81 protein-coding genes and 1 riboswitch (1 of these 82 only partly in view) are annotated in these 95,450 nt (G+C 72.3%); of the genes, 42 read left to right on the top strand and 39 right to left on the bottom strand.

Annotated elements, in window-relative coordinates; translation table 11 throughout:
- Nucleotides 1–314 precede the first annotated feature (314 nt).
- The 8 genes from rpmH (at nucleotide 315) to PO879_RS16245 (ending at nucleotide 6,090) form a co-directional block, all read left to right on the top strand.
- Nucleotides 315–452 (top strand): 50S ribosomal protein L34, encoded by a 138-nt coding sequence (gene rpmH / locus PO879_RS16280; RefSeq protein WP_278235900.1) that lies wholly within the window; start codon nucleotides 315–317, stop codon nucleotides 450–452.
- Between the two features lie 3 nt (nucleotides 453–455).
- Nucleotides 456–815, top strand: coding sequence for a ribonuclease P protein component (gene rnpA / locus PO879_RS16275; RefSeq protein ID WP_278235899.1), 360 nt, complete (start codon nucleotides 456–458; stop codon nucleotides 813–815).
- On the top strand, nucleotides 812–1,105 hold the full coding sequence (gene yidD, locus PO879_RS16270; RefSeq protein ID WP_278235898.1) for a membrane protein insertion efficiency factor YidD: 294 nt from the start codon (nucleotides 812–814) through the stop codon (nucleotides 1,103–1,105). The genes rnpA and yidD overlap by 4 nt, the downstream gene beginning before the upstream one ends.
- Nucleotides 1,106–1,154: 49 nt before the next feature.
- Nucleotides 1,155–2,102, top strand: a complete 948-nt coding sequence (gene yidC / locus PO879_RS16265) for a membrane protein insertase YidC (protein ID WP_278235897.1) — start codon at nucleotides 1,155–1,157, stop codon at nucleotides 2,100–2,102.
- A 10-nt stretch (nucleotides 2,103–2,112) separates the two neighbouring features.
- The gene (locus tag PO879_RS16260; protein WP_278235896.1) at nucleotides 2,113–2,637 is read left to right on the top strand and encodes a R3H domain-containing nucleic acid-binding protein; all 525 of its coding nucleotides are present in this window, start codon (nucleotides 2,113–2,115) and stop codon (nucleotides 2,635–2,637) included.
- A gap of 148 nt (nucleotides 2,638–2,785) precedes the next feature.
- Nucleotides 2,786–3,424: a 16S rRNA (guanine(527)-N(7))-methyltransferase RsmG gene (gene rsmG, locus PO879_RS16255; RefSeq protein WP_278235895.1), complete on the top strand. Its 639-nt coding sequence runs from the start codon at nucleotides 2,786–2,788 to the stop codon at nucleotides 3,422–3,424.
- Nucleotides 3,425–3,768: 344 nt separating this feature from the next.
- Nucleotides 3,769–4,686: an AAA family ATPase gene (locus PO879_RS16250; protein ID WP_278237575.1), complete on the top strand. Its 918-nt coding sequence runs from the start codon at nucleotides 3,769–3,771 to the stop codon at nucleotides 4,684–4,686.
- 111 nt (nucleotides 4,687–4,797) lie between these two features.
- A complete protein-coding gene (locus tag PO879_RS16245; protein ID WP_278235894.1) occupies nucleotides 4,798–6,090 on the top strand; it encodes a ParB/RepB/Spo0J family partition protein in 1,293 nt (430 codons plus the stop codon).
- A 939-nt stretch (nucleotides 6,091–7,029) separates the two neighbouring features.
- On the opposite strand, the gene PO879_RS16240 is transcribed toward PO879_RS16245, so the two are convergent.
- The 8 genes from PO879_RS16240 to PO879_RS16205 form a co-directional block, all read right to left on the bottom strand.
- Nucleotides 7,030–8,022, bottom strand: a complete 993-nt coding sequence (locus PO879_RS16240) for a D-alanine--D-alanine ligase (RefSeq protein WP_278235893.1) — start codon at nucleotides 8,020–8,022, stop codon at nucleotides 7,030–7,032.
- A 29-nt stretch (nucleotides 8,023–8,051) separates the two neighbouring features.
- Nucleotides 8,052–9,287: a PLP-dependent aminotransferase family protein gene (locus tag PO879_RS16235; RefSeq protein WP_278237574.1), complete on the bottom strand. Its 1,236-nt coding sequence runs from the start codon at nucleotides 9,285–9,287 to the stop codon at nucleotides 8,052–8,054.
- 237 nt (nucleotides 9,288–9,524) lie between these two features.
- Entirely contained in the window at nucleotides 9,525–9,851 is a 327-nt protein-coding gene (gene trxA, locus PO879_RS16230; protein WP_278235892.1) for a thioredoxin, read from the bottom strand.
- A 22-nt stretch (nucleotides 9,852–9,873) separates the two neighbouring features.
- Entirely contained in the window at nucleotides 9,874–10,887 is a 1,014-nt protein-coding gene (gene trxB, locus PO879_RS16225; RefSeq protein ID WP_278235891.1) for a thioredoxin-disulfide reductase, read from the bottom strand.
- 82 nt (nucleotides 10,888–10,969) lie between these two features.
- Nucleotides 10,970–12,826, bottom strand: coding sequence for a hypothetical protein (locus PO879_RS16220; RefSeq protein WP_278235890.1), 1,857 nt, complete (start codon nucleotides 12,824–12,826; stop codon nucleotides 10,970–10,972).
- A 58-nt stretch (nucleotides 12,827–12,884) separates the two neighbouring features.
- Nucleotides 12,885–14,621: a lipid II flippase MurJ gene (locus PO879_RS16215; RefSeq protein WP_278235889.1), complete on the bottom strand. Its 1,737-nt coding sequence runs from the start codon at nucleotides 14,619–14,621 to the stop codon at nucleotides 12,885–12,887.
- Nucleotides 14,618–16,738: a DUF6049 family protein gene (locus PO879_RS16210; RefSeq protein WP_278235888.1), complete on the bottom strand. Its 2,121-nt coding sequence runs from the start codon at nucleotides 16,736–16,738 to the stop codon at nucleotides 14,618–14,620. The genes PO879_RS16215 and PO879_RS16210 overlap by 4 nt, the downstream gene beginning before the upstream one ends.
- Before the next feature lie 10 nt (nucleotides 16,739–16,748).
- Complete coding sequence (locus PO879_RS16205; RefSeq protein ID WP_278235887.1) at nucleotides 16,749–17,351, bottom strand: NUDIX hydrolase; 603 nt, start codon at nucleotides 17,349–17,351, stop codon at nucleotides 16,749–16,751.
- A 192-nt stretch (nucleotides 17,352–17,543) separates the two neighbouring features.
- On the opposite strand from PO879_RS16205, the gene PO879_RS16200 reads away from it, so the two are divergent.
- On the top strand, nucleotides 17,544–18,971 hold the full coding sequence (locus tag PO879_RS16200) for a CCA tRNA nucleotidyltransferase (RefSeq protein ID WP_278237573.1): 1,428 nt from the start codon (nucleotides 17,544–17,546) through the stop codon (nucleotides 18,969–18,971).
- On the opposite strand, the gene PO879_RS16195 is transcribed toward PO879_RS16200, so the two are convergent.
- The 5 genes from PO879_RS16195 to PO879_RS16175 form a co-directional block, all read right to left on the bottom strand.
- Nucleotides 18,941–21,154, bottom strand: a complete 2,214-nt coding sequence (locus PO879_RS16195; protein WP_278235886.1) for a SpoIIE family protein phosphatase — start codon at nucleotides 21,152–21,154, stop codon at nucleotides 18,941–18,943. The genes PO879_RS16200 and PO879_RS16195 overlap by 31 nt on opposite strands.
- A gap of 151 nt (nucleotides 21,155–21,305) precedes the next feature.
- Nucleotides 21,306–22,802: an MDR family MFS transporter gene (locus PO879_RS16190; protein ID WP_278235885.1), complete on the bottom strand. Its 1,497-nt coding sequence runs from the start codon at nucleotides 22,800–22,802 to the stop codon at nucleotides 21,306–21,308.
- A 156-nt stretch (nucleotides 22,803–22,958) separates the two neighbouring features.
- Nucleotides 22,959–24,311, bottom strand: a complete 1,353-nt coding sequence (locus PO879_RS16185) for an MFS transporter (RefSeq protein ID WP_278235884.1) — start codon at nucleotides 24,309–24,311, stop codon at nucleotides 22,959–22,961.
- 246 nt (nucleotides 24,312–24,557) lie between these two features.
- Entirely contained in the window at nucleotides 24,558–25,649 is a 1,092-nt protein-coding gene (locus PO879_RS16180) for an inositol-3-phosphate synthase (RefSeq protein WP_278235883.1), read from the bottom strand.
- Nucleotides 25,646–26,314 (bottom strand): PadR family transcriptional regulator, encoded by a 669-nt coding sequence (locus PO879_RS16175; protein ID WP_278235882.1) that lies wholly within the window; start codon nucleotides 26,312–26,314, stop codon nucleotides 25,646–25,648. The genes PO879_RS16180 and PO879_RS16175 overlap by 4 nt, the downstream gene beginning before the upstream one ends.
- A gap of 310 nt (nucleotides 26,315–26,624) precedes the next feature.
- On the opposite strand from PO879_RS16175, the gene PO879_RS16170 reads away from it, so the two are divergent.
- The 5 genes from PO879_RS16170 (at nucleotide 26,625) to rplI (ending at nucleotide 31,062) form a co-directional block, all read left to right on the top strand.
- Nucleotides 26,625–29,165 carry a transglycosylase domain-containing protein gene (locus PO879_RS16170; protein WP_278235881.1) on the top strand — a complete coding sequence of 847 codons (2,541 nt, stop codon included), beginning with the start codon at nucleotides 26,625–26,627 and terminating at the stop codon, nucleotides 29,163–29,165.
- A gap of 173 nt (nucleotides 29,166–29,338) precedes the next feature.
- Nucleotides 29,339–29,629, top strand: a complete 291-nt coding sequence (gene rpsF / locus PO879_RS16165) for a 30S ribosomal protein S6 (RefSeq protein ID WP_278235880.1) — start codon at nucleotides 29,339–29,341, stop codon at nucleotides 29,627–29,629.
- Between the two features lie 116 nt (nucleotides 29,630–29,745).
- Nucleotides 29,746–30,282, top strand: a complete 537-nt coding sequence (locus PO879_RS16160) for a single-stranded DNA-binding protein (protein WP_278235879.1) — start codon at nucleotides 29,746–29,748, stop codon at nucleotides 30,280–30,282.
- A 77-nt stretch (nucleotides 30,283–30,359) separates the two neighbouring features.
- Entirely contained in the window at nucleotides 30,360–30,596 is a 237-nt protein-coding gene (gene rpsR / locus PO879_RS16155) for a 30S ribosomal protein S18 (protein WP_106265817.1), read from the top strand.
- Nucleotides 30,597–30,612: 16 nt separating this feature from the next.
- A complete protein-coding gene (gene rplI / locus PO879_RS16150) occupies nucleotides 30,613–31,062 on the top strand; it encodes a 50S ribosomal protein L9 (RefSeq protein WP_278235878.1) in 450 nt (149 codons plus the stop codon).
- A gap of 80 nt (nucleotides 31,063–31,142) precedes the next feature.
- Here rplI and PO879_RS16145 read toward each other — a convergent pair whose 3' ends face one another.
- Nucleotides 31,143–32,465 (bottom strand): MATE family efflux transporter, encoded by a 1,323-nt coding sequence (locus PO879_RS16145; protein WP_278235877.1) that lies wholly within the window; start codon nucleotides 32,463–32,465, stop codon nucleotides 31,143–31,145.
- Nucleotides 32,466–32,761: 296 nt separating this feature from the next.
- Between PO879_RS16145 and dnaB the strand changes: the two genes are divergently transcribed.
- Nucleotides 32,762–34,126: a replicative DNA helicase gene (gene dnaB, locus PO879_RS16140; protein WP_278235876.1), complete on the top strand. Its 1,365-nt coding sequence runs from the start codon at nucleotides 32,762–32,764 to the stop codon at nucleotides 34,124–34,126.
- Between the two features lie 1,174 nt (nucleotides 34,127–35,300).
- Here dnaB and PO879_RS16135 read toward each other — a convergent pair.
- Entirely contained in the window at nucleotides 35,301–35,750 is a 450-nt protein-coding gene (locus tag PO879_RS16135) for a nuclear transport factor 2 family protein (protein WP_278235875.1), read from the bottom strand.
- 51 nt (nucleotides 35,751–35,801) lie between these two features.
- The gene (locus tag PO879_RS16130) at nucleotides 35,802–36,662 is read right to left on the bottom strand and encodes an HNH endonuclease family protein (protein ID WP_278235874.1); all 861 of its coding nucleotides are present in this window, start codon (nucleotides 36,660–36,662) and stop codon (nucleotides 35,802–35,804) included.
- 232 nt (nucleotides 36,663–36,894) lie between these two features.
- Here PO879_RS16130 and PO879_RS16125 point away from each other — a divergent pair, with 232 nt between their 5' ends.
- Nucleotides 36,895–38,070, top strand: coding sequence for an AI-2E family transporter (locus PO879_RS16125; RefSeq protein ID WP_278235873.1), 1,176 nt, complete (start codon nucleotides 36,895–36,897; stop codon nucleotides 38,068–38,070).
- 40 nt (nucleotides 38,071–38,110) lie between these two features.
- Here PO879_RS16125 and PO879_RS16120 read toward each other — a convergent pair whose 3' ends face one another.
- Nucleotides 38,111–39,163 (bottom strand): S66 peptidase family protein, encoded by a 1,053-nt coding sequence (locus PO879_RS16120; RefSeq protein ID WP_278235872.1) that lies wholly within the window; start codon nucleotides 39,161–39,163, stop codon nucleotides 38,111–38,113.
- A gap of 62 nt (nucleotides 39,164–39,225) precedes the next feature.
- Entirely contained in the window at nucleotides 39,226–39,984 is a 759-nt protein-coding gene (locus PO879_RS16115) for an alpha/beta fold hydrolase (RefSeq protein WP_278235871.1), read from the bottom strand.
- A 243-nt stretch (nucleotides 39,985–40,227) separates the two neighbouring features.
- On the opposite strand from PO879_RS16115, the gene glsA reads away from it, so the two are divergent.
- Together glsA and PO879_RS16105 are read left to right on the top strand one after the other, a co-directional pair.
- A complete protein-coding gene (gene glsA / locus PO879_RS16110; RefSeq protein ID WP_278235870.1) occupies nucleotides 40,228–41,262 on the top strand; it encodes a glutaminase A in 1,035 nt (344 codons plus the stop codon).
- Nucleotides 41,259–42,890: an MFS transporter gene (locus tag PO879_RS16105; protein ID WP_278235869.1), complete on the top strand. Its 1,632-nt coding sequence runs from the start codon at nucleotides 41,259–41,261 to the stop codon at nucleotides 42,888–42,890. The genes glsA and PO879_RS16105 overlap by 4 nt, the downstream gene beginning before the upstream one ends.
- Before the next feature lie 15 nt (nucleotides 42,891–42,905).
- Here the strand turns inward: PO879_RS16105 and PO879_RS16100 are convergent, their stop codons facing one another.
- Entirely contained in the window at nucleotides 42,906–43,934 is a 1,029-nt protein-coding gene (locus PO879_RS16100; RefSeq protein ID WP_278235868.1) for a bile acid:sodium symporter family protein, read from the bottom strand.
- Nucleotides 43,935–44,080: 146 nt separating this feature from the next.
- Between PO879_RS16100 and PO879_RS16095 the strand changes: the two genes are divergently transcribed.
- Both PO879_RS16095 and PO879_RS16090 read left to right on the top strand, forming a co-directional pair.
- A complete protein-coding gene (locus PO879_RS16095; protein WP_278235867.1) occupies nucleotides 44,081–45,733 on the top strand; it encodes an alpha-amylase family glycosyl hydrolase in 1,653 nt (550 codons plus the stop codon).
- A gap of 7 nt (nucleotides 45,734–45,740) precedes the next feature.
- Entirely contained in the window at nucleotides 45,741–47,129 is a 1,389-nt protein-coding gene (locus PO879_RS16090) for a patatin-like phospholipase family protein (protein WP_278235866.1), read from the top strand.
- 43 nt (nucleotides 47,130–47,172) lie between these two features.
- On the opposite strand, the gene PO879_RS16085 is transcribed toward PO879_RS16090, so the two are convergent.
- A complete protein-coding gene (locus PO879_RS16085; RefSeq protein ID WP_278235865.1) occupies nucleotides 47,173–47,391 on the bottom strand; it encodes a DUF2180 family protein in 219 nt (72 codons plus the stop codon).
- Nucleotides 47,392–47,582: 191 nt separating this feature from the next.
- Between PO879_RS16085 and gtfA the strand changes: the two genes are divergently transcribed.
- Both gtfA and PO879_RS16075 read left to right on the top strand, forming a co-directional pair.
- Nucleotides 47,583–49,115, top strand: coding sequence for a sucrose phosphorylase (gene gtfA, locus PO879_RS16080; protein WP_278235864.1), 1,533 nt, complete (start codon nucleotides 47,583–47,585; stop codon nucleotides 49,113–49,115).
- 40 nt (nucleotides 49,116–49,155) lie between these two features.
- Complete coding sequence (locus PO879_RS16075) at nucleotides 49,156–49,917, top strand: class I SAM-dependent methyltransferase (RefSeq protein ID WP_278235863.1); 762 nt, start codon at nucleotides 49,156–49,158, stop codon at nucleotides 49,915–49,917.
- Here the strand turns inward: PO879_RS16075 and PO879_RS16070 are convergent.
- Nucleotides 49,914–50,855, bottom strand: coding sequence for a D-alanyl-D-alanine carboxypeptidase family protein (locus PO879_RS16070; protein WP_278235862.1), 942 nt, complete (start codon nucleotides 50,853–50,855; stop codon nucleotides 49,914–49,916). The genes PO879_RS16075 and PO879_RS16070 overlap by 4 nt on opposite strands.
- A gap of 87 nt (nucleotides 50,856–50,942) precedes the next feature.
- Nucleotides 50,943–51,045, bottom strand: a riboswitch (cyclic di-AMP (ydaO/yuaA leader).
- Nucleotides 51,046–51,382: 337 nt separating this feature from the next.
- Entirely contained in the window at nucleotides 51,383–52,630 is a 1,248-nt protein-coding gene (locus tag PO879_RS16065; protein ID WP_278235861.1) for an IS256 family transposase, read from the bottom strand.
- A gap of 160 nt (nucleotides 52,631–52,790) precedes the next feature.
- Between PO879_RS16065 and PO879_RS16060 the strand changes: the two genes are divergently transcribed.
- Entirely contained in the window at nucleotides 52,791–53,441 is a 651-nt protein-coding gene (locus PO879_RS16060) for a hypothetical protein (RefSeq protein ID WP_278235860.1), read from the top strand.
- Here PO879_RS16060 and PO879_RS16055 read toward each other — a convergent pair.
- The 5 genes from PO879_RS16055 to PO879_RS16035 form a co-directional block, all read right to left on the bottom strand.
- Nucleotides 53,436–54,443, bottom strand: coding sequence for an NAD-dependent epimerase/dehydratase family protein (locus PO879_RS16055; RefSeq protein ID WP_278235859.1), 1,008 nt, complete (start codon nucleotides 54,441–54,443; stop codon nucleotides 53,436–53,438). The genes PO879_RS16060 and PO879_RS16055 overlap by 6 nt on opposite strands.
- A 45-nt stretch (nucleotides 54,444–54,488) precedes the next feature.
- A complete protein-coding gene (locus PO879_RS16050) occupies nucleotides 54,489–56,297 on the bottom strand; it encodes a YcaO-like family protein (RefSeq protein WP_278235858.1) in 1,809 nt (602 codons plus the stop codon).
- Complete coding sequence (locus PO879_RS16045; RefSeq protein WP_278235857.1) at nucleotides 56,294–58,555, bottom strand: YcaO-like family protein; 2,262 nt, start codon at nucleotides 58,553–58,555, stop codon at nucleotides 56,294–56,296. Before PO879_RS16045 ends, PO879_RS16050 begins: the two co-directional genes overlap by 4 nt.
- Before the next feature lie 213 nt (nucleotides 58,556–58,768).
- The gene (locus tag PO879_RS16040) at nucleotides 58,769–60,640 is read right to left on the bottom strand and encodes an ABC transporter ATP-binding protein (protein ID WP_278235856.1); all 1,872 of its coding nucleotides are present in this window, start codon (nucleotides 60,638–60,640) and stop codon (nucleotides 58,769–58,771) included.
- Entirely contained in the window at nucleotides 60,637–62,346 is a 1,710-nt protein-coding gene (locus PO879_RS16035; protein ID WP_278235855.1) for an ATP-binding cassette domain-containing protein, read from the bottom strand. The genes PO879_RS16040 and PO879_RS16035 overlap by 4 nt, the downstream gene beginning before the upstream one ends.
- 83 nt (nucleotides 62,347–62,429) lie before the next feature.
- Here PO879_RS16035 and PO879_RS16030 point away from each other — a divergent pair, with 83 nt between their 5' ends.
- The 3 genes from PO879_RS16030 to PO879_RS16020 are packed head-to-tail and all read left to right on the top strand — an operon-like array spanning nucleotide 62,430 to nucleotide 65,441.
- The gene (locus PO879_RS16030; protein ID WP_278235854.1) at nucleotides 62,430–63,491 is read left to right on the top strand and encodes an iron ABC transporter permease; all 1,062 of its coding nucleotides are present in this window, start codon (nucleotides 62,430–62,432) and stop codon (nucleotides 63,489–63,491) included.
- A gap of 44 nt (nucleotides 63,492–63,535) precedes the next feature.
- Nucleotides 63,536–64,588 carry an ABC transporter substrate-binding protein gene (locus PO879_RS16025; protein ID WP_278235853.1) on the top strand — a complete coding sequence of 351 codons (1,053 nt, stop codon included), beginning with the start codon at nucleotides 63,536–63,538 and terminating at the stop codon, nucleotides 64,586–64,588.
- A 7-nt stretch (nucleotides 64,589–64,595) separates the two neighbouring features.
- Entirely contained in the window at nucleotides 64,596–65,441 is an 846-nt protein-coding gene (locus tag PO879_RS16020) for an ABC transporter ATP-binding protein (protein WP_278235852.1), read from the top strand.
- A gap of 9 nt (nucleotides 65,442–65,450) precedes the next feature.
- On the opposite strand, the gene PO879_RS16015 is transcribed toward PO879_RS16020, so the two are convergent.
- The gene (locus PO879_RS16015) at nucleotides 65,451–66,569 is read right to left on the bottom strand and encodes a LacI family DNA-binding transcriptional regulator (protein WP_278235851.1); all 1,119 of its coding nucleotides are present in this window, start codon (nucleotides 66,567–66,569) and stop codon (nucleotides 65,451–65,453) included.
- A 184-nt stretch (nucleotides 66,570–66,753) separates the two neighbouring features.
- Between PO879_RS16015 and PO879_RS16010 the strand changes: the two genes are divergently transcribed.
- The 5 genes from PO879_RS16010 to PO879_RS15990 all read left to right on the top strand — a co-directional run bounded on the left by PO879_RS16010 (nucleotide 66,754) and on the right by PO879_RS15990 (nucleotide 74,679).
- The gene (locus PO879_RS16010; protein ID WP_278235850.1) at nucleotides 66,754–68,889 is read left to right on the top strand and encodes a beta-galactosidase; all 2,136 of its coding nucleotides are present in this window, start codon (nucleotides 66,754–66,756) and stop codon (nucleotides 68,887–68,889) included.
- Entirely contained in the window at nucleotides 68,886–69,812 is a 927-nt protein-coding gene (locus tag PO879_RS16005; protein ID WP_278235849.1) for a sugar ABC transporter permease, read from the top strand. Before PO879_RS16010 ends, PO879_RS16005 begins: the two co-directional genes overlap by 4 nt.
- 89 nt (nucleotides 69,813–69,901) lie before the next feature.
- A complete protein-coding gene (locus tag PO879_RS16000) occupies nucleotides 69,902–70,711 on the top strand; it encodes a carbohydrate ABC transporter permease (protein ID WP_278237572.1) in 810 nt (269 codons plus the stop codon).
- A gap of 67 nt (nucleotides 70,712–70,778) precedes the next feature.
- Nucleotides 70,779–72,143 (top strand): sugar ABC transporter substrate-binding protein, encoded by a 1,365-nt coding sequence (locus PO879_RS15995; protein WP_278235848.1) that lies wholly within the window; start codon nucleotides 70,779–70,781, stop codon nucleotides 72,141–72,143.
- 121 nt (nucleotides 72,144–72,264) lie between these two features.
- Entirely contained in the window at nucleotides 72,265–74,679 is a 2,415-nt protein-coding gene (locus PO879_RS15990) for an RICIN domain-containing protein (protein ID WP_278235847.1), read from the top strand.
- Nucleotides 74,680–74,772: 93 nt separating this feature from the next.
- Here PO879_RS15990 and PO879_RS15985 read toward each other — a convergent pair whose 3' ends face one another.
- A complete protein-coding gene (locus PO879_RS15985; RefSeq protein WP_278235846.1) occupies nucleotides 74,773–76,176 on the bottom strand; it encodes a polysaccharide deacetylase family protein in 1,404 nt (467 codons plus the stop codon).
- 185 nt (nucleotides 76,177–76,361) lie between these two features.
- Here PO879_RS15985 and PO879_RS15980 point away from each other — a divergent pair, with 185 nt between their 5' ends.
- Nucleotides 76,362–77,420, top strand: coding sequence for a DUF4190 domain-containing protein (locus PO879_RS15980; RefSeq protein WP_278235845.1), 1,059 nt, complete (start codon nucleotides 76,362–76,364; stop codon nucleotides 77,418–77,420).
- Between the two features lie 106 nt (nucleotides 77,421–77,526).
- Here the strand turns inward: PO879_RS15980 and PO879_RS15975 are convergent, their stop codons facing one another.
- Complete coding sequence (locus PO879_RS15975; RefSeq protein ID WP_278235844.1) at nucleotides 77,527–77,739, bottom strand: heavy-metal-associated domain-containing protein; 213 nt, start codon at nucleotides 77,737–77,739, stop codon at nucleotides 77,527–77,529.
- A gap of 138 nt (nucleotides 77,740–77,877) precedes the next feature.
- On the opposite strand from PO879_RS15975, the gene PO879_RS15970 reads away from it, so the two are divergent.
- The gene (locus tag PO879_RS15970; protein ID WP_278235843.1) at nucleotides 77,878–78,570 is read left to right on the top strand and encodes a GPR1/FUN34/YaaH family transporter; all 693 of its coding nucleotides are present in this window, start codon (nucleotides 77,878–77,880) and stop codon (nucleotides 78,568–78,570) included.
- 3 nt (nucleotides 78,571–78,573) lie between these two features.
- Here PO879_RS15970 and PO879_RS15965 read toward each other — a convergent pair whose 3' ends face one another.
- Nucleotides 78,574–79,278 (bottom strand): phosphatase PAP2 family protein, encoded by a 705-nt coding sequence (locus tag PO879_RS15965; protein WP_278235842.1) that lies wholly within the window; start codon nucleotides 79,276–79,278, stop codon nucleotides 78,574–78,576.
- Nucleotides 79,275–79,955 carry a phosphatase PAP2 family protein gene (locus PO879_RS15960; protein ID WP_278235841.1) on the bottom strand — a complete coding sequence of 227 codons (681 nt, stop codon included), beginning with the start codon at nucleotides 79,953–79,955 and terminating at the stop codon, nucleotides 79,275–79,277. The genes PO879_RS15965 and PO879_RS15960 overlap by 4 nt, the downstream gene beginning before the upstream one ends.
- Nucleotides 79,956–80,114: 159 nt before the next feature.
- On the opposite strand from PO879_RS15960, the gene PO879_RS15955 reads away from it, so the two are divergent.
- Nucleotides 80,115–81,080: a zinc-binding dehydrogenase gene (locus PO879_RS15955; RefSeq protein ID WP_278235840.1), complete on the top strand. Its 966-nt coding sequence runs from the start codon at nucleotides 80,115–80,117 to the stop codon at nucleotides 81,078–81,080.
- A 5-nt stretch (nucleotides 81,081–81,085) separates the two neighbouring features.
- On the opposite strand, the gene PO879_RS15950 is transcribed toward PO879_RS15955, so the two are convergent.
- Nucleotides 81,086–82,120, bottom strand: coding sequence for a LacI family DNA-binding transcriptional regulator (locus tag PO879_RS15950; protein WP_278235839.1), 1,035 nt, complete (start codon nucleotides 82,118–82,120; stop codon nucleotides 81,086–81,088).
- Between the two features lie 187 nt (nucleotides 82,121–82,307).
- Between PO879_RS15950 and PO879_RS15945 the strand changes: the two genes are divergently transcribed.
- The 4 genes from PO879_RS15945 to PO879_RS15930 all read left to right on the top strand — a co-directional run bounded on the left by PO879_RS15945 (nucleotide 82,308) and on the right by PO879_RS15930 (nucleotide 87,387).
- Nucleotides 82,308–83,609, top strand: a complete 1,302-nt coding sequence (locus tag PO879_RS15945) for an extracellular solute-binding protein (RefSeq protein WP_278235838.1) — start codon at nucleotides 82,308–82,310, stop codon at nucleotides 83,607–83,609.
- An 86-nt stretch (nucleotides 83,610–83,695) separates the two neighbouring features.
- Nucleotides 83,696–84,541 carry a sugar ABC transporter permease gene (locus tag PO879_RS15940; protein WP_278237571.1) on the top strand — a complete coding sequence of 282 codons (846 nt, stop codon included), beginning with the start codon at nucleotides 83,696–83,698 and terminating at the stop codon, nucleotides 84,539–84,541.
- Entirely contained in the window at nucleotides 84,541–85,374 is an 834-nt protein-coding gene (locus PO879_RS15935) for a carbohydrate ABC transporter permease (RefSeq protein ID WP_278235837.1), read from the top strand. Before PO879_RS15940 ends, PO879_RS15935 begins: the two co-directional genes overlap by 1 nt.
- Before the next feature lie 48 nt (nucleotides 85,375–85,422).
- Nucleotides 85,423–87,387, top strand: a complete 1,965-nt coding sequence (locus PO879_RS15930) for a right-handed parallel beta-helix repeat-containing protein (RefSeq protein WP_278235836.1) — start codon at nucleotides 85,423–85,425, stop codon at nucleotides 87,385–87,387.
- A gap of 51 nt (nucleotides 87,388–87,438) precedes the next feature.
- Here PO879_RS15930 and PO879_RS15925 read toward each other — a convergent pair whose 3' ends face one another.
- Entirely contained in the window at nucleotides 87,439–87,780 is a 342-nt protein-coding gene (locus tag PO879_RS15925; RefSeq protein WP_278235835.1) for a metalloregulator ArsR/SmtB family transcription factor, read from the bottom strand.
- A 5-nt stretch (nucleotides 87,781–87,785) separates the two neighbouring features.
- Nucleotides 87,786–89,051 (bottom strand): MFS transporter, encoded by a 1,266-nt coding sequence (locus tag PO879_RS15920; protein WP_278235834.1) that lies wholly within the window; start codon nucleotides 89,049–89,051, stop codon nucleotides 87,786–87,788.
- Between the two features lie 134 nt (nucleotides 89,052–89,185).
- Here PO879_RS15920 and PO879_RS15915 point away from each other — a divergent pair, with 134 nt between their 5' ends.
- Entirely contained in the window at nucleotides 89,186–89,593 is a 408-nt protein-coding gene (locus PO879_RS15915; RefSeq protein WP_278235833.1) for a hypothetical protein, read from the top strand.
- On the opposite strand, the gene PO879_RS15910 is transcribed toward PO879_RS15915, so the two are convergent.
- A complete protein-coding gene (locus tag PO879_RS15910; protein WP_278235832.1) occupies nucleotides 89,590–91,095 on the bottom strand; it encodes a multicopper oxidase domain-containing protein in 1,506 nt (501 codons plus the stop codon). The genes PO879_RS15915 and PO879_RS15910 overlap by 4 nt on opposite strands.
- A 139-nt stretch (nucleotides 91,096–91,234) precedes the next feature.
- On the opposite strand from PO879_RS15910, the gene PO879_RS15905 reads away from it, so the two are divergent.
- Both PO879_RS15905 and PO879_RS15900 read left to right on the top strand, forming a co-directional pair.
- Nucleotides 91,235–91,708: a cupredoxin domain-containing protein gene (locus PO879_RS15905; protein WP_278235831.1), complete on the top strand. Its 474-nt coding sequence runs from the start codon at nucleotides 91,235–91,237 to the stop codon at nucleotides 91,706–91,708.
- A gap of 20 nt (nucleotides 91,709–91,728) precedes the next feature.
- Nucleotides 91,729–92,088: a cyclophilin-like fold protein gene (locus PO879_RS15900; RefSeq protein WP_278235830.1), complete on the top strand. Its 360-nt coding sequence runs from the start codon at nucleotides 91,729–91,731 to the stop codon at nucleotides 92,086–92,088.
- A gap of 42 nt (nucleotides 92,089–92,130) precedes the next feature.
- Here PO879_RS15900 and PO879_RS15895 read toward each other — a convergent pair whose 3' ends face one another.
- The gene (locus PO879_RS15895) at nucleotides 92,131–93,102 is read right to left on the bottom strand and encodes an NADP-dependent oxidoreductase (protein WP_278235829.1); all 972 of its coding nucleotides are present in this window, start codon (nucleotides 93,100–93,102) and stop codon (nucleotides 92,131–92,133) included.
- 164 nt (nucleotides 93,103–93,266) lie between these two features.
- Between PO879_RS15895 and PO879_RS15890 the strand changes: the two genes are divergently transcribed.
- Entirely contained in the window at nucleotides 93,267–94,457 is a 1,191-nt protein-coding gene (locus PO879_RS15890) for an MFS transporter (RefSeq protein WP_278235828.1), read from the top strand.
- A gap of 33 nt (nucleotides 94,458–94,490) precedes the next feature.
- On the opposite strand, the gene PO879_RS15885 is transcribed toward PO879_RS15890, so the two are convergent.
- Together PO879_RS15885 and PO879_RS15880 are read right to left on the bottom strand one after the other, a co-directional pair.
- Nucleotides 94,491–95,210, bottom strand: a complete 720-nt coding sequence (locus PO879_RS15885) for an LrgB family protein (RefSeq protein ID WP_278235827.1) — start codon at nucleotides 95,208–95,210, stop codon at nucleotides 94,491–94,493.
- A protein-coding gene (locus tag PO879_RS15880; RefSeq protein WP_278235826.1) for a CidA/LrgA family protein crosses the window boundary here: on the bottom strand, nucleotides 95,207–95,450 show its 3' portion. It continues 149 nt past the right edge of the window; only the last 244 of its 393 coding nucleotides appear in the window; its start codon lies off the right edge, out of view; the stop codon is at nucleotides 95,207–95,209. The genes PO879_RS15885 and PO879_RS15880 overlap by 4 nt, the downstream gene beginning before the upstream one ends.

The following is a 95,450-nucleotide window of genomic DNA, read 5'->3' as shown; positions in this document are numbered from 1 at the left end:
GGCTTCCTCCGGACTGGTACGTGTGCGGTGTCCACATAGTTTTCCACACCCTGTGGAGCCTGTGGACATCGGTGTGGACGACGGCGGCCCGTCGGGCCCTCGTGTCGTCGTCGTCACGTCGGCCCCAGTTGACCTGACGCTGTCCGACGGCGTAACGTCGGACAGCCGTTCCAGGTACTTTCGCGCGCCCTCGTCCGGCGCGGACCCCGGGTCGGCCCGGTCGACACATTGCCCCGGCAGTGGTCGCCCTGCAACCTGACCGACATCGTCGAGGAACTGACGGTGTGCCTCCCCGACGTTTCTTGGAGTACCTCGTGAGCAAGCGGACCTTCCAGCCGAACACCCGCCGTCGTGCGAAGACCCACGGCTTCCGTCTGCGCATGCGCACCCGCGCCGGCCGCAGCATCCTGGGCAACCGCCGCCGCAAGGGCCGCGCGCAGCTCTCTGCCTGAGCCATGCTTCCCGCGGCGCACCGCATGCGCCGTTCCGTCGATTTCGAACGGGCGGTGCGCCGCGGCGCGCGCGCGGGCCGATCGACCGTGGTCGTCCACCTCACCCGGGTCCCCGGGGAGGACGGAGGGCCGCTGGTCGGTCTTGTCGTGTCCAAGGCCGTGGGCAATGCCGTTCGTCGAAACCTCGTCAAGCGCCGGCTGCGCAGTGCAGCGTCCGGGCAGCTCGAGCATCTCCCGCAGGACGCCCTCGTCGTCCTGCGGGCTCTGCCGCGCGCCGCGACGGCTGACTACGCCCACCTCTCGCGGGACGTGGAGCGGGCGACCGCCACGGTGCTGCGGCGCGCCGACGAGCGTGTCCGATGAGTAGCGCCGTGCTCTCCCGCGGCCGCGAGATCGCCCGTGCGCTGCCGGTGGCCGTGCTCGTCGGGGCGATCCGCGTCTACCAGGCGGTCGTGTCCCCGTGGACGGGCCCGACGTGCAAGTACTTCCCCTCCTGCTCGCAGTACGCGGTGATCGCGATCCGGCGTCACGGTCCGCTGCGCGGAACCGGGATGGCCCTGTGGCGGATCCTGCGGTGCAACCCCTGGAGCCTGGGCGGCGTCGACGACGTGCCGCCGGCTCGGCACGAGCACCGCGGCGCCCACACGCACTGACCTCCCGGGAACGCGCCACCCGGACACGCTTTTACGACAGAGGAGACACATGGGGTTTTTCGACACCATCCTGTACCCCATCCAGTGGGTCGTGGCCTGGATCATGTACGGGTCGCACCAGCTGTTCATGGCGCTGGGATTCCAGGACGGTCCGGGTTTCGCCTGGGTCCTGTCCATCGTCGCGCTCGTGATCGTCATCCGGATCCTGCTCATCCCGCTGTTCTTCAAGCAGATCAAGGCGTCCCGCGGGATGCAGATGATGCAGCCGGAGCTGCAGGCGATCCAGAAGAAGTACAAGGGCAAGACCGACCCGTCGTCCCGTGAGGCCATGGGCCGGGAGACGATGGAGCTGTACCGCAAGCACGGCACCAACCCGATGGCGTCCTGCCTGCCGATCCTGCTGCAGTCGCCGATCTTCTTCGCCCTGTTCCGCCTGCTCTACAACCTGGGCAACATCGCGTCCGGCACGCAGGACCCGATCGGTCCCATCGACCAGCCGGTCGCTGCGGACATCGAGAACTCCGACCTGTTCGGTGCTCAGCTCTCCGACGTCTTCCTGCAGACGGACGACTGGAGCGTCCGGATCGTCATCCTGTTCCTCATCGTGGCCATGAGCGCCACGACGTTCTTCACCCAGCGTCAGCTGACGATGAAGAACATGCCGAAGGCCGCGCTCGAGGGCCCGATGGCGAACACGCAGAAGATGCTGCTGTACGTCCTGCCGCTGATCTTCCTGATCTCGGGCGTGAACTTCCCGGTCGGTGTGCTGATCTACTGGACCACGACCAACCTCTGGTCGATGGGGCAGCAGTTCTACACGATCAAGCGCATGCCGGCCCCGGGTTCCGAGGCGGAGCGTCTGCTCAAGGAGAAGCGGGCGGCCAAGGCGGCGAAGAAGGGCATCGTCGTCGAGGAGGAGAAGGCTCCCGAGCCCCCGAAGCCGCAGGGTCAGCGTCAGCAGCCCGTGCGCAAGAACCGCCAGAAGAAGAAGAAATGAGGTCTGCGCGATGACCACGGACACGACGCCGGAGGGCACCTCCGATCTCGTCCCGCGCCTCGAGGAGGAGGGCGAGATCGCGGCCGACTACCTCGAGGAGTTCCTCGACATCGTCGACCTGGACGGCGACATCGACCTGGACATCAAGCACGACCGGGCTGTCGTCGAGGTCGTCTCCGAGGACGGGCCCGAGGCGCTGGACGTGCTGGTCGGCCGGGACGGCGAGGTGCTGGACGCCCTGCAGGACCTCACTCGCCTCGCGGTGCAGGCCCGCACGGGGGACCGTAGTCGCCTCATGCTCGACATCGCCGGCTTCCGGGCTCGGCGTCGTGACGCCCTGCAGCAGCGGGCCGCCGAGGCGATCGACCAGGTGCGCAGCTCGGGCGAGCCGCTCTCGCTGGAGCCGATGAACGCCTTCGAGCGCAAGGTCGTCCACGACGCGGTCGCCGAGGCGGGCCTGGTGAGCGACTCGGCCGGTGTCGAGCCCCACCGGCACGTCGTGGTGCATCCGCCCCGGGCTGCGGACCAGGGCTGACCTCCGACGAGGGCCCGCCGTTTCACGTGAAACGGCGGGCCCTCGTCATGTGCGAGCACGGTGGTGGGGGACCGGTGCGGGGAGCGGACCGTGTGCGGACGGTGGGACGACGATGGCGAACGGATCGGAAGGTGCCAGGATGGGCGACATGACGGATGCGGACGAGGTGCTGGGGACCAGCGCGGCGGTGCGTGACTTCTTCGGTGACCGCTACGACCTGGTGGCCGGCTACCACCGGCGGCTGCTGGAGGAGGGGGAGGTGCGCGGGCTCATCGGGCCGCGCGAGGTGGACAGGTTGTGGGAGCGGCACATCCTCAACTCGGCCGCCGTGGTTCCCTTCCTGTCGTCCGCCTCCTCGGTGGCGGACATCGGTTCGGGCGCGGGTCTGCCCGGCATCGTCGTCGCCATCATGCGTCCCGACGCCGAGGTGTTCCTCGTCGAGCCGATGGAGCGACGGACCACGTGGTTGTCGGAGATCGCCGAAGATCTCGGGCTCTCCAACGTCGTGGTCAAGCACGGGCGGGCCGAGGAGTACGACGGTGCGTTCGAGGTGGACGCCGTGACGTCCCGTGCGGTGGCGGCGCTGTCGAAGCTGGCACGGATGTCTCTGCCCCTGGTCCGCCCCGGCGGCGAGATGGTGGTCCTCAAGGGACGGAGCGTCGAGCGAGAGATCGAGCCCGCGCGGAAGGTCCTCCGCAAGTACAAGGCGGCCGAGCCCGAGATCCTCGAGGGACGGACGGTCGAGGGCGCGGAGTCGACGACGGTGGTGCGCATCCGTCGCCGCTGACGGCAACCTCGTTTCACGTGAAACCGTGGCGCCGGTGACGGGCACGCACTCCTGGCGACGTCGCCAGATCGATAGCATCTCGTCGCGCCCACGGGGGGTGTCAGCGCCGCGTGGCGACGACCGAGGCCGTAGAGTGTTCGCGGCACTGGTCAACGCCTGATGCGACCTGGAGGATCGACCCCGTGAACATGAGCTCCGATCGGCCGCCCTACCCGTCCGACGACGGTCGAGACGGATCTGCGTCCGGTGACGGGCAGGCCTTCGTTTCACGTGAAACAGGGGACGGGGCGTGGGCGATCGACGACATCCCGGCCCCGTCGCCGGAGTCCCACCGAGAGGCACTGATGGATTCCGTGCCCGAGATGGACGACAGCACACCGCTCGCGGCGCAGCTGGCTCTCGACGCACGCCGACGGATCGAGCTGGACGGGCGTCGTTTTCCCCGACCGGAGCGGACGCGCATCCTCACGGTCGCGAACCAGAAGGGCGGCGTCGGCAAGACGACGACGACGGTGAACCTCGCCGCGGGTCTGGCACGTGCCGGGCTGAAGGTGCTCGTCATCGACAACGACCCCCAGGGCAACGCGTCGACCGCGTTGGGACTGGAGCACCGGGCCGGGACGCCGTCGATCTACGAGGTGCTCGTCGAGGAGGCTCCGTTGTCCGGTGCCGTCCAGGCGTGCCCTGACGTCGAGGGCCTCTGGGGAGTGCCGGCGACGATCGATCTCTCCGGTGCCGAGATCGAGCTCGTCTCTCTCGTCTCCCGCGAGACCCGGCTGCGCAAGGCTCTCGACACCTATCTCGACGAGCGTGCCGCCCGCGGCGAGGGCCCGATCGACTACGTCTTCGTCGACTGCCCGCCGAGCCTCGGACTGCTCACGGTGAACGCCTTCGTCACCGGTCGGGAAGTGCTGATCCCGATCCAGTGCGAGTACTACGCACTGGAGGGTCTGAGCCAGCTGCTGAAGACGATCGAGCTCATCAAGTCCCACCTCAACCGGGACCTGATCGTCTCGACGATCCTGCTGACGATGTACGACGGTCGGACGAACCTGGCGCAGCAGGTCGCCGCGGAGGTCCGGACGCACTTCCCGGAGCAGACGCTGCGCACCACGGTGCCGCGGTCCGTCCGCATCTCCGAGGCGCCGTCGCACGGGCAGACCGTGATGACCTACGACCCGGGTTCGACCGGTGCGCTGGCCTACCTCGAGGCCGCTCGGGAGATGGCGGAGCATGCCGTTCAACGCGCTGACCTGCGGTGACGCGCGTAGGATCGGGGACACCAGGGTGATGGACAGCGTGCGGCCGACGCCGCGTCGCCGCGGCACGGACACGAATCCTCATCCCGTTCGAGACCAGGAGGCTGGTGGAGCATGAGCCAGAAGAAGCGCGGGCTGGGCCGGGGGCTGGGTGCGCTGATCCCCCAAGGGCCGGCCCAGGAGAACCCGACCGACGTCTTCTTCTCGGGTGGGGAGGACGGCCGCACGGGCGACGTGCTGACGGCCTCGGCCGGGAGCGCGACGGACTCCGAGGAGTCCGGCGCGGGACGCACCGGTCGTCGATCGGCGTCATGGGACTCGGCCATCGCCGGCGGACGGCTGTCGATCAGCTCGACCCCGACGCGCCCTGGAGGAACGACGGGTGAGGACCTCCCCGCCGAGGCGGACCGGACGGTTCCCCAGTACGAGGTGTCCGAGCACGATGCCCCCGACGACCCCGCCTCGGCGTTCGACGCGGGGGAGTCGGACCGGTCGGAGGATCGCGGGGCATCGAGCGCCGGCGACAGCGGGTCCGTCGATGCTTCCGGACCGGACGACGGTCTGGTGCCGGTGCCCGGCGCGCAGTTCGCCGAGGTTCCGCTGCGTGCGATCCGCCCGAACGCTCGGCAGCCGCGGACGGTCTTCGACGAGGGAGAGCTCGACGAGCTCGTCGACTCGATCACGGAGATCGGCATCCTTCAGCCGATCGTCGTGCGCCCCGATCCGGAGACCGACGGCGGCTTCGAGCTGATCATGGGTGAGCGTCGGTGGCGTGCTGCCGAGCAGGCCGGCTTGGAAACGATCCCGGCGATCGTGCGACGGACCGACAACCAGCAGATGCTGCGAGACGCACTGCTGGAGAACCTGCACCGTGCGGCGCTCAACCCGCTCGAAGAGGCCGCGGCCTACCGCCAGCTGCTGGACGACTTCGGATGCACGCACGACGAGCTCGCGGCGAAGATCGCTCGCTCCCGCCCGCAGATCTCGAACACGTTGCGCCTGCTGCGTCTGCCGCCGCTCGTGCAGCGGCGTGTGGCGTCCGGTGTGCTGTCGGCCGGGCACGCCCGCGCGCTGCTGGGCCTCACCGACGGCGCGGAGATCGAGCGGCTCGCGCAGCGCATCGTGTCGGAAGGTCTGTCCGTCCGGGCGACGGAGGAGATCGTCACCCTCATGCAGGCCGCGGACGACGAGGCCCCGCGTCGGAAGAAGCCGCGGGCCGGACAGCGGGTCGAGGCGATGGACGAGCTGTCGTCGCGTTTGTCCGACCGCTTCGAGACGCGGGTGAAGGTGAACCTGGGGAAGACGAAGGGACGGATGACGGTCGAGTTCGCCTCGGTCGAGGACCTCAACCGCATCCTCGAGGTGATGGCGCCGGAGGACCCGGGAGTCCTGAAGACCTCGGAGTAGAGGCGACTGCCGCACCACACGGGCCGCTGTTTCACGTGAAACAGCAACCCGTGTCGTCCCCGTCGGGTTTCGGCTGTTGCCGCACGACGACGAGCAGCGCTACGCAGCGTCCCCGGGGACTGCCGGGCAGTCGACCCTCGTGGTCCTGCGCTGGGTGGGCGGCGCCTCCACCGGAGCGGATCAGCCGGTGCGCACGCGGCGCGAGTCGTGGCGCCCGCCCGCCCAGGCCCGGCAGTCATCGCGTCGGGGACGTGCACACGGCCGAGGCAGAGGAGCGGGTCGGAGGAGCGAAGAGCGCGGCGGAGGGGAGCGGGACGGAGGTGTGGAGCGACTCGGGCCGCACGCGTCGCCGACGATCCGCAGGCCGAGCCGTGCTGCACCTGGGTCGCGATCGACCGGCGACAGGTTCGCCCCGGCGGCGGCCGCCGACGCCGTGGTCCAGCACCCCGGGTCCTCCGGTGCGCGGATCGTGCGGTCCAGCGAGCTGCTCCGTGCCGGCGGGGTGCGGGCAGCTCGCCGAGGGTTCGACGTCCGCCGACGCTCAGCCCCACCGACGGCTGACGGGCTGCTGGACGATGACGTCCGCCGGCGCCGACCGTCGGGCCTGTGGAGTCCGGAGGCCGTGTGGCCGCGATCCGTCGACGGTGTTCGCCGCCGGAGCAGGCCGCCAGGTTCCGGCGTGGATCCGTCGGGGTCCGGAGTCGGCACGGAGCCCCGCGTCCGGGGCGGGCCCCAGAGCGTGTGGCGCGACAAGGCGTCGGTGCCTGGGCCACCCGGCCTGGCGCGGGAGCGATCGCGCGGACGGCGGTCAGGAAACCACAGATCCACGCGTTCCACGTGAAACCGTGCGGCTCGGCGGTCGCGGTCGGAACAGAGAACCGCCCGCTGTTTCACGTGAAACAGCGGGCGGTGGTGACCGGCGACGCAGCGTCAGCGGGTTCAGCCGGCGGGGACGAGCGCGTGCTCCACGATCCGGCGGTAGAGCGCGGACAACGAATACCCGGCGGCCTCGGCGGCCTGGGGGAGCAGCGACGTCTCGGTGAGACCGGGGGAGACGTTGACCTCGAGCACGTGCGGCGTGCCGTCGGCGTCGAGGATGATGTCGGTCCGCGAGAGGTGCTTGAGCCCGAGGATCTCGTGCGCACGCCGCGCGACCTCGGCGACCTTTCGTCCGGCCTCGGCGTCGAGGCGAGCCGGCGTGAAGTACTCGACCGGACCGGGGTTGTAGCGCGCGTCGTAGTCGTAGGAGCCGCTGGTGACGATCTCGACAGCTGGCAGCGCCTCGAGCCCGTCGGGACCGTCCACGACCGACACGGCCACCTCGATCCCGTCCACGGCGCGCTCGATGAGGGCCGTGTCTCCGTACGAGAAGCAGTCGACCATCGCGCGAGGGAAGCGGCCGGCGTCGTCCACACGGGTCACGCCGAGCGCCGATCCGCCCTGCACGGGCTTGACCACGAGGGGGAGGCCCAGGCGGTCGACGATCATGTCGAGCACGGTCTGCGCACCGAGGTCCCGGAAGAGTGCCTGGGGGAGGGTCACGTAGTCGGGCGTGCTGAGTCCGCCCTGCAGCAGCTCCGCCTTGGCGACGGGCTTGCTCCAGGCCTGCCGGCTCTGGCGCGGACCGGTCCCGACGGTGGGGACGCCGGCCAGCGCGAGGACGTCCTGCAGAGAACCGTCCTCGCCGCTGGCCCCGTGCAGCACCGGCCAGACCAGGGCCGGGTCGGTGTCCCGCAGGAAGCGGAGGAGGTCGGCGTCCACGTCGTGCACCAGGACCTCGACGCCGGCCTCGCGCAGGGCGTCGGCGACGCGACGTCCCGACCGGACGGAGACGTCGCGTTCGTGCGACAGTCCGCCGGCGAGAATCACGACAGGTCCGACAGTTCCGGACGAGGGCGTCACGGGGGAGGCGTCGGACGCGGGGGCAGTCATGCGAGTGGTCACCTCAGAGGCTGGAAGGGTCACGCGAGGTTGGGCGAGGGGTTCTCGACGTCCGTCGGGTCGTCGTCGGGCTGCGCCGTCGTGCCGAAGAGCTGGACCAGCTCGGACTCGGCGTTGACGACGGTGGCCAGGCGGCGCACACCCTCCCGGATGCGGTCCGGCGTCGGGAAGCAGAACGACAGGCGCATGTGGTCCGCGCCCTGGCCGTCGAAGTAGAAGGCGGTGCCCGGCACGTAGGCGACGCGCTCGGTGACGGCGCGGGGCAGCATCGACTTCGCGTCCAGTCCCTCGGGGAGCTTGACCCAGACGAAGAAGCCGCCGACCGGCACGTTCCAGCTGGCCGACGGGATGTGCTCGGCCAGCGCGCCGACGAGGGCGTCGCGTCGCTCGCGGTACATCTCCCGGTAGTCCTTGATCTGGGCGCGCCAGTCGCAGGTGTCGAGGTAGGTCTCGACGGCGAGCTGCGACGCGTTCGACGGCGACAGGATCGCCGACTCCGAGGCGAGCACGAGCTTCTCGCGGACCGCGTGCGGGGCGATGACGAAGCCCACGCGGTACCCGGGGGCGAAGGTCTTGGAGAACGAGCCCAGGTAGATCACGCCGTCGTCGTCGTACGACCGCAGCGCGGGGTAGGGGTCGGCCTCGAAGCCGAGGAGGCCGTAGGGGTTGTCCTCGACGACGAGGACCCCGTGGCGTCGGCAGATCTCGAGGATCTGGGGGCGACGCTCCACCGACATCGTCACGCCGGCCGGGTTGTGGAAGTTGGGGATCGTGTAGAGCATCTTGACCCGGCGGCCCGCGGCCTCCAGCTCCGTCAGAGTCGACTCGAGGGCGGCGGGCACGAGACCGTCGGCGTCGAGCTCCACGTGGACGACGTCGGCCTGGTACGACCGGAACACGCCGAGCGCGCCGACGTAGGAGGGGGCCTCGGCGACGATCACGTCACCAGGGTCGATGAAGATCCGGGTGACCAGGTCCAGGCCCTGCTGGGAGCCGGTGGTCACGGTGATGTCGTCGGGGTGCGCCTCGACACCCTCCAGCGCCACGACCTCGGTGATGCGCTCGCGCAGGGACTCCTCGCCCTGGCCCGAGCCGTACTGCAGCGCCCTGGTGCCCTTGGTCCGGACCAGTCGGTCCATCGCCTCGCCGATGACGTCGAGGGGGAGCCCCTCGATGAAGGGCATGCCGCCGGCCAGCGAGACGACCTCCGGGCGGTTGGCGACCGAGAACAGTGCGCGGATCTCCGACGCTCGCATCCCGCGCGTGCGCTCTGCGTACGCGCCGAACCAGGGGTCGAGGCGCGTGCCGGAGGTCTGCTCGGTGAGGCGATTCTGCTCAGTCACCCCGCCAGTGTCCCACGCCGCCCGTGAAGGTCTCGTGAGCGGGTCACGGTGCGGTCGTGGTCGCGCGGGTGGAACGACAGCGGCCGCCCCCGTGGACCACGGGGACGGCCGCTGTGCACGACGACGCCGGGACGGCGTGCGGCTGGTGCGTCAGGAAGCGAGCACGCTCTCGATCTCGTCGGTGAGGGCGCGCTTGGGGCGGGCGCCGATGATCGACTTCACGACCTCGCCGCCCGCGTAGACGTTCAGCGTGGGGATCGACGTGATCCCGTACGCCATGGCGGTGGCCTGGTTCGCGTCCGTGTCCAGCTTGGCGATCTTCACCTTGCCGGCGTACTCGTCGGACAGCTCCTCGAGGATCGGCGCGACCATGCGGCACGGGCCGCACCAGGTCGCCCAGAAGTCGACCAGCACGGGGACGTCGGACTCCAGGACCTCGGTCTGGAATGTGTCGTCGGTGACGGCGACGGTAGGCATGTGTCTCCTTCGGTGGGGTGGGTCAGCCGGCGACGGCGTCGAGCGCGGCCGGGAGGTCCTCCGGGTCCGTCTCGGACATGTCGGCGAGCTCGGCGAGGTACGCCTGGGCGTCGAGCGCCGCGGCGCAACCGGACCCGGCGGCGGTGATGGCCTGGCGGTAGGTGTGGTCGACGAGGTCGCCGCAGGCGAAGACACCCGGCAGGTTGGTGCGGGTGGAACGGCCCTCGGCGAGGACGTAGCCGTCCTCGTCCAGGTCGACCTGTCCGGCCAGCAGCTCGCTGCGCGGGTCGTGCCCGATCGCGACGAACAGACCGGTGACGTCGAGGTCGCGCTCCTCGCCGGTGACGGTGTCCCGGAGCCGGACGCCGGAGACCTTGTTCTCGCCCTCGATGCCGACGACCTCGCTGTTCCAGGCAAACTCGATCTTCGGGTCGGCCATGGCGCGGTCGGCCATGATCTTGGAGGCGCGCAGGGCGTCGCGGCGGTGCACCACCGTCACCTTGGCGGCGAACCGGGTGAGGAAGGTCGCCTCCTCCATGGCGGAGTCGCCCCCGCCCACGACGGCGATGTGCTGGTCGCGGAAGAAGAACCCGTCGCAGGTGGCGCACCAGGAGACGCCGCGGCCGGACAGCTGCTTCTCCTCCGGCAGGCCGAGCTCGCGGTAGGCCGAGCCCGTGGCGAGGACGACGGCGCGGGCCCGGAAGGTCTTGCCGCCGCCGGTGACCACGGTCTTCACGTCGCCGTCGAGCTCGAGCGTCTCGGCGTCGTCCCACAGCACCTCGGCACCGAAACGCTCGGCCTGCTCGCGCATCGCGTCCATGAGGTCGGGCCCCTGGATGCCGGGCGGGAAGCCCGGGTAGTTCTCCACCTCGGTGGTGTTCATCAGCGCACCACCGGCGGTCACGGAGCCGGCGACCACGACGGGCGCGAGGCCGGCGCGGGCGGCGTAGATCGCTGCGGTGTACCCGGCGGGGCCGGACCCGACGATGACGATGTCGCGCACCGGGGCGTCCTGGCTGTTCGACTGGTCGGTCACAATCTCTCCTGGAAGTCTGGGAACCGGTCGGAGGCCGGCACCTGGTGGCAACGTCGTGGACCGGCCCCGGCATTCCGAGGGGTCAGGACACGGTGATCTCGTTGAGCTCGAGACGGAACTCGCCCGCCGACGTCGGCAGCTCCGTCGTCCACAGCACGAAGCCGTCCATGACGACGGGCTCGTCGAGCTCGATGACGGTGTCGGGGGAGTAGGCGCCCGAGGCGAGCACCTCACCGCCCTCCGGGTCGTCGGCGGTGACGCGCCGCAGCTCCCAGGACCCGCCCTCGCTGTTCGTGTTCAGCTCGACCTCGGTGACGGGGGCGGGCTCGCGCAGCTCGACCTCGTAGCCGAGGCCCTCCTTGAAGCCGCCGAAGACCGGGTCGTTCTGGTAGGTGTACGTGTGCCAGAACGTCGAGGGGTCGGAGTCGTAGGCGAACTCGACCTTCTCCGGCTTCTCGCCGTTGCCGAGCGGGTCGATCTCGCTGCCTGCCTCGATGATCGGGCGGACCTCGGGGCTCTCCTCCTCGGTCGGCTCCGGCTCGGCCGACTCCTCGCCGGACTGCTCGCCGGAGCCCTCGCTCGGGTCCGCGGTCGGGGTCTGCGAGGCCTCGGCGGCCGGCGGCGGGCTCGTGTCGAACGGGCTGAGCGCCTGGCCGACGGCCCACACGGCGGCGATCACCACGCCGACGAGGATGAGTGCCAGCACGATCGGGGTGGGGTTCACGCCGCGTCGCTTCGGTGCCGCCGTCGAGCCGAACGAACCCGTGGCCGGGCTCGCACCGGACGGCGGCGCTCCGGTCGCGGCGGCCGGTGCGTACCCGGGGCCCGGAGGCGGCGGAGGCACCTGACCGGGAGCCTGCCCCGGTGCGGCCGGGGGGGCCTGCTGACCGTAGGGGGCCTGCTGCCCGTACCCGGGCGCGGGCGCGGTCGGGTGGCCGCCGTTCGCGGCGTAGGCGGCGCCCGCTGCGGCACCGGCCGTCCCGACGGCGGCACCCCGGGCGATGCGCCCGGTGGACGGACGACGGACCGGGGGTGCCGGCGGCGGTGTGCCGGGCAGGCTCTCGGCACCGGCGGGGCTGCCCGCGCCGAGCACGGAGGACCGGACCGGGCGCTCCGGCGTCGGCTGGACGAACTGCGGCAGCGATCCCAGGACCGAGACCTGGCCCCACGGCTCGAGGGCGGCGACGACGTCGCCGGGCCCCTCCGGCGCCCCGCCACCGGTCCCGAAGGTGCGGCGCACGAGGTCGTCGATCTGCTCGTCGACGTGCGGCACCAGCTCGGACACGGCCAGCACGCCGTCGGGCCCGGTCTGGGCGGGCAGCGGGCGGACGGCGTCCGGGGCGATCCAGTCCACGTCGAGGGGTTCGCCGGGCCACCGCGCCGTCAGCGCGTAGTAGCCCAGAGCAACGACACCACGGGCGTCGCGGGCGGCGGCGTCGCTCTCCGTGGCCTCGACCCCGGCCAGCCCGGCGTCGATCCCGAGCCCGGTGACGACGACGCGGTGGCCGTCCACCCGCACGGCCTCCGGGCGCAGGGCGAGGTGGTGCACGCCCCGTTGCCGAGCGGCCTCGAGAGCGGTGGCGGCCTCGCCCATGAGGGCGCGGGCCTGCTGGGCGTCGACCAGCCCGCGCGAGACGATGTGCGTCAGGGACTCTCCGGCGTACGGCTCGGTGATGACGTAGGACTGCTCACCGGTCCCGAGGTCGGTGGTGCCGACGTCGAGCACGCGGCACAGCCGCGGGTCGGCCACCAGGGCGGCGCGCCGGGCGGCGTCCAGCGCGGCCGGTGCCTGCGGCCCCCCGACGAACGTGACGCGGACCGGACGGTCCAGGATCTGGTCGTGGGCGTCCCAGGCCTCCGCTGCCGCCAGGTCGGTGGCGGCGGGCTGGTTCAGCCGGTAACGGTCGACCATGACGGTCCCGGGCTGGGCGGTGGTCACCTGTCGGCCTCCGTGGGGGTGTGGGGTTCCTGCGGACCATGGTAGAGGGAGCGGCCCGTCATGCGGCGCCTCGGCGGAGCCGACGGGTGATCGGGGCCAGGGCGTCGTCGAGCTCGCGCACCCGCATCAGCTTCAGCAGCCCGAGGTAGACGACGCCCATGACCAGGCCCCCGACCGCCGTCCCGAGCAGGGCGAACGGCCAGGAGGAGGAGGCCGAGGCGTCCATCAGGTGGATGGTCAGCCATCCCAGGCCGCCGGCCACGAGCGCGGCGAGCGACGCCCGGACGTAGAGCCGGAGCACCCGCGGGCCGTCCATGCCGTGCAGCTTGCGGTTCATGCCGCGGATCCGCAGCAGCAGCGAGATCCACGTCGCCAGCGCGAAGGAGCCGCCCGCCGCCGTGGCCCAGGCCGAGAACGGCAGCGTCTGGGTCGCGACGAACAGCCCGGCGACGAGCGCGACGGTGGCGATCACCTGGATGACGAAGATGCTGCGCCCGTCCTCAAAGGCGAAGTACATGCGGCGCACGAGCACCGTGCCGCCGAGCGCGATCGTGCCGACGGCCATCGCCCGCAGGATCGGCGCGATCGCCTCGACCTCGATCTCGGAGGCCGACGGCAGCAGCGCCTTCGTCAGCGGGAACGCGAGCACGACGAGCGCCGTGGCGGAGAACACCGAGAAGATGCCGGCCGAGCGCAGGCCCAGCGACATGTCCCGGCGCACGGCCGCCAGGTCGCCGGCGTTCACCGCGGCGCTCATCCGGGGGAACAGCACGGTGACGATGGAGACGACGACGAGCGAGTGCGGCAGCAGGTAGATCGACATCGCCTGGGTGTAGGCCGCCGGACCGCCGGCGACCTCGCCGAGGTCCTCGGCGAGCTGGCTGGCCGCGCCGGTGACGTTGGTGAGGTAGATGACCCCGAGCTGCTCCAGCACGACGGCGCCGATCGTCCACCCGACGACCTTGCCGGCGGACCGCAGCCCGATGCCGCGCAGGCCGAGCCGGAACCCCCACCGGAAGCCCGCCTTGCGCAGGGCCGGCACGAGGATCGCCGACTGCGCGGCGATGCCGAGGGTCGCGGTGCCCGCCAGCAGGAGCGTCTGCTGGGTCGTCCACGCCTCGACGTCGCCCAGGCCGGCGGCGGGCGCCTGCCCGAACAGCAGGATGAACGCCCCGAACCCCACGATCGACACGACGTTGTTGGCCACCGGCGCCCACCCGTAGGCCGCGAACCGGCCGTGCGCGCTGAGCACCTGGCCCAGCAGCGTGTACAGGCCGTAGAAGAACAGCTGCGGCAGGCACCAGTAGGCGAAGACCACGGCGAGCTGACGGGCCTCCGGGGTCCACGCGTCGCTCAGCGTCATCATGTGCACGACCAGCGGAGCGGCCGCCACCAGGACGATCGTCCCGGACAGCAGACCCAGCCCGGAGATCGTGAGCAGCTTGTCGAGCCGTTCGCGCGCGTTGCGCGCCGACATCGCCTTCATGATCTGGGGCACCAGCACCGACTGCAGGAAGCCCGCCGAGATCAGCGCGAACAGCATGTTGGGCAGCTTGTTCGCGATGTCGAACGCGTTGGCCACGGTGCCGACGGCGCCCACGGCACCGACCAGCAGCATCGTGCGCACCAGACCGGAGGCCCGCGAGGCCGCGGTGCCCAGCGACATCGCGAGCGACCCCCTGCCCAGGCTGGCCTTGCGCACGCCCTGCGGGTCCGCCGTCGACCCGGACGCGGTGTCGTCCGGCCCGGCCGGACCGGCCCCGGGGGTCCCCGGCTCGGGGGGATCGGTGGTCATGACTCGGTGTCCTCCGGAGAAGCGTCCTGGGATGGCACGGTGCGGGGCCGGTCGGTCGGCACGGCGGACTCCGCCACCTGCTCGCCGGTGGTGCGCCGGTCGGAGCGTCCGCGGCGCACCGTGCGCCAGATGCCGGTGAGGAACAGCAGACCGACTCCCGCCGCGATCACCGCCGTCCCGACGGTCTCCCACCCGGCCCGCACGCTCAGCGCGAACTCGGTCGGCGCGGTGACCTCCACGCCGCTGGGCGCGGTGACCTCCACGTCGAGGGTGACGTCACCGGAGCCGATGGCGCGCACCCGCACCTGCGCGTCGCGCGACTCGCCGGCGGGGACGACGATCTCCGGGACCGTCTCGACGACGAGCCGCGGGTCGTCGGGCCGCAGCCGGACGGTGACCCGGGCGTCCACCGGCAGCTCGTTCCGCACCCGCACGGGGAGGTCGCCGGCGTCGCTGATGAGCAGCACGTCCGCACGGTCCAGCACGCTGATGCCGGACTGCACCTGCCGGGCCCGGTCCTCGGCGAGACCGACGGCGACCGTCCGGGCCTCGACGTCGTCGCGGTAGGCCACCGACATCGGGGCGAACAGGTCGCGGTCGACCCCCGCGGTCAGCTCGTCCGGGTCGGCCGCGACCGTGGCGAAGGCGGCGACGTCGTCGGAGGCCGCGACGAGGTCGCGGACCACGCCGGGGGCGAGCTCGGCCTCGGCGACCGCCTCGTCGGCGGCCTCGGCCGGCACGTCCTCGGCCGCGGGGTCGGCCAGGGCCGCGGTGAGGTCGACGACCTCCACCCAGCTCTGCTCGGCGAGGGGGCCGAGCACGGCGTCGAAGGTCGCCACGTCCGGGGACCAGCCGCGGGGGAGGGCGGCCACGACGGCGGTCGCGCCCCCGGTCGCGGCCGCGTCCGCGGCGAGGACGGCGGTGTCGGCGAGCAGCTGCTGCACCGTGGCGGCCGGCTCGTCGACGGACCGCCCGGAGCCGGTCGCGGACCCGAGCACCGCGCCGAGGACGGGGTCCGCCGCCGCGACGGGGACCTGACCGCCGGCGGCCGTCGCCGCACCGACCCCGCCGACGGCGTCGTCCGGCAGCGTCGCCCCCTCGGCGGCCACGACCGCGCCGGCGCCGGCCCGCGCGGCCGTCCCGAGCGTCGGTGCGTCCAGCGCGCCGGCGGGCCAGGCGACCCGTGGCCCCCAGTCGTCCGCCGGGGACCACGACTCGGGCAGCGCGCCGCCGCCCTCCGCGATCTCGGCGACCGTGGAGGCGCCGGTGCCGGCGTGCGTCAGCGCGGCGAGATCGGGGTCGCCGACGGGCAGCGTGACGACGCCGGGCCCGCCGGACCGCCGCAGCCGGTCCGCCCACGCGGTCGCGTCGTCGTCGGACGACTGCTCCGCGGCGGCGACGACGGCGGGGTCCACCGCGAGGGAGAGCGCCCCGACGGGGGACGTGGCCGCCGCGAGGAGCCGGTCGTACCGGGCGCCGGGCGCGGACCGGTCGACCACGGTGTCCGCGTAGTCCTCGGGCGCCGCCGGGTCGAAGACGGGGCCGGTCACCGGTGCGGCCACCGTCAGGGAGACCGGCGGCGGCGGTGCCTGGTCCGACGACGCCGCGCCGGTGCCCGGGTCGTAGAGGAGGAACGAGTGCAGGAGCTCGAGGGTGGTCGAGCCGTCCGCGACCCGGACGGACATCTGCCGCGGCCCCCAGGGCGCGGCCTCGCCGAGGCGGAGGGCCCGGACGTCGAGCGAGAGCGTGGTCTGCACCGACTCACCCGGTGGCACGGGGTCGAGCGGCTCGCGCAGCTGCGTGGCGGCCAGCCCGGACTCCCCGGCGGCCCACGAGGCCACGCCCGCACGGGTCGTCACCGGGCGCCACCCCACCCCCAGCTCCGCCGTCAGCCCCGTGAGCTCGGCGTCCGTGTCGTTCGTGACGCGGAGGGCGACCTCCTGGGTGTCGTCGGGACCGACCACGACGGGGGAGATCCGGACGATCTCGGCGTGGACGTCCTCGTGCGCGGACGCCGGCACGGGCGGGACGAGCACCAGGGGCGCCGCCAGCAGCAGGGCGGACAGCAGCAGGAGCAGGACGCGGCTGCGGGCGCCCGTCGTGCGGGTGTCGGTCACGCGCTGGCCCTCACTCGACCAGGTCCGGGGTGCGGGTCAGGACCTGCAGGGCGGTCGTCGCCAGGCGCTGCTCGTTCGGGTAGGCCAGCCGGTCGGGCAGCTCCGTCAGCGGGATCCAGCGGGCGTCCTCCGCCTCGCCGTCGGGGTCCCCGGCGGCCGTGATGAGCCCGCCGTCGGCCCGCAGCAGGAAGTGGTGCACGACCTTGTGGACGCGGCGGTCCTCGCCGCTGAACCAGTAGTCGATGACGCCGAGGGTGCGGCGGACCGTCCCCTGGATCCCCGTCTCCTCGCGGATCTCGCGCACCGCGGCTTCCTCCGGCGTCTCGGCTCCTTCCAGGTGCCCCTTGGGCAGGCACATCTCGAGGCGACCGGCACGGTTGCGCCGCAGGATCACCGCCGCCCGGTGGCCCGAGACGTGCCGCTCGACCACGAGGCCCCCGGCCGAGGTCTCGTCGACCACGGGCAGGTGGCCGGTGCTCCCCACGGTGCTCGGCGCCGTCCGACGACGCAGGCGGGCCGGGTCGACCTTGAGCGGATGCCCGCCCGGAGGGACCGGTACCGGCACGGATCGGCGCTCCTCGGGAGCGCCGGGTGCCGGTACCGCAGATGACATGGGCCTACCCTACCGAGTTCACCCGCCGGTCCCGACGCCGCCGGTCGGGGCCCGCCCGCTCGTCGGCGGACGGCGTCGGGCGGGCGGGTACGCGCCCGACGGCGGGATCTGGGATGATGGACCGTCGTGTCGAACCCTGCCTCTCCCGCTCCCGCGGCGCTGCTGCGCCGAGCCCTCGGCGTGCTCGCGCAGATGGCGCCGGCCGCCGTCGAGCTCGGCGAGATCTTCTCCGCCGCCGGTCACGAGCTGTCCCTGGTCGGCGGCCCCGTCCGCGACGCCTTCCTCGGCCGGACCAGCGCCGACCTGGACTTCGCGACGTCCGCGACGCCCGACGAGACCCAGCGCCTGCTGGCCCGCTGGGGCGACGCGCACTGGGACATCGGCAAGGAGTTCGGCACCATCGGCGCCCGCCGGTTCGCCCGGGGGGCCGGTGACGGCGACGGCGAGCCCGCCGGCGACGTCGTGGTCGAGGTGACCACCTACCGCTCGGACTCCTACGACCCCGACTCGCGCAAGCCCGTCGTCGCCTTCGGCGACACGCTCGACGGTGACCTGTCCCGGCGGGACTTCACCGTCAACGCGATGGCGGTGCGGCTGCCGGACCTGACGTTCGTCGACCCGTTCGGCGGGCTGACCGACCTCGCCGAGCAGGTGCTGCGCACGCCGATCGAGCCCGAGCGGTCGTTCGACGACGACCCGCTGCGCATGCTGCGGGCCGCGCGCTTCGCCGCCCAGCTCGGCTTCACCGTCGAGCCCGCCACGCGCGCCGCCATCGACGCGATGGCGGGCCGGCTCGAGATCGTGTCCGCCGAGCGGGTCCAGGCCGAGCTGTCCAAGCTGCTCTGCGCCGACCGGCCGCGCGCCGGGCTCCAGGTGCTCGTCGACACCGGGATGGCCGACCACGTCCTGCCCGAGCTGCCGGCCCTGCGCCTGGAGATCGACGAGCACCACCGGCACAAGGACGTCTACGAGCACTCCCTCATCGTGCTCGACCAGGCGATCGCCCAGGAGACCGGGCCGGACGGCGCCGTGCCCGGCCCCGACCTGGTGCTGCGGCTCGCGGCGCTGCTGCACGACATCGGCAAGCCCGCCACGCGCCGGTTCGAGCCGGGCGGCGGCGTCAGCTTCCACCACCACGAGGTCGTCGGCGCGAAGATGACGGCCAAGCGGCTGCGTGCCCTGAAGTACGAGAAGCAGGTGGTCAAGGACGTCTCCCGGCTCGTCGAGCTGCACCTGCGGTTCCACGGGTACGGCGACGGCGCGTGGACCGACTCCGCCGTCCGCCGCTACGTCACCGACGCCGGCCCGCTGCTGGAGCGGCTGCACCGGCTCACCCGGGCCGACTGCACCACCCGGAACCGGCGCAAGGCCAAGCGGCTCGCGGACGCCTACACCGACCTCGAGGAGCGGATCGCCCGGCTGCGCGAGCAGGAGGAGATCGACTCGATCCGGCCCGACCTCGACGGCACGCAGATCATGGAGATCCTGGGTGTCGGACCGGGACCGGTCGTCGGTCAGGCCTACCGGCACCTGCTGGGCCTGCGCATGGAGCACGGGCCGCTGGGCGCGGAGCGCGCCGCCGCGGAGCTTCAGTCCTGGTGGGCCGGCCGGCAGGACTGACCGGGCGCCCGGCGGGAGCCGGTGCGGTCCTCGCCCGGGTCGACGAGCTCCACGTCGGCCTCGCCCGACGACTCTGCCGGGATGTTGCGCACCACGAGGATGCACGTGTCGTCCTCCTGGGTGCCGTCGGCGCAAGCCTCGACGATCGCGTCGCGGATCCCGGCCGCGTCCAGGTCCGGGTCGACCTCGCCCGCGCACCACAGGAGCTCGGCGAGCTGGGTGCGCAGGGACCGGTCGCGTCGTTCGATCAGCCCGTCGGTGAACAGCACCAGGGAGTCGCCCGGGTGCAGCACCGTCGAGGCCTCCGGCACCGACTCGGTCAGCAGCGGTGCCCCGACGGGGGTGGTGAGCGCCCCCTCGAGCTTCTCGACCTCGCCGCGCGAGTGCAGCAGCAGCGGGGCGTGGTGCCCGGCCCGGGTGTAGGTGATCCGGCGGTTCCCGGCGTCGTCCGGCGGATCGAGGATCGCGAAGACGCACGTGGCCATGTCGGCCATCTGCAGGCCGCGCACGAGGTCGTCGATCCCGCCGACGACCTCGTGGGCCGACAGTCCTGACCAGGCCTCGGAGCGCAGGACGGACCGTAGCTGACCCATCGACGCGGCGGCCCGGATGTCGTGCCCGACGACGTCGCCGACGGACATCGCGACCCGCCCGTCCGGCAGCGGCACGACGTCGTACCAGTCGCCGCCGACGTCGGCACCGACGGAGGCCGGTTCGTACAGCGCGGCGCAGTCCAGCCCGGGGGCCTCGACGATCTCCGGGAGCATGCTGTGCTGCAGCGTCAGGGCGGTCTGCTGCTCGCGGCGGTACAGCCGGGCGTTGTCGAGGGCGAGTCCCGCGCGGGCGCCGAGCGCCACGATGTCGCGGGCGTCGGCGGGCGGGAAGGCGGCGCCGACGTCGCCGTTCTCGCTGACCACGATGAGCACGCCGATGTCCCCGGCGCGGCCGCGCAGCGGGACGACCATCGCCGAGCCGAGGCCGAGCCGGCGCAGCGCGGCGAGCTCCGCGGGGTCCGTGCGCGCCGGGAGCGAGTCGACGTCGACGGGGAACGGCTCGGAGATCTCGTCGGTCCCGGTCTGCAGCACCTTGAGGACCGTCGGTGACTCCACGATCCAGCGGTGAGACCGCTCGAGGGCGCTGATGTCGTCGGCCCGCTGCGGGTCCCGGGCCGCGGCGTGGACGATCCGCGGCGTTCCGGACTCGTCGACGAGAAGCACGGCGCACCAGCTCCCGAAGTGCGGGGCCACGAGCGCCGGCAGCACGGCAGCGCCCGACTCCTCGTCGAACAGGTCGACGAGCTCCTGGGTGATCGACGCGAGCAGCCGCAGGCGGTCGGTCTGCCGGTTCGCGGCGTCGAGCTCGAGGGCCTGGAGCCGGTCGGCGTGCACCCGGTCGGTCACGTCGGTCTGGATGCCGACGTGGTGGGTGACGTTGCCCTCGTCGTCGTGGATGGGGGAGACGACCACCTGGTTCCAGAACGGCGTGCCGTCCTTGCGGTAGTTCAGCAGGGTCTCACCGACCGCCTCGCCCGCCGCCAGCGCGGCGCGGATCCGGTCCACCGTGTCGCGGTCGGTGCCCTCGCCCTGCAGGAACCGGCAGTTGTGGCCCAGCACGTCGTCGGTCGTGTACCCGGTGACGCGGCAGAACGCCGGGTTGACCCAGATCAGCGGGTCGTCGGGCAGCGACGGGTCGGAGATGGTGAAGCTGAGATGGCTGGCCACGGCCGCGCGCCGCTGCAGGCCGTCGAACTCGCTGGCCGGGACCGCCTCCGTCAGGCCGGTGCCGGGCAGCAGCACCAGCATCGCCCGGTTCGCCAGCGTGCCGGGTGCCCCGGCGAGCGAGACGCCGACGGCCCACAGGTCGTCCGGGGTGTTGTGCCGCGCCGAGAGGACCGCGACGCCGGAGCTGCCGTCGACGGCGCCGGCCAGGGCCTCGCTGGCCGAGGTCTCCCCGCCCTGCACCGACAGGCCCGCCGCCGCGCACCAGGTGCTCAACGAGGTCGGCAGCTCCAGGCCGCCGACCATGCGGGCCCCGACGGGGTTGGTGTCGACGATGTCGTGGGTCCTGGTGTCGACCAGGAGCACGGCGCCGCCGGTCACCACCTTCTCGGGGTCGTGGGCCGCGGGAAGCAGGTCACGAGCGAGCGTCGTGATGTCGGTCGGTGACGACGGTGACTGCGGCATGCCCTGACCCTTCCCCCAACGTTCCACCGGGACGTCGTCGGACGATCCGGAGAACCATATGATGCGGCGCACCGGACCTGCCTGTCCACAGGGCGGTCCTCTGGCAGGGCGCGGTGGGACGCGTGTCACCCATGGTCGACCCTCGCCGTCCTCAGTGCGCGGCGGGCGTCTCCGAGGTCGTCGCCTCCGCCTTGCGCAGCCGCGTGGCCAGCAGCACCGCACCGATCATCACCACGGCGGCCACCCCGAAGGAGAGCCGTGCGCCGCCGGCCGTCGCGACCGCCTCGGTGGCGCCGTCGTCGAGCAGGGCGACGGAACGGAGCGTGAGCAGCGCGACGAACATCGCGGTGCCGGCCGCCCCGGCGAGCTGCTGCAGCGTGGTGATCGTCGCCGACCCGTGCGAGTACAGCCGCGGGGGCAGACCACCGAGCGCCGAGGTGAGGGTCGGCGTGAACACGCAGGCCAGGCCCAGGCTGAGCACGATGTGGCCCGCCATCACCCACCAGATCGGCGAGGACGGCGTCAGCGTCGCGAACAGGACCATCGCGATCCCGACGGCGGACACCCCGGGCAGCACGAGCGGGCGCGGCCCGACGCGGTCGTACAACCGGCCCACGACCGGGCCGAGCAGACCCATGAGCAGACCGCCGGGCAGCATCACCAGGCCGCTGGCCAGCGGCGCGAGCCCGATGGCCTCCTGCAGCACCAGCGGCAGGCCGATGATCATGCCGAACATCGCGATCATGGCGACCACGAGCACGCTCAGACCGGCGGGGAACCCGGGGGCGCGGAAGACGCGCAGGTCGAGCAGGGCGTCGTCGGTGCGCTGCAGACGCAGCTGGCGCCACACGAACAGTCCGAGGAAGGCCAGGCCGCCGACGATCGGGACGGCGGGGGAGACCGGCGGGGCGTGCCGCGCGGCCTCGCCCAGCGCCGAGAGGCCGTAGACCAGCCCGCCGAAGGCGAGACCCGCCAGGACGACGGACAGGGCGTCGAGGTGCTTCCGGGACCGCTCGGCGACGTCACGGACCAGGAACAGGCCGATGCCGAGGCCGAGCAGCGCGATCGGCAGCATGACCCAGAAGACCTCGCGCCAGCCGAGGGCATTGACCACCGCGCCGGACATGGTCGGTCCGAGCGCGGGGGCGACGGCGATGACCAGCGACACGTTGCCCATGACGCGACCGCGGTGGTGCGGGGGCACGATCGTCATGACCGTGGTCATGAGCAGGGGCAGCATGACGGCCGTGCCGGAGGCCTGCACCACCCGGGCGGCCACGAGCAGCCCGAAGACCGGGGCCAGACCGGCCAGCAGGGTGCCCAGGGTGAACAGCGACATGCCCAGGACGAACGCGTTCCGGGTGCCGACCCGCTGCAGCAGCCACCCCGTGGTGGGGATGACGACGGCCATGGTCAGCAGGAAGGCGGTGGTCAGCCACTGCCCGGCCGACGCCTCGATGTCGAACTCGTCCATGACGGCGGGCAGCGCCACGCCCATCGTCGTCTCGTTGAGGATGACGATGAACGCCGACACCATCAGCAGCGCGATGACGCCGAGGTGCTCGCGCGACAGCTTGTCGGTGTCGCGGGCGGAGACGTCGTCGTGGGACGCTCCGCCGGGCGGCGCCTCGGTGGTGCGTGCGGACATGACCCCTCCCGGTGGTTCGCATCGATTGTCGTCGACCGCGGGCGGCGCTGCGCACGGACTGACCCGTCAACTCAAGGTGCTACCAGCCTGCGATATTCCTTCGCCCGGGGCGACTTGTTTTCTCCCCGGAACTCATCGGTCGGTCCGGTGGCCGGTTCAGCGGTCGACCGGGCGGTCGACCCGGGCCGGATCTCCCGAGAGGTGCACGGGGGCCGGGTGCCGGGCACCCGTGAGGCCGAGCACCGCCGCGACAGCCACGTAGGCCAACGCGAGGGCGACGAACAGGCCGCGCGACCAGCCGTCGTCGGGCACGGCCCACGCGGCGAGCAGCGCCGCACCGACGAACGCGGCGTTGTACAGCACGTCGAAGAACGCGAACGCGCGGCCGCGGAAGTCGTCGTGGGTGTCGCGCTGCACGATCGTGTCGACGGCGATCTTGGCGCTCTGCGCGGCGAGGCCGAGCAGCCCGGCCCCGAGGAAGATGATCGTGCGCGACGGCGTCGTGGCCAGCAGGAGCTGGGAGGCCGCGGCGAGCAGCAGCATGCACACGATCCAGCCCTGCGGACCGGTGAGCCGGGAGAACACCGGGGTGACGACGACGGCGGCCGCCCCGCCGACCGCCGTCGCGGCCAGCACGAGGGCGAAGTTGGCCAGGCCGGCCGTGGTGTCGCCCGGGTCGGCCAGCAGGTTGCGGGAGATGAGGATCGCCGCGATGAAGACCACGCCGTACAGGAACCGGTGGGCGCCCATGACCAGCAGCGCCTGACCCGGGGTCCGGCGGGCCGTGAGGTAGCGGGCACCGTCGACCAGACCGCGCGCGACGGCGGCGAGCTCGGCGGCGAGGTGGCCGCGGGTGGGGTGCTCCGGACCGAGCTGGTCGCGTCCCAGCCGCAGCGCGAGCAGCCCGGCGACGCCGAAGACGACGGCGGCGCACACCAGCGCGGCGGCGTCGTGGATCCGGCCGGGCGGGATGCCGAGGCCCAGGACCAGACCGATGCCGCCGCCGAGGAACACGGCGCCCGCGCCGAGGGTCGGGGTCAGGGAGTTCGCCGTGAGCAGGTAGGGGCCCGCCACGACGCGGGGGAGGCCCGCGCTGAGGGCGGCGAGGAGGAACCGGTTGACGCTCAGGGCGAGCAGGCCCAGGACGATCACCCACACGTCGCCGCTGCCGCCGAGTCCGACGGTCAGCATGATCGCCGCCATCGCGCCGGTGATGAGCAGCCGCAGGGCGTTGCCGTAGGCGAGCACCTGACGGCGTCGCCACCGGTCGAGGAAGACGCCGGCGAACGGGCCGACGATCGTGAACGGCGCGAGCATCACCGCGAAGGCGCTCGCGACGCCGACGGCCGTCCCGGCCCGCTCGGGGGAGAAGAACAGCAGGGAGGCGAGCCCGACCTGGAACATGCCGTCGCCGGCCTGGGAGACGAGCCGGACCGCGAACAGCCGGCGGAACCCCTGCAGGCGCAACAGGGCACCTAGGTCGTGCCAGGTCTCGCCCAGTGCTCCCACCGCTGTTCCCGTCCTTGTCCCGAGGTAGGCCCGATCCGGCCGAGGTAGGCAACCTTCTGCCCAGGTAGGCAAGATCCAACCGAGGTAGGCAACTCTCCGCCCAGGTAGGCACGATCCCGCCGAGGGAGGCAGACCGACCGGTCCGACGACCCGCGGCAACCCGCGCCCGTGACGGTCAGTCTGCCTACCTGGTGGGGGAGTTGGCTATCTCGGCGAGAAGTTGCCTACCTCGCGGGGCTGGTCAGGTCAGCGCTCCACGTCGCCGGTGATGAAGGCCTCGAGCTGGGCACGGCCCTGCGTGTCCTCCATCTGGACCGGCGGGGACTTCATGAAGTAGGTCGACGCCGACAGGATCGGGCCGCCGATGCCGCGGTCCTTGGCGATCTTCGCCGCGCGGATGGCGTCGATGATGATGCCGGCCGAGTTGGGGGAGTCCCAGACCTCGAGCTTGTACTCCATGTTCAGCGGCGCCTCGCCGAACGCGCGGCCCTCGAGGCGCACGTAGGCCCACTTGCGGTCGTCGAGCCAGGCGACGTAGTCCGACGGGCCGATGTGGACGTTGCGGTCGTCCTTCTTCCCGGACAGCGGGCCCTCCAGGTTGGAGGTCACGGCCTGGGTCTTGGAGACCTTCTTCGACTCGAGACGGTCGCGCTGCAGCATGTTCTTGAAGTCCATGTTGCCGCCGACGTTCAGCTGGTACGTGCGGTCCAGGATGACGCCGCGCTGCTCGAAGAGCTTCGCGAGCACGCGGTGCGTGATGGTCGCACCGACCTGGGACTTGATGTCGTCGCCGACGATCGGCACACCGGCGTCCTCGAACTTCTTCGCCCACTCGGGGTCCGAGGCGATGAAGACCGGCAGGGCGTTGACGAAGGCCACGCCCGCGTCGATGGCGCACTGCGCGTAGAACTTGTCGGCCTCCTCGGAGCCCACCGGCAGGTAGGAGACGAGGACGTCGACGTTCGCGTCCTTGAGCGCCTGCACGACGTCGACCGGCTCGTCGGCCGCCTCGTCGATGGTCGCGGCGTAGTAGTCGCCGAGGCCGTCGAGGGTCGGGCCGCGCTGGACCATGACGCCCGTGGGCGGCACGTCCGCGATCTTGATCGTGTTGTTCTCCGAGGCGATGATCGCCTCGGCCAGGTCGAAGCCGACCTTCTTCGCGTCGACGTCGAACGCCGCCACGAACTCGAGGTCGCTCACGTGGTAGTCGCCGAACTGCACGTGCATGAGACCCGGGACGGTGTCGGCCGGGTCGGCGTCGCGGTAGTAGTGCACACCCTGGACCAGGGACGATGCACAGTTTCCGACACCGACGATGGCAACGCGGACGGAGGTCATCCTCGCTCCTTGTTTCTCGGGGCCGGGGCGTGGTGCGCCCCGGCGTCGTGGTCGCGGTCGCGGCCGCTGACGCGGTCGCGCTCGGTCGTGATGAGCCCGTCGAGCCAGCGCACCTCGCGCTCGACCTGCTCCAGTCCGTGCCGCTGCAACTCGAGAGTGTACTCGTCGAGCCGCTCGCGGGTCCGGGCTGCGGACTCCCGGACCGCCTCCAGGCGCTCGGTCAGCCGGGTGCGCCGGCCCTCGAGGATGCGGAGGCGGGTCTCGGCGTCCGTCTGCGCGAACAACGCGAACCGGACGTCGAAGCTCTCGTCCTCCCAGGCCGAGGGGCCGGAGGAGGCGAGAGTGGTCTGGAGGTGTTCCTTGCCCTCGGGCGTGAGGCGGTAGACGATCCGGCCCCGTCGCCCCGTGAGCGGCTTGCTGCCCGACGACGGTCGTCCCGTCGTGCCGGTCGCGGCGGGACGAGCCGCGGCCGGGTCGGGGTCGACCGTCTCGATCAGCCCGCGCCCGACCAGGGACTTCAGGGCCGGGTAGAGGCTGCCGTAGGAGAAGGCGCGGAACGAGCCCAGGAGCAGGTTGAGCCTCTTGCGCAGCTCGTAGCCGTGCAGCGGGGCGGAGCTGAGCAGGCCCAGGACGGCCGTCTCGAGAACGTTCGAGCGACTACGCACCCGTGTTCTCCCTCCCGTGCCGACGGCACCTCTCATGACGTTGTATCGAGTCGATACATCACAAGGATAGGACGTGCGCGAGAACCGGGCAATCGGTGCGTTGCGCGTCACGTCGTCCGCGCTGGGCCGGCGGAATGTGAAGGGCTCGTGGAGCACGGGGCAGGGCTCTGGGGACGACCGGCGCACAAACCGTTGCGTCGCGCGCCTTTCTGCCCGTGCCGTGCGGCGTATCCCCTAGTGTGCGGTGGGGTTTCTCGTGTCCGCAGGGGGCGGAACAGGGACGAGGACATCGGACATCGAAAGGGTGGACGTGGCGAGCACACGCAACCGTCGCTTCTGGAACTATCCGCGCCGGGGCAAGGGCCTCGTGCAGCGGTGGCTGCCGTCGTGGCGCATCGTCCTCGGCGCGGCGCTCACGTTCGCCGCCCTCGGCGCCGGGGTGTTCTTCGCCGCGTGGACCTCCACCGCGATCCCGGAGAACCTCGACGACGTCGACCACCAGGCCACGACGGTCTACTACGCCAACGGCAAGGAGATCGGGACGTTCTCGACCGTCAAGCGCGAGATCGTGGCCTACGAGGACCTGCCCTCGCACGTCGGCGACGCCGTCGTGGCGAGCGAGAACGCCTCGTTCTGGGAGGACCCGGGCGTCGACGTCATGGGTCTGGCACGGGCGATGTGGACGAACCTCACCACGGACTCCCGGCAGGGCGGCTCCACCCTGACCCAGCAGTACGTCGAGCGCTACTACCTGGGACAGACGACCGACATCGCCGGCAAGGCCCGCGAGGCGATCATCTCGCTGAAGATCACGCGGGAGCAGCCCAAGGAGCTGGTGCTGGAGCGCTACCTCAACACGATCTACTTCGGGCGCGGCGCCTACGGCGTGCAGGCAGCCGCCCAGGCGTACTTCGACAAGGACGCCGCGGACCTCACCTTCTCGGAGTCGGCGATGCTGTCGGGGATCATCCCGGCGCCCGTGCGCTACGACCCGTCGGAGAACCTCGACATCGCGACCGCGCGGTGGGAGCGCAGCTTGAACCGCATGGCCGCCCAGGGGTACATCACCCAGGCCGAGGCCGACTCGGCGGAGTTCCCCGAGTTCGTGGAGAAGAACGCCAGCGGCAACAGCCTCGGTGGCCAGAAGGGCTACATCATGGAGGCGGTCCGCAAGGAGCTCCTCGCCAGCGGGGAGTTCACGAAGGAGGACCTCGAGTCCCGGGGTCTGCAGATCCACACGACGATCAAGCCGAAGCTCCAGCGCAACGCGGCGAAGATCGTCCGGAACATGCCCGAGGGGGCGAACGAGAACGTCCGGGCGTCCCTGGTGTCGATCAACCCGGAGGACGGAGCGATCTGGGCGCTGTACGGGGGGCCGGACTACCTCGAGCAGCAGATGAACACGGCCACGGACGACGTCGTGCAGGCCGGTTCGACGTTCAAGCCCTTCACGCTCATCGGGGCTCTCGAGGAGGGACGTCAGCTCACCGACCGGTTCGACGGCAACTCGCCGAAGATCTTCCCCGAGGCCGACGACGGCCAGGACTGGACCGTCAACAACTTCGGCGGCTACGACTACGGGGACCAGATCGACCTCGTCGAGGCGACCGCGCACTCGGTCAACACGGCCTACGCCGAGCTCAACATCGACGTCGGCCCCGCCAAGACCGCGGAGGTCGCCCACCGCCTCGGCATCGAGGAGGGTGCGACGAACGACGCGGGCGAAGAGGTGAATCCCCTCGGCACCAACAACTCCAACGTGCTCGGTACCGAGTCGGTCTTCCCCGTGGACCTCGCCTCGGCGTACGCGACGATCGCGGGCGGGGGCTACTACGTGCAGCCGCACGTCATCAAGAAGGTCGAGCACATGGACGGCACCCTGCGCTGGGAGCCGGACACCTCGACGGACAAGCGGTTCGAGCCGGACGTGATGAACGCCGCGACGTACGCCATGACGCAGGTCGTCGAGGAGGGCTCCGGACGGGCCGCGCTCGAGCTGACCGGCCCCGACGGCCAGCGCCGACCCGTCGCCGGCAAGACCGGTACGGCGCAGAACAACGAGACCGCATGGTTCGCCGGCTTCACCCCGCAGCTGGCCACGGTGGTCAACCTCCGGCAGTACGAGACCGTCGACCTCGACGCCGGGATCATCAAGGGCAAAGCGCAGATCGACGACTTCGAGCCGTACGGCGAGATCACCGGCTCGACGTGGCCCGCGGACGCCTGGACCGACTTCATGCAGGTGGCGCTCGAGGGCAAGGACGTCGTGGAGTTCCCGTCGTACACGCCGCCCCGGCCGACGTTCTCGCCGTCGCCGACCCCGAGCGAGACCACCCCGCAGTGGGTCGAGCTGCCGGACGACCTCATCGGCATGAACATCAACGAGGCCACGGCGCTGCTCGAGGGCATGGGCCTGGTCGTCGCCACGCAGGCGACCGAGAACGAGGCCGAGAAGGGCACCGTGGTGAACTTCTACGACCCGGGCGGTGCCGTGGAGTCCGGCTCGACGATCACGCTCTGGGTCTCGACCGGGGCGGTCGAGGAGCAGGAGCAGGTCGCGGTGCCGAACGTCGTCGGGCAGCCCGCCGGCTCCGCCGAGAGCCAGCTCAACCGGGTCGGCCTCGGGGCGGAGGTGGTCCAGGAGCCCAACAACGAGATCCCGCGTGGTCAGGTGATCCGCACCGAGCCCGGTGCGGGCAGCGAGGTCGAACCCGGGACCACCGTGCGGATCGTGGTCTCGACCGGGCCGCAGCCGACGCAGGAGCCCACGCAGGAGCCGACGTCGGAGCCCACGCAGTCGCCGTCGCCCTCCGGCCCGCCGGGCAACGGCAACGGCAACGGAAACGGGTGACCGACACCACGCGCCACCGCGCTTCGTCCGGGGTGCCCGCAGCGGGTATCCTGGTCGACTGGCCGTACCGCCGTCGTCCCCACCGGGGGCGGCAGGGCACGGCCGACGCACGCAAGAACCCTCCTGCCACGGAACGACCGTGGCCGCTGAGACCAGAGGAGGTGGGTTGACTCATGCGTCAGTACGAACTGATGGTGATCCTGGACCCGGAGGTCGAGGAGCGCTCCGTGGGCCCGACGCTGGACAAGCTGCTCAAGGTCATCACGACCGACGGCGGCAGCGTCGACAACGTGGACATCTGGGGTCGTCGCCGGATGGCCTACGACATCAACAAGCGCTCCGAGGGCATCTACGCCGTCGTGAACTACACCGCGACGCCGGACACCGCGAAGGAGCTGGACCGTCAGCTCGGCCTCAACGAGGGCGTGCTGCGGACCAAGACCCTCCGCGCCGTCGCTCACTGAGACCCGCTGAACCGAGACACCCCGTATCCCGGCTGGGCACCTGTCGGTGCCCCGTGATGGGATGCCACTGAACATCGAGGACAGCCGAATCTCGCGGACGAACGAAGGAGCTTGGCATGGCTGGTGAGACCGTCATCACGGTCGTGGGAAACCTGACCGCGGACCCGGAGCTGCGCTTCACCCCGTCGGGTGCAGCCGTCGCCAACTTCACGATCGCGTCGACGCCGCGCACGTTCGACCGACAGGCGAACGAGTGGAAGGACGGCGAGGCGCTCTTCCTGCGTTGCTCCATCTGGCGCGAGGCGGCGGAGAACGTCGCCGAGTCGATGACGAAGGGGATGCGCGTCATCGCGCAGGGCCGCCTTCAGCAGCGTTCGTTCGAGACCCGCGAGGGTGAGAAGCGCACCGTCGTCGAGCTGCAGGTCGACGAGATCGGCCCGTCGCTGCGGTGGGCGTCCGCCAAGGTCGCCCGCACACAGCGCAGCGGCGGCGGTGGCGGCGGATTCGGTGGCGGCTACGGCGGCAACGCCGGTGGCCAGCCCGGTGGTGGCGGTGGATTCGGTTCCTCCGGCGGCGCACAGCAGAGCGACCCCTGGGCCACGGCTGGCCCGGCGTCCTCGGGCGGCGGGTTCTCCGACGAGCCCCCGTTCTGATCGTCGCCCACATCCACGATCACCTGATCCCCCGGCGTCACGCCGGCGGGGTCGACACCTGAGAAGGAGCACTCACCATGGCCAAGCCTGTGGTGCGCAAGCCCAAGAAGAAGGCGAACCCGCTCAAGGCCGCGAAGGTCGAGACGGTCGACTACAAGGACACCGCCCTGCTGCGGAAGTTCATCTCCGACCGCGGCAAGATCCGTGCGCGTCGCGTCACCGGCGTGAGCGTGCAGGAGCAGCGCCAGATCGCCAAGGCCGTCAAGAACGCGCGCGAGATGGCCCTGCTGCCGTACTCGTCGTCGGCCCGCTGAGGAAAGGATCCAGATCATGGCAAAGCTGATCCTGACTCACGAGGTGACCGGTCTCGGTGAGCCCGGCGACGTCGTCGAGGTGAAGGACGGGTACGCCCGCAACTACCTCGTCCCGCGTTCGCTGGCCACGCCGTGGACCAAGGGCGCCGAGTCGCAGATCTCCGCGATCCGCAAGGCCCGCAAGGCCCGCGAGATCGCCACGCGCGAGGACGCTCAGGCTGCGGCCGAGTCGATCCAGTCGCGGACCTACACCGTGGAGGCGCACGCCGGCGAGTCCGGCCGCCTGTTCGGTGCGGTCACCACCGCAGACATCGCCGCTGCCGTGAAGGCGGCCGGCGGCCCGTCCGTCGACAAGCGCAAGATCGAGATCGGCCAGCCGATCAAGTCGCTCGGTGAGCACACCGTGTCGATCCGCCTGCACCCCGAGGTGTCGGCGAAGATCGCGCTGGAGGTCGTCGCCGGCTGACGCCGGTCCGATCGTCCGACGGCCCCGGTTCCCCTGTGGGGGAGCCGGGGCCGTCGTCGTTCCCGGCTCCCTGGCTCTGGTCAGGTGCCGAGGACCATCCAGCGCTCGCCACGGGCGCGCAACCCCGTCGTCAGGGCTCGAGCCAGCATGAACACGCCGGCGAACCCTGCCCACAGCCACGCGAGTCCGGCCGCTCCCTCCGGCGCCCAGGCACGGACCGCCAGTGCGACGGGCACGTAGACCACGAGCGTGAGCATGCCGGCCCACGCGAGGAACCGGCCGTCGCCGGCGCCGATGAGGACGCCGTCGAGCACGAACACCCAGCCGGCCATCGGCATGAACACCCCGCACGCGACGAGCCCGGCCGTGATGGCGACCCGCACGTCGGGGTCGGGGGAGAACAGCGGTGCGATCCACCAGGACGACGCCGCGAGGACGACGCCGATGACCGCCCCGGCACCGACGCCCCACTGCAGGCAGCGCCGCAGCACGGCCCGCACACGCGCGGTGTCCCCGGAGCCGAGCCCGAACCCGACGAGCGCCTGGGCCGCGATCGCGAGGGCGTCGAGCGCGAAGGCCGCCAGTCCCCACAGGCTGTTGACGACCTGGTGACCGCCGAGCGCGACGGCGCCGAGTCCCGTCGCGACCCACACCGTCAGCAGGATCGCCAGGCGCAGGGACACGGTCCGGACGAACAGCGGCGCCCCGGCGACGGCGTTGGCCCAGATCCCCGCACGGTGCGGGCGCAGCGAGGCACCCCGGCTTCGGGCCCCGGTGACCACGACGACGGCGAGCACGACCGCCATCAGCAGCTGCGCCGTCGTCGTCGCCAGGGCCGACCCCGCGATCCCCAGCCCGACGCCGTAGACCAGGGTGACCGAGCCGACAGCGTTGAAGACGGCGCCGCCCGAGGCCACCCACAGGGGTGTGCGGGTGTCCTGCAGCCCGCGCAGCACGCCGGTCGTGGCCAGGACCAGCAGCATCCCGGGCAGGCCGGGCGCGGACCAGCGCAGGTAGGTGACCGCGTGCGTGGCGACGTCGTCCGAGGCCCCCATGACCGCCACGGCCCACGGGGCGGCCGTCCACAGGAGCGCCGCGAGCACGACGCCGAGCCCGAGGGCCAGCCACATGCCGTCGACGCCGGACTGGAGCGCGGCGCGGTCGTGCCCGGCGCCGAGGCGGCGGGCGACGGCCGCGGTGGTGGCGTAGGCGAGGAAGACGCAGAGGCCGACGAGGGTGACCAGGAGGGTGGAGGCGAGAGAGAGCCCGGCGAGCTGGGCGGTCCCCAGGTGGCCGACGACGGCGCTGTCGACGAGCACGAACAACGGCTCGGCGACGAGCGCTCCGAGGGCGGGCCAGGCGAGCGCGAGGATCTCGCGATCGATGCGGCGGATGTCACCCACCGAGTTTTCCTCCACAGCATGAGTACGGCGTCGGCACAGGTCAGGCCGCACGCGAGGGCTTGTACACAGGGGATTTCCTCAGTTGTGCACAGGGTTGTCCACCGCCTGTGCACAGGCTGCGGGCAGTCTTCCACATGGGGGTCCACATGTTCGTCCACAGCGTCCGTTGCAGTCGTGCACGGGCGCGCCTACCGTCGACCCGAGTGTCGGAGGGGCACGGTAGAACAAGACCTTGACGACCGGTGAACGCGCCGCCTGTGGCGCGGTCTTCCGGTGAGAACCGGACTGGGGGACGCATGTCGATCGAGGAGCTCGAAGCGGGATACGGAGCGTCGTCGCCCGCCTTCGACCGCACCCCTCCGCAAGATCTCGATGCCGAGATGAGCGTGCTCGGCGGCATGCTGCTGTCCAAGGACGCGATCGCCGACGTCGTCGAGCAGATCCGCGGCAACGACTTCTATCGCCCCACTCACGAGACGATCTACGAGGCGATCATCGACCTCTACGGTCGTGGCGAGCCAGCCGACGCCATCACCGTGGTCGCCGAGCTGACGACGCGGGGCGAGATCGGGCGCGTCGGCGGCGCCTCCTACATCCACGACCTCATGGCCGGCGTGCCGACGGCGGCCAACGCCGGATACTACGCGCGCATCGTTCACGAGCGGGCCGTGCTGCGACGGCTGGTAAGCGCGGGCACCAAGATCGTCCAGCTTGGGTACGCGACAGAGGGCGGCGACGTCGACACCGTCGTCAATAATGCTCAGGCCGAACTCTACGCCGTTACCGAACGGAAGGCATCAGAGGATTACGCGCCGCTGGCGGAGATCATCGGGTCCACGATGGACGAGATCGAGGCCGCCGGCAATCGCGGCGAAGGCATGGTCGGTGTGCCTACCGGCTTCGCGGACCTCGATCGCTTGACGAATGGTCTGCATCCCGGCCAGATGATTGTCGTAGCCGCGCGGCCGGCCATGGGCAAGTCGACCCTGGCACTCGATCTTGCGAGGGCGGCTTCCATCAAGAGCCAGAAGACGTCCGTTGTCTTCTCGCTCGAGATGAGCCGTACCGAGATCACCATGCGTCTGCTGTCGGCCGAGGCGCGTGTGCACCTGCAGAAGTTGCGCAACGGCTCGATGGGTGACGACGACTGGCAGAAGCTCGCCAAGATCATGGGGAAGGTGTCCGATGCGCCGCTGTTCATCGACGACTCGCCGAACATGTCGCTCACCGAGATCCGCGCCAAGTGCCGCCGACTCAAGCAGAAACACGACCTCGAGTTGGTCATCGTCGACTACCTGCAGCTCATGACGTCCGGCAAGAAGGTCGAGTCCCGGCAGCAGGAGGTCTCCGAGTTCTCGCGGGCGCTCAAGCTGTTAGCGAAGGAGATCGAGGTCCCGGTCATCGCGTTGTCCCAGCTGAACCGCGGTCCCGAGACCCGCAGCGACAAGAAGCCGCAGATGTCTGATTTGCGTGAATCGGGTTCTATTGAGCAGGACGCTGACATGGTGATACTTCTGCACCGAGAAGATGCATACGAGAAAGAGTCGCCGCGTGCCGGAGAAGCGGATCTCATCGTCGCTAAGCACCGAAACGGCCCGACAGACACCATCACCGTGGCATTTCAGGGTCACTACTCGCGATTCGTGGATATGCAAGCATAGCTGACAACGGCCGAGTTTTGGCGCGGCCACCCCCTATCGGGTTATGGTCAACAATGAATGCGGAGGCTCTTAGTTGAAGGGATCGCTGACGACAGACTGCCGCAACTGCCGGCAGCCCATTCATCTGTTGGTTATGTATAGCGGACGCAAGGCAGCGTTCGAGCCGGAGCGGCGCGATCCCGGAAGTGACACCGGTGTGGAACTGGAGCGGTGGTATCCGATTCGCGGCAAAGGTATGACTCCTGGTGACATGCTTGACGAGTCGATCGGTTTGCAAGGTTATTATGTGCGGCATCGTTGCTTACCCGCGCTGCGAACTCCCGAGGATGACTCGATCGTTGTGCGCGGCCAAGGAGTTAGGCGCGCGCGAGAGATCGCCCTCAACTCGCAGTACGAGTACACTTATCGCTGGCCAGGTATGGTTCATATACTTCGTGACGATTTGTACCGTGCCGTATGCGGGGACACTATGCCTGGTCGTCGAACGGCGCCGCGTGAGCGCTCACGGATTCCGGATATGCCGGTGTGTCCGAGGTGTCTCGAGAATCTGGAGGGTCTGCCCAAGCGCAGTCGAGCAAGGATTCTTCTTGATCAGACTCTCGCCGATCAGGCATCGCAGGCGCGGTCTATTGCACCGGAAGTTCTCGGGCAGTTCGTTCGACGGCGTCTGGGTGACGACAGGGTGGGCGGTACTCGTCAGCCCTGGCACACGGCTGCGTGTCCAGAGGTTGATCGGTCCATCAATCCGCTCGAGTGGATCGGTCGCGACTATATTCCAGACGGTTCGGTTGTCTGCCGTACCTGCAACCCGGTTACTCCGGAAGATCGTCGCCGAGCCCATCAGCGCAATATTGCCAACAAAGTATCAGCCGAGCAGATTCTGCGCAATGAAGAGGCGGCCAGGAATGAGCGTCGCGCTGCCGCGCGGGCGGGTTTTTCTGAGCTTGGTCCTTACGTCTTTCGAGTCGGCATCAGGGGCGAAATTGGCGCCGTTCACCGGTTCGACTGCTATCGATTGATTGGTCGCGATCCAACCGATTCTGGTTGGCAGGGGACTAGTGCAGTGCAAGGCCGTCGTGCGTGCGATGTTTGTCGTCCGGATCAGGATCCCCTGGGCGGCTCCGAGGCTTAGGCGTAGGTGTTATGGCTCGAATGGCGTACTGGAGCCGGTTGCTTACCCTGTTTCCTCGGCCGCGAGGTGGACGCTCGAGTGCACGACGGCACGGCGCGTCGCGATCGCCCAGCTGCCGGCACGCCGCTCGAAGGAGTCCAGGTAGCTGCCCGCCGAGAGGAGCCACCGTCCGTCGGCCCGTCGCGTCAACGCCGCGACGGTGGAGACGCCCTCGGCCGCGTCCCGCCCGGTCAGGGTGATGGAGGTGTTGCTGGTCCAGTGGTGCATCTGCGGCTGGGAGTCCCACTGGTGCTCGATGGCGGCTCGGATCTGGTCGTGGCCGACGAAGCGGGCCACGCCGACGTCCCACGTGGCGTCGGGATGGAACGTCGCCAGGAAGCGGGAGAGGTCACGGTTGTCCGCTCCGTGGGCGTACTCCGCGACGACGCGGTAGAGAGCCTGGGTCGACTCCAGCCGGTCGAGACGTTCCTCGAGGTCGTCATCCGGACGCATCCCGCCATGCTGGACGATGCCGCGGGCGGTGACCACCGAGGGAGGACTCGGTCAGCCGTACGACTCACAGCCCCAGCCGTTACCGTCGGCGTCGAGGCGGTGGTAGTCGGGCGGGTAGACGCGGACCTTCTTGCGGATGTCGGAGCAGTCCAGGTCGGGTCCGGGCTGGTTCCAGGGGGCGCTGCGCTGGTCGGTCGACCCGGAGCTCGTGCTGGTCGACCGGAGCTTGACCGTGGCGCGGGTGGGCTCGAGGACCTGAACGCTCTTGCACTTGTCCAGCCGCGCGTTGAGGTAGCGCTTCTCCTTCGTGTTGACGCTCATCTTCCAGCGCCACTTCACGGCGATCCACTGCTTGACGTAGACGCAGCGGTAGGAGCTGTTCGGGGGCATCCACTGGTGCGGTTCGCGGGAGCCCTTGGACCGATTGGACGACGCGGACACCGCGATGAGGGAGTGCTTGTAGCGCAGGTCGTTGGCGAACCGCTTGCGCGTGTTCTTGGTCCACTTCTTCGCCCCGGAGGCCCATGCCTCCTTCAGCGGCACGACATGGTCGATGTCGAACGTCGACTTGTTCGTCGTGGTGCGGCCGTCGTACTTCGAGCGCCACTTCCCTCCGGAGATGGCGCAGGTCGACGCTCGGACGCGGGGTTTGCGGACGGCCTCGGCGATGAGGACCTCCTCGCGGGTGTCGCACACGTCCTTGTCGCCGGTGTCGATCCAGTGGCGGAACTTCGACCGGTCGTAGCCCTTGTTCGTCTCGGACCGAACCGGTAGCTGCCGCAGCAGCTTGCGTGCCGAGACCTTGTCGCCGGCAGCCTCGGCAGGTGCGGCGGTGACCGTGGGCACGACGAGACCGATCGTGGCTGCGAGCACGCAGGCGACGACGGCGGACAACAGCGAGCGGAATGACATCGGAGCCCCCACGGCGTCAGTTGACGTAGCGAACAGAATCTAGCCGTCGCCGACGTCCCTCACGCCGTCAGGAACGACTCCTGGCCCGAAGTTCACCCGGCACTCGTCCGCGCACGGTCACGGGCTACGGGTGCCTGAACCACGAGGGCCCAGCGCGCCGCCACCGCGTCACGGGGCAGCCGCACTACGGTCATCACGTCCGGACCCCCCGGTTCAGCGAGGAAGGACGTCGATGGGACTCTTCGGCCGTCGTGCGCGACGCACCGACCGCAGCCCGGCTCAGGCGACGCAGGTCGAGTCGCGACCGCCCCGTGATCCCGAGCCGAGCGGCGCCTCGAAGCTGTGGTCCGACGGCGTGGGCCGGGTCGCGACACGCTCGTTGCAGGTCCTCGCGGTGATCGCCGTCGTCGCCGTCCTCGCCTTCGCCGGCACGCGCCTGACCCTCGTCGTGATCCCGCTCCTCATCGCGCTGGTCCTGGCGGCGGCGATCTCGCCGCTGGTGTCCTGGCTGCGCCGCCGCGGGGTGCAGTCGATCCTCGCGACATGGCTCGCGCTCCTCGCGCTGATCGCCATCCTGGCCGCCGTCATGTGGCTGGTGGTGCGAGCCGTCGTCGACCAGTGGGACGAGCTGCAGCAGCAGGCGCTCGACGGCTTCGACTCCCTGCAGTCCTACGTCCAGGACCTGCCGTTCCAGATCTCGGAGGAGCAGATCAGCTCCGTGCGGGACTCCGCGCTGAACTTCCTGCAGTCCAGTGCGGTGGGGTCCGGTGCGCTCCAGGGCGTGTCGCAGACCGCGGACTTCGTCGCGGGCTTCTTCATCATGATCGTCGTGCTGTTCTTCTTCCTGAAGGACGGCCCGGCCATGTGGGAGTTCCTCCTGCGCCCGTTCGACGGCGAGGCCTACGAGCGCGGCCGGCGTGTCGGGACGGCGACCATCCAGACCCTGGGCAACTACGTCCGCGGGACGGCGATCGTGGCGGCGGCCGACGCCGTCGGCATCGGGATCGGGCTGGCGATCGTGGGTGTGCCCCTGGCGCTCCCGCTGTCGGTCCTGGTCTTCCTGCTCGCCTTCATCCCCCTCGTCGGTGCCACCCTGGCCGGCATCCTCGCCGCGCTGGTCGCGCTGGTCGCCGTGGGTCCGGTCGAGGCGCTGATCGTCGTCGCGATCGTCGTCGGCGTGAACCAGCTCGAGGGCAACTTCCTCCAGCCGATCGTCATGGGCCGGACCCTGCAGCTGCACCCGCTGGCCATCCTCTTCGCCCTGACGGCCGGCACGGTGCTCGTCGGCATCACCGGGGCGGTGCTCGCCGTGCCGATCGCCGCGTCGATCTGGCGGGCGATCCAGGTGTGGGACGGGCCCAACCTGCCGGCGAAGTTCGCGCGTCAGAAGCGATCCGAGACAGTCTGAGCCCGGCTCCGCCGCGCACACGGATCACGCCGACGGGCCGCTACGCGTACTCGGCCCAGACGCGCTGCTGCGCACCGTCGACCGTGACCATGCCCCCGTAGGGCAGGATCCACTGCGGCCGGGTGTGGCCGAACGGCACCCCGACCACCACGACAGCGTCAGGGTTGTAGTGCAGGACCGTCTCGACAACGACGTCGCGCTGCTCGGCGCGCTGGGCGGCGCGCTCCGCCGTCGTGCGCTCCACCTCGAAGGACGACGTCGGGGGCCGGGCGACGACGACGGCGTCGACGGCCGAGAGGAGGCCCCGCTCGCCGAGCGACCGCACGATCCAGCCGACCTCGCGGGCCGGCAGGAGCTCCTCGGAGGTCTCGAGCAGCAGGACGCCGCCGTCGACGACGGCAGGGTCGGTCGGGAAGCGGCCCGCGGTGAGGATCCAGGGGAGCACATCGAGGCAGCCGCCCCAGGTCCGTCCGGTGACGGACCGCTCGGGACCGGCCCAGGTCCACGGCTCGGTGCGCTCGCGGTGGCCGTGCGCGGTGAGCGCCGCCGGGTCCTGCCAGTCGATGCCGAAGTCCTCGGACTCGCCGGGCTCGGTGATCTCCAGGCGCTCGCCGGTGAGCAGCGCGGCGCGCAGCGAGGCGGCGTGCACCGGGTCGACGGAAGGCCCGGGCCCGACGTGCACCTGGGTCGACCCGCCGTAGAAGCCCGCGACGCCGTGCGTCCACAACCAGCTCAGCAGGTTCGTGTTGTCGCTGTACCCGAGGAACGGCTTCGGGTCCGCGCGCACGAGCTCGGCGTCGAGGTGGGGGATCACGGTGATCTGGTCCTCGCCGCCGATCGTGGCCAGCACGGCGCGGATCTCGGGGTCCGCGAAGGCCGTATTGAGATCGGCAGCGCGGTCCTGCGGCGTCGCACCGAGACGTCGGGTGGTCGGGTACTCGACGGGGACCAGGCCGGTGACCTCCTGCAGGCGCTGCATCGCCTGCTCGTGGACCGCGGGGGCGAACCCGGGCGCGGCGAACGACGGCGAGACGACGGCGACCTTGTCGCCGGGGGAAGCCTTGCGGGGCGAGACGAGATCCATGGCCGACATCGTGCCGTGAGCGTGGCCGGCAGGGAACCTGATTCTCCCGCCGGAGGGGACGTCGTCGCCGGTCAGTGGCGCGGACGGCCCGACCACCACTGCACCGCGGCGGAGACCACCCGCTCGGGGGAGCGGACCCAGCGGATGTGGTCGTTGCTCGCTCCGGCGGGCACCTCGCGGTCGGCGTAGTCCCAGCGGGTGACGACCTCGGGGTCGAACAGGTCCCGGGCGAACGCCTCGACCGCCCGGCGGGGCGCCAGCGTGTCGCCCTCGAGGCTGACGACGAACGACGGCGTCCCGATGGGTGGCGCGGTCGGGAAGGGCGGCTGCCCGTTGCGGGCCATCGCCGCCCACTCGCGCATGAGGGTGCGGGCGCCGGGACCGCCGAACGCGGGTTTGGGCAGGTAGCCGAAGACGGCCGTGAGCGCCGGCACGATGACGCCACCCATGAGCACGAGGTGCAGACCGCCGTACGGGAAGTGGCGGTGGTCGGGGAGGGCCCCCGCGACGGTGATCAGCCCGTCCACCGCGCCACCGGTCAGCAGGTAGCCCGCTGCGAGCTGGGCGCCGAGGCTGTGGCCGAGCAGCAGCACGGGGCGGTCCGGGCGCTCGCGGCGTGCCGCGACGACGGCGGCAGCGATGTCGTCGATCTCGTCCCGGTAGCTCCAGTCCCGGCCGCGGGCGGCCGTGATCGTCGGGTCCTCGAAGCCGCGACGTGTCAGGGCGCGCGCCTCCCACCCGGCGTCCTCGAACGCCGCGACCACGGGCCGGTAGTAGCGAGAACCGATGCCCATCGCGGGAGAGATCAGCACCACGGGTGCATCGGTCACCGTGGCTCGACCTCGACCTCGACTCGTCGAGCGTGGCGTCTCGGCATGGTGGTCCTCCTGCGGTTCTCCGCCGTGGTCGGCAACGGTCTGCTCGCGGATGATCTCGAAACGCGACGTTACAGCGGTGGTCGGAGCGAGGGTACGGGCATGTCGGGCTGCGCGATCGCCCGGTCCGTGGCACTGTCTGAAGCGCTGGTGAGGGGCGTCCGCCGACGGGAAGGGCGCGAGCGCGGAGGGTGGCGTGTGGATCTCGACGTGACGGATGTCGAGCAGCAGGTGTCGACGGGCGTCCTGCCCGGCGCGAGCAGGATCGACGAGCTGGTCGACGACGCGCACGCTCGCTACCGGGACCTCGAGGACGGTCGGGTGGCCGACTACATCCCGGTGCTCGCCGGCGTCGACCCGCGCCTCTTCGGCCTGTGCGTCGCCGAGGTGGGCGGCGGCCTCCACGGTGCGGGCGACGCGGGGGTGGAGTTCTCGGTCCAGTCGATCTCGAAGGCGTTCGTCTACGCCCTGGTGTGCGAGGCCGCCGGGCACGAGGGCGTGCGGGACCGGGTCGGCGTCAACAACACCGGGTTGCCCTTCAACTCGGTGATGGCGGTCGAGCTCAACGACGGTCACCCGATGAACCCCATGGTCAACGCCGGCGCGATCGCCACGACGGCCCTGGTCCCCGGGACGACGCCGGCCGAGCAGTGGGAGAACGTGCGCACCGGCCTGTCCCGGTTCGCCGGGCGCCAGCTCGAGCTCGACGGCGAGGTCTACCGCTCGGAGTCCGAGACGAACGCGCGCAACAAGGCGATCGCGCGGTTGCTCCAGAGCTACGGACGGATCGACGTCGACCCCCTCGACGCGGTGGACGTCTACACGCGCCAGTGCGCGCTGCGGGTCAGCGCCCAGGACCTCGCCGTCATGGGCGCCACGCTGGCCGACGGCGGCGTCAACCCGCTGACGGGCGAACGGGTGGTCTCGGCGCAGGTGTGCCGGGACACGCTGGCGGTGCTGGCGTCGACCGGCATGTACGAGCGGTCCGGCGAGTGGTTGTTCGAGATCGGCCTGCCCGCGAAGTCGGGCGTCGCGGGCGGCATCGTCGCGGTCGCGCCGGGCAAGGGCGCGATCGGCACGTTCTCCCCGCCCCTGGACCCGGCGGGGAACAGCGTGCGGGGTCAGCGCGCCGTCGCCCACCTGTCGCGCAGCCTGGGCCTGAACGTCTTCGCCTCGTCCGTCCACGTCCCCGAACGTGCCGAACCCCTCGAACGGCAGGTGCCCCTCGCATGACCCAGACCACCGCTGCGCACGAGACCCAGGAACGGGCCTCGTGGGTCCCCATGATCGGCCTGTTCCTCGCTCAGGTGCTGATGTCGTTCAACGTCGCGGCGCTGCCGATCTCGATCGGTGGCATGGTCGACGAGTTCGGCGTGCCGCCGACCGTCGTGAGCTCGACGATCGTCACCTACGGCCTCGCGGTGGCGGCGCTCGTGATGACGGGCGCCAAGCTCGGCCAGAGGATCGGCTGGGTCGTGGTGTTCCGGGTCGTCATCGCGACGTTCGCCGGCTCCGCCCTGATGATGATCTTCTCGCCGACGGTCGGCTGGGCGATCGCCGGGCAGGCCGTCGCCGGGGCATCGGCCGCGATCATCGTGCCGTCCCTGGTGGCGCTCGTCGCAGAGAACTACCACGGGCCCCAGCAGGCGACGGCGATCGGGTCCCTCGGCTCCGCCCGCGCGATCTCCGGCGTGAGCGCGTTCTTCATCGGGGGGACCCTGGGCACGCTCGTGGGATGGCGCCCGGTGTTCGGCATCGTGCTGGGCCTGGCGGTGGTGGTCTTCCTGCTCAGCTTCCGGCTGCGGTCCGACGCCGGCGACCCCGGCATCCGGATCGACCTGGTGGCCGCGGTCCTCATCGGCGCCGCGATCGTGTCGTTGACGCTCGGGTTCAACAACCTCAACGCGTGGGGCCTGTTCTACGCCCGGGACGGTGCGCCGTTCGACCTCCTGGGTCTCTCGCCCGCGCCCCTGCTCGTCGTGCTCGGCGTGGTGCTCGGCCAGGTGTTCTTCGGGTGGACCCGACGCCGCATGGCGGACGGCAAGGTCCCGCTGGTCGACCTGAGCGTGCTGGGTCGTGCCAGCGAGCGGGCCGCGGTGTACGCGATGTTCATCGTCGTCGCGCTCGAGGCGGCCCTGAACTTCACCGTCCCGCTGTACATCCAGATCGTGCAGGGGCGGACCCCGTTCGACACGGCGTTGGCGATGATGCCGTTCAACCTGACCGTCTTCGTCACGGCCACGCTCATCGTGCGCTTCTACCGGCGCTACCCGCCCCGCACGATCGGCGTGTTCGGGTTCGTCCTGACCACCGTCGCCCTCGGGTGGCTGGCCTTCGTGGTGACGAACAACTGGGAGACGCTCCCCACGATCCTCGGGCTGTTCGTCTTCGGCGTCGGTCAGGGGGCCCTGGTCACGCTCGTGTTCAACGTCCTGGTGACCGCCGCGCCCAAGCGGCTGGCCGGCGACGTCGGCTCGATCCGCGGGACGACGCAGAACCTGGCCTCGGCGGTCGGTACCGCTCTCGCCGGTGCCCTGCTGGTCACGGTCCTCAGCGTGGGGGTGGGACGTGCCGTCGTCGACCACCCCGAGCTGCCGCCGGAGCTGGTGGCCCAGGTGGACCTCGACAACGTCAACTTCGTCAGCAACGACGACCTGCGCGAGGTCCTCGCCGGCACCGACGCGGACGCCCAGCAGGTCGAGGCCGCCGTGGCGCTCAACGAGGAGGCGCGGCTCGACACGTTGCGCATCGGGCTGCTGATCCTGGCAGGTCTCAGCGCGACGGCCATCCTGCCGGCCAGCCGGTTGCCCCGGTACCGGCCCGACGAGATCCCCGACCCCCGGCCGGCCCCGACGTCGTGACGGCCGGGTCCGGCCTCAGGAGCCCTGCCCCGCCTCGGCCGCCACCGGCTCCTGCCCGAGCCGGCGGGCCAGCACGGAGCACACCACGAGCTGGAGCTGGTGGAAGACGACCAGCGGCACGACGACGACGGCGAGCGTGGCGGCGGGCAGCAGCGCCGAGGCCATCGGCAGGCCGGTGGCCAGCGACTTCATCCCTCCGACGAGCAGCAGGGTGACCCGCTGGTCGTGCGGCAGCCCCAGCGCGCGGCCACCCCACCAGGTGGCGGCCAGCATGACGCCCAGCAGCACCCCGGCCGACCCGACCAGCACGAGCACGACCCACACGGTCATGTCCGCCCAGATACCCTCGGCGGTCGCGCCGCTGATGGCCGTGAACACGATGAGCAGGATCGTCCCGCGGTCCACGGCCGTGGTGACGGCCTTGTGCCGCCGCACGAGCCCGCCCACCCAGGGCTGCAGGAGCTGGCCGAGCACGAGCGGCGCGAGGAGCTGCAGCAGGACCGTCTGCAGACCGTCCACCCCGACAGCCCCGTCACCGGCGACCGCCCCGCTCATCAGACCGAGCACCAGCAGGGGAGTCGCGAGCATGCCGACGACGTTCGACACGGTGGCCCCGCAGATCGCGCCGGCGACGTCGCCGCGGGCCACGGACGTGAACGCGACGGCGGAGTTCACCGTGGACGGGAGGAGCGAGACGCAGAGCAGCCCGACGGCGATCCCCTGGCCGACGAGCGGGCCGACGGCCGCGGAGAGGGCGAGCCCGGCGAGCGGGAACGCGATGAACGTCGCAACGAGGAGGGAACCCTGGAGGCGCCAGTTGGTCAGCGACCGCCAGATCTCCCGCGTCGGCAGCCGCGCGCCGTAGAGCAGGAACAGCAGGGCGATCGCGACGTCCGTGACGACGTCGAGCACGCCGCGCACGTCGTCCGGGACGGGGACGACGACGCCGATCAGGAGGGCGAGGACGATGGCGACGACGAACGGGTCGACCCATTGCCGCACCCCTCGCCACAGGGAGCTCGGACGGCCGGAGCGTCGGGTCACAGGGGGTCCTCTCGGGTGGTCGCGACGACCGTACGGTACGCCCTGTGCCGTCACGGACGGCCGCTCGCCTCACAGGACGGGACGGCGGACGCCCTGCGTGGGGCCTCCGACCCGCGCCGGTCGCGGATCACTCCTAGGCTCGGGCCATGACGACGCGGCGGAGTGGTGACACGAGCGACGACACGACCGGCGCGCCACCCGGATGGCTGGCCGACGCCGTCGTCTACGAGATCTACCCGCAGTCCTTCGCCGACTCGGACGGCGACGGGATCGGCGACCTGCGCGGCGTCATCGACCACCTCGACCACCTGGAGTGGCTCGGGGTGGACGTCCTCTGGTTCAACCCGTGCTTCGCCTCGCCGTTCCGGGACGCCGGCTACGACGTCGTCGACTATCTGCGGATCGCGCCGCGGTACGGGACGAACGAGGACATGGTCGAGCTCGTCGAGCAGGCTCGCCGGCGGGGCATCCGGGTGCTGCTCGACCTCGTCGCGGGACACACCTCGATCGACCACCCCTGGTTCGTGCAGGCCCTGGCCGACCCGGCCGACGACCGGTACATCTGGGCCGATCGCGCCGGGCCGGCGCTCGTCCCGTCGCCCGGGCCGCGTCCGGGCTGGTACCTGAAGAACTTCTTCGACTCCCAGCCGGCGCTGAACTTCGGCTACGCCCGGCCGCACCCCGACGAGCCGTGGCGGCAGGTGACCGACGCCCCGGGCCCGACGCGCAACCGCGAAGCCCTGCAGGAGATCATCGGGTTCTGGCTGGACCGCGGCGTGGCCGGCTTCCGGGTGGACCTGGCCTTCTCGCTCGTCAAGGACGACCCCGACCTCGAGGCGACCACCGCGCTGTGGCGCGAGATCGCGGGTTGGATGCACGCGCGGTATCCGGACGCGGTGCTGCTGCCGGAGGCCGACGACGACAACACCGCCGACGCCGGGCTGCGTGGCGGGTTCGACGCGGACTTCGCGCTCGTCATCCAGCGCGAGCACAGCGCGCTGTTCAACAACGGCGCCACCGGCTACCTGACGTGGCAGGACCCGGCGGTGGCCGAACCCTGCTACTTCGACCCCGACGTCGACGGGGCGGACGGCACCCGCGCGCTCGAGACGTTCCTGCAGGTGTGGGACGAGCGGGAGCGCGAGGCCGGTGCGGACCGGCTGGTCGTCCTGCCGACCGCGGACCACGACTTCTCCCGGCTCGCCGCGGGACCGCGCACCGGTGACCAGCTGCGCCCCGCCTTCACGTTCCTGCTGACCTGGGGATCGCTGCCGTCGATCTACTACGGCGACGAGATCGGGATGCGCAACCTGCCCGAGGCGCCGGAGACGGAGGGGAGCCGCTGGAACCCGGGCTACGACCGCGCGGGCTGCCGCACCCCGATGCAGTGGGACGACGCGCTGGCGAACAGCGGCTTCTCGACGGCACCGGCCAAGCGGCTCTACCTCCCGCAGGACCCGGACCCGTCCCGTCCCACCGTGGCGGCACAGCGGGACGACCCCGGATCACTCCTGCACCACGTGCGGGACCTCGTGGAGCTGCGTCGACGCACCCCGGCGCTGCGCACCGGCGGGCCGCGCACCGTGGTGCACGTCGGGTACCCGTTCGTCTACCTGCGCGGCGAGGAGCACCTCGTCGTCGTCAACCCCCGCCGCGAGGCGGCCCGGGCCACGATCCCGGCGCTCGCGGGCGCGACCGCGACGACGGTCCTGGGCGACGGGGTCCGCGTCGAGGACGGGGTCGTGGAGGTCGCCGGTGGCGGTCACGCGGTGCTCGCCCTGACGGGACCCGGGAGCTGAGCGACCGATGAACCAGCACATCGGGGTCGCGATCTCCGGCGGCGGGCACCGCGCCACGGCCTGGGGCCTCGGCACGCTGCTCTACCTCGTCGACAGCGGCAAGAACGAGGAGGTCTCCGCGATCTCCTCGGTGTCCGGCGGATCGATCGCCAACGGCGTCGTGGCGCAGGAGACCGACTACACGACCACCGACCCGCCCGACTTCGACCGCAGCATCAGACGGCTGGTGCGGCACCTCGCCGACACCGGCCTCTTCTTCTGGGGTCCGCCCACCAACGCCTACCTGCTGTCGGTGTTCGCCGGGGTCGGTGCCGCCCTGGCCACCCTGCTGTCCGGCGTCGTGTTCGCGTTCCTCGACGGCCTGTCGTGGCGGTCAGGTCTCACGCTGCTCGCCGGGAGCGTGCTCCTGGGGCTCACCGCCCGCTGGTTCGAGCGCCGCTCGCACGTCCTCGACCGCGCGCTGGCCCGGACCCACTTCCACCGGGACGGGAGGTCGACCCGGCTGGAGGACGTCGACCGGCCCCTCGACCACGTGGTGTGCGCGACGGAGCTGCAGTCGGCCGAGCACCTCTACCTCACGCCCCGGTTCCTCTACTCCTACCGGCTGGGCACCGGCTCGCCGAACGGCATGCGGCTGTCCACCGCTGTCCAGGCGTCCTTGAGCATGCCCGGCGCCTTCACCCCGCGGCGGCTGAAGACGGCACCCTACGGCTTCCACGGTGGCCCGCAGGATGGGGGAGTCGCCGAGGACTTCCTGCTCACCGACGGCGGCGTGTACGACAACCTGGCCGACCAGTGGCCCGACGGCCTTGAGAAGAGGCTGGAGCGCTCGCCGGACCTGCCCGTCGTGGGTCGCACCATCGACGAGCTCGTCGTCGTCAACGCCACCACCGCGCTGGACTGGAGGCGGCTGCGGTACGCCCGCCGGTTCCTGGTGGGGGAGCTGTTCACGCTCCTGCGGTCCAGCAGCGTCATGTACCAGGTGCCCACCGAACGGCGTCAGCGTGGCCTGGTCCACAACTGGGTCGAGTGCGAGCGCACCGGCCGCGGGCAGCGGGGAGCGATCGTCCAGATCCAGCAGTCCCCGTACCGGATCGCCGACGCCTTCCTGACGAAGGGCGACGAGGACCGGGCCCGGCGAGCCCGCGCCGTGCTCGACCTGCTCGGCGACGACGACGAGTCGCGCCGGGCCTGGCAGGACCGGGCGGAGGCCGACGCGGCGGTGCCCACCGTGCTGCGTCGTCTCGGCAGGACGGCGACGGTCGACCTGCTCGAGCACTCCTACGTGCTCGCGATGTGCAACCTGCACGTCCTGCACGGGTACCCGCTCCTCGAGCTGCCGGGACGCGAGCGGTTCTCGCGTCTCCTCGAGGAGGAGCAGGCGTCGACGGCCTAGATCGCGGCGGCCGAGCGTGTCGTGAAGCGTGTCGTGACCCGCGTCAGGCCCCGACCTGCTTGGCTGACGCGGGTGCGCAGGTCGTGCAGAACATCCGCCGTCCGAGGTCCAGCTCGCTGGGCGCTCCGGGGGAGTAGTCGACCTCCTCGTGCGCGTGGGCGACCCGGGTGTGCCGGACGCACGAGGCGGCTCCGCACTGCGAGCACACGGTGACCGCGGGCGTCGTGGTCTGCTGGTCGGTGGCACATTCGAAGCAGTTCATGGGGCATCTCCTGACAGGCGTGCAGCGCGGCTCCGTCGCGCTCGCGGCCGGCCGTCCGGGAGGGGCCGGCTCTTCCAGTCTGGCACCGCGCGGGGGACACGCACGGGGGCCGTACGACGAGCAGGTCCCCCGTCGCCGCCGCATCATGGCGGGGAAGGAGCAGTCCGGCCGACCCGAGGGAGGGCGTGCCCATGGCCACGCAGGACCAGGTCCAGCTCATCGCCTATGCCGACAGGCTCGGCGGTGACCTGCGCGGGCTGGCCGGCTTCCTGCGGCGTGACGAGGTCGCCGGCGCGTTCGGCGGCGTGCACGTGCTGCCGTTCTACACGCCGTTCGACGGCGCGGACGCGGGCTTCGACCCGGTCGACCACACCGCCGTCGACCCGCGGTTGGGCACGTGGGACGACGTGCGCGACCTGGCGCGCACGCACGACGTGATGGTCGACCTCATCGTCAACCACGTGTCCGCGGACTCGGCCGCGTTCCTCGACGTCGTCGCCCGTGGGGACGCCTCGCCCTGGGCGCCGATGTTCCTGACGATGTCGTCGGTGTTCCCCGACGGCGCGCGGGAGGAGGAGCTCGCCCGTATCTACCGGCCCCGGCCCGGGCTGCCCTTCACGGCGATCCGTCTCGGGGACCGGCTGCGGTACGTGTGGACGACGTTCACGCCCCAGCAGATCGACGTCGACGTCACCTCGGAGCTGGGCCGCGAGTACCTCACCTCGATCCTCGACGCCGCGGCCGGCGCGGGCGTGCGGCTCGTCCGGCTCGACGCCGTCGGCCACGCGGTCAAGACGCCGGGCACCACGTGCTTCATGACGCCCGAGACGTTCGACTTCATCGCGGACTTCGCCGGGCAGGCGCGCCAGCGCGGCGTCGATCTGCTCGTCGAGGTGCACTCGTACTACCGGCGTCAGGTCGAGATCGCTCGCGAGGTCGACCTCGTCTACGACTTCGCCCTGCCGCCGCTGGTGCTGCACGCCCTGTACACGGGCGACGGCACGGCGCTGGTGGACTGGCTGCGCGAGCGTCCGCGCAACGCGGTCACGGTGCTCGACACCCACGACGGCATCGGGGTGATCGACGTCGGACCGGACCAGACGGTCGCCCCGGGCGAGGCCGAGCGGCCGGGGCTCCTCACGCCGGAGCAGGTCGACGCGCTCGTGGAGGGCATCCACGAGCGCACCGGTGGCGCGTCGGCCCGCGCGACCGGCGCCGCGGCGTCGAACCTCGACCTGTATCAGGTGAACTCGACGTTCTACGACGCGCTCGGGCGCGACGACGCCCGCTACCTCGCCGCGCGGACGATCCAGCTCTTCACGCCGGGCATCGCGCAGGTCTACTACGTCGGTCTGCTCGCGGGGGAGAACGACGTCGAGCTGTTGGAACGCACCGGCGTGGGACGGGACGTCAACCGGCACCACTACACGTCCGCCGAGGTCGACGCCGCCCTGGCCACCCCGCTGGTCCAGCGCCTGCTCGCGCTGTGCCGCTTCCGCAGCACCTTCCCCGCGTTCGACGGCGACGTGGACGTCGCCCTCGACGGGTCCCGCCTCACGATGGAGCGCCGTGGCGCCGAGGTGCCCGACGCCGTCGCCCGCCTCGAGGTGGACCTGGCCTCCGGCGCGGGGTCGCTGCGTTGGTCCCTCGCGGAGGGTGCCGAGGCCGCGATCGACCTCGGCGGCTTCGCGCCGCAGGACCTCGGCGGGCCTGCCGGCCGGTGAGCCGGCGGCTCCACGGGCTCCGGTCTGGAAGAGTCGGCGCATGACCGAGACGTTCGACGACCTGCTGCGGGCCGGGGCGTCCGCGGACGTGTCCGGATGGGACTTCGCCTGGCTCGAGGGCCGGGCGAGCGAGGAGCGTCCGCCGTGGGGCTACGCCCGGCTCCTCGCCGATCGGCTCGGCACGGCGACGGCCTCGTTGGACGTCCAGACCGGTGGCGGCGAGGTGCTGGCCGAGGCGCCCGCCTTCCCGCCGACGGCGGTGGCCACCGAGTCGTGGCCGCCGAACGTCGCGCACGCGACCCGGCTGCTCCACCCCCGCGGCGTGGTCGTGGTCGCCGACCCGGACGAGCCGCCGCTGCCGTTCGGCGACGGGGCGTTCGACCTGGTCACGAGCCGGCATCCCGCGACGATCTGGTGGGCCGAGCTCGCCCGCGTCCTGCGCCCCGGCGGCACCTACCTCGCGCAGCACGTCGGGCCGGCGAGCGCCTTCGAGCTCATCGAGTTCTTCCTCGGCCCGCAGCCGGAGGCGCGCCGCGGGCGCCACCCCGACGACGAGGCGGCCGCGGCGGAGGCCGCCGGTCTGGAGGTCGTGGACCTGCGGACGGCCCGGCTGCGCATGGAGATCCACGACGTGGCCGCCGTGGTCTACCTGCTGCGCAAGGTGATCTGGTGGGTGCCGGACTTCACGGTGGACCGGTACCGGGACCGGTTGCGCGACCTGCACGACCTCGTCGCGGCCGAGGGGCCGTTCGTCGCGCACTCGACGCGCCACCTCGTCGAGGCCCGCCGTCCCGACCGCTAGCCCATCTGCGCGACGCCGGCGGTGAACTCCCAGTGCCACGGCTCGTACTTCGAGCCGCCCGGTCGCGCCCAGGCCGGGTTGTCCCAGCCGTAGGCCGGGGCGTTGGCCCGGAGCCAGTCGTAGCGGCTGCCGGCGTACGAGTCCGGGCAGATGTCCACGGCCAGTCCCCACCCGTGGTTCGACGTGCCGGGAGGGGCCGCCAGGGAGCCCTTCGCCGCGCGGGTCGAGACCTGCAGGGCGTAGCTGCGGTAGCCGTCGGTGATGCACATGTTCTCGCCGAAGGTCGCGCGGTAGGACTCGTTGAGCCGGGCGAGGGCCACGGCCGCGTCGGCCCGGACCAGGGTCTTGCCGTCCCACAGGGTGCACATCTCGCTGGCGGAGAGGTAGCCGTTGGACCCGGCCCCGGTGGCGTAGCCGTCGCACCCCGGCAGGACCGGGGGCTCGGGAGCGGACTCGACGTCGAGCGACACCGTCTCGCCGGACATCGTGGCGTCGCTCGGGACGACGATGCCACCGGCGGCCTGCGGCGCCGTGCGGGCGGTCCGTGCTCCGCTGCGGGACGCGCCCTGCTCCCGGTCGACCAGCACGGCCTGGCGGGCCGCGGCCACGACGGCGGCGGCGTCCCGCTTCGTCTCGGCGGCGTCCGGAGTGTCCGGCGTGGCCCGGATGCCGGAGGGTGCGGTGTCCGGCGCGGCCGAGCGCACCGGCTGCGGGGTCCCGTCCGCCACGGCCAGGCCTGTCGTGGTGGCCATCGTGACGGCGATCCCGATGCCGATGCTCAGCGGCCAGCTCGTGGGCGCGAGGGAGGACCAGGTCGGTCCGGAACGGCGTCGTCGGTCCGCGGACGAGGCGACGTGCCGCCCCGGGCCGCGGGGCGAGGTCCGGGGCGTGGTGGAGGTGGTGGTGCGGGGCAGAGGCGTGTCGCGGGCGTGCCTCATCGCCGTCCCCGGCGGCGGTGCAGCGGTGCGTCGGGCCGGGGTGGTGCAGGGGTGGTGCAGGGCATCGTCGGCATCTCCTCGCGCCTGCGGGGTTAGCTGTCGGGTTCGGGTCGGAGACTGACCCGGCCGGCAGGTCTCCCTGCGCGGCTTCACCCCGAGGACACGTCCGTGCCCGAGAGTGGGTCCCCCGTCCCTGTCGTCGTTCTCGCGGGTGGTCCGGGGCGGTGACAGGGCTCGGCGCCCGCTCCGGAGACCCCACGCTGCCGTGAGGCTGCCTGGACCCTATCCCCCCAGGCCACCGATGTCACGGAACGATCACGGGCGACCCGCCTCTGCAGCGCGCAGCACGCAACGAGCATCGAACCACTGCGCTCCTGGGGAGGGCGAAGAGCCCTCGGCGCGTCTTGCCCGTTGCCGGGTCACCTAGGGGGAGAATCACCCCTATGGGTGGAGTCGGTTCAGGCGCGACGGCTGAACTCGAGGTCAAGCCCCTGGGAGTGGTGTAGCGCGTCGTGATCCGTCGTTGGTTAAGCGCTGAGTTCGAGGACGGGGTCGGTGGGCACCTCCGTTCCGGAGTTGGTGACCGGGGTGAGGCGGCAGCGGGCCAGGAGGTCGAGGCCGAGGTAGCGGCGGCCTTCGGCCCACTCGTCGGTCTGTTCTGCCAGCACTGCACCAACGAGGCGCACGATCGCGTCGCGGTTGGGGAAGATGCCGACGGAGTCGGTGCGGCGGCGGATCTCCTTGTTCAGCCGTTCGGCGGGGTTGTTCGACCAGATCTGGGTCCACACGTCCTTCGGGAAGCCGGTGAACGCCAGGATGTCGGCGCGGGCGGCGTCGAGGTGTTCTGCCACCGCGGGGAGCTTGCCCGCGACGTAGTCCAGCAGGCGGTCGAACTGGGCGTTCACGGCGGTGGCGTCGGGCTGGTCGTAGACCGAGTGCAGCATCGCCTTCACGGCGGGCCACAGGCTCTTGGGCGTGATGGCCATGAGGTTCGCGGCGTAGTGGGTGCGGCATCGTTGCCAGACGGTCCCGGGCAGGTTCGCCGCGACGGCCTCGACCAGCCCGGCGTGCGCATCGGAGGTGACGAGGCGGACTCCCGCGAGGCCGCGGGCGACCAGGTCGGCGAAGAACTCGTTCCTCGCGGTCCTGGTCTCGGCGGTCGCGACGCGCATGCCCAACACCTCGCGGTGCCCGTCGGCGTTGACCCCGGTCGCCAGGAGCACGACGGCGCTGATGACCCGGCCTGCCTCGCGGACCTTCATGGTCAGGGCGTCGGCCGCGACGAACGTGAACGGGCCGGCTGCGTCCAGGGGCCGGTGGCGGAACGCCTCGACCTGTTCATCGAGGTCGGCGGCCATGCGCGAGACCTGCGACTTGCTCAGGGAGTTGATGCCGAGGGTCTTGACCAGCTTGTCCATCCTCCGGGTGGACACACCGGCCAGGTAGCAGTCCGCGACGACCGTGATCAGCGCGGACTCGGCCCGCTTGCGGCGCTCCAGCAGCCAGTCGGGAAAGTAGGTTCCCGTGCGCAGCTTCGGGACCGCGACGTCGATCGTGCCGGCTCGAGTGTCAAGGTCGCGGTGCCGGTACCCGTTGCGCTGCGCAGTCCGGGACGCGGACCGCTGGCCCCACTCGGCGCCGACGACCGCGTCCGCATCGGCGCTGAGGAGGGCGTTGATCACCGTCTGCAACAGCGATCGCATCAGATCGGGCGAGGCCTCGCTCAGGGCCTCGCCAAGCAGGCCGGCAGGGTCGACAATGTGTGGTGCGGTCATCGTGATGCTCCGTTCGAGGGTGCTGTGAAGGGTTCACTCGAAGGATCACGCGGTGGCCGCACTACGTCTCGCCGAAGATCTCGACGACGACCCTGGCGACCGCGCTACACCACTATCGGGGACTCAACTGAACTCGAACGAGGGAGGTCGGTGCGAAGCCATGAGCAATGACATCTGGGTTGCGCTTATCGAGGTAGCTCCGCTGTTGCTGGCGATCGGAGCAGGGGTCTTGCTTGTTCTCCTCTTCCGAAAGGTTTTGGAGGAAAAGCTGCTGAAAGCGAACAAGGTGGTGATCGGCAGCTTTGCGCTGGAGTCTGCCGGGGAGGCGCTCGAGACTGCCCGTCCGGACGCACCCGTTCCGGATCTGGTCGCCGAAGCGCTGGTCCAGCGCACGAAGAAGCTCTCGGGCAGCCTCGTGTCGCTCAGGATCCTGTGGGTCGATGACAGGCCGTTGGGGAACCAGCATGAGCGGCGCTACTTCCGAGCTGCTGGTATCACCGTGGTGAATGCCGTCGACACTGAATCTGCGATGCGCGAGCTCCGACGGGACGATTACGACATCGTTGTTACCGACTTTGCCCGGGAGTCGGGCCCAGATGATGGAATCCTGTTCGCGAACCAAGCCAGGAGAGAGGGTTTTGACCAGCCCTTCGTGGCATATATCGGCCGGGTCGATCCCACGAAACCGGATCCTCGGGGGTTCTACAAGGTCACGGACAGGCCAGATGACCTCGTGTCAGCAGTGCTCGAACTTGCCGAGGCGCGGGATCGTCGACTCCGCCGAACGGCAGGTCGTCGAGGCCCTTCATGACGTCGGGATTCCCGGCGGATCGGAACGAACGGAGGCGGCCGCGGCGAGCAGGGCGTCGCGGGAGGGGATGTACTCGACGCCGAGCTCGCGCGGGGCGTCGGAGCCGTCCACGTCGGGGTTGAGGCCGAGACCCTGGGCCGCGGTCCGCAACAGCGGCACCACGCGGGAGAGGCCGCGGACCAGCCAGTCCGGGGCGACCCGGCGGGCGATCCTCGCGTCCGGATAGGCCTCGCGGAGGACCTCGGCCATCTCGGGGATCGACAGCACGCCGGCGTTCGCCGGGAACCGCTGCCCGACGGTGCCGTCGTCGGCCATCGCCCGCACGTGGATGCGCGCCACGTCGCGGACGTCGACGACCGGCATGCTCAGGCGGGGGAGCATCGACAGCCGGCCGGTGAGGAGCTGCTCGACGGTCTCCAGGGACGACCCGTAGTGCTCGTCCATCGCGGGCCCGAACACCATGCCGGGGTTGACGACGGTCAGCCGCATCTCGGGATGCTCGGCGACGAACCGCCACGCCGCCTGCTCGGCGAGCGTCTTGGACGCCTCGTACGCGGAGGTCTTCGGGCCGTCGACCTCGGTCCAGTCCTCCCGGGTCTTGCGCCGCGACCACTGGTGGTCGGCGGGCTTGTAGATCGCCCCGCACGTCGAGGTCAGCACCACGCGGTGCACCCCGGCGGCGCGGGCGGCGCGCAGGGCGCGCAGGGTCCCGTCCACCGCGGGCCGGATGAGGTCCTGAGGGTCCCGGGGCGGGGCGGCCGGGAAGGGGGAGGCGGTGTGGATCAGGACGTCGACCCCGGCCAGGGCCTCGTCCCACCCGTCGTCGGAGGTGAGGTCCAGCGAGACGAACTCGATCCCGGCGCCGGGGAAGAGCGCCTCGACCTGGGCGCGCCGACGCTCCGACCGGACGGTGGCGCGGACGGTGTGCCCGGCGTCGAGCAGCTCGCGCAGGACGTGCTTGGCGATGAAGCCGGAGGCTCCGGTGACCAGGACGGTGGACATATTGCTCCTTCGTCAGGGGCGGCCGGTGTCGGGAGTGCCGCAGCTTCACCAGCCAGGGTAGGGCGACCGCCCATCGTCGACGTGCTGCGGGAAGGCGGCCACCGTCAGGCGCCGCAGCCCGGTGGCGAGTACCCGTTGCACGCTGTAGCCGGCGGCCCGCACGCGCGGGGTGGTCACGTCGACGGTGACCGCGCGTCCCGGCGTGGAGCGCAGCCGCGCGAACGGCGACCCCGCGACTCCCGCGGCCACCGCGTCACCGGCTGTGTCGGCGGCGCTCGCGGTCCGCTGCCGTACCTGCGCGACCACGGCCGGGTCCAGTCCGTACTGGACGTGGCACATCGGGTCGATCAGGCGCCGCCGGTCGGCGAACGCCTCGCCGTAGCGTCGGTCGGGGTCGTACGGGGCCAGTCCGGCGACTCCGCCGTTGCCGAGCTCCGGTGCTCGCCGGATCAGGCTGTCGGCGCCGGCCAGGTCGCGTGCCGAGGCGTGCTGGATCAACGCCTCGCACACCGCCTGCTCGGCGGCAGCGGCCGGGTCGGCGGCGCACCCGTAGCCGAGCGCGACGACCCCGTCGCCGGCGTCGTCGGCCACCGCGAGCCGGACCGGCACCCCGTGCGGCGACGGCACGGCCAGCACCCGCACGGTGACGGCGGCACCGTCGCCGCGGAGGCCCGGCGGGACGTCGGCGGACGGGAGCGGATCCGTGGAGTCGTGCCACCACCGGGCGACGGCGTCCTGGGCCAGCAGACGTCCGGAGGCCCGGTCGAGCGCCTCGCTCGGGTCGCGACCGGCCTCGAGGCCGACCAGGTTGTGCCCGTTGGTGGGCACCTGTCCGTCGAGGCCGGCGGCGAGGTAGCCCGCGTGCACCAGGCTGAACGGCACCCAGCACGACGCCGTACCGCCGTCGAGGTGCTCCGTCCCCCGCAGCCACCACTGGGTGTCGTCGGGTTCGGGGCGCGTGAACGGGAAGCCCGCCAGGTCGTCGAGAGCAGGATCGTGCGGGCGCCACTCAGCGAGGGTCAGCACCCTCTCGCCGGCGGCGGTCAGCTCGGCGGTGGAGGCGGGGCGCAGCTCACCCTGGCCCAGGGGTGCGCCGCACAGGTGCGCCAGGCCCGAGAGCACGGCGGCCAGGCCGGCGTCGTCGCCGAGCGAGCCGGCGGGTGCGAGCAGGTCGGGCTGCCACCGTGGGTCGACGCTCGCGAGGTGCGGCAGCTCGGCGTGCCGGTGGACGAAGGGCCGCGGAACACGCGGATCGGCGGGGCGGCGCGCCACGCGGTGCAGGAGCCCGGTGACCGGGTCGACGACGGCGGGCGGGTCGACGGCGTGCGGATGCCACGCGCCGTCGGTCCACCGTTCCAGGACGCCCCCGGCCGGGCCGGGATCGCGTCGGTCCGGAGACGAGGCAGCACCCGTCGTCCGGCCCGCGACGATCGCCACCGGCTCCTCGACGAGTGCTCTGGCCTGCTCCGGGTCGGGGATCGTGGCCCGCAGCAGCGCTGAGATCGTGTCGGCCAGCTCGACCGCCCGGCCGGCGGTCAGGCGGATCCGATAGGTCGAGCCGGCGAAGGGCCAGCGCACCACGTGGTCGACTGCGCACTCAGCGTCGCCCGGCTCCTCGTGGTCCAGCGCGACCGCGGCCTGCGCCAGCCCCTGCTGGCTCGCCGCCACGACCTCGGGGCCCGGAGGCGGCTCGGAAACCGGCGAGCTGCCGTCAGGGGCGGCCAGCGTGTTCAGCGTGGAGCGCGCCGCATCGCCGTCCAGTTCGTCAGCGCCGACGTCGAGCACCCAGCGCCGTCCGTCGTTCCGGCACACCAGGACGCGGTCGTCGCCCAGCCGGTGGACCGTCAGCCTCATGCGTGCGGGATCGGGAAGTGGTTGAGGCCGTCCTCGGGCAGCGCCGTCGTGCGCCATCCGAGCTCGACCGCCAGGTCCTGCACCCGACGTCGGCCCAGGAACGGGAAGGCCGAGGGGGCGTTGCCGACGGTGCCGGGTACGACGGCCCGGACGACGCGCATCCCGGTGGAGGCGACGTCCGGGGAGGTGATGTCGACGACGATCACCTCGTGCCCGGCGGCCTCCAGTGCCGCCCGGTACACGTCCGGGGTCCGCTCGGGCAGCGAGGGCGTGTCGGCGAAGGTGCGGGTGACGGGCCGGTCCAGGAGGGGAGCTACCCGGGCCACGGCGCGCGGGTCCAGGTGCACCTGCTGCTGGACCATGAGGTCGTCGCAGTCGCGCATGTCCGCGCGGTAGGAGTCGAGGTAGCGGCGGTCGGCCCGCCACGGCTTGAAGGATCGGCTGTTGAGCTCGCCGCGCTGCATCGCGTCCCAGTGCGCGCCGTCCGCGCGCAGCAGGTCGCGGCTTCCCTCCTGCAGGGTGCAGGCCTCGGTCCAGGCCTTGGCCGCGGCTGCCTCGGGGGTGTTCCGGCAGGCGAAACCGACGTTGACCAGATTCTCGACGTCGTTGTGCAGCACGCCCGCCGCGACCGGCACGCCGAACTCGTTGTCCAGCATGATCAGGCTGGGACGCTGTCCGTGCTCGGCCGGGACGTGTTCCCAGACGCGGGCCAGGTCTCCGGGATCGGTGGCGTCGAACGGGTGGGCGTTGAGCCACCACACCATGGTCACGTGCCGCTCGATGATCTCCTCCAGCGCGGAGGTGACGGCGTAGTCGAGCGTGGGACCGGCGGCGATCCCGGCGAACGGGCAGAAGTTCGTCACGGGGGCGGCCGAGTACCCGGCCGTGAACCAGTTGACGTACACCATGCTGGCGGGCACGAGCAGATCCTCGCCCGTGGTGAGCGACCGGCCCGGAACCCAGTGCATCTCCAGGTCGGGCGTCATCGGGACGAACGGGAAGCCCGGGGTGTCGTACTGCTGGTCGGAGTACAGCACCAGCTCGGCGGGGTCCAGCACGCGGGTGCCGCGGCGGCGCAGTTCCGCGAAGCTCCCGACGGTCACCGGCAGGGTGTCGAGCAGGTTCCCGCAGTACCGTTCGGCGGCCTCGCCGACGGCGCTGGCGCGGGCCTGGGCCGGGTCGCCGAACGCCGAGCCCTGGCAAGAGGTGTTGTTGGCCCACCGCGACACGCGCCGCATGTTGCACACGTCGCTCTGGGCGGTCGCCAGGGCGGGCGGGATGCTGGGGTGATGGGTGACGTCGCGGGTGCGCTGGACCAGTCCGGTCAGCGGGTCGACGAGGTCGTCGGGGGTGTGGGGCCTCGAGCCGCTGAGGATCCGCGTGGGCAGCGGCAGCACCGGGTGGGTGCGCGCGCTGCCGTCGGCGGCGATCTCCCACACGAGATCCCCGGGGCGCTCCGCGTCCGCGTCGGCGGACTCCGCGCCCGAGAGCAGCTCGAGGGCGGTGCGCAGCGCGTCGGCGAGGTGCCGCGGCGGAGCGCCGGCGTCGCCGCGGACGGCGGGGGAGCGCAGCGCCCGGTGCGCCTCGGCGTCGAACGCCGCGGCGGTACGTCGGTCGGCCAGGTCCTCGTAGCTCGCGCCGACGCCGGGGGTGACGAACGGTCCCAGCCAGACGGCCGACCGGCTCACCTCGAGCGCCACCCACGGGGTGCGGGCGTCCGCGCAGAGCCGGTCCAGGGCGACGAGCGTCGCGTCGTCGCCGCCCCGCACCGCGTAGACGAGCAGCTCGCCGGTGCGGAAGGCGCGGTGGACCACCCGCTGCCAGTCGTCGGCGGGCACGGCCCGGACGGCGACGTCCGGGTAGGCGGTCCGGGCCACAGCGGTCCGGGCGACCGCCTGCAGCGCCGTCACCACGCCGGGGTCGCCGGTGAGCAGCAGGTCCCCAGGTCGCGCCGCGGTCGCGTCGCTGTCGTCGTACGACGGCGCGGCCTCGCCGAGATCGGGGCCGGACGCGGCGCTCGGGGTGAACGCGCCGTCGCGGTCCAGGACGTCGCGCAGCACGGCCGCGGCCTCGTCCCACCCGTCGGGCAGGGCCGGGCTCGCCTGCCCGGTGGTCCACGCGTCGAGGATCTGCAGCACCCGCTCGGCGGGCACGTCGAGGACGAACGACGTGCCGACCGGCGTGGTGACGATGCTGCGGCCCGCCGCGAGCGGACGGACCTCCACACGGGGCGTGAGGGTGAGCGAGGGGGTCGGCACGGGCGGGTCCTTTCGGGCGGCGAGCGGGGAGGCGGTGGGGCGGGTGCCCCCGGCTGCCTGATCAGGACCAGGCGGCCGGGAGCACCCGCTGCCTGGTCACGACCAGGCGAAGGCGGTCGAGACGTGACCGTGGTTGTTCGCGTTCGGGGCCAGGATCTGGTCCTCGGACCGCTCCGTCGCCACCTCGACGAGGGTGATCGTCGTCATGGGTGCTCACTCCTTCCTGTATCTCGGGTCGAAACCGGCCACACCGACCGGTTCCGGGACACCGGCGCCCCGACCTGGGGACAGGTCGAGCAGACGCCGGTAGTCGGGGGAGGTGCGCAGCAGGTCCGCGTGGGTGCCGTCGGCGACGATGCGTCCGTCGGCCAGCAGCACCACCCGCTCGGCGCGCCGGATCGTCGAGACGCGGTGGGCGATCACCACCGTGGTGCGGCCCCATCGCGCGACCGTGTCCGCGAGGTCCTGCTCACCCACCGCGTCGAGGTGGGCGGAGGCCTCGTCCAGGACGAGGACCGCCGGGTCGCGCAGCAGCGCCTGCGCGACGGACAGCCGCTGGCGCTGCCCGCCGGACAGCGTCGCCCCGCGGTCACCCACCGGGGTGTCGATCCCGTCGGGGCGGGCGCGGATCGTCGCGGCGAGCCCGGCGTCCTCCAGCGCCCGCCACAGGGCGGCGTCGTCGGCCTCGGGGGCGGCGAGCAGCAGGTTGCTGCGGACGGTGCCGCGGAAGACGAACGGGTGCTGCGACACCATCGCGACCCGCCGCCGCAGGTCGTCGGCGTCCAGGGAGCCGGTCTCGGCGCCGTCGAGCAGGATCCGGCCGGCCTGCGGGGTCCACAGTCGGGTGAGCAGCCGGGCGAGCGTGGACTTGCCGGCACCGGAGGCACCCACCAGGGCGACCTGCTCGCCGGGGTGCACCTCGAGGTCGAGCCCGTCGAGCACGCGGGGCCCGTCGTCGTAGGCGAAGGTCACGGCCTCGAGGCGCAGGTGGCCGCGGGACGACGGCGCCACGGGGCCGGGCGCACCGGCGCCGGGCCGCGGTGCGTCGTCCGGCCCCGACCCGCTCGCGTCCCCTGCGGCCCCCGCGTGCCCGGCCTGGTCGGCCCGGTCGCCGGCGTCGACGAGGTCGAGGACGCGCTGGGCCGCCGCCGACATCTCGCCGAGCCGCTGGACCATCGCGAAGGCGCCGGCCGCCGGGGTCACCGCGGCGGCCACCAGCACCGTCGCCGGCGGGATGAGGACGGGATCCACGGTCCCGGCCAGGGCGCCCTGCACCAGGGACGCGAGGAACAGCAGGCTCGTGGCGGCCACGACCAGGTCGGCGAGCGCCGACTCCCCGGCGGCCCGCAGCGCGAACCGCCGCTTGGCGGACTGCACGGCGTCGGTGCCGGAGAGCACCTGGGAGCGGTGGTGGGCGGTGAGGTCGAGCGCGGCGAGCTCACGGCGGGCCTGGGAGCCTTCGAGGGCGACGGCCTGCAGGGTGCCGAGCTCGCGCCGGATGGCCGCACCCTGGCGTTGCTGCAGGCCGGCGAACAGCCACGGCACGCCCATCAGCAGCGCGACGCCGGCGGTGACGATCAGGCCCCGAGGCCCGACCATGGCCACGAGCGCGACCGAGACGAGCAGGGGGGACAGCACGGCGTTGACCCCGGCGCCGAGGGTGTGGGCGTAGAACCACTCGAGGACCTCGACGTCGTTCATGGCCGTGCCGGCCACCTCGCCGGCACGGCGCCGTCCCGACCGGGCCGGGACGATCCGCTCGACCGCGTCGTAGACACGCACCCGCAGGGCGTCGATGACCCGGTAGGCGAGGACGTGACTCAGCCACGACTCGATCCAGGTGAACACGGCGACGGCGATGACGGCGGCGGCGAGGGACAGCAGCAGGACACCCACGAGCGAGGTGTCCGACGACGTCACGAGGGCGGCGACGGCCGTGCTGATCCCGGCGGCGGCCGCGGTGGCGAGCTGGAAGCCGGTCATGGCAGCCGTGGAGCGCCAGAACAGCGAGCGTTCCTCGCGCACCTCGCCGAGCAGGCGCAGGACGGGGCGCAGCAGGCTGCTGGTGGGTGTCGTGGTGCTCATGCCGGGATCTCCTCGGTCTGGGCGGCGTGCAGCCGGGCGAACGTGCCGTCGAGCGCGAGGAGCTGGTCCCAGGTGCCCGCCTCGACGACGCGGCCGGAGTCGACGACGACGATCCGGTCGGCGTCGCGCACCGCGCTGAGCCGGTGGCCGATGATCAGCAGCGTCGGGGCGTCGGCGCCGGTGCGCAGGGCGGTGAGCAGCCGGCGCTCGCGGTCGGCATCGAGGGCGGAGGACGCCTCGTCGAGCACGAGGACGGGGGATCGGCGAAGCAGCGCGCGCGCGACCGCGACCCGCTGGCGTTGGCCGCCGGAGAGCAGGGTGCCGCCCTCGCCGACCTCGGCGTCCAGGCCGGCGCCGTCCGCCCCGGCCAGCTCCGGGGCCTGGGCGCGGTCCAGGGCGTCGACGAGCTCGGCGTCGGACGCCCCGGGGGCGACGAGCGCCAGGTTCTCCCGCAGGGTGCCGGCGAAGAGCACGGGCTCCTGGGAGACGAGGGTGACCGGGGGGACGCCGTCGGCGGCTCGGACCGCGACCGTCCCGGTCTCGGGCGGCAGCAGCCCGAGCACCAGGTTGGCGACGGTCGACTTGCCGGCGCCGGAGGGGCCGACCACGGCCGTCACGCTGCCGGTGGTCACGTGCAGGGTGAGGTCCTCGACGGCAGGGCGCTCCGCCCCGGGGTAGCGCGCGCGGACGTGGTCGAGCGCGACGGCGACCGCCGGGTCGCCAGGTGCGGTCCCGGCTGCCGCCGGAGGCTCGGTGTCGTCGGGTTCCGCGAGCCGTTCCAGCAGCCGGGAGCCGGCCGAGACGCCCAGGTAGCCGGCGTGCCAGTGGTTGGCGAGGTCGCGGAACGGCCGGAAGACCTCGAAGCCGACGAGGGTCACGGTGAACAGGGCGGGTGCGGCCATCGCACCGGCGTCGACGCGCAGGACACCGACGGCCAGCACCAGGGCGGGGCCCGCCACGAGCAGGAAGCCCGTCAGCCCCGACTCGACCAGGGAGAGCCGGAGCTGGCGCAGCGTCGAGTGCAGCAGCCGGGCGCTCGCGGTGACCAGGTGCTCGCGGCGTCGGCCGGCCGCACCGAGCAGCTTGAGCGTCTCCATGCCGCGCATCGAGTCCACGACGTCGGCGTGCATGCCGGCGTAGGCGTCCCAGTGCTCGTCGCCGCGCGACCGCAGCGCGCGGTCCCACAGCCGGGGCAGCAGGGGGACCAGCGCTGCGGTGAGCCCGGCAGCGAGGCCGACCACCGGGTCGACGGCCACGAGGAGGGCGACGGTGACGACGGCCGTGACCGTGGTGACCACGACCTGGGGGACGTAGCGGGTGACGTAGGGCTCGAGGTTCTCCACGCCGTCGACGAGCTGGGAGTGCCGTCCGCCGAGGTTCTCCGTGGCGCGGGCGAAGGGTCCGCGGGCGGCGTCGGCGTCGAGCAGTCCGGCCCGCAGGTCGCGCTTCATCCGGCCCGCGACGGCGTGCGCGGTGAGCTCTCGCAGCGCGGTCGCGGCGGGGCGGAGCAGCAGGGCGGCCGCCAGCAGCGCGAACGGGCTGGCCAGCGCGGTCAGGTCGGCGCCGTCGAGGATCCCGGCGAAGAGCCGGGACATGGCGATCGCCTGGGTGATCGCCAGGGCGCTGAGGACCAGCCCGACGGCGACGCACCAGGCCTGGCCCGAGGCCGAGGACCGCGTGAGCCGGAGGAGGCGGAGATGGATCACGGACACCTGCTATCGTGAGAGTGAGAATCATTCCCAACATTGGGAATGAACCCTTTGTACACGATCGACCGGGACGGGTGCCAGTGGTAGCGACGATCGACCGCCCGGCGGCGGTGTCCCCCGGCGTGACGCGCCGGCGGCACGCCCTCCTCCTCGGAGCTCTCGGTGTCGTCCTGCTCGGCACGTCCGTCGTCGCCGTCGGGATCGGCCCGGTGGCGATCACGCCGTCCGTGGTCACCGACGTCGTCCTCGGTCGCCTGGGGCTGGCCGATCCCGAGGCCGTCAGCGCCACCGACGACTCGATCGTGTGGCTGATCCGGCTGCCTCGAGTGATCCTCGGCGCGACCGTCGGCGCCGCGCTGGCCCTGGCGGGCGTCGTGATCCAGGCGCTCGTGCGCAACCCGCTCGCCGACCCCTACCTGCTCGGCATCTCCTCCGGCGCTTCGGTCGGGGCGGCCGCCAGCATCCTGTTCGGCGTGGGCGGCGGCGTGCTCGCCCCGACCGGCAGCGCGTTCGTCGGCGCTCTGCTCGCGATCGTCCTCGTGCTGTCCGTGGCGCGCATCGGCGGCCGGTTGATCGTCTCGCGGCTCGTCTTCGCCGGGATCGCCGTGGGCTTCGCGCTGACCGCCTTGACGAACTTCCTGGTGTTCGCCAGCGACTCCCGCGAGGGCGCCCGTGCCGTCATGTTCTGGACGCTCGGCTCGCTGGCCCAGTCCCGCTGGTCGTCCGTGCCGCTGGCCGTCGCGGCGGTCCTCGTCGCCGCGGTGGTGTTCATCGCCTGGGCACGACGCCTCGACGCGCTCGCCATCGGTGACGACACCGCGCTGGCGCTGGGCACCGAACCGACCCGCTTCCGGTCGGCCGCCGTCGTCGTCGTCAGCCTGGTCGTCGCCGTCGCCGTCTCCGTGTCCGGGCTCATCGGGTTCGTCGGTCTGGTGGTCCCGCACATCGCCCGCCGCCTGGTCGGCGGGAGCCACCGCATCGTCCTGCCCGTGTCCGCCCTGCTCGGCGCCCTGCTGCTCGTGAGCGCCGACGTGCTGGCACGCACAGCCTTCGCCCCCCGTGAGCTGCCGCTCGGCATCCTCACCGCACTGATCGGCACCCCGCTGCTCGTCGCACTCGTCCGACGGTCCCTCACCCGCTGAGGGACCACCCACCTCCACCCAGCCAGAGACGGAGATCTTCCACCATGTCCCCTGCGACCCTCCGCCGCCGCGGCACCGCCGCGTTCGGCGTGCTCGCCCTCGCCACCCTCGCCGCCTGCTCCGCGGACGCCGACGCCTCGTCCGGGACCGCCGCGGAGTCCACCGCTGCGTCCTCGGAGCCTGCGGACGACGCCGGCACCGCGTACCCGGTGACCGTCCAGAACTGCGGGGAGGAGCTCGAGGTCCCGGCCGAGCCGGAGTCCGTGCTGTCCATCGGGACGTCCGCCGTCGCGCTGCTCGACGCCGCCGGCGCCTCGGACCGGATCGTGGCCCGCGCCGGCGAGTTCGGCGCCGACCTGCCGCCCGACCTGACGAACCCGCCCACCGATGCCCCTGTCCTCGACCCGTTCGACCCGACCATCGAGGTGATCGTCGGCGCCGAGGCGGACATCATCGTGGGGTACGGACTGTTCAACGCGGCCGTGGAGGACGTCGAGGCGGCCGGCCTGACGAACGTGGTCATCGACGGCGAGTGCAGCCACGACGCCGCGCTGACGGACAAGACCGACTTCGACGCGATCTTCGCCGACGTGGAGCGTCTCGGCACCATCTTCGACACCCACGCCGAGGCGGCCGAGAACGTCGCCGCGCTGCGCACCGAGCTCGACGATCTGACCGCGGCGGCCGGGGAACGGCCCGACGGCGAGGCGGTTTCCGACGAGACCGCCGCCGTCGTCTACTACTTCTCCGAGGACGCCACGATGTCGGCCCGCGGCGGCCAGGGCATCGCCGACGACGTGCTCGCCCGGGCGGGCTTCGAGAACACCTACGGCGACGAGCCGTCGGTCTACCTCGAGGCCAACGTCGAGACGCTGCTCGACGCCGACCCGGACGTGATCGTGCTCGCCTACGGCCTCTACGGCGAGAGCTACGAGGACGCCGTGGCCACGTTCATGGACGAGCCGGGCGCCGAGGAGCTCGCCGCCGTGCAGCAGGACCGGATCATCGGCGTCCCGGCGGCCGACCTCGCCCCGGACCCCGGTGCGATCCGCGGTCTGGATGCCGTGCTCGAGGGCACCGGCGCGCTGGAGGAGTGAGGCGCTCATGATCACGACGCGACGGCTGACCGTCCGGTACGGCCGGACGGTCGCCGTGGCGGTCGCGGACCTCGTGGCGGCCGACGGGCGCACGCTCGGCCTGATCGGGCCCAACGGGTCCGGGAAGTCGACGATGCTGCGCGCCGTCCTGGGTGCCGTCCCCGGCGAGGGGACGGTCACCGTCGACGACGACCTGGTCCGCGACCTGACGCCGCGGCAGCGCGCCGACCGGATCGCCGTCGTCGCGCAGGAGGAGCCGAGCGGCATGCCCCTGACCGTCCGGGAGTCGGTGCTGCTCGGGCGGTCGGGGCGCCGGTCCGGCTGGAGCCGCTACCGGCCCGAGGACGAGCACGCCGCCCAGGGGGCCATGACACGCACCGGCGTCACCCACCTGGCGCACCGGCAGGTCGACGGCCTCTCCGGCGGGGAGCGTCAACGCGTCCTCGTCGCGCGGGCGCTGGCCCAGGGCTCCAGCCACCTGCTCCTGGACGAGCCGACGAACCACCTCGACGTGCGCTACCAGCACGAGATCCTGTCGCTGGTGCACGGTCTGCCCCTGACCACCATCACGGTGCTGCACGACCTCAACCTCGCGGCCCGCTACTGCGACGAGCTGGTGCTGCTCTCCGAGGGCCACGTGGTCGCGGCGGGTGTCCCCGCCGAGGTGCTGGTCCCCGAGGTGCTCGAGCCGGTGTACGAGATCGCGGTGCGACGACTGGACGTCGAGGGGGTGCCGCAGCTGGTCTTCGGTGTCGATGCCCGAGGGCGAGGACCGGGGCCTCGTCCACCTCTCGACATGCACGCCCGACGCCCGACCACCGGGGACCTCCCGGAGCGCCGCGGCGCGCGCTGAGCGGCAGGCTCAGGCCGCGGGTACCGGTCCTGTGGACTCCCGGACCACGAGCTCGGAGTGCGGGGTGATGGACCGCACGGGGGGCCGCCCGTCGATCTGGGCGAGGAGCCCGTCGACGATGTTGCGGCCCTGGGCCGCGAAGTCGACCCGGAGCGTGGTCAGGGGCGGGGCGAAGTAGGCGGCGTCGGGGATGTCGTCGACGCCGGTGACGCTGACGTCGCCGGGGACGGAGAGGCCCCGTCGGCGCAGGGCGAGCATCGCGCCCAGCGCCATCTGGTCGTTGGCCGCCACGATGGCGGTCGCGCCGAGATCCTCCCCGAGGGCGGCGACGGCGTCGTGCCCGGACCGGGCGGTCCAGTCCCCGGGCAGGACGCCGGCGGACCGCAGCCCCCGCGCGGCGACGGCGTCCTCGTAGGCCTGGGTGCGGTTGCGCGCGGCCGGCCAGGTGGCGGGTCCGGCGATGTGCAGGAACGACCGGTGGCCCAGCCCGGCCAGGTGGTCGACGAGGGCGGGGAAGCCGATCCCGGTGAGCTCGGAGTGCTCGGTGGGGGTCTCGTCCGGCTCGCCGCCGAGATAGACGGGCACGGTGAACTTGGCCGCCTCGATGGCACGCGTCATCTCGTCGGTCGAGGTCAGCGCCAGGATGCCGGCGAGGTCGTGCTGCCGGAGCATCTTGAGCGTGTCCCGGATCGAGCGCGGATCACTCATGTCCAGCGTGAAGATGTCCAGCACGTACCCGGCTCGGCGGGCCGCGGCGGCGGCACCCTGGGCGATGTTGCTCGGCCCGTGCTTGTCGATCTCGTGGGTGAGGGCGCCGATGCGGTGGGAGCGGCCCGTCGTCAGTGACCGTGCCGTGAGGTTGGGCCGGTAGTCGAGCTCCTCCAGCGCCGCGACGACGCGCTCCCGGGTCGCCGGACGGATGCCCTCGTACCCGCGCAGGTAGCGGGTCACCGTCTGGTGCGAGACGCCGGCCGCCTTGGCGACGTCGTAGATCGTGGGGGGCTTGTCGCTGCCCGGCGCGGAGGCCCGCTGCAGGGTCGACAGCGCGGGCCGCCGGGGGCGTCCGGGCAGCTCGCCGCCGACGTCGTCGCCGGTCGGAGCGTCGTCCACCGTCGTGTGCGGGTCCATCGACGCTCCTTCGGCGTGCTCGAGATCGATCCAGCCAGAGTAGCTCTGGCGCGGAGACGGGTTGACTCACCGCCATGTTACCGGCAACAATCCGATAACGACGCTATGTTGCCGACAACATCAGGCCCTAGAGTCGCTCGTACGTCACCGCCGACTGCAGCACAGACAACGGAGTACCTGACCGATGGACCCACGCCCCGCGCCCTCGCTCCCGACCGGAGCGCTGTTCGGCGTCGCCTACTACCCCGAGTACCACCAGCGCGACCGGATGATCGAGGACCTCGACCTCATGGTGCAGGCGTCGATCACCGTGATCCGTGTCGGCGAGTCGGTCTGGTCCACCTGGGAGCCGGAGGACGGCCGGTTCGACCTCGAGTGGCTGGCCCCGGTGCTGGACGCCGCGCACGAGCGGGGGATCGCCGTCGTGCTCGGGACGCCGACCTACGCGGTCCCGCCGTGGCTGCAGACGGCGCACCCCGAGATCGCGGGGGAGCGCCGCACCGGCGAGCCCATCCCGTGGGGCGCCCGGCAGGAGGTCGACTACACCAACCCGACGTTCCGCCACTACGCCGAGCGGATCGTCCGCCGCATCACCGCGCGGTACGCCGACCACCCGGCCGTGATCGGCTACCAGGTGGACAACGAGCCGGGCCTGGAGCTCTTCCACAACCACAGCGTGTTCACGCGGTTCGTCCGGTCGCTCAAGCGGCAGTACGGCGACGTCGGGACGCTCAACCGCGAGTGGGGACTGACCTACTGGTCGCACCGCCTCGCGGACTGGAGCGAGCTGTGGCGGCCCGACGGCAACTCGTTCCCCCAGTACGACCTGGCGTGGCGACGGTTCCAGGCCGAGCAGACCTCGGAGTTCATCGCCTGGCAGGCGGGCATCGTCCGCGAGTACGCCCGGCCCGAGCAGTTCGTCACCACGTGCCTGCAGTACCCGCGCCGGGGCCTCGACGACCGCGGGCTCTTCACCTCGCTCGACGTCACCGCCGGCAACCCGTACTACGGGATGCAGGACCGGCTCGACGCCTCGGTGGAGAAGTCCGCGCCGAACTACTGGACCACCACCGGTGTCGCCGGGCTCTTCCGGCAGGCCGACCGGCTCTACTCCTCCCAGCAGGACCGCTACCTCGTCACCGAGACCAACGCCCAGGCCATCGACGACGCGTCGACCAACTTCCCGCCCTACCCGGGCCAGCTCAAGCAGGCCGCGATGGCGTTCGTCTCCCGCGGTGCCGCGATGATCGAGTACTGGCACTGGCACACGCTGCCCTACGGGGCCGAGACCTACTGGGGCGGTGTGCTCCCGCACAGCCTCGTCCCCGGGCGCGTCTACGACGAGGTGTCCGAGATCGGCGCCGAGCTGCGCGAGATCTCGCCGCTGCTCGACGGCTACGAGCCGGACGCCGACGTCGCGGTGCTGTGGTCGAACCCGAGCCGGTACGCGTTGCAGTACATGCCGCCCTTCACGATCGGCGGCACGCCGGACGACGAGTCGTTCGAGCACGTCTTCGACGCCTTCCACGCCGCCGTCGTCGAGACCGGCCGCCAGGCCCGGGTGCTGCACCTGGAGCAGGCCCTCGAGCGCGGCGCGGCCGAGATGGCGCGCCGGTTCCCCGTGCTGGTCGCCGCCGGCCTGTACGTCACGACCGACGCCGAGCTGGCCTTCCTGCGCGAGTACGCCGAGCACGGCGGCCACCTCGTGCTCGGCGTGCGCACCGGGTACGCCGACGACGAGGCCCGGGCCCGGGTCGACGTCGCCCCGCCGGGGCTCGCGGCCGCCGCCGGCGCCTCCTACGAGGAGTTCTCGAACCTGGAGGACGAGGTCACCGTCATCGGGTCCGACGAGCTCCCCCTCCCGCTCTCGGCGATCGGCCGGTACTGGGTCGAGTGCCTGCGGCCCGACGGCGCGACGACGCTCGCGACGTACGCGCACCCCCGGTTCGGCGACTTCGCCGCCGTGACCACCCACGAGCACGGCGCCGGCCGCGTGACGACGGTGGGCTGCGTGCCCGGCCGCGACCTGGCACGCGCCGTCGTCGAGCTCGTCGACCCGCGACCGGACGACGGCGCCACGACCGCGACGCTGCCGGTCACCGTCGCGTCGGGAACGGTGCGGGACGGGCGGCGGGTCCGTTTCGCCTTCAACTGGAGCTGGGACCGGACCGCCGTCGTGCTCGACGAGGACGTCGTCGAACCGGTCGGCGGCACGCGCTACCCGGCCGGCAAGGAGCTGGACCTCGAGCCGTGGGGCTGCCGGGTCTTCGTCTCCGACGGTCCCTCCGACCAGCCGCACCACCCGGGAGACGTCCGATGACCACGCTCACCCCCCCGAGGGTGACCCCGGCACGGGTCACCCAGGAGATCCGCACACCGAAGCGTCGCTGGACCGGTTGGCAGTTCACCTGGCCGTTCGCCGCCGTGTTCGTCGTCGCGTTCATCGCGCCGCTGCTCTACGCCCTGTGGCTCAGCCTCTTCCAGAACCAGCTCGTCGGCGGCAACGCGTTCGTCGGCCTCGACAACTACGTCCTGGCGTTCAACGACCCGGCCTTCTGGGCGGGCTTCGGGCGTGTCTTCCTGTTCCTGCTCGTGCAGGTCCCGATCATGCTGCTGCTCGCCCTCGCGGCCGCCCTCGCGATCGACAGCGCACGGCTGTACGCGACCGGGTTCTTCCGCATCGTGATCTTCCTGCCGTACGCCGTACCCGCCGTCGTCGCCGTGCTCATGTGGGGCTTCATCTACGGCGACAACTTCGGCCTCACCGCGAGCATCAACGACTGGCTCGGCAGCGACGTGCTGGCGCCGTTCGCCCCGCAGTGGATGCTCGTCTCGATCGGCAACATCGTGACCTGGGAGTTCGTCGGCTACAACATGGTGATCTTCTACTCGGCGCTCAAGACGATCCCCACGGACCTCTACGAGGCGGCCGAGATCGACGGGGCCCGGGGCTGGCAGGTCATCAAGGCCATCAAGCTCCCCGCGGCCCGCGGAGCGATCGTCATCGCCACGATCTTCTCGATCATCGGCAGCTTCCAGCTCTTCAACGAGCCGAACGTGCTGCAGCCGTTGGCCAACAACGTCATCACCAGCTCGTACACCCCGAACATGTACGCCTACTCGCTGTCCTTCGCCGGCCAGCAGTACAACTACTCCGCCACCGTCGCCATCATCATGGGCGTCATCACCGCGGCTATCGCCTACGTGGTGCAGCTGCGCGGTTCCCGGAAGGAGGACCGCTGATGGTCCGGTCACGCACGATCAACCCCCGGGTCCGCCGTCGGGCCTTCTCGGTCACCCGGCCGCCGAAGTCCACGGCCCTGACCCTGGTCATGATCCTGTTCCTGTTCTACGCACTGGTGCCGCTGGTGTGGCTGTTCATCAACGCCACGAAGACGCAGGGCGACCTTTTCTCGTCGTTCGGCCTGGCGTTCGGCAGCTCGTTCGCGCTGTGGGACAACGTCGTGGCGACGTTCACCTACGACGACGGGATCTACCTCCGCTGGCTCGGGAACACGCTGCTGTACGTCGTCGTCGGCGCCGGCGGGGCGACCCTGCTGGCCACGTTGGCCGGCTACGGGCTCGCGAAGTTCCGGTTCCCCGGGCGCAGCGCCTACTTCGCCGTCGTGCTCGGAGCCGTGGCCGTGCCCGGCACGGCGCTCGCGGTGCCGACGTTCCTGCTGTTCAGCCAGCTGGGGCTGACCAACACGCCCTGGTCGATCATCATCCCGTCGCTGATCAGCCCGTTCGGCCTCTACCTGATCTGGGTCTACACCATCGACTCGGTCCCGACCGAGCTGCTCGAGGCGGCCCGGCTCGACGGCGCCACCGAGATGCGGACGTTCTTCACCGTCTCGATCCGGCTGCTCACGCCGGGCATCGTGACGGTGGCGCTGTTCACCATCGTGGCGACCTGGAACAACTACTTCCTGCCCCTGATCATGCTCAGCGACCCGCAGTGGTTCCCGCTGACGGTGGGGCTCAACCAGTGGAGCTCGCAGGCCGCCGGCGTCGCGGCGGAGCCCATCTTCAACCTGGTGATCACCGGCTCGCTCGTCGCGATCGTGCCGATCATCGCCGTCTTCCTCTTCCTGCAGCGCTTCTGGCAGTCCGGCCTGAGCGCCGGGAGCGTCAAGCAGTAGACCTCAGCACGACCACAGCGGGCGCCACCGTCGGCGTCCGGCACGACGAAGTGACCAAGGAGCAACCATGCGCACCACCATCCGTCCACAGGCTCGTCGAGCCTCCGCCGCCGTCGCCGTCGGCCTCCTCGCAGCAGGCCTGCTCAGCGCCTGCGGTGGAGCCGAGACGGGGGCCGACGCCGGATCCTCCGAGCCCGACCCCGAGGCCGCGGCCGACCTCGACGCCGCCCTCGAGGAGGGTGGCGAGCTGACCTACTGGACGTGGACGCCGTCCGGCGAGGACCAGGCCGCCGCGTTCATGGAGCAGTACCCGAACGTCACGGTCGAGGTGGTCAACGCCGGCACCGCGACGGACGAGTACACCAAGCTCCAGAACGCCATCGCGGCCGGCTCGGGAGCCCCCGACGTGGCGCAGATCGAGTACTACGCCCTGCAGCAGTTCGCGATCTCCGACAGCCTCGTGGACCTGAACACCCTGGGGCTCGGCAGCCTCGAGGACCAGTACACGGCCTCGACCTGGGCGCAGGTCAGCGTCGAGGGCGGCCTGTACGGCCTGCCGCAGGACTCCGGCCCGCTCGTCCTGATGTACAACCAGGACCTCTTCGACGAGCACGGCATCGAGGTGCCGACCACCTGGGACGAGTACGTGGCCGCCGCCGAGACGCTGCACGAGGCCGACCCGTCGACGTACATCACCAACGACGCCGGGGACCCCGGCTTCGTCCAGCCGCTCATCTGGCAGGCCGGCGGTCACCCGTACACCGTCGACGGCACGACCGTGAGCATCGACCTGCAGGACGAGGGCTCCCAGCGCTGGGCCGACATGTGGAACCAGATGCTCGAGCCGGGCCTGCTGGCCGACATCCCCACGTGGTCGGACGACTGGTGGAAGGCGCTGGGCAACGACACGCTCGCCACGATCGTCACCGGGGCCTGGATGCCGGGCATCCTCGAGGGCTCCGTGCCCGAGGGCGCCGGCAAGTGGCGCGTCGCCCCGATCCCGAGCTACGACGGTGACCCGACCACGGCGGAGAACGGCGGCAGCTCGCAGGCCGTCATCAAGCAGTCCGAGAACCCCGAGCTCGCGGCGGCGTTCGTGCGCTGGCTCAACAGCTCCGAGGAGAGCGTGGACGTGTTCCTCGAGTCCGGCGGCTTCCCGTCCACGACGGCGCACCTCAACGACCCGGAGTTCCTCGAGGCCGCGCCGGAGTACTTCGGTGGCCAGAAAATCAACGAGGTCCTCGTCGAGGCGTCCGAGAACGTGTCGACCGACTGGCAGTACCTGCCGTTCCAGGTCTACGCCAACAGCGTCTTCCCGGACACCGTGGGCCAGGCCTACACGCAGAAGAGCGACCTCAACGAGGGCCTCGTCGCCTGGCAGGACAACCTCGTCTCGTACGGCAGCTCCCAGGGCTTCACCGTCGAGCAGTGAGAGCTCCGCCCGGACCGGACTCCTCGCCGGTCCGGGCGGTCCCCGGGGTTCGACGACGAGCCCCGCCGATCCCGATCACCCCAACGGAGGGGATATGAGCAGGACGAGATCAGTCAGGACCGTGACCGCACTTCTCGCCGCGGCCGCCGTCGCCGGGCTCCCGGCCCTGGCGGCCCAGGGTTACGACCCGACCGGAGGGACCGTCTACGAGCTGGGCGACGAGCCGTGCCTGAAGGGCACCGGCAACTGCGCGATCTACCCGAAGTCCGTCCAGCTGCCGTCGGGGCGGCTCGTGATGGCCTTCGAGCGGTCGACCGTCGTGGCGGAGACCGGCAGCGCCGACGGGCAGACCCTGCCGGTCTACGCGAGCGACGACCACGGCGAGTCGTGGCAGCCGCTGTCCGAGGTCGATCCTCCCGCGTACCTGAGCGACGACCCCGAGTACGACCCGTACATCAGCAACTGGACCAACCCCAACCTGTACGTGCTGCCCCAGGACGTCGGTGACCTCGCGGCCGGGACGCTGCTGCTGGCCAGCGTCGTCTCCGGCGACGACCACTACTTCCTCGAGCAGAAGGCCGCGGACCCCTCGTGGGTGCCGGACAACGACGGCGACCGGAGCGACCTGGCGATCGCGCTGTTCGCCTCGACCGACGAGGGCGCCTCGTGGGACGTCGTCGACATCGTCGCCCGGGGCGGGTGGCAGGGAGGCTCGGCCGGCGCGATCGGCGGCCGGATCTCCTCGGCCAACACCTTCGCGCAGGTGGACCCGGTGTGGGAGCCGCAGCTGAGGGTGCACGACGGTCTGCTCGTCGCCTACTACTCCGACGAGAACGACTACCTCGGCTTCGACCCCGCGACGGGCGTGGCGCAGGTCGACCCGGACAACGACACGGCGCCGGACTCGCACGGCCAGATCCTGGTCCACCGGACCTGGGACGGCGTCAGCGCCGAGTGGAGCGACCCGGTCGTGGACACGCCGGGGCTGACGGTCGACCGCGGGGCGGGCAAGACGCAGATCGGTGGCGGCCGGCCCGGCATGACGTACGTCGTGCCGACCAGCGACGACAAGTGGTTGATGACGTTCGAGTACTTCGGCGGCGGGACCGTCGCGCGGTACAAGATCGCCGACGACCCGCTCGCGTTCCACGCCGACGGGACGGCCGCCGGTGCCGGGATCGAGGGGCTGCCGGTGACCCCGGGGTCCGGCACGCTGGCCCCGGGCGGCAGCCCGGTGCTCGAGCGGTTGCCCGACGGCCGGATCCTGTACAACTCCTTCGGCAGCGGCAACATCTGGGTCAACGAGTCCGGGGCGAGCGACGGGACCTGGACGGAGCACCAGGCACCCATCGGCACCGGCTACAGCCGGGCGCTGCAGTACGTCGAGGGCACCGGACGCGTCGCCATCCTCCAGGCCGTCTGGGGCGGCCCGACGAGCGGCGCCGTCGTCCGGCACGCCGAGGTCGACCTCGGCGACTCGGACGGGACCTACTACCGGCTGACCAACCGCGCCTCCGGCCAGGTGATCGGGACCGGCGGCAACACCACGGACGCGAACATCGGCAACGCGGACGTGCCGGACGTCGTCGCCGAGCCGCAGGACGCTGCCGCCGACACCCAGTACTGGCACGTCATGACGCGGCCCGACGGCGCGGAGACCATCCTCAACAAGTCCGGCGGGCGGGCGGCCGCGGTGTGGACCGGGTTCCCCAGCGTGGGCCAGCGGGTCGGCCAGTGGGTCGACGACCAGGACACGGGCAGCTGGAACCTCGTCGAGACCGGCGACGGGGGCTACCGGATCCAGTCGGCGGGGGCGACCGACCTCTACCTGACCGCCCCGGCGGGGTCCGGCGCGGTGACGCTGCAGAACGCCACCGGGGACGACTCCCAGGTGTGGGAGCTGACCCCGCTGGCCCCGACGGGGGAGGACCTGACGGGCACGCACCGCTCGGAGAGCCTGATCGGTGCCGACCCGGAGGGCGCCGGGGCCGAGCTGCCGCTCGACGCCGCCGGGTTCGACCCGGCGGGCGACCCGCTGCGGGCGGACACGACGGGGCACGCCTACGTCCTCACGGACGCCGGCGTCACCTCCCTGGGTCCGGTCGAGCTCGACGCCGCGCAGCAGGGTGTCGTGACCCTTCCCGGCGACCTCGCCGCGGGCACGTCGTTCCGGGTCGCGGTGCTGACCGACGACGCCCCGGTCGTCTGGGACGAGGCGGTCGTCGGAGGTGACGTGTCCGAGCCGACGCTCCCGACGGAGGTGACGGTGAAGCCGCGGTGCATGGCGGGAACGGCCTACGTGGCGGTCCGCGTCCGGAACGTCGGCGACGTCGCGATCGACGTCGAGGTCGTCACGCTGGCCGGCAGCACGACGTTCACCGACGTCGAGCCGGGCCGGCACGCGTACCAGTCGTTCTCGACGGGTGAGCCGTCGGTCCCGGCGAGCACCGTGACGGTCACGGCGTCGGCGCAGATCGCCGGCGACGAGGTCGTCACCACGCACGAGGAGCCCGTGGACCCGATCAGCTGCGGCTGACCTGCGTCGACGAGCCGTGCCACGGGTCCGGGTCCGTCGCGACGGGCCCGGACCTCGTGGTCGTGAGGGCAGGGACCCGTGCGGCCCCTGCCGTCAGTCCTCGTCCTCGACGAGCAGGTCGGCCGTGACGAGCACGTAGTCCTCGTCGCGCAGGTCCTTGATGATCTTGCCGACGGCGTCGACGGTGGTGGCGTGGATGTCGTGCATCAGCACGTTGCTGCCGGGCTCCACCTGCTGCCGCACGGCCCGACGGGTCTCCTTCGCGTCGCGGGTCTGCCAGTCGAGCGTGTCGAGGTTCCAGGTCATGACGTCGAGCCCGGTGCGGGTCGCGAGCGTGCGGACCCGGCCGTCGACGTCGCCGTAGGGCGGCCGCAGCAGGAACGGGGTGGTCCCGGTGGCGTCGGCGATCGCCTCGGAGGTGCTGCGCAGCTCCTCCCGGACCGCGGCGTCGCCGAGCGTGGTGAGCTGGGGATGGCTCCAGGAGTGGTTCGCGACCAGGTGCCCGCCGTCGGCCACCGCCCGGGCGATCTGCGGGTTCTTCGCGACGTTGTCGCCGACCATGAAGAACGTGGCGGGCGCGTCCTTGCGCTCCAGGATGCGGAGCAGGCGTTCGGTCTCCGCGACCGGACCGTCGTCGAAGGTCAGGGCGACGCACTGGTCGACGCGGCAGTCGACGCCGTCGGCACGCGCCGCCGCACGGCGCTCGGCGGTGATCTGGTCCAGCCGGGTGCGCCACAGCGACGCGGACGTCTCGAGCAGGGTGTCCCGCAAGGCGACGGCCTCGTCCGGGTCGACGGCGTCCACCCCGGCGTCCAGGACGGCCTCGGCCTCGGTGACCGCGTCGTCGAGGGTGCCGAGGCCGAGGTCCGCGTCCTGCGCGCGCAGGCCTGTCAGGGCGTAGCGGCCCTCGTCGGTGGCGGGCCGCAGCTCGGCGACGGCCCACTCGCGGCGGGCCGTCGCCACGGTGTCGGCCGTCGTGACGAGGTCGGTCGCCGCGGACTCGAGCGCAGCCGGGTCCGGCTGCGCGGCGTCGACGACCTCGACGGTCACCGCGGGGAGCTCCTCGGCGAAGAACGGGTTCGGCCGGGTCACCGCCTCCACCGTGCGGGTCTCGACGGGGTAGGCGACCTCGGCGTCGCGGAGCCGGCGGCCCTCAGCCAGGGCGTCGTCGAGCGGGTCCCGCACCGCGGGGTCGGCCACCTGGTCCTCGCTCGCCCGGTAGACCGGTCGGGCCTGGTCGATCGCCCCGGTGAGCGTGGCGAGACCGTCGGCGTAGGCCTCCTCGGCCCGGGCGCGCGAGGTCTCGGCCTCCTCGGTGACCCGGGCGACCTCCGCCTCGTACTCCGCCACCGCCTCGACCCAGGCACGGTGCTCCAGCTCGGCCGCGACGAACGCCGCGCCGGTGAGCAGCAGGACGAGCGTGCCGCCGAGCCACCACCAGCGGGCACGACGGCGGCGCGCCGGTGCCGGCGCCCCAGGATCCGGTGACGTGCTCACAGGGCGATCCTCCGGCCAACGGCCCCGCAGGGCCACCCCGGACCCGGGGTCCGCGCCAGGCGCTCGCGGACCGCGCGCACGACGGGCACCGGGACACCGCCCCGTCCGGTCGAACCGGTGTCCGGGGCCTGTCCGGAGCGGGGCCCGGGGCATAGCATCGGTGCCGACCTCGACACGGGAGACCCATGACCGAGCAGCACCGCACCGACCGGACCGACGCCGAGGGCGCGACGACAGACGGCGGGGACGCGACGCAGGCCGTCCCGGCGCCGACCGGCCGGTTCCCGACCGACCCCTCGACGCCGGACACGCAGGGGCTCGGCGCGGGCGACCCGCAGGAGACCCGGCCGCTCGACGTCGGCGCCGGCGAGGACACGCGGGTCGTCGACGCGGGTGCGGGCCAGGACACCCAGGTCCTCCCCGGTGGCGGCGTACCGCCGACCCGGCCCCTGGCCGGCCGGCCGCACCGGGAGTCCGTGATGCCCGCCGACCGGGGGTACGGCGCCGCCCCGTGGGCGCACCGGTCGGCGCCGGCCGAACGGTCCGCGCCGGCCGCCGGACCGCCGTCGGGTCCCACCGCTCCGCGCTCCGCGGCACCCGCCGGCGCCGCACCGGCGGGTCCGTCCTCCCCGGCACCGGCGCAGCACCCCGCACCCTGGCCCGGGACGGCCGCACCGCAGCGTGGGCCCGCGGCGCCACAGCGTCCGGCACCGCCTGCCCCGGCGCAGCGCGCGCAGACCGGCGGCACGGGCGGACGTCGCGGCACGGAGCCGACGGCGGTCGCCTCCCTGGTCACCGGCCTGCTCGGCATCGTGGTGCCCCTGGTGGGCGTCCTGGCGATCGTGCTCGGCGGCATCGGCCTGGACCGCACCCGCCGGCGCGGGACGAACGGCCGTGGCATGGCGCGGACGGGGCTGACGCTCGGGTCGCTGCAGGTGCTGTTCACGACGCTGCTGGTCGTCGGCGGCCTGATGTTCTGGAACGCCTACGGCGAGGACATCGAGGCCGGCCTGGCCCAGGTCGACGCGATCGCCGAGGGGCAGATGAGCGTCCCGGACGTCGTCCTCGGCGGTCTCACCGGCGACTACTCCTTCGACGACCTGCAGGAGCTCGGCGGCCTGGTCGGCGACGCCGACGAGCTGCAGGAGCTCGGCGGTCAGTGCCGCGCGGGCGAGGCCGCGGCGTGCGAGGACCTGCTCGACCGGGTGCCCGACGACCTGTTGCAGAGCTTCGGCGGGCCGTGACCGCCGTCGATCATTGTGCTACGCCGGGTCGTCGACCTTCTCGACAGCGCAGCGCTCGACGGCGAGCAGATCGACCGAGCTGCTCGCCGTCGAGCACCGCGGGCGATCAGGCGACGGGGACCGCGGAGTAGCCCGCCTCGTCGACGGCCGCGAGGACCTTCGACTCGTCGACAGCGTCGGATCCGGTGACGACGAGCGTGCCGGACTCCGCGCTCACCTGGACCTCCTCGACCCCGGGGACCGCGCCGACCTCCTCGCGGACCGACATCTCGCAGTGTCCGCACGTCATGCCGGTGACCTGGTACTGGTTCGTGCTCATCGACTCTCCTCCCGGGCCCGGTCGGGCCGCTCGTTCTCCAGCACGCTAATACCCCGCAGGGGTATTGCGCAACGACGGCGACGTCCCGCGACGTCGCCCCCTGTTGTGGACACCCGGGCCGTCGTGTTGTGTGGGGCGATGACTGAAGGAACCGACGCGCGACCGCGCAGCGAGCAGCTCGAGATCACCCGGATCGTGCTCCGGCCGACGGGCAACCCGCTGCCGCTGGGCTTCATGTCCCTCGCGGTGGCCACCGTCGGGTTCAGCTGCCTGCAGCTCGGGATCCTCAGCACCGCCGAGGAGAGCACGGTGGCGCTCGCCGTCCTCGTGCTCACCGTCCCGCTGCAGCTGCTGGCCGCGATCATCGGGTTCGGCGCCCGCGACCCCATCGCGGGTACCGGCATGGCCGTGGTGTCGGGGGTGTGGGCGATGCTGGCCGTGTCGACGCTGACTTCCCCGCCGGGGACGTCGAGCCCCGCGCTCGGCGTCCTGCTCCTGACGGCGGCGCTCGCGATGGTGGTCCCGGCCCTGGCGGCGGGCGGCAAGATCGTCGCGGCCGCCGTCATGATCGGCTCCGGCGTGCGGTTCGCGGTGACCGACGTCGCGGAGTTCACCGGGTCCGGCGGCTGGGAGACGACCGCCGGCGTCCTCGGCCTGGTCCTGGCCGCGATGGCGCTGTACGCCGCCCTCGGGTTCGTGCTCGAGGAGGTCGACCACCCGGTCCGTCTCCCGGTGCTGCGCCGCGGCGCCGGCCTCAAGCCCCTGCGCGACGACCTCGAGGAGCAGGTCGAGGGCGTCGCGCGGTCGGCCGGCGTCCGCCAGCAGCTCTGAGGCTCAGCGCCGCGCCGTGCCGGCGGACGTGTCCCGCCGCAGGTACCACCAGGCCACGACCACGCACAGCAGACCGTTGAGCAGGCCGAACACGACGTCCAGCGGGCCGTGCATGCCGCGGTAGATCCGCGAGAGGCCGACGAGGAACGGGATCGTCACGCAGACCACGGTGACCACCCGGCGCAGCGCCGGGTTCTCGATGCGCTGGGCGAGCATCGCCATGGTCAGCCACAGCGCCGTGGAGGCCCCGGTGTGCCCGCTCGGGAAGCTCGACGTCGGCGGCGCGTCGTCGAGCTTCTCGACGTCGGGGCGCTCGCGACCCACCAGGGCCGAGCTCGTGATGAACAGCAGCGACTGCAGGGAGACGGCCAGCGCCGGCACGACGGCGAACCACCACTGGCGGGTGCGCCACCACAGGATCGCGACGGTCAGTGCCGTCACGCCGATGACCACCTCGGTCATGCCGAAGCGACCGACCCACTCCGAGACCGTGTTCATCGTGGGGGTCCGGTGCGCGGCGAACCACTCCTCGACCGCGTTGCCCTCCGGGTAGTCGTCCAGGGGCCCGACGACGAGGAAGCCCACGCCAATCAGCACGAGCCAGCCGCCCAGGGCGGGCAGCAGCGCCCGTGTCGCGGCGTCCCGGGCCGCGGACTTGCCCGTCGGTCTGCTCGTGTCGAGCTCGTAACGGTGGACGAACGTGTTCATCGATGCTCCGCATCTGTCGTGCGGGTCGTGGGTGACCACCCGCGGTAACCGAGGTAGGAGGCGCCGGAGATGGTGACGCCCAGGAGGATGCCGCCGAGGACGTCGGAGGGGAAGTGCACCCCGAGGAAGATCCGGTCGGCGGCGGTGATCAGCGCGAACGTCGTCGCGGCGAGGGGGACGACGACGCGTCCGGTGCGGCCGAGGACGGGCCAGACGAGCAGGGTGAGCGTCACGGCGGCCGTCGTCGACGACGTCGCGTGCCCGGACGGGAAGCTGAGCCCTGGGGCGCTGAGGATCACCTCGTCGATCTCCGGCCGCACCCGTCCGACGGCCAGCTTGGCCAGGTTCGCCAGCCCCCACGAGACGAGCAGCGTGCCCACGGCCCACAGGGCGCGCCCGGGGTAGCCGCGGCGTCGCCACATCCACAGCGCGAGCAGTGCGCCGGCGAGCACGACCCAGCCGGGCTGCGTGACGGCCGACCAGACCACGAAGAAGTCCTGCAACCAAGGGTGGTCGAGCGTGACCGCGGTCGCGGCGTCGACCACCGACTGGTCGGCGTCCTGCACGGCGGCGCTCGACCGGACGAACCAGGCCAGGACCAGCATGGGGACGAAGCCGGCGACGGCGAAGGCGCCGGCGCGCAGCAGCGCGCGGGACCGGGGCGATCGTCGAGACATCCGGCGAGGCTAACCCGGGTGTCGTCGCAGCGCTCCTCGGAGCTGGAGAGCGCCCGACGGCCCGCGGGACCGGCCCGCCGTGGGGTGCCCTGACGCAGCACCCCACGGTCGGCCGGGGCGACGTAGCGTCGTGAGGGCCAGCACGAGAACGGAGCCAGCATGACCACGATGACCGCCCTGCAGACCACGCCCGGTGCGGTGCGACCGGAGCTCGTCCGGGTCCCCGTCCCCGCACCCGCCGACGACCAGGTCCTGGTGCGCACCCGGGCCGTGGCCGTGAACAACGCCGACGTCACCGAGGCCGCCGACGTGCGGATCCCCGGGTTCGAGTTCAGCGGCGAGGTGGTCGCCGCGGGCTCGGCCGTCGACCCGGCGGCCGTGGGTACGGCCGTCATGGGCGTGGGCCCGGGCGCCTTCGCCGAGTACGTCGCGGTCCACCACCGCCACGTCATGCCGGTGCCCGACGGCGTGCCCTCCGACGTGGCCGCCGGTCTGCCCACCGCGCTGCTCACCGAGTACGGGGCCCTGCGGCGTGCGCCGCTGTCCGCAGGCGACACCGTGCTGCTCACCGCCGCGACGTCGGCGATCGGGCTGGTGGGCGTCCAGGTCGCCACCGAGCTCGGCGCCGGCCGCGTCATCGCCACGACCCGGAGCGAGGAGCGGCGTCCGCTGCTGGAGGGCGTCGGTGCCCACGACGTCGTCGTGACGGGGACGGAGGACCTGGTGGCCCGCGTGCGCGAGCTGACCGGCGGCACGGGCGCCGACGTCGTCCTGGACCACGTCGGCGGTGCCGTCCTCGACGACGCGATCGCCGCCGTCCGACCGGGCGGGCGTGTCGTCAGCGTGGGCCGGCTGGCCGGACCGACGGCCGAGATCGACCTCTTCGCGCTCGCGCGCAGCGGTGCCGTGCTGCAGTCCGTGTCCTTTGGGTTCACCCCGGTCGAGGTCATCGGGGGCCTCTTGGAGGGCGTGACACGGGACCTGTCGGACGCGGTCTCGCAGGGGCGGGTCGCGCCGGTCGTGGGGCGGCACACCGCCTTCACGGACCTGCCCGCGACGCTCGCGGCGCTGGCCGCGGGCGAGCACGTCGACGGCAAGACCGTCGCGAGCCTCGGCGACGCCTGACGCGATCAGGGCACGGCGGGCGCCGTCGACTCCCGCACCACGAGCTGGGTCGAGAGCTGGACGTGGTGGGAGTCGGCCTGCTCCCCCCGCGCCTGCTGCAGCAGGGTGCGCAGGGCCACCCGGCCCATGTCGATGATCGGCTGGCGCACGGTCGTCAGCGGCGGCGCCGTCGACACGGCGGCGTACGTGTCGTCGAACCCCACGACGGACAGGTCCTCGGGGATGCGCAGCCCGCGCTGGCGCGCCGCCTCCAGCACGCCGAGGGCGGACGCGTCGCTGCCGGCGAAGACGGCGGTGGGCGGGTCGGGGCTCGCCATCATGCGGCGGGTCATCTCCAGCCCGGCGGTGAAGGTGAAGCCCTGCTCGAGCACGAGGTCCGGGTCGACCGGCGCGCCGGCCGAGCTCATGGCGCTGAGGAACCCCTGCAGGCGCTCGCGGGACGCCATGGACGCCGGCAGGCCGCCGGCGAACCCGATCCGGCGGTGGCCCAGGTCGAGCAGGTGCTGGGTGGCCTGCACCCCTCCGGTGAAGTTCGTGGCGCCCACGGAGGCCACGTCGTCGTCGAGCGGGTTGAGGGGGTCGATCACGACGATGCTCAGTCCCAGGCGACGCATCAGCGTGCGTTGGGAGGCCGTGAGCTCGGAGGTCACGACGATCACGCCCGTGCGGCCGCGGGCCCCGAGCCGTCGGATCCACGTCGCCGACAGCGGGCCGTCGCCCTCGGGGTCCGGGTCGAGCTTGTCGACCAGGACCTCGACCCCGTGCGCGTCGGCGGCGGTGATGATGCCGTCGAGGACCTGCATCGAGTACACGTTGACGAGCGTGTCGAAGACGACGTTGACCTTCTCCAGGGTGTCGCCCCCGCGCGGTCCGGTGCTCGGGACGTAGCCGAGCTCGTCGATCACCTGCTCGACCCGTTCGCGGGTGCGCGCGGACACGTCGGGACGTCGGTTGAGCACCTTGGACGCCGTGGCCTTCGAGACCCCGGCCAGGCGCGCGACGTGCGCCAGCGTGGCGCGGGGTGGTCCCGTCGCGGTCATGGTCCTCCTTCGGCCGGTGCGTAGCCAGCATAGATCAGAAACTGTTTCGACGTGCAGTGCCCCATTCATCCGCAATTTCTCCGTTGACATCCGCCGATCGCCCTGCCTAGCGTCTACTCGTTCACGAAACAGAATGAAACTGTTTCGAGCAGCGACCACGACGGTCGCCGACCGAGAGGACCGAGCAATGAAGCTGAGGACAGCACGACGCACCGGCGCCATCGCGACCGCGGTGGCGGTCGCCGCGACGCTGGCCGCGTGCGGCGGGGGCAACCAGCCGGGCGGCGCGTCGAGCGACGGTGCCAGCGCGTGGGCGCTGACCGGGGGGAGCGAGGACATGTTCCGCGCGTCCTTCGAGGACTGGAACGCCGAGAACCCCGAGCGGGAGATCGCCGTCGACTGGTTCGCCAACGACGCCTACAAGGAGAAGATCCGTACCGCCGTCGGGTCCGGCAACGCCCCGACGCTGGTCTACTCCTGGGCCGGCGGGACGCTCGCCGACTACGCCGAGAACGGCAACGTCGTCGACATCTCCGACGGCACGCAGGACCTCCTGGACCGGGTCATCCCGTCCGTGGCCGCCAACGGACAGATCGACGGCACGACCTACGCGGTGCCGAACACGCAGAGCCAGCCGGTCGTCCTGTACTACAACCAGGAGGTCCTGGACGCCGCGGGCGTCGAGGTCCCCACCACCTACGACGAGCTGCTCGACGCCGCGGCCGCGCTCCAGGAGGCCGACGTCATCCCCGTCGCCCTGGCCGGACAGAGCGTCTGGCCCGAGCTGATGTGGATCCAGTACCTCACCGACCGCATCGGCGGACCCGAGGTCTTCCAGGCCGTGCTCGACGGCGAGGAGGGTGCGTGGTCGGACCCGGCGATCGTCGAGGCGACCACGCGCATCCAGGAGCTCGTCGACGCGGGCGCCTTCGGGGACGCGTTCGGCTCGGTCAACGCCGACCAGAACGCTGACATCGCGCTCGTGCAGACCGGCAAGGCCGCCTTCGTGCTGCAGGGCAGCTGGGTCTACCCCAACTTCCTCGAGTCGTCGCCCGAGCTGGTCGAGTCCGGAGGCCTCGGCTACACCACCTTCCCCGCGGTCGACGGCGGCGCCGGCGACCCGACGAACATCGTGGGCAACCCGTCCAACTTCTGGTCCGTCTCGGCCTCGGCCTCTCCCGAGGCGCAGGAGACCGCCAAGGAGTACATCAGCACCCAGGTGCTGTCCGACGAGGCGGTCGACGAGCTGCTGGCGATCGGCACCGTGCCCCCGCTGACGGGCCTCGAGGACCGGATCGCGGAGCAGGAGAACCCCGAGTACCTGGAGTTCGTCTACGGCATGGTCCGCGACGCCCCGCACTTCCAGCTCTCCTGGGACCAGGCGCTGCCGGCCGACCAGGCGCAGGCCCTGCTGGACAACCTCAGCCAGGTGTTCCTGGGGCAGATCGACCCGCAGCAGTTCAGCGAGACGATGGACGCGACGCTGTGACTGCCCCCGCCACCACCGACGTGACCCGGGAGGCCCGCCCCGCGCGGCGGGCCCCCCGGGGCCGGGCGGCGGGCCCCAGCCTGTGGATGGCGGGCCCGGCCCTGGCCTTCTTCGGCCTGTTCGCGTTCGTCCCGCTGATCGGTGTCGTGGTGCTGTCCTTCATGAGCTGGGACGGCCTCGGCACCCCGACGTGGGCCGGGCTCGACAACTGGGGCCGCACGCTGACCGACCCGGTCACGCAGAACGCGATGTGGCTGACCGTCGTGCTGACGGTCGGGACCTGGCTCTTCCAGGCGCCCGTCTCGCTGCTGCTCGGCGTCTTCATGGCGGGCCGCCAGCGCTACCGCGCCGTGCTGTCCGTGCTGTTCTTCCTGCCGCTGCTCTTCTCGGCCGCGGCGGTGGCCATCGCCTTCACCGCGCTGCTGGACCCCAACTTCGGGCTCGGCGCCGCACTGGGGGCCGAGTGGCTCGCGCAGGACTGGATCGGCGACCCCGACCTGGCGATGTGGCTGGTGATCTTCGTCATCGGCTGGAGCTTCATCCCGCTGCACTCGCTGCTCTACCAGTCCGGCGTCCGGCAGATCCCGGCCTCGATGTACGAGGCCGCCCTGCTCGACGGCGCCGGCCGCGTGCAGCAGTTCTTCCGCATCACCGTCCCCCAGCTGAAGTACACGATGGTCACGTCCTCGACGCTGATGATCGTGGGCTCGCTGACGTACTTCGACCTGATCTTCGTCCTCACCGGCGGCGGCCCGGGCAACGCGACCCGCGTCCTGCCGCTGGACATGTACCTCACCGGATTCCGCTCCTACGACATGGGCAAGGCGAGCGTCATCGCCGTCCTGCTCGTCGTCGTCGGGCTGCTGGTCTCGCTCGCCCTCAACCGGCTCTCGGGCGCGAACCGCATGGAGTCGCAGCAGGAGGGAGTCTGATGACCGCGCGCAGCACCCGCACCACCCCGAACGTCCTCGGCGGGCTCGGGGGGTGGCTGTGGCTCCTCGTCGTGATCGTGCCGATCTACTACATCGTGGTCACCAGCCTGCGTCCGCAGGCCGACTACTACACCGAGAACCCCCTGTCGTGGCCGTCCGCGCCCACGATCGACGCCTACCGACAGGTGCTCGAGAACGACTTCCTGCGGTACTTCGCCAACTCGGTGATCGTCACCGGGACCTCGGTGGTCGTCATCCTCGCGGTCTCGCTCATGGCGTCCTACGTCGTGGTGCGCTCCGTCCGGCGCTCGACCTCGCGGCTCTTCCAGGTGTTCCTGCTGGGGATCGCCATCCCGATCCAGGCGACGATCATCCCCGTCTACTACCTCATCGTGCAGCTCGGGCTCTACGACACCCTGCTCGCGCTGATCCTGCCCTCCATCGCCTTCGCGATCCCGCTGTCGGTCCTCATCCTGACCAACTTCCTGCGCGACGTGCCCGGCGAGCTGTTCGAGTCCATGCGGGTCGACGGCGCGGGGGAGTGGCGCACGCTGTGGAGCCTGGCGCTGCCCCTGACGCGCCCGGCCATCGTCACCGTGGGCATCTACGACGGCCTGATGATCTGGAACGGGTTCCTGTTCCCCCTGGTCCTGACCCAGAGCGCCGAGACCCGCGTGCTGCCCCTGTCCCTGTGGGCCTTCCAGGGCGAGTTCTCCGTGAACGTGCCGGCCGTCCTGGCCGCCGTCGTCCTGTCCGTGCTCCCCATCCTGGCCGCCTACGCCGTCGGCCGCCGCCAGCTCGTCTCCGGGCTGACGGCCGGGTTCGGCAAGTAGTCCGACCGTCCCGACCTTCGCACCCCTGCACCGAAAGGCGTCATCACGATGACCATCCACCACGTCGCCACGACCGGGTCCGACACCGCCGACGGATCCGCGGGCGCACCCCTGCGCACCATCAACCGCGCCGCGGCGCTCGCCCGGCCCGGCGACACCGTCCGCGTCCACGGCGGCGAGTACCGCGAGTGGGTCCGGCCGGCCCGCGGCGGGCTCAGCGACCTGCGCCGCATCACCTACGAGGCCGCCGACGGCGAGCACGTGGTGATCAAGGGGTCCGAGCCGGTGACCGCCTGGCACCGCGAGGACGGTGACGTCTGGCGCGCCGAGGTGCCGAACAGCCTGTTCGGGGACCGCAACCCGTTCGTCGAGACCGTCGACGGCGACTGGCTCGTCCCGCCGGCGACCGGGGAGCGGCAGCACCTCGGCGAGGTCTACCTCGACGGGCGGAGCATGTACGAGGTGCACGACCGCGCCACCGTGTCCGCCCCGGTGGCGCGCACCGAGGCCGTGGACGGCTGGACCGGCACCACCGAGCCCGTCGAGGACCCGGAGTGGACCCGCGCCGTCTGGTACGCGGAGGTCGGCGAGGACACGACGACCATCTGGGCGAACTTCCTGGGGACCGACCCGACCGGCGCGCTGGTCGAGATCAACGTGCGCCCGGCCGTCTTCTACCCGACCGAGCACCACCTCGACTACATCACCGTGCGCGGGTTCGAGCTCGCCCAGGCCGCGACCCCGTGGACCCCGCCGACCGCCGACCAGCCCGGCCTGATCGGGCCCAACTGGGCCAAGGGCTGGGTCATCGAGGACAACGTCATCCACGACGCCAAGTGCTCGGCCGTGTCGCTGGGCAAGGAGATCTCGACGGGCCACAACTACGCCACCGAGCGCGGCGACAAGCCCGGCTACCAGTACCAGCTCGAGTCGGTGTTCGCGGCCCGCCAGATCGGGTGGGACCGCGAGCGCGTCGGCTCCCACGTGGTGCGCCGCAACACGATCTTCGACTGCGGGCAGAACGGCGTGGTCGGCCACCTGGGCGCGGTGTTCTCGACGATCGAGGACAACCACATCCACCACATCGCGACGAAGCGCGAGTTCTACGGCTACGAGATCGGCGGCATCAAGCTGCACGCCGCCGTCGACGTGCAGGTCGTGCACAACCGCATCCACGACTGCACCCTCGGGGTGTGGCTGGACTGGCAGACGCAGGGCACGCGCGTGGCGCGCAATCTGTTCTACGCGAACACGCGCGACCTGTTCGTCGAGGTCAGCCACGGTCCCTACGTCGTGGACCACAACGTCTTCGCCTCGCCGGTCGCGCTGGAGGTGTTCAGCCAGGGCGGCGCGTACGTCAACAACCTCGTCGCGGGCGCGGTGCGCCTGGAGCAGGTCATGGACCGTGCCACGCCGTACCACCGGCCGCACAGCACCGAGGTCGCGGGGTTCGCCGTGGTCTGCGGCGGCGACGACCGCTACGTCGGCAACCTGTTCCTCGGCGGTGACGCCGACCGCGCGTTCGCCCCGGGCAGCAAGGGCCACCGGCTCACGACCTACGGCACGCACGGCTACGACGGCTGCCCGGCGAGCCTCGAGGAGTACCTCGGCGGCATGGACCAGTCCAAGGGCGACCACGAGCGGTTCCACGGCCTGCGTCAGCCCGCGTACGTGCACCACAACGCCTACGCCGGCGGTGCGGCGCCGTACGAGCAGGAGAAGGACGCCCTGGTGCTGGACGACGCCGTGACGTGCGCCGTCGTCGACCAGGGCGACCAGGTCGTGCTCGAGACGAACCTGCCGGAGGCGCTCGTGGCCGCGCACGTCGGCCTGGTCACGGCGGCCGACCTGCCGCGCGTGCGGTACGTCGACGCGGACTTCGAGGAGCCCGACGGGACGCCGCTGGTGGTGGGGACCGACCTGCTGGGCCGGGAGAAGGAGGCCGGTGCGGGCTACCCCGTCGGACCGCTCGCCACGGTCGACGCCGGCCTGTCCCGCGTCCGCGTCTGGTGACGCGAGGTCGTGGGCGGACGTCCTGACGAGGACGTCCGCCCACGACGCCGGTCAGTCGGCACGGTGGTGCGGCGGCACCTCGTAGAGCAGGTGCTCGGTGTGGTGCAGCACGTTCGCGACGAGCGCCGCGACGTGCTCGTCCGGCTGGCCGTAGTAGACGGTCGTGCCGTCCCGGCGCGACGTCACGAGGCGAGCGGCGCGGAGCTTGGCGAGGTGCTGGGAGACGGCCGGGCCGGGACGGTCGAGCCGTCTGGCGATCTCGCCCACCGACATCTCGGTCCCGTCGAGCATCGCCAGGACGGCCAGGCGGGTGCGGTCCGCGAGCAGGCGGAGGACGTCGACGGCGTGGTCGAGCTCCAGGTCCGGTGGTGCGCTGCGCTCGGTGGTGGCCACGGGACTCATGATCGCACCGGTGGCTCCGCGCGGGCAGGCCCCGCGGCAGCCGGGGTGCGACCCCGCGGCCACAGCAGGGCCGCCGCCGTGGTCGCGGAGGCGGCGAGCGCGGTGAGGACCAGGGCGGTCGCGGGCAGGCCGACCGCCGTGCCGAGCCATCCGGCCAGCGGGTAGGTCACCAGCCAGCACGCGTGCAGCAGCGCGAACTGGGCCGCGAAGACGGCCGGACGGTCCGCGGCCGGGATCGTGCGGCGCACGATCCGGCCGACGGGCGTCTCGACGGACGCCCACCCGAGGCCGACCAGCGCCCACAGCCCGGCGACCGCCGTGAGCCCGACCCCGGCGGACGGCGCGGCGAGGGCGAGCGGGACGACGGCGGTGGCCGCGGTGAGCAGCCCGGCCCCGCCCACCATGACCCACCGCTCGGGCCGACGGCGGAGCACGCGCGGGAGGGCGACGGCCGCCGCCATGGAGCCGACGCCGTTCGCGGCGAGGAGCAGCGCGACGACGGCCTCGCCCTGCCCGAACGTCGAGCGCGCCACGACCACCGTCTGGACGATGACGAACGCGCCGGCCGCGGCGACGGCCATGTTCAGCGCCAGGACCGGGCGCAGGGCCGGGGTGCGCACGACGAGCCGGGTCCCGTGCCGGACGCGCTCGCCGAAGGGCATCCGCGGGCCGTCCCCGGCGTTCTCCGCGCCCCGCCGCGGCAGCACCGTGGCGGCGACGAGGAGCGCCGACGCGCCGAACCCGACCGCGGTGCCGAGGAACAGGGCCGCGCTGGGCACGACGAGCAGCAGGGCCGCCGCGAGCACGGGGGCGAGCACGGCCTCGAGGTCGTACGCCAGCCGGGACAGGGACAGCGCCGCGGTGTACTCCTCCTCGTCGTCGAGCACGTCGGGGATCACGGACTGGAACGTGGGGGTGAACGTGGCGGACGCGGCCTGCAGGACGAAGACGAGGACGTAGACCTGCCAGACCTCGCCGACGAACGGCAGCGACCCGGCGACCAGCAGCCGGACGACGTCGGAGCCGACCATGACCGCGCGTCGCGGGAGCCGTGCGACGGCGGCCGCGGCCAGGGGCGCGACGACCACGTAGGCGACCATCTTCACCGCGAGCGCGGTGCCGAGCACCTGGCCGGCGTCGACGCCGGCCAGGTCGTAGGCGAGCAGCCCGAGGGCGACCGTGGCGAGCCCGGTGCCGGCGAGCGCGACCACCTGGGCGAGGAAGAGCCGGCGGTAGACGCGACGGGTCAGGACGTGCAGCACGGACCCATCATCTGCGTATCTGCATAGACGTGCAACCATGCAGGGTTCGCCCGGAGGCGGCCGCGCGTATCAGGTGGGCCGGGACGCCGCTCCAGACCATCAGAGGAGAGGTCTCACCGACGGAGGTGGCCGCCGTGGCTCCTCGAGCGGTACGGAGGGTGCTGGGGGTCGTCCTCGGCCTGCTGCTGGGGACCGCGGCCGTCGTCGACTCGAACCCCACGCTGAGCGTCGAACCAGGGGCCGGGGCGCCCGAGACCGAGGTCTCCGTCGTGGTCCAGGGGTTCACCGACTGCCCGGACGACACCACCGACGCCCGGAGGGTCGAGCTGCTGTGGGACGGCGACGAGCTCGTCGGGTCCGTCGTGCTCGTGCTCACGGGCGTCGCCGCCGTCGTCGAGGGCGGCGCGCTGGTCGCCGTCCGCGGCGGCTCGGCCGAGATCACCGGCACGCTCTCCCTGGACGGCGTGCGGCTGGTGGAACGGCGGCGCACGGTCGACGTCCGGCTCCTGGTCCACCTGCGCCGGCCGCTCGTGCTGGCCTAGGACCCGACCCGTTCCTCGGGGCCGACGACGACGAACTGCCCCATCATGCCGATGTCCTCGTGCCACAGCAGGTGGCAGTGGTACATGTACGGCAGGTCAGGGTCGGTGTGCTCCGTGAAGCGCAGCGCGAGCCGCACGGGCACCCCGGGGGGCAGGTAGACGGTGTCCTTCCACCCGGCCAGATGGGGCGGCGGCTGCTCGCCGCCCAGGTCGGCGACCTGGAACTGGACGTCGTGGACGTGGAAGTTGTGGGGCGTGCGCGTGGTGTTCAGCACCTCCCACACCTCGAGCTCGTCGACAGTGACCACCTCGTCGATCCGCGACATGTCCATCGGCTGCTCGTTGATGCGGTCGGTCCGCATCTCGAACCGGCGTGTCCGCACGGCCTCCGCGAGGTCGTACCGCGGGACCTCGACCAGCCGCGACGGGACCGGGGCGCTCGCGGGGAGCCCGGCCGGGGCGGAGAGGGCGAGTACGTCGAGCTCGTCCTCCCCGCCCGTCGTCCCGGCGACGTCCCCGAGGTCCTGCGGGAACGACCGCAGCACCAGCGACTCGCCCGGCTCGACGTGCACGACGATCTCGGCCCGCTCGCCCGGGGTGAGCTGCACACGCGGGGTGCGGACCGGCTCGGGCAGCAGGCCGCCGTCGGAGGCCACGAGGTCCACGGGACGGCCGTCGGAGAGGCCGAAGGCGTAGCTGCGGGCCGTGGAACCGTTGAGGATCCGCAGCCGGGTCGACCGGGCGGCGAGCTCGAGGCTCGCGTCGGCGACCCCGTTGACGAGCACCGTGCTGCCGAGCATCCCCGGTCCGCGGCGCTCGGTCTCCACCAGCGCACCGGTGTCGTCGAGCTCCTTGTCCTGGACGATCAGAGGAATGTCGTCGACCCCGTACTCGCGGGGGAGCCCGAGGGCCGCCTCGTCCTCGTCGTCGACGATCAGGAGGCCCGTCAGGCCCCGGTACACGTGCCGCTCCGTCGCCCCGTGCGGGTGGGGGTGGTACCAGAGCGTCGCGGCGGGCTGGTCGACCTGCCAGCTCACGTCCCAGGTCTCGCCGGGCTCGATCGGCTGGTGCGGCCCGCCGTCGGCCGCCGCGGGCAGGTGCATGCCGTGCCAGTGGACCGTCGTGGTCTCGGCGAGGTCGTTGCGGATCCGCATGCGCACCCGGTCGCCGCGCGACACCCGCAGCGTCGGTCCCAGCACGGGGCCGTCGAACCCCCAGGTCTCCGTCGACGTCCCCGGGACGAGCTCGGTGCGGCCGACCTGCGCGGCGAGGTCGAAGACCGGGCCGTCGGGTCCGGGTGCCCCGGTGAGGAGTGCGGGGACGCGGAGGGTCCCGCCGGCACCGGCAGGTCGGGTGCTCGCCGGGGACGGCGACGGGGCGGTGGTCGGTGACGTGCCGGGTCCCGAGGGAGCGCAGGCCGCCAGGACGGCGGTCCCGATCCCGGCCCCGGCCAGGGTCAGGAAGGATCGACGGTCGAGGAGCGGGGCATCGGGAGGAGTCATCGGTCGCGGGGCCCTTCGGTCGTGGTGCGGCGGCGGCCGACCTCAGCGTCCCCCGGGTGGACCGGGGCAGGGAGTGCCTGGCGAGAGGTGTTCTCCCAGGGCATCCCAGCCCACCGGCGAGGGACGTAGCGTCCCGGGGATGAGCACTCGTCCCCGCCCGCACGCCGCGGGCTCGCCCGCCCGGCCCGCCTCGTCGACACGCCGCGCGCTCGGGCGCCTCGTGCTCCCGGCCGTCCTGCTGGGGCTGTCCGCCTGCGCCGGCGGCCCCGGCCCGTCCGCCGCGGGGCCGTCCGCCGCGACCGCGACGCCGGGGCCGACGGGACCCGCAGCGGCCGACGACGCCGGCGCGTCCGCTCAGGCCGCTGCCGACGTGCAGGTCAGCATCACCGATACCTCGTTCTCCGTGGGTGCGGAGACGATCGCCGCGGGGGAGAGTGTGCTGGTGACGAACGACGGCCGTCTGGAGCACTCGTGGACCTCCGAGGAGGCCGGTGTGGACACCGGAGTGCTCGGTCCCGGCGAGAGCGTCACGGTCACGGCAGGGGCCACGGGGACGTTCACGTTCTCGTGCACCGTGCACCCGCTGATGACCGGGACGGTCACCGTCTCCTGACCACCCACCGAGGAGCTCCCATGACGATCCGACTCACGGTCGCGGGCCGTGACCTCACCGCCACCCCGGCGGACGGCGCGGCCGCGCGCGACTTCCTCGCGCTGCTGCCGCTCACCCTCACCCTCGACGACTTCCACGGCATCGAGAAGGTCGCCGACCTGCCGTCCCGCCTCTCCACGGCGGGCGAGCCGGACGGGACCACCGGGAACGCCGGCGACCTCATGTACTACGCCCCCTGGGGCAACCTCGCGATCTTCTACCGCGACTTCGGCCACGCGCCGGGTCTGGTGCGGCTCGGGGCGTTCGACGACGCGGACGCGGCCGCCGTCCTGGGCGCGCTGGACGGTCCGACCGAGGTCACGATCTCGGTCGTCGACTGACGGTCCGGCGGGTGGCCGGCCGGCCACCCGCCGGACCGCGGGTCACGCCGTGGTCCGCTCGCGACCGTCGCCGAAGAGCAGCACGACCCGTCCGCGCAGACCGCCCCGGTCGAGGCGGCGGTGGGCGTCGAAGACGTCGGCCGCGGAGAAGGTCTCCGCCACGCGCATCGGCAGCAGGCCCGCCTCGACCTGCTCGCGCAGCCGGACGATCGCGGCGTGGTCGGTGGCGCGCTCGCGGACGTTGACGTGCGCGACGTGGATGCCGCGCCCGGGGTCGCCGTCCCAGAAGCGCAGGTCGACGAGCGTGCCGCCGTCGCGGACGGCTGGGGTGATCCGGTCGTACAGGCAGGCGGCGTCGATCACGGCGTCGACACCGCCGGGCACGAGGCCGAGGACGTCCACGACGGCGTCGTCCCCGCGCGGGACGAACTCGTCCGCGCCGGCCGCGCGCAGGGCCGCCTCGTCGGCGGGTGAGGCGAGAGCGACCACCCGGAGGCCCTCGGCGTGCGCCAGCGCGACGGCGTAGCCGCCGACCGCCCCGGCCGCACCGGTCACGAGCACGGAGGATCCCTCGGGCAGGGCGAGGACGTCGAGGGCGTTGCGGGCGGTGAGCGCGTTCATGAGGAAGGACGCGGCCTCCGCGAAGCTCGCCCCGGCCGGTGCCGCGGTGACGGACGCGGCCGGCAGCACGACGTGCTCGCTGTAGCCGCCGTGGCTCCCGGTGTTGTCGACGACGCCGACCACGAACCGGCCGGTCTCGACGGCGATCTCGGGGTCGACGTCGGGCCCGACCTCGTCCACGAGGCCGGCGACGTCCATGCCCGGGACGTAGGGCGGCTCGAGGCCCTCGTACACGGCTGCCAGGGACCCGTCGCGGAGCATCACGTCCGCGGGGTTGAGCGCGGCCGCACGGACCGCCACGCGGACCTCGCCGGGTCCGGCGTGGGGCTCGGGCAGCTCCACGGGGCGCAGGACCTCGGGTCCGCCGTAGGTCGTCAGTCCGAGTGCTCGCATCGGGACATCCTTCACGATCGGTGGTGCGGTGGACGGGCCGGCGGCGTCGCACGCGCAGGGCCCGCCGTCCACCGTCTCCCGGGCGGGTCCGGCGCGGGAGACACTGCTGGTACACCCCTCGTCAGTGACTGTCGCGCCCGAGCGTGCCGGGGTGTGCTCGCCGGGTGCAACCACGGACCCGCCTCGGCTTCGCCGCCGCCACCGTCTCGCTGGTGGCGGTCTTCGCCGCCTCCGGCTCGCCGATCCCGCTGTACGAGCGGTACCGCGTGCAGGACGGCCTCACCACCGGTGACCTCTCGATCGCGGCGGTGTCGTACTTCGTGGCGGTGATGGTCTCCCTGGTCGTGCTCGGACGCCTGTCGGACCACCTCGGTCGGCGCACCGTGAGCCTGGCGGCCGTCGCGCTGGCGGCGGTGGGCAGTCTCGCCCTGCTCGACGTGACCGGCCTGTCCGTGCTCGTCACCGGCCGGGTGCTGCACGGCGTGGCGTGCGGGCTCGCGTCGTCGGCGCTGACGACGTACGTCGTCGACCTGGCACCGGACCGGCCGCGCTGGCTGGCCGCCGCCACGGCGGCCGGGTCGCCGTTGATCGGTCTCACCCTCGGCGCGCTGGGCACCGGGGCGCTCGCGGAGCACGGCCCGGCGCCCGAGCGGACGCCGTACCTGGTCGTCACGGCCGTGCTCGCGGTCTGTGCCGCGCTGCTGGTCGGCAGCCCCGAGCCGGTCGGACGCCGATCCGGGGCCTTCGCGTCCCTGCGTCCCCGGGTCTCCCTGCCGCCGGCGACCCGGCCGCTGCTGCCCGCAGCGATCGCCGTGTTCTGCGCCACCTGGGCGCTCGGTGGCTTCTACCAGGCGTTCAGCCCGACCATCGCCGCCCGCGACCTCGGCACCGACAGCACGCTGGTCGCGGGGACCGTCTTCGCGGCCTTCATGGCCCCGTACGCGTTCGGGGGGCCGCTGACCGGACGGCTCGCCGCGGGCGCGGCCCAACGGCTCGGCATCGTCGTGTTCGCGCTGGCCGTGACGGGCGTCGTCGTGGGCCTGCACACCGGGTCCGTCGTGACCGTCGTGCTGTGCGGCGTCGTCGCCGGGGCCGGGCAGGGCGCGGCGTTCACCGGGACGATGCGCGGGCTGCTCGCCCGGACGGACCCGGCCGAGCGGGCCGGGCTCATGGCCACCGTCTACCTGTTCTCCTACGGGGGAGCGGCGGTGCCGAGCCTGGTCGCGGGGCGGCTGTCCGCCACGCTCGAGCTGTCCTGGATCGCCGTCGGCTACGCGGCGCTCGCGCTCCTGGCGGTCGGTGTCGTGCTCGGGTCCTCGGCCCGGCCGAGGGCGAGGGTGGGCGCCCGTCCGTGACGGGTGGGCCCGGCCGACCTCGGCAGCGCAGGGTCAGGGCAGGAGCGCGGCGAGGCCGGGGACGGCGGCGACGACAGCGCTGGTCGTGGCGACGAGGACGGCTCCGCAGGCCATGCCGATCGCCGCGTAGGTCCCAGTCTCGGCGTCGATCTCGAGGGCGCGGCTGGTCCCGATCGCGTGCGACGAGACGCCGATGGCCAGGCCTCGCGCCCGGGGGTCCGTGATCCGCAGCGCCCGGAGCAGCGGCGGACCCGCCGACGCTCCCAGGACCCCGGCGAAGATCGCGACGACGGCGGCGGTCCCCGCCGACCCGCCCAGGCCGGCGCTCACCGCCGAGGAGACCGGGGACGTCGCGTGCATCGGCACCAGGGTGGCGACCGTGCCCGGGTCGACGTCGAGCACTGCGGCGAGCCCGAGCACCACGGCGGCTGCCGCGACGACTCCGGCGAGGGCCGAGGTCAGCAGTCCGGGCAGCACGGCGGCGATCTCGGCCCGGTAGCGGTGGACGGGCAGCGCCAGGGCGACGACGGCCGGCCCGAGCAGTGCCGAGAGCGGTGCGGACGTGCGGGCGAACTGGTCGTAGGGAACGTCCGAGACCAGCAGCACGGCGGCCACCACGACGATCGCGACGAGGATCGGGGGGACGACGCGCGCGGCGGCCGGCACGGTGCGCAGGACGAGGACGGCGAGGACCCACCCCCCGAGGGTGAGCACGGTGCCCCACACCGGGACGTCGGTCACGAGCGTGCTCATGCCCGCCTCCTGGCGAACGTCCAGCGTGACACGGCGGCCACGACCGTGACGGCGACGACCCAGCTGGCCGCGACGGTCAGCCCGACCACCCACCACTGCTGGCGCAGGAGGGTCAGCTCGGCCACGACCCCGACGGCCACCGGGACCAGCAGGAGCGGCAGCAGGGCGACGAGCACCGCACCGATGCCGCCGAGGCAGCGCTCGAGCCGCTCGCCCCACGGTGTCCGGAGCAGCGCGAGC

It is taken from the genome of Isoptericola sp. AK164 (genome assembly GCF_029643425.1).
GTDB lineage: Bacteria > Actinomycetota > Actinomycetes > Actinomycetales > Cellulomonadaceae > Isoptericola > Isoptericola haloaureus.
The sequence above is the reverse complement of the archived record's forward strand: the minus strand, read 5'-3'. Positions and strand labels throughout refer to the sequence as shown.

Excerpts from the sequence above, each read along its gene's own strand:
- PO879_RS15970 (WP_278235843.1), top strand. The coding sequence starts at position 77,878 with ATGACTGAAGGAACCGACGCGCGACCGCGCAGCGAGCAGCTCGAGATC.
- PO879_RS16190 (WP_278235885.1), bottom strand. The coding sequence starts at position 22,802 with ATGTCCGCACGCACCACCGAGGCGCCGCCCGGCGGAGCGTCCCACGAC.
- dnaB (WP_278235876.1), top strand. The coding sequence starts at position 32,762 with ATGTCGATCGAGGAGCTCGAAGCGGGATACGGAGCGTCGTCGCCCGCC.
- PO879_RS15955 (WP_278235840.1), top strand. The coding sequence starts at position 80,115 with ATGACCACGATGACCGCCCTGCAGACCACGCCCGGTGCGGTGCGACCG.
- PO879_RS15885 (WP_278235827.1), bottom strand. The coding sequence starts at position 95,210 with ATGAGCACGCTCGTGACCGACGTCCCGGTGTGGGGCACCGTGCTCACC.
- PO879_RS15910 (WP_278235832.1), bottom strand. The coding sequence starts at position 91,095 with ATGACTCCTCCCGATGCCCCGCTCCTCGACCGTCGATCCTTCCTGACC.
- yidC (WP_278235897.1), top strand. The coding sequence starts at position 1,155 with ATGGGGTTTTTCGACACCATCCTGTACCCCATCCAGTGGGTCGTGGCC.
- PO879_RS16130 (WP_278235874.1), bottom strand. The coding sequence starts at position 36,662 with ATGTCATTCCGCTCGCTGTTGTCCGCCGTCGTCGCCTGCGTGCTCGCA.
- PO879_RS16070 (WP_278235862.1), bottom strand. The coding sequence starts at position 50,855 with ATGAGGCACGCCCGCGACACGCCTCTGCCCCGCACCACCACCTCCACC.
- PO879_RS16005 (WP_278235849.1), top strand. The coding sequence starts at position 68,886 with ATGACCACGCTCACCCCCCCGAGGGTGACCCCGGCACGGGTCACCCAG.
- PO879_RS16125 (WP_278235873.1), top strand. The coding sequence starts at position 36,895 with ATGGGACTCTTCGGCCGTCGTGCGCGACGCACCGACCGCAGCCCGGCT.
- PO879_RS15930 (WP_278235836.1), top strand. The coding sequence starts at position 85,423 with ATGACCATCCACCACGTCGCCACGACCGGGTCCGACACCGCCGACGGA.
- PO879_RS15945 (WP_278235838.1), top strand. The coding sequence starts at position 82,308 with ATGAAGCTGAGGACAGCACGACGCACCGGCGCCATCGCGACCGCGGTG.
- PO879_RS16065 (WP_278235861.1), bottom strand. The coding sequence starts at position 52,630 with ATGACCGCACCACACATTGTCGACCCTGCCGGCCTGCTTGGCGAGGCC.
- PO879_RS15950 (WP_278235839.1), bottom strand. The coding sequence starts at position 82,120 with ATGACCGCGACGGGACCACCCCGCGCCACGCTGGCGCACGTCGCGCGC.
- PO879_RS16200 (WP_278237573.1), top strand. The coding sequence starts at position 17,544 with ATGGCGCCGGCCGCCGTCGAGCTCGGCGAGATCTTCTCCGCCGCCGGT.
- rpsF (WP_278235880.1), top strand. The coding sequence starts at position 29,339 with ATGCGTCAGTACGAACTGATGGTGATCCTGGACCCGGAGGTCGAGGAG.
- PO879_RS16055 (WP_278235859.1), bottom strand. The coding sequence starts at position 54,443 with ATGTCCACCGTCCTGGTCACCGGAGCCTCCGGCTTCATCGCCAAGCAC.
- rnpA (WP_278235899.1), top strand. The coding sequence starts at position 456 with ATGCTTCCCGCGGCGCACCGCATGCGCCGTTCCGTCGATTTCGAACGG.
- PO879_RS16195 (WP_278235886.1), bottom strand. The coding sequence starts at position 21,154 with ATGCCGCAGTCACCGTCGTCACCGACCGACATCACGACGCTCGCTCGT.
- rsmG (WP_278235895.1), top strand. The coding sequence starts at position 2,786 with ATGACGGATGCGGACGAGGTGCTGGGGACCAGCGCGGCGGTGCGTGAC.
- PO879_RS16000 (WP_278237572.1), top strand. The coding sequence starts at position 69,902 with ATGATCCTGTTCCTGTTCTACGCACTGGTGCCGCTGGTGTGGCTGTTC.
- PO879_RS16095 (WP_278235867.1), top strand. The coding sequence starts at position 44,081 with ATGACGACGCGGCGGAGTGGTGACACGAGCGACGACACGACCGGCGCG.
- PO879_RS15940 (WP_278237571.1), top strand. The coding sequence starts at position 83,696 with ATGGCGGGCCCGGCCCTGGCCTTCTTCGGCCTGTTCGCGTTCGTCCCG.
- rpsR (WP_106265817.1), top strand. The coding sequence starts at position 30,360 with ATGGCCAAGCCTGTGGTGCGCAAGCCCAAGAAGAAGGCGAACCCGCTC.
- PO879_RS16085 (WP_278235865.1), bottom strand. The coding sequence starts at position 47,391 with ATGAACTGCTTCGAATGTGCCACCGACCAGCAGACCACGACGCCCGCG.
- PO879_RS16050 (WP_278235858.1), bottom strand. The coding sequence starts at position 56,297 with ATGAGGCTGACGGTCCACCGGCTGGGCGACGACCGCGTCCTGGTGTGC.
- PO879_RS16215 (WP_278235889.1), bottom strand. The coding sequence starts at position 14,621 with ATGACCACCGATCCCCCCGAGCCGGGGACCCCCGGGGCCGGTCCGGCC.
- PO879_RS16235 (WP_278237574.1), bottom strand. The coding sequence starts at position 9,287 with ATGCGAGCGTCGGAGATCCGCGCACTGTTCTCGGTCGCCAACCGCCCG.
- PO879_RS16020 (WP_278235852.1), top strand. The coding sequence starts at position 64,596 with ATGATCACGACGCGACGGCTGACCGTCCGGTACGGCCGGACGGTCGCC.
- PO879_RS15900 (WP_278235830.1), top strand. The coding sequence starts at position 91,729 with ATGACGATCCGACTCACGGTCGCGGGCCGTGACCTCACCGCCACCCCG.
- rplI (WP_278235878.1), top strand. The coding sequence starts at position 30,613 with ATGGCAAAGCTGATCCTGACTCACGAGGTGACCGGTCTCGGTGAGCCC.
- PO879_RS15980 (WP_278235845.1), top strand. The coding sequence starts at position 76,362 with ATGACCGAGCAGCACCGCACCGACCGGACCGACGCCGAGGGCGCGACG.
- PO879_RS15895 (WP_278235829.1), bottom strand. The coding sequence starts at position 93,102 with ATGCGAGCACTCGGACTGACGACCTACGGCGGACCCGAGGTCCTGCGC.
- PO879_RS16010 (WP_278235850.1), top strand. The coding sequence starts at position 66,754 with ATGGACCCACGCCCCGCGCCCTCGCTCCCGACCGGAGCGCTGTTCGGC.
- gtfA (WP_278235864.1), top strand. The coding sequence starts at position 47,583 with ATGGCCACGCAGGACCAGGTCCAGCTCATCGCCTATGCCGACAGGCTC.
- PO879_RS16245 (WP_278235894.1), top strand. The coding sequence starts at position 4,798 with ATGAGCCAGAAGAAGCGCGGGCTGGGCCGGGGGCTGGGTGCGCTGATC.
- PO879_RS15995 (WP_278235848.1), top strand. The coding sequence starts at position 70,779 with ATGCGCACCACCATCCGTCCACAGGCTCGTCGAGCCTCCGCCGCCGTC.
- PO879_RS16240 (WP_278235893.1), bottom strand. The coding sequence starts at position 8,022 with ATGACTGCCCCCGCGTCCGACGCCTCCCCCGTGACGCCCTCGTCCGGA.
- trxA (WP_278235892.1), bottom strand. The coding sequence starts at position 9,851 with ATGCCTACCGTCGCCGTCACCGACGACACATTCCAGACCGAGGTCCTG.
- PO879_RS16090 (WP_278235866.1), top strand. The coding sequence starts at position 45,741 with ATGAACCAGCACATCGGGGTCGCGATCTCCGGCGGCGGGCACCGCGCC.
- PO879_RS16250 (WP_278237575.1), top strand. The coding sequence starts at position 3,769 with ATGGATTCCGTGCCCGAGATGGACGACAGCACACCGCTCGCGGCGCAG.
- PO879_RS16075 (WP_278235863.1), top strand. The coding sequence starts at position 49,156 with ATGACCGAGACGTTCGACGACCTGCTGCGGGCCGGGGCGTCCGCGGAC.
- PO879_RS16205 (WP_278235887.1), bottom strand. The coding sequence starts at position 17,351 with ATGTCATCTGCGGTACCGGCACCCGGCGCTCCCGAGGAGCGCCGATCC.
- PO879_RS16015 (WP_278235851.1), bottom strand. The coding sequence starts at position 66,569 with ATGGACCCGCACACGACGGTGGACGACGCTCCGACCGGCGACGACGTC.
- PO879_RS16040 (WP_278235856.1), bottom strand. The coding sequence starts at position 60,640 with ATGAGCACCACGACACCCACCAGCAGCCTGCTGCGCCCCGTCCTGCGC.
- PO879_RS16135 (WP_278235875.1), bottom strand. The coding sequence starts at position 35,750 with ATGCGTCCGGATGACGACCTCGAGGAACGTCTCGACCGGCTGGAGTCG.
- PO879_RS16160 (WP_278235879.1), top strand. The coding sequence starts at position 29,746 with ATGGCTGGTGAGACCGTCATCACGGTCGTGGGAAACCTGACCGCGGAC.
- yidD (WP_278235898.1), top strand. The coding sequence starts at position 812 with ATGAGTAGCGCCGTGCTCTCCCGCGGCCGCGAGATCGCCCGTGCGCTG.
- PO879_RS15905 (WP_278235831.1), top strand. The coding sequence starts at position 91,235 with ATGAGCACTCGTCCCCGCCCGCACGCCGCGGGCTCGCCCGCCCGGCCC.
- PO879_RS15975 (WP_278235844.1), bottom strand. The coding sequence starts at position 77,739 with ATGAGCACGAACCAGTACCAGGTCACCGGCATGACGTGCGGACACTGC.
- PO879_RS16060 (WP_278235860.1), top strand. The coding sequence starts at position 52,791 with ATGAGCAATGACATCTGGGTTGCGCTTATCGAGGTAGCTCCGCTGTTG.
- PO879_RS16260 (WP_278235896.1), top strand. The coding sequence starts at position 2,113 with ATGACCACGGACACGACGCCGGAGGGCACCTCCGATCTCGTCCCGCGC.
- PO879_RS16105 (WP_278235869.1), top strand. The coding sequence starts at position 41,259 with ATGACCCAGACCACCGCTGCGCACGAGACCCAGGAACGGGCCTCGTGG.
- PO879_RS15960 (WP_278235841.1), bottom strand. The coding sequence starts at position 79,955 with ATGTCTCGACGATCGCCCCGGTCCCGCGCGCTGCTGCGCGCCGGCGCC.
- PO879_RS16025 (WP_278235853.1), top strand. The coding sequence starts at position 63,536 with ATGTCCCCTGCGACCCTCCGCCGCCGCGGCACCGCCGCGTTCGGCGTG.
- PO879_RS16180 (WP_278235883.1), bottom strand. The coding sequence starts at position 25,649 with ATGACCTCCGTCCGCGTTGCCATCGTCGGTGTCGGAAACTGTGCATCG.
- PO879_RS15935 (WP_278235837.1), top strand. The coding sequence starts at position 84,541 with ATGACCGCGCGCAGCACCCGCACCACCCCGAACGTCCTCGGCGGGCTC.
- PO879_RS16120 (WP_278235872.1), bottom strand. The coding sequence starts at position 39,163 with ATGTCGGCCATGGATCTCGTCTCGCCCCGCAAGGCTTCCCCCGGCGAC.
- PO879_RS15965 (WP_278235842.1), bottom strand. The coding sequence starts at position 79,278 with ATGAACACGTTCGTCCACCGTTACGAGCTCGACACGAGCAGACCGACG.